General features: G+C 60.4%; 95 protein-coding genes, 2 tRNA genes and 2 pseudogenes (2 of these 99 running past the window's edge). 56 read left to right on the forward strand and 43 right to left on the reverse strand.

Annotation, left to right across the window (positions count from 1 at the left end):
* On the forward strand, positions 1 to 273 hold the 3' portion of the coding sequence (locus QZ766_RS11630; RefSeq protein WP_297201993.1) for a helix-turn-helix transcriptional regulator. Its footprint begins 513 nt before the window's first position; the window shows 273 of its 786 coding nt (coding positions 514–786); the start codon falls outside the window, past its left edge; the stop codon is at positions 271 to 273.
* A gap of 101 nt (positions 274 to 374) precedes the next feature.
* Entirely contained in the window at positions 375 to 1,259 is an 885-nt protein-coding gene (locus QZ766_RS11635) for a DMT family transporter (RefSeq protein WP_297201997.1), read from the forward strand.
* Positions 1,260 to 1,298: 39 nt separating this feature from the next.
* Here the strand turns inward: QZ766_RS11635 and QZ766_RS11640 are convergent, their stop codons facing one another.
* The 5 genes from QZ766_RS11640 to QZ766_RS11660 all read right to left on the reverse strand — a co-directional run bounded on the left by QZ766_RS11640 (position 1,299) and on the right by QZ766_RS11660 (position 8,032).
* Complete coding sequence (locus QZ766_RS11640) at positions 1,299 to 1,790, reverse strand: hypothetical protein (RefSeq protein ID WP_297202001.1); 492 nt, start codon at positions 1,788 to 1,790, stop codon at positions 1,299 to 1,301.
* A gap of 206 nt (positions 1,791 to 1,996) precedes the next feature.
* Positions 1,997 to 3,997 carry a S8 family serine peptidase gene (locus QZ766_RS11645; protein ID WP_297202004.1) on the reverse strand — a complete coding sequence of 667 codons (2,001 nt, stop codon included), beginning with the start codon at positions 3,995 to 3,997 and terminating at the stop codon, positions 1,997 to 1,999.
* A 388-nt stretch (positions 3,998 to 4,385) separates the two neighbouring features.
* Positions 4,386 to 5,573, reverse strand: coding sequence for an L-dopachrome tautomerase-related protein (locus QZ766_RS11650; RefSeq protein ID WP_297202007.1), 1,188 nt, complete (start codon positions 5,571 to 5,573; stop codon positions 4,386 to 4,388).
* 86 nt (positions 5,574 to 5,659) lie between these two features.
* Positions 5,660 to 6,094: a cupin domain-containing protein gene (locus QZ766_RS11655; protein ID WP_297202010.1), complete on the reverse strand. Its 435-nt coding sequence runs from the start codon at positions 6,092 to 6,094 to the stop codon at positions 5,660 to 5,662.
* A 519-nt stretch (positions 6,095 to 6,613) separates the two neighbouring features.
* The gene (locus QZ766_RS11660; protein WP_297202013.1) at positions 6,614 to 8,032 is read right to left on the reverse strand and encodes a PLP-dependent aminotransferase family protein; all 1,419 of its coding nucleotides are present in this window, start codon (positions 8,030 to 8,032) and stop codon (positions 6,614 to 6,616) included.
* 149 nt (positions 8,033 to 8,181) lie between these two features.
* On the opposite strand from QZ766_RS11660, the gene QZ766_RS11665 reads away from it, so the two are divergent.
* The 8 genes from QZ766_RS11665 to QZ766_RS11700 all read left to right on the forward strand — a co-directional run bounded on the left by QZ766_RS11665 (position 8,182) and on the right by QZ766_RS11700 (position 17,259).
* Positions 8,182 to 10,614: a DMSO/selenate family reductase complex A subunit gene (locus QZ766_RS11665; protein WP_297202016.1), complete on the forward strand. Its 2,433-nt coding sequence runs from the start codon at positions 8,182 to 8,184 to the stop codon at positions 10,612 to 10,614.
* 3 nt (positions 10,615 to 10,617) lie between these two features.
* Entirely contained in the window at positions 10,618 to 11,238 is a 621-nt protein-coding gene (locus tag QZ766_RS11670; RefSeq protein WP_297202019.1) for a DMSO/selenate family reductase complex B subunit, read from the forward strand.
* On the forward strand, positions 11,238 to 12,041 hold the full coding sequence (locus tag QZ766_RS11675; protein WP_297202022.1) for a DmsC/YnfH family molybdoenzyme membrane anchor subunit: 804 nt from the start codon (positions 11,238 to 11,240) through the stop codon (positions 12,039 to 12,041). Before QZ766_RS11670 ends, QZ766_RS11675 begins: the two co-directional genes overlap by 1 nt.
* Before the next feature lie 104 nt (positions 12,042 to 12,145).
* Complete coding sequence (locus tag QZ766_RS11680) at positions 12,146 to 12,772, forward strand: molecular chaperone TorD family protein (protein ID WP_297202025.1); 627 nt, start codon at positions 12,146 to 12,148, stop codon at positions 12,770 to 12,772.
* 13 nt (positions 12,773 to 12,785) lie between these two features.
* Positions 12,786 to 13,307, forward strand: coding sequence for a ferredoxin-type protein NapF (gene napF, locus QZ766_RS11685; protein ID WP_297202027.1), 522 nt, complete (start codon positions 12,786 to 12,788; stop codon positions 13,305 to 13,307).
* A 191-nt stretch (positions 13,308 to 13,498) separates the two neighbouring features.
* On the forward strand, positions 13,499 to 13,879 hold the full coding sequence (locus tag QZ766_RS11690) for a VOC family protein (RefSeq protein WP_297202030.1): 381 nt from the start codon (positions 13,499 to 13,501) through the stop codon (positions 13,877 to 13,879).
* A gap of 100 nt (positions 13,880 to 13,979) precedes the next feature.
* Complete coding sequence (locus QZ766_RS11695; protein ID WP_297202032.1) at positions 13,980 to 17,078, forward strand: beta-galactosidase; 3,099 nt, start codon at positions 13,980 to 13,982, stop codon at positions 17,076 to 17,078.
* Positions 17,079 to 17,094: 16 nt separating this feature from the next.
* Positions 17,095 to 17,259: a hypothetical protein gene (locus QZ766_RS11700; protein WP_297202035.1), complete on the forward strand. Its 165-nt coding sequence runs from the start codon at positions 17,095 to 17,097 to the stop codon at positions 17,257 to 17,259.
* A gap of 183 nt (positions 17,260 to 17,442) precedes the next feature.
* Here QZ766_RS11700 and QZ766_RS11705 read toward each other — a convergent pair whose 3' ends face one another.
* The 4 genes from QZ766_RS11705 to QZ766_RS11720 form a co-directional block, all read right to left on the reverse strand.
* On the reverse strand, positions 17,443 to 18,435 hold the full coding sequence (locus QZ766_RS11705) for a GlxA family transcriptional regulator (RefSeq protein ID WP_297202037.1): 993 nt from the start codon (positions 18,433 to 18,435) through the stop codon (positions 17,443 to 17,445).
* Positions 18,436 to 18,509: 74 nt separating this feature from the next.
* Positions 18,510 to 19,148, reverse strand: a complete 639-nt coding sequence (gene hxlA / locus QZ766_RS11710) for a 3-hexulose-6-phosphate synthase (RefSeq protein WP_297202041.1) — start codon at positions 19,146 to 19,148, stop codon at positions 18,510 to 18,512.
* A gap of 3 nt (positions 19,149 to 19,151) precedes the next feature.
* On the reverse strand, positions 19,152 to 19,724 hold the full coding sequence (gene hxlB / locus QZ766_RS11715) for a 6-phospho-3-hexuloisomerase (RefSeq protein WP_297202043.1): 573 nt from the start codon (positions 19,722 to 19,724) through the stop codon (positions 19,152 to 19,154).
* Between the two features lie 179 nt (positions 19,725 to 19,903).
* Complete coding sequence (locus tag QZ766_RS11720) at positions 19,904 to 20,980, reverse strand: nitronate monooxygenase (RefSeq protein ID WP_366509411.1); 1,077 nt, start codon at positions 20,978 to 20,980, stop codon at positions 19,904 to 19,906.
* A gap of 616 nt (positions 20,981 to 21,596) precedes the next feature.
* Here QZ766_RS11720 and QZ766_RS11725 point away from each other — a divergent pair.
* The 7 genes from QZ766_RS11725 (at position 21,597) to QZ766_RS11755 (ending at position 31,514) form a co-directional block, all read left to right on the forward strand.
* Complete coding sequence (locus QZ766_RS11725; protein WP_297202324.1) at positions 21,597 to 22,862, forward strand: carbohydrate porin; 1,266 nt, start codon at positions 21,597 to 21,599, stop codon at positions 22,860 to 22,862.
* 180 nt (positions 22,863 to 23,042) lie between these two features.
* On the forward strand, positions 23,043 to 23,918 hold the full coding sequence (gene licT, locus QZ766_RS11730; protein ID WP_297202049.1) for a BglG family transcription antiterminator LicT: 876 nt from the start codon (positions 23,043 to 23,045) through the stop codon (positions 23,916 to 23,918).
* Between the two features lie 163 nt (positions 23,919 to 24,081).
* On the forward strand, positions 24,082 to 25,962 hold the full coding sequence (bglF, locus tag QZ766_RS11735; RefSeq protein WP_297202052.1) for a PTS beta-glucoside transporter subunit IIABC: 1,881 nt from the start codon (positions 24,082 to 24,084) through the stop codon (positions 25,960 to 25,962).
* 367 nt (positions 25,963 to 26,329) lie between these two features.
* A complete protein-coding gene (locus QZ766_RS11740) occupies positions 26,330 to 27,040 on the forward strand; it encodes a ChaN family lipoprotein (RefSeq protein ID WP_297202055.1) in 711 nt (236 codons plus the stop codon).
* A gap of 13 nt (positions 27,041 to 27,053) precedes the next feature.
* A complete protein-coding gene (locus QZ766_RS11745) occupies positions 27,054 to 27,836 on the forward strand; it encodes an energy transducer TonB (protein ID WP_297202058.1) in 783 nt (260 codons plus the stop codon).
* A 243-nt stretch (positions 27,837 to 28,079) separates the two neighbouring features.
* Positions 28,080 to 30,299, forward strand: coding sequence for a TonB-dependent receptor (locus tag QZ766_RS11750; RefSeq protein WP_297202061.1), 2,220 nt, complete (start codon positions 28,080 to 28,082; stop codon positions 30,297 to 30,299).
* A 39-nt stretch (positions 30,300 to 30,338) separates the two neighbouring features.
* Positions 30,339 to 31,514 carry a TieB gene (locus QZ766_RS11755; RefSeq protein WP_297202063.1) on the forward strand — a complete coding sequence of 392 codons (1,176 nt, stop codon included), beginning with the start codon at positions 30,339 to 30,341 and terminating at the stop codon, positions 31,512 to 31,514.
* 64 nt (positions 31,515 to 31,578) lie between these two features.
* Here the strand turns inward: QZ766_RS11755 and uraH are convergent, their stop codons facing one another.
* The 12 genes and pseudogenes from uraH to QZ766_RS11815 form a co-directional block, all read right to left on the reverse strand.
* Complete coding sequence (gene uraH / locus QZ766_RS11760; RefSeq protein WP_297202066.1) at positions 31,579 to 31,992, reverse strand: hydroxyisourate hydrolase; 414 nt, start codon at positions 31,990 to 31,992, stop codon at positions 31,579 to 31,581.
* A gap of 94 nt (positions 31,993 to 32,086) precedes the next feature.
* Positions 32,087 to 32,755, reverse strand: a complete 669-nt coding sequence (locus QZ766_RS11765; RefSeq protein ID WP_297202070.1) for an epoxyqueuosine reductase QueH — start codon at positions 32,753 to 32,755, stop codon at positions 32,087 to 32,089.
* Between the two features lie 72 nt (positions 32,756 to 32,827).
* On the reverse strand, positions 32,828 to 33,454 hold the full coding sequence (locus QZ766_RS11770) for a DUF1109 domain-containing protein (protein WP_297202073.1): 627 nt from the start codon (positions 33,452 to 33,454) through the stop codon (positions 32,828 to 32,830).
* Positions 33,441 to 34,010: a sigma-70 family RNA polymerase sigma factor gene (locus QZ766_RS11775; RefSeq protein WP_297202077.1), complete on the reverse strand. Its 570-nt coding sequence runs from the start codon at positions 34,008 to 34,010 to the stop codon at positions 33,441 to 33,443. The genes QZ766_RS11770 and QZ766_RS11775 overlap by 14 nt, the downstream gene beginning before the upstream one ends.
* 18 nt (positions 34,011 to 34,028) lie before the next feature.
* Positions 34,029 to 35,261 (reverse strand): thioredoxin family protein, encoded by a 1,233-nt coding sequence (locus tag QZ766_RS11780; protein ID WP_297202080.1) that lies wholly within the window; start codon positions 35,259 to 35,261, stop codon positions 34,029 to 34,031.
* 13 nt (positions 35,262 to 35,274) lie between these two features.
* The gene (locus QZ766_RS11785) at positions 35,275 to 35,820 is read right to left on the reverse strand and encodes a peroxiredoxin (protein ID WP_297202083.1); all 546 of its coding nucleotides are present in this window, start codon (positions 35,818 to 35,820) and stop codon (positions 35,275 to 35,277) included.
* 276 nt (positions 35,821 to 36,096) lie between these two features.
* Positions 36,097 to 36,312, reverse strand: a pseudogene (locus QZ766_RS11790) (HNH endonuclease); the annotation flags it as partial.
* Positions 36,313 to 36,421: 109 nt separating this feature from the next.
* Positions 36,422 to 36,763, reverse strand: a complete 342-nt coding sequence (locus QZ766_RS11795) for a hypothetical protein (protein ID WP_297202086.1) — start codon at positions 36,761 to 36,763, stop codon at positions 36,422 to 36,424.
* 326 nt (positions 36,764 to 37,089) lie between these two features.
* Positions 37,090 to 37,167, reverse strand: a pseudogene (locus QZ766_RS11800) (sugar-binding protein); the annotation flags it as partial.
* A 245-nt stretch (positions 37,168 to 37,412) separates the two neighbouring features.
* Entirely contained in the window at positions 37,413 to 37,760 is a 348-nt protein-coding gene (locus tag QZ766_RS11805) for a hypothetical protein (protein WP_297202088.1), read from the reverse strand.
* A complete protein-coding gene (locus QZ766_RS11810; protein ID WP_297202091.1) occupies positions 37,760 to 42,013 on the reverse strand; it encodes an RHS repeat-associated core domain-containing protein in 4,254 nt (1,417 codons plus the stop codon). The genes QZ766_RS11805 and QZ766_RS11810 overlap by 1 nt, the downstream gene beginning before the upstream one ends.
* A gap of 18 nt (positions 42,014 to 42,031) precedes the next feature.
* Positions 42,032 to 42,469 (reverse strand): DUF1795 domain-containing protein, encoded by a 438-nt coding sequence (locus QZ766_RS11815; protein ID WP_297202093.1) that lies wholly within the window; start codon positions 42,467 to 42,469, stop codon positions 42,032 to 42,034.
* Between the two features lie 707 nt (positions 42,470 to 43,176).
* On the opposite strand from QZ766_RS11815, the gene QZ766_RS11820 reads away from it, so the two are divergent.
* Positions 43,177 to 43,524 carry a contact-dependent growth inhibition system immunity protein gene (locus QZ766_RS11820; protein WP_297202095.1) on the forward strand — a complete coding sequence of 116 codons (348 nt, stop codon included), beginning with the start codon at positions 43,177 to 43,179 and terminating at the stop codon, positions 43,522 to 43,524.
* A 130-nt stretch (positions 43,525 to 43,654) separates the two neighbouring features.
* On the opposite strand, the gene QZ766_RS11825 is transcribed toward QZ766_RS11820, so the two are convergent.
* A complete protein-coding gene (locus QZ766_RS11825) occupies positions 43,655 to 44,533 on the reverse strand; it encodes an aldo/keto reductase family oxidoreductase (protein ID WP_297202097.1) in 879 nt (292 codons plus the stop codon).
* Positions 44,534 to 44,648: 115 nt separating this feature from the next.
* Positions 44,649 to 45,878, reverse strand: a complete 1,230-nt coding sequence (locus QZ766_RS11830; protein ID WP_297202100.1) for an amino acid permease — start codon at positions 45,876 to 45,878, stop codon at positions 44,649 to 44,651.
* A 219-nt stretch (positions 45,879 to 46,097) separates the two neighbouring features.
* Between QZ766_RS11830 and QZ766_RS11835 the strand changes: the two genes are divergently transcribed.
* The gene (locus QZ766_RS11835) at positions 46,098 to 47,276 is read left to right on the forward strand and encodes an acetyl-CoA C-acetyltransferase (RefSeq protein WP_297202103.1); all 1,179 of its coding nucleotides are present in this window, start codon (positions 46,098 to 46,100) and stop codon (positions 47,274 to 47,276) included.
* 3 nt (positions 47,277 to 47,279) lie between these two features.
* Here QZ766_RS11835 and QZ766_RS11840 read toward each other — a convergent pair whose 3' ends face one another.
* On the reverse strand, positions 47,280 to 49,055 hold the full coding sequence (locus QZ766_RS11840) for a sigma-54-dependent Fis family transcriptional regulator (protein ID WP_297202106.1): 1,776 nt from the start codon (positions 49,053 to 49,055) through the stop codon (positions 47,280 to 47,282).
* Between the two features lie 262 nt (positions 49,056 to 49,317).
* Between QZ766_RS11840 and QZ766_RS11845 the strand changes: the two genes are divergently transcribed.
* The 4 genes from QZ766_RS11845 to QZ766_RS11860 all read left to right on the forward strand — a co-directional run bounded on the left by QZ766_RS11845 (position 49,318) and on the right by QZ766_RS11860 (position 53,621).
* Entirely contained in the window at positions 49,318 to 50,838 is a 1,521-nt protein-coding gene (locus QZ766_RS11845; RefSeq protein WP_297202109.1) for an aldehyde dehydrogenase family protein, read from the forward strand.
* 312 nt (positions 50,839 to 51,150) lie between these two features.
* Positions 51,151 to 51,987, forward strand: coding sequence for a 5-dehydro-4-deoxy-D-glucuronate isomerase (gene kduI / locus QZ766_RS11850; RefSeq protein ID WP_297202112.1), 837 nt, complete (start codon positions 51,151 to 51,153; stop codon positions 51,985 to 51,987).
* A gap of 55 nt (positions 51,988 to 52,042) precedes the next feature.
* On the forward strand, positions 52,043 to 52,804 hold the full coding sequence (kduD, locus tag QZ766_RS11855; protein ID WP_297202115.1) for a 2-dehydro-3-deoxy-D-gluconate 5-dehydrogenase KduD: 762 nt from the start codon (positions 52,043 to 52,045) through the stop codon (positions 52,802 to 52,804).
* 124 nt (positions 52,805 to 52,928) lie between these two features.
* Positions 52,929 to 53,621, forward strand: coding sequence for an aspartate/glutamate racemase (locus QZ766_RS11860; RefSeq protein ID WP_297202118.1), 693 nt, complete (start codon positions 52,929 to 52,931; stop codon positions 53,619 to 53,621).
* On the opposite strand, the gene QZ766_RS11865 is transcribed toward QZ766_RS11860, so the two are convergent.
* Positions 53,608 to 54,543, reverse strand: a complete 936-nt coding sequence (locus tag QZ766_RS11865) for a LysR family transcriptional regulator (RefSeq protein WP_297202121.1) — start codon at positions 54,541 to 54,543, stop codon at positions 53,608 to 53,610. The genes QZ766_RS11860 and QZ766_RS11865 overlap by 14 nt on opposite strands.
* 153 nt (positions 54,544 to 54,696) lie before the next feature.
* Here QZ766_RS11865 and lysA point away from each other — a divergent pair, with 153 nt between their 5' ends.
* Positions 54,697 to 55,959, forward strand: coding sequence for a diaminopimelate decarboxylase (lysA, locus tag QZ766_RS11870; protein ID WP_297202124.1), 1,263 nt, complete (start codon positions 54,697 to 54,699; stop codon positions 55,957 to 55,959).
* Here the strand turns inward: lysA and QZ766_RS11875 are convergent.
* Positions 55,929 to 56,963: a LacI family DNA-binding transcriptional regulator gene (locus QZ766_RS11875; protein ID WP_297202127.1), complete on the reverse strand. Its 1,035-nt coding sequence runs from the start codon at positions 56,961 to 56,963 to the stop codon at positions 55,929 to 55,931. The two genes, lysA and QZ766_RS11875, sit on opposite strands and share 31 nt — an antisense overlap.
* Before the next feature lie 214 nt (positions 56,964 to 57,177).
* Here QZ766_RS11875 and QZ766_RS11880 point away from each other — a divergent pair, with 214 nt between their 5' ends.
* The gene (locus QZ766_RS11880) at positions 57,178 to 57,630 is read left to right on the forward strand and encodes a GNAT family N-acetyltransferase (RefSeq protein ID WP_297202130.1); all 453 of its coding nucleotides are present in this window, start codon (positions 57,178 to 57,180) and stop codon (positions 57,628 to 57,630) included.
* On the opposite strand, the gene galR is transcribed toward QZ766_RS11880, so the two are convergent.
* Positions 57,618 to 58,634: an HTH-type transcriptional regulator GalR gene (gene galR, locus QZ766_RS11885; protein WP_297202133.1), complete on the reverse strand. Its 1,017-nt coding sequence runs from the start codon at positions 58,632 to 58,634 to the stop codon at positions 57,618 to 57,620. The genes QZ766_RS11880 and galR overlap by 13 nt on opposite strands.
* A 528-nt stretch (positions 58,635 to 59,162) precedes the next feature.
* On the opposite strand from galR, the gene aas reads away from it, so the two are divergent.
* Both aas and lplT read left to right on the forward strand, forming a co-directional pair.
* Entirely contained in the window at positions 59,163 to 61,322 is a 2,160-nt protein-coding gene (gene aas, locus QZ766_RS11890) for a bifunctional acyl-ACP--phospholipid O-acyltransferase/long-chain-fatty-acid--ACP ligase (RefSeq protein ID WP_297202136.1), read from the forward strand.
* A complete protein-coding gene (lplT, locus tag QZ766_RS11895) occupies positions 61,315 to 62,511 on the forward strand; it encodes a lysophospholipid transporter LplT (protein ID WP_297202139.1) in 1,197 nt (398 codons plus the stop codon). The genes aas and lplT overlap by 8 nt, the downstream gene beginning before the upstream one ends.
* A 36-nt stretch (positions 62,512 to 62,547) precedes the next feature.
* Here lplT and QZ766_RS11900 read toward each other — a convergent pair whose 3' ends face one another.
* From QZ766_RS11900 to mutH, 4 genes are all read right to left on the reverse strand, one after another.
* The gene (locus tag QZ766_RS11900; RefSeq protein WP_297202142.1) at positions 62,548 to 63,588 is read right to left on the reverse strand and encodes an NADP(H)-dependent aldo-keto reductase; all 1,041 of its coding nucleotides are present in this window, start codon (positions 63,586 to 63,588) and stop codon (positions 62,548 to 62,550) included.
* A gap of 132 nt (positions 63,589 to 63,720) precedes the next feature.
* Positions 63,721 to 63,939, reverse strand: coding sequence for a YgdI/YgdR family lipoprotein (locus QZ766_RS11905; protein WP_297202145.1), 219 nt, complete (start codon positions 63,937 to 63,939; stop codon positions 63,721 to 63,723).
* 128 nt (positions 63,940 to 64,067) lie between these two features.
* A complete protein-coding gene (locus QZ766_RS11910) occupies positions 64,068 to 64,778 on the reverse strand; it encodes a TerC family protein (protein ID WP_297202148.1) in 711 nt (236 codons plus the stop codon).
* A 67-nt stretch (positions 64,779 to 64,845) separates the two neighbouring features.
* Entirely contained in the window at positions 64,846 to 65,532 is a 687-nt protein-coding gene (mutH, locus tag QZ766_RS11915; protein WP_297202151.1) for a DNA mismatch repair endonuclease MutH, read from the reverse strand.
* A 182-nt stretch (positions 65,533 to 65,714) separates the two neighbouring features.
* On the opposite strand from mutH, the gene QZ766_RS11920 reads away from it, so the two are divergent.
* The 13 genes from QZ766_RS11920 to recD all read left to right on the forward strand — a co-directional run bounded on the left by QZ766_RS11920 (position 65,715) and on the right by recD (position 84,642).
* On the forward strand, positions 65,715 to 65,825 hold the full coding sequence (locus QZ766_RS11920; protein ID WP_297202154.1) for a hypothetical protein: 111 nt from the start codon (positions 65,715 to 65,717) through the stop codon (positions 65,823 to 65,825).
* Between the two features lie 385 nt (positions 65,826 to 66,210).
* On the forward strand, positions 66,211 to 66,744 hold the full coding sequence (gene rppH, locus QZ766_RS11925; protein WP_297202157.1) for an RNA pyrophosphohydrolase: 534 nt from the start codon (positions 66,211 to 66,213) through the stop codon (positions 66,742 to 66,744).
* Positions 66,745 to 66,756: 12 nt separating this feature from the next.
* Positions 66,757 to 69,003: a phosphoenolpyruvate--protein phosphotransferase gene (gene ptsP / locus QZ766_RS11930; RefSeq protein ID WP_297202159.1), complete on the forward strand. Its 2,247-nt coding sequence runs from the start codon at positions 66,757 to 66,759 to the stop codon at positions 69,001 to 69,003.
* Positions 69,004 to 69,198: 195 nt separating this feature from the next.
* Positions 69,199 to 70,074 carry a prolipoprotein diacylglyceryl transferase gene (gene lgt, locus QZ766_RS11935; RefSeq protein ID WP_297202161.1) on the forward strand — a complete coding sequence of 292 codons (876 nt, stop codon included), beginning with the start codon at positions 69,199 to 69,201 and terminating at the stop codon, positions 70,072 to 70,074.
* A 6-nt stretch (positions 70,075 to 70,080) separates the two neighbouring features.
* Positions 70,081 to 70,875: a thymidylate synthase gene (gene thyA, locus QZ766_RS11940; RefSeq protein WP_297202163.1), complete on the forward strand. Its 795-nt coding sequence runs from the start codon at positions 70,081 to 70,083 to the stop codon at positions 70,873 to 70,875.
* 162 nt (positions 70,876 to 71,037) lie between these two features.
* Positions 71,038 to 71,505 (forward strand): prepilin peptidase-dependent protein, encoded by a 468-nt coding sequence (locus tag QZ766_RS11945; protein WP_297202165.1) that lies wholly within the window; start codon positions 71,038 to 71,040, stop codon positions 71,503 to 71,505.
* Positions 71,499 to 72,059, forward strand: a complete 561-nt coding sequence (locus QZ766_RS11950) for a prepilin peptidase-dependent protein (RefSeq protein WP_297202167.1) — start codon at positions 71,499 to 71,501, stop codon at positions 72,057 to 72,059. Before QZ766_RS11945 ends, QZ766_RS11950 begins: the two co-directional genes overlap by 7 nt.
* On the forward strand, positions 72,056 to 72,463 hold the full coding sequence (locus tag QZ766_RS11955) for a DUF2509 family protein (RefSeq protein WP_297202170.1): 408 nt from the start codon (positions 72,056 to 72,058) through the stop codon (positions 72,461 to 72,463). Before QZ766_RS11950 ends, QZ766_RS11955 begins: the two co-directional genes overlap by 4 nt.
* Positions 72,448 to 72,765 carry a prepilin-type N-terminal cleavage/methylation domain-containing protein gene (locus QZ766_RS11960; RefSeq protein ID WP_297202172.1) on the forward strand — a complete coding sequence of 106 codons (318 nt, stop codon included), beginning with the start codon at positions 72,448 to 72,450 and terminating at the stop codon, positions 72,763 to 72,765. Before QZ766_RS11955 ends, QZ766_RS11960 begins: the two co-directional genes overlap by 16 nt.
* Positions 72,766 to 72,792: 27 nt before the next feature.
* Positions 72,793 to 76,164 carry an exodeoxyribonuclease V subunit gamma gene (recC, locus tag QZ766_RS11965; RefSeq protein ID WP_297202174.1) on the forward strand — a complete coding sequence of 1,124 codons (3,372 nt, stop codon included), beginning with the start codon at positions 72,793 to 72,795 and terminating at the stop codon, positions 76,162 to 76,164.
* 212 nt (positions 76,165 to 76,376) lie between these two features.
* A complete protein-coding gene (gene ptrA / locus QZ766_RS11970) occupies positions 76,377 to 79,265 on the forward strand; it encodes a pitrilysin (RefSeq protein ID WP_297202177.1) in 2,889 nt (962 codons plus the stop codon).
* Positions 79,262 to 82,810, forward strand: coding sequence for an exodeoxyribonuclease V subunit beta (gene recB, locus QZ766_RS11975; protein ID WP_297202180.1), 3,549 nt, complete (start codon positions 79,262 to 79,264; stop codon positions 82,808 to 82,810). Before ptrA ends, recB begins: the two co-directional genes overlap by 4 nt.
* Positions 82,811 to 82,812: 2 nt before the next feature.
* Positions 82,813 to 84,642: an exodeoxyribonuclease V subunit alpha gene (gene recD / locus QZ766_RS11980; protein ID WP_297202326.1), complete on the forward strand. Its 1,830-nt coding sequence runs from the start codon at positions 82,813 to 82,815 to the stop codon at positions 84,640 to 84,642.
* 38 nt (positions 84,643 to 84,680) lie between these two features.
* Here the strand turns inward: recD and argA are convergent, their stop codons facing one another.
* Complete coding sequence (argA, locus tag QZ766_RS11985) at positions 84,681 to 86,012, reverse strand: amino-acid N-acetyltransferase (RefSeq protein WP_297202183.1); 1,332 nt, start codon at positions 86,010 to 86,012, stop codon at positions 84,681 to 84,683.
* A gap of 227 nt (positions 86,013 to 86,239) precedes the next feature.
* Between argA and amiC the strand changes: the two genes are divergently transcribed.
* Positions 86,240 to 87,493 carry an N-acetylmuramoyl-L-alanine amidase AmiC gene (amiC, locus tag QZ766_RS11990; RefSeq protein WP_297202185.1) on the forward strand — a complete coding sequence of 418 codons (1,254 nt, stop codon included), beginning with the start codon at positions 86,240 to 86,242 and terminating at the stop codon, positions 87,491 to 87,493.
* 140 nt (positions 87,494 to 87,633) lie between these two features.
* Here the strand turns inward: amiC and QZ766_RS11995 are convergent.
* A tRNA-Met gene (locus tag QZ766_RS11995) sits at positions 87,634 to 87,710 on the reverse strand.
* A 54-nt stretch (positions 87,711 to 87,764) separates the two neighbouring features.
* Positions 87,765 to 87,841, reverse strand: a tRNA-Met gene (locus QZ766_RS12000).
* Between the two features lie 211 nt (positions 87,842 to 88,052).
* Between QZ766_RS12000 and mltA the strand changes: the two genes are divergently transcribed.
* Positions 88,053 to 89,156, forward strand: coding sequence for a murein transglycosylase A (gene mltA / locus QZ766_RS12005; protein WP_297202188.1), 1,104 nt, complete (start codon positions 88,053 to 88,055; stop codon positions 89,154 to 89,156).
* Positions 89,157 to 89,167: 11 nt separating this feature from the next.
* Positions 89,168 to 89,974, forward strand: coding sequence for a tRNA cyclic N6-threonylcarbamoyladenosine(37) synthase TcdA (gene tcdA / locus QZ766_RS12010; protein WP_297202191.1), 807 nt, complete (start codon positions 89,168 to 89,170; stop codon positions 89,972 to 89,974).
* Here the strand turns inward: tcdA and csdE are convergent.
* Together csdE and csdA are read right to left on the reverse strand one after the other, a co-directional pair.
* The gene (gene csdE, locus QZ766_RS12015) at positions 89,965 to 90,408 is read right to left on the reverse strand and encodes a cysteine desulfurase sulfur acceptor subunit CsdE (protein ID WP_297202193.1); all 444 of its coding nucleotides are present in this window, start codon (positions 90,406 to 90,408) and stop codon (positions 89,965 to 89,967) included. The genes tcdA and csdE overlap by 10 nt on opposite strands.
* The gene (gene csdA / locus QZ766_RS12020; RefSeq protein ID WP_297202196.1) at positions 90,409 to 91,614 is read right to left on the reverse strand and encodes a cysteine desulfurase CsdA; all 1,206 of its coding nucleotides are present in this window, start codon (positions 91,612 to 91,614) and stop codon (positions 90,409 to 90,411) included.
* 234 nt (positions 91,615 to 91,848) lie between these two features.
* On the opposite strand from csdA, the gene QZ766_RS12025 reads away from it, so the two are divergent.
* The 4 genes from QZ766_RS12025 (at position 91,849) to rlmM (ending at position 94,871) form a co-directional block, all read left to right on the forward strand.
* Positions 91,849 to 92,076: a YgdI/YgdR family lipoprotein gene (locus QZ766_RS12025; RefSeq protein WP_297202199.1), complete on the forward strand. Its 228-nt coding sequence runs from the start codon at positions 91,849 to 91,851 to the stop codon at positions 92,074 to 92,076.
* 352 nt (positions 92,077 to 92,428) lie between these two features.
* A complete protein-coding gene (gene gcvA, locus QZ766_RS12030) occupies positions 92,429 to 93,373 on the forward strand; it encodes a glycine cleavage system transcriptional regulator GcvA (protein ID WP_297202202.1) in 945 nt (314 codons plus the stop codon).
* A 9-nt stretch (positions 93,374 to 93,382) separates the two neighbouring features.
* Positions 93,383 to 93,778, forward strand: a complete 396-nt coding sequence (locus tag QZ766_RS12035; RefSeq protein ID WP_297202205.1) for a DUF423 domain-containing protein — start codon at positions 93,383 to 93,385, stop codon at positions 93,776 to 93,778.
* The gene (gene rlmM / locus QZ766_RS12040; protein ID WP_297202207.1) at positions 93,771 to 94,871 is read left to right on the forward strand and encodes a 23S rRNA (cytidine(2498)-2'-O)-methyltransferase RlmM; all 1,101 of its coding nucleotides are present in this window, start codon (positions 93,771 to 93,773) and stop codon (positions 94,869 to 94,871) included. Before QZ766_RS12035 ends, rlmM begins: the two co-directional genes overlap by 8 nt.
* A 45-nt stretch (positions 94,872 to 94,916) precedes the next feature.
* On the opposite strand, the gene xni is transcribed toward rlmM, so the two are convergent.
* On the reverse strand, positions 94,917 to 95,672 hold the full coding sequence (xni, locus tag QZ766_RS12045; protein WP_297202211.1) for a flap endonuclease Xni: 756 nt from the start codon (positions 95,670 to 95,672) through the stop codon (positions 94,917 to 94,919).
* A gap of 187 nt (positions 95,673 to 95,859) precedes the next feature.
* Between xni and QZ766_RS12050 the strand changes: the two genes are divergently transcribed.
* Positions 95,860 to 97,032, forward strand: a complete 1,173-nt coding sequence (locus QZ766_RS12050; RefSeq protein WP_297202328.1) for a PLP-dependent aminotransferase family protein — start codon at positions 95,860 to 95,862, stop codon at positions 97,030 to 97,032.
* Between the two features lie 5 nt (positions 97,033 to 97,037).
* On the opposite strand, the gene QZ766_RS12055 is transcribed toward QZ766_RS12050, so the two are convergent.
* Positions 97,038 to 98,963, reverse strand: a complete 1,926-nt coding sequence (locus QZ766_RS12055) for a sigma-54-dependent Fis family transcriptional regulator (RefSeq protein WP_297202214.1) — start codon at positions 98,961 to 98,963, stop codon at positions 97,038 to 97,040.
* A 272-nt stretch (positions 98,964 to 99,235) separates the two neighbouring features.
* On the opposite strand from QZ766_RS12055, the gene ssuD reads away from it, so the two are divergent.
* The 8 genes from ssuD (at position 99,236) to QZ766_RS12095 (ending at position 108,581) form a co-directional block, all read left to right on the forward strand.
* Positions 99,236 to 100,408: an FMNH2-dependent alkanesulfonate monooxygenase gene (ssuD, locus tag QZ766_RS12060; protein WP_297202217.1), complete on the forward strand. Its 1,173-nt coding sequence runs from the start codon at positions 99,236 to 99,238 to the stop codon at positions 100,406 to 100,408.
* 31 nt (positions 100,409 to 100,439) lie between these two features.
* Complete coding sequence (locus tag QZ766_RS12065; protein WP_297202220.1) at positions 100,440 to 101,849, forward strand: FAD/NAD(P)-binding protein; 1,410 nt, start codon at positions 100,440 to 100,442, stop codon at positions 101,847 to 101,849.
* Between the two features lie 69 nt (positions 101,850 to 101,918).
* Positions 101,919 to 103,325: an LLM class flavin-dependent oxidoreductase gene (locus tag QZ766_RS12070; protein WP_297202223.1), complete on the forward strand. Its 1,407-nt coding sequence runs from the start codon at positions 101,919 to 101,921 to the stop codon at positions 103,323 to 103,325.
* Positions 103,322 to 104,341, forward strand: a complete 1,020-nt coding sequence (locus QZ766_RS12075) for a methionine ABC transporter ATP-binding protein (RefSeq protein ID WP_297202225.1) — start codon at positions 103,322 to 103,324, stop codon at positions 104,339 to 104,341. Before QZ766_RS12070 ends, QZ766_RS12075 begins: the two co-directional genes overlap by 4 nt.
* Positions 104,338 to 105,036, forward strand: coding sequence for a methionine ABC transporter permease (locus QZ766_RS12080; RefSeq protein WP_297202228.1), 699 nt, complete (start codon positions 104,338 to 104,340; stop codon positions 105,034 to 105,036). Before QZ766_RS12075 ends, QZ766_RS12080 begins: the two co-directional genes overlap by 4 nt.
* Positions 105,033 to 105,911, forward strand: a complete 879-nt coding sequence (locus QZ766_RS12085) for a MetQ/NlpA family ABC transporter substrate-binding protein (protein ID WP_297202230.1) — start codon at positions 105,033 to 105,035, stop codon at positions 105,909 to 105,911. Before QZ766_RS12080 ends, QZ766_RS12085 begins: the two co-directional genes overlap by 4 nt.
* 14 nt (positions 105,912 to 105,925) lie before the next feature.
* On the forward strand, positions 105,926 to 107,353 hold the full coding sequence (locus tag QZ766_RS12090; RefSeq protein WP_297202234.1) for an MFS transporter: 1,428 nt from the start codon (positions 105,926 to 105,928) through the stop codon (positions 107,351 to 107,353).
* A gap of 10 nt (positions 107,354 to 107,363) precedes the next feature.
* The gene (locus tag QZ766_RS12095; RefSeq protein WP_297202237.1) at positions 107,364 to 108,581 is read left to right on the forward strand and encodes an acyl-CoA dehydrogenase family protein; all 1,218 of its coding nucleotides are present in this window, start codon (positions 107,364 to 107,366) and stop codon (positions 108,579 to 108,581) included.
* 665 nt (positions 108,582 to 109,246) lie between these two features.
* Here QZ766_RS12095 and QZ766_RS12100 read toward each other — a convergent pair.
* The 5 genes from QZ766_RS12100 to queF form a co-directional block, all read right to left on the reverse strand.
* Complete coding sequence (locus QZ766_RS12100) at positions 109,247 to 110,188, reverse strand: aliphatic sulfonate ABC transporter substrate-binding protein (protein ID WP_297202240.1); 942 nt, start codon at positions 110,186 to 110,188, stop codon at positions 109,247 to 109,249.
* 165 nt (positions 110,189 to 110,353) lie between these two features.
* Complete coding sequence (locus QZ766_RS12105; RefSeq protein WP_297202243.1) at positions 110,354 to 111,721, reverse strand: L-serine ammonia-lyase; 1,368 nt, start codon at positions 111,719 to 111,721, stop codon at positions 110,354 to 110,356.
* Positions 111,722 to 111,770: 49 nt separating this feature from the next.
* Entirely contained in the window at positions 111,771 to 113,069 is a 1,299-nt protein-coding gene (locus QZ766_RS12110) for an HAAAP family serine/threonine permease (protein WP_297202246.1), read from the reverse strand.
* 437 nt (positions 113,070 to 113,506) lie between these two features.
* Positions 113,507 to 114,871: a nucleotide 5'-monophosphate nucleosidase PpnN gene (gene ppnN / locus QZ766_RS12115; RefSeq protein WP_297202249.1), complete on the reverse strand. Its 1,365-nt coding sequence runs from the start codon at positions 114,869 to 114,871 to the stop codon at positions 113,507 to 113,509.
* A gap of 115 nt (positions 114,872 to 114,986) precedes the next feature.
* On the reverse strand, positions 114,987 to 115,343 hold the 3' end of the coding sequence (queF, locus tag QZ766_RS12120) for an NADPH-dependent 7-cyano-7-deazaguanine reductase QueF (RefSeq protein WP_297202252.1). The gene runs 489 nt beyond the window's last position; the window shows 357 of its 846 coding nt (coding positions 490–846); its start codon lies off the right edge, out of view; its stop codon occupies positions 114,987 to 114,989.

Raw genomic sequence — 115,343 nt, forward strand, 5'->3', positions numbered from 1 at the left:
AAAAAACCGGGGGATCAGCGCTCACTTGCGGAGTGGGGGAGATTCGTGGGGGCAACGGCAAGAACCCTGACGAGGCTATTTCAGGCTGAAACAGGTATGCCGTTCACCGCCTGGCGACAGCAGCTGCGCATTATTGATGCCGTCCCCAGATTGATATCAGGTGAGCGGATTGGGCGCGTTTCCGAAAGTCTCGGTTACAGCTCGCAGGCATCATTTACGGCGATGTTCAAACGCGTGACGGGAAAAGTGCCGAGTTTCTATAGCAAAGCATAAACTGGCGCATTCGCGATAAATAGCGTCCTGAACGAAGAATACGTCATTACACTCCTCATTATAATAATCAAATAATACAGAATACCGGGAGTGCATTGCTTATGGCTGCGTTAAAGCTATCGCCGAAAGGAACATATCTTGTTTTAGTTCTGGCATCGACATTTTTGCAAGGGTCGTCATTCGTCAGTACCAAAGTTATTATAAGTGATATCCCACCTTTATGGACGGCTGCCGGACGATTTTTGGTAGCTGCGCTTACGCTAATTCCTGTGGTAATAATTCAGATGCGTAAAGCGCATTTAAAATTAGCCTCCTTACCCTGGGGTAAACTCGTCATTATTGGGGCGCTGCAGACTGCGGGCGTCATGGCATTTCTGAATATGGGATTAGTATCAATCGCACCGCCTACAGCGGCAATTATTATGGCGAGTAACCCGCTGCTGGTCATTATTCTCGCCAGACTATTTCTTCACGAGCGCTCATCTTTATCTACAATTTTGGGAATGATCATTGCGTTTGCTGGCGTTGTTATCTGCATTGGTATTCCTGATGGCAGGCAGGAGGGGACGGGAGTCATGTTGGTGATTCTTGCTTCGTCATGCTGGGCCTGTGCAACGGTTTTCAATAAAAAATGTCAACTTCCGCTTTCACCCTGGATTATTACATTCTGGCAGATGTTACTGGGATCGTTATTTCTCTCAGTAGCAGCGGCGCTGGGCGAAACCGCGCCGGCACTGCCCTCTACGCCGTATCACTGGCTGATGTTCCTCTGGCTGGCTATACCCGCCTCGACGGGGGCAATGGGACTCTGGTTTGCCGCTCTGCGTCTCGGCGGATCCGTGCAGACCAGCGGATTCCTCTTTCTCTGCCCGCTGTTCGCCGCACTAATCGCGTTCATGCTTTACGGGCAAACGCCCTCCACCCACCAGTTATTCGGAGCCCTCATCATAGCCGCCGGGCTGGTTGCGATGTCGCGCCGTCGCTGAGTAGCGCCGCAGCGCGCGGGGCTTCAGGTGCACACTTGCCTACTCCCTGACAGCTCCCGCCTTTGTCCTCATCTCAGGCATAGTAATCCGCTTCACCGCCGCAATTTTAGACAGCGCTTCAAGATCCTTGGCCGCGATGGTTCCGCCGACGCTGTTGCCGTAAACAGCGTTCACGGTGAGGCCGGCCTTCGAGAGAGCGCCGCGCAGGCGATCGATGTCCCCCTCAACGATAATATCGACGTTAAGTAAGGGGGCAGGCGAGCTCTGTCCGGCTGCGCTTGTTTTCCCCGGCTGCCGGGATTTTTGCTGTTTAGCCTGCTCCTTTAAGCGGTACAGCGGCGGCGACAGCTTGAGATCGTCGCGGGTTTTTGTTTTTTCCGCCGCAGAGCGCGGCTGCGTGCCCAGCAAGCGCACATCGTCAGCGCTGCTCGTGTGCCCGCCGTTGAGAACGGCAGAATGGGCAGCAAGGCTTGCCATACCGCAAACAGCGGCGACAAGCGCGGAATTTCTGATCGTCTGATATCGGCTCATACAGTCCTCTTCAGTCTGGTGATTAACGCATCGGTATTTTATAGCATATCCCGGCAGGGCATTAGCGATCGGTAGCCAGGTACCGTAGCGGGCTGCGTCACGCAGGTTTCACCACGCCCTCATGCGGTGTGTGGAGGTTGCCGAACGTTAAAAAGCCCACCCGCAGCGCGGATGGGCTTGATGCAAACATGCCCGCAGGAGCAGCTTTATTGATGCGCGGTGCGCAGCGTATTTATGGCTTTCTCCGCGTTGATTAAGCCATAGCCGGAGACGTAGTTATAGCTGCCTTGGGTCGGCGCCTTGCCGATAGCGGTTGCTGTCTGACGCAGGGTTTTATAGACATCTTCCGCTGCAATACCCGGATTATCCTGCTGGATCAGCGCCGCAACTGCCGCGGCGTTCGGCGCGGCTGCCGATGTCCCATAGAACCGGTAAGTTGATTTCAGATTACAAGCCGGATCTTTGAAGACGCGCAGCGAGGCCGCGCCATCCTCGCTACCGAAGAAGCTGGTTGATACACCGTCAATTGCCGTAGCGTCCGGCTTGTTCGGAATGACATTAATGGCATTCCCATCGGCATCAAACAGCAGCGGCGAGTTGCCGTGAGACGAGAAGGGTTCCATCTGCGTCGTTGACAGCGCAGCGTTACACTGCGGTGTTTCGGCGAAGTCAGCGGCTCCCAGGGTAAAGGCCGCCGGTGCGGAGGCATGACCGAAAATAGAGCCCCGGCCTGTCGCAAAGGCAGGATCGATACTGACATTCTCAATGCTCAGCACGGTAATGTCGGTCGGCTTCACGCCCTCAAGCTGGAATATCTGCAGGCCATATTTCCCGCCCGATAAATTCCGCGGGAGCAGATATTGCAGCAGAATAACGGGGTCCTGACCCAGTTCCTGGGTTTCACACATGTTCTGGCTATTGATGGCCGTGCCATCAGCTTTCGTTATACAGGCCATAATTTTGGACTGGCTGCCTTTTTTGTAAGACTGCCCCCACCAGATACCCACCATTTGTGGAGATTTGTGCGTATTCGCCAGATAGACAGGCAGCACGGTGGCGTTATTTTTACCCACGTTGAGTACCTGCGCATTACTCAGGCCTGTCGGGCTTTTAGAGGTTGGGGTATAGGGTGTGAAGCGGGCGCTGCTGGTGGTATAAACCGTGGCGTCTTTATTACCGGAGCTGTCCGTTAAGGTGTAGTTACCGGCCGCTGAAAAGTAGGTAACCCCTTTTTTAACGACCCGGGTTGCGGACTCGCCGATAATCCCTGTCTCATAAGCCGGTTCGGCAAGGAAGCTGAGATCGTCGACAATCACGTTTGCGCCGGCCCCTTCGTGACCTGCTGAATCGAACTGGCCCTTAGGCAGCGCCAGCGTCTGGATCCCCTGAGCAAAATCGGTTTGTGTTTGCGGTGCATAGAAAGCAATTTTGGCATCAGGTGCAATATCGTGGACAAGCTGCGCCATAGCGCGACCTTCATCCTCGCCGTTATCGATGCAGTTGGGCTCCTCTTTGACCACATAAACGTCGGCGGGCAGCTCGCCATTATTCACGTCCGTCGCTTCAGAGATCGTTCCGGGCTCATTCCTGACGGCAATACAGTTGAACGAGTCAGACAGGATACCGACGGTTATTCCTTTCCCGGTAGGCGCATTTTTAAGGGTTTCTTTAACCTTTTTACTGTATTCAACAAAATCAGCCTGGTTATCCACAATACCGGCATGTTTTTTCACGATCGGCAACGTAATTCGCTTTACCTGTGCAATTTGCGACAGCGCCTCAAGATCGTCTGCGGATATTGTTCCCCCCAGATTATTGCCGTAGGTGGAATCAACGGTAAATCCGGCGGCGTCAAGCTCGCCCCGCACGCTGTCCACGCTGCCGTTAATGACGATATCGACATTGATCAGCGGCGTATTTTCTACCGCCCGCCGGGTTCTGCTGGTGGTTTTTTCCTGCGTGCTTTTTTCCTGTTTAGCGTACTCCTTCAGCCTGAACAGATTGGGCGACAGTTTAAGGTCGGCATCCGTTTTTTGGCTTTCCTGCGCTTCTGCTGCTGCCTGGGTTTGGGTGCCCAGCGCAAAGGCCTCGGCTATCCCTTTATTACCCGTATTATTCAGCTCTTCTGCCTGTGCAGAAAAACCCACCGAGCCGCAGATAACGGCAAGGGCGAGGGCTGACTTCTTGAGAAATTTATACTGTTCCATTACATACCCTGATTGTTTGAGATGAAAAAATAAGAAGAAATGAAAGGTATGGTGATACGTGTTTATTATGGTTACCGATGAAAGCTGGCGTTTTTGGTGTGGTTATTTACAAAAGCTGACCTTTCAAAAGGAATATAGATGAATTAAATTGAAATGCCAAAGCTGAATTTCTTATATCCTGACGAGGAGTAAGTAATTACACCTTTAATCAGGTTATTTCATCTCTGAGGGGATTTTTTCAGGCACGATATTTTCGCTGGGGTAAACAAGGCTGTGAGCCAGATTAATATGCATAAAAAATATATTCATATATCCATAAATAATGGCGGTGGTCACAGGCTGGCGGGTTTACCTCTGTCTACCCGCCGCTATTTATAGCCGCCCCACCTCAATGATTCACCGCCGGTGCCGCATTAATCCTCACCCGCAGCAGCGCATAAGGTTTCTGGCGCAGGTCTTTACCGCCGTTAAAGTTCGGCTGGCGGTGTACCTGGTTGACGGTGAAATAGAGGTAGCCGTCCGGGCCGATAGAGAGGGTATCCGGCCAAAGGATTTGCGGGCCGTGGGCAATAGTGGTCCACTCGCCGCCTTTTGGCAGCTTGCGGATCGCGTTTCGCTCGTAGTCTCCCGCATAGACGGCGCCCGTGGCGTCTGCCTCCAGCCCGTCGGAGGCACCTTTCTCACCCAGGTCGCGCACTGCGGCAGAGAGCTTACTTTCGCTCACGCCCGGATCGCGAAGCAGCTTCGTGGGTACGGCGAACAGATGCCGTCCTGAGAGCGGGCTGTAATACAGCGTGCTGCCGTCCGATGAGAGGGCGATGCCGTCCGATGCCACGCTAAAGGGCGCGGTGCTGCCGTCGGCATTGCGCACCGCCAGCGTTTTTCCTTCAACCATCGGCACAAACCCTTTTTCCGGCGAGGTGGAAGGATCGCCGCTGAGACGCCGCACCGCGTTGCCCGTGTCCAGATCCATCACAATAATGGCGCCCGTTCCGGAGAGAGAGGCATCCGTGACGTAGGCAACCCCGGCTTTGCCGACGCGGAAGTCGAAGCGCACGTCGTTAACGTAGGTCTGCGGGTGAATAACGTCGGCGGGAAAGACCAGCGTCTTAATCACCTTGTTCGTCTTTAAGTCGATAGCCACCAGCTTGGCGCCGCCGGGGATCGGCGTGGAGAATTTCGGTGCGGCAGTGTCGAGAACCCATAAATGCCCGCGCCCGTCGGCCACTACGCTTTGCACGCTGAGAAAATGGCTGGCCGGCTGCCGGGCATCTTCCTGATTTATCTGCAGGTCAGGGTAGGGGACAACCTGATTGCCTTTCAGCTCGCCCACGGTAAACGGCACGTCGTCCCCCCAGCGGGGAAAGTTGACGAAAATGCGGCCGGACTCAGCCACCGTGACTCCGGTAGGCATGGCGCCGTTAAAGGTGGCCACCACTTCGGGATGGCCGATAGGCCGGTCCGAGGGCAGCGCCGACAGGGCAATGGGTGAGGCCGCCCCTGCGGGCAGCGCGCCGAAAGTAAATCCCGCGACCACAAGCGAAGCGGCCAGCCGTTTTAAGCGTAATCTGTTCATGAGATCCCTTCTGTGCTGGTGAAAAGCGGCGCGCAGGCGGGCTGCGTACCGCAAACTGTTTTGCAGCAGACGCAAGCGCCAGGCCATTATTTTTCGGGAATAGCCAGCGGCACGCCCTTCTGCCCGGCGTAGAACACAATCAGCGTCGCGCCTTCCTTACCGCTGGTGCCGCGATGTATTGTGTCCACCGTTTCGGCTAAGACTTCCCCTGCGTGATAAACCTTTTTCTCGCCGGTGGCCTTTTTCTCAATGGTCAGCTCCCCGCTCTGAATATAGGCGGCGCTGGGGATCGGGTGCTTGTGCCAGGCCAGCGCTGCGCCGGGGGCAATGGTGATTTTAAGCACCGTCAGCTGCGGCACGCCGCGCGGATAGGCTTTGTAATAGGCTCCGTCCCAGGACTGCTGCGTCTCCAGCAGCTTTTCCACTTTCGCGGACGGCGCGTCGTCGGCGCGTGCGGTAGCGGTATGGGCGGTAAAAAGAAGCGCGGCGGAAAGAGAGAGGGCGGTGAGTGCTGATTTCATTGTAGCTCCTTGGCGGCGCGTCGATAACGCGCCGATGTTATTAACAAAGACTGCCTGACGAGCTTCACGCTGCATTCGCTACGGTAGCGGGTGGCGCGCGGGCTCTTCAGGGGCATGTAAATAATCCAGAGGAACGGTAACAATATTAACGAAAATTTCAGGATTAAAAGAGTTCTCTAAATCATCGGCAAGTATCAAGGTTAATAGCGGATAAAAAAACGGCGGAACAGGCAGAGTAAATAACGCGGCACAATATATTATTCCCTGTCTGCATAAGCGCTTCCGATATTCAATGTATTATTGATTGTCGACCAGTAAAGCATTACGCCACATGGAAATAATTATCAAGCCAAATTAGCGCCCGCCGCATGTAATGCATTTATTTCTGAATGGAATAATATATTGCCTGCAGGAATTAACGGAATAAAAACAGGGTCAGCGAGATAAATAATATTTGGGGTCTGATTAAGATGCGGAAATACGATCCGTGTCCGGGTCGGGTTGCCGCAGATGCGGCGCCTACTCTGCTTCCCCGGCAACCTCCTGCACAATCGCCTTCAGCGTTGCTACTCCGGCTGACAGCACCGCCTCGTCCCAGGCTACAAAGCCCATCACCAGGCCATTCCACGCGGATTTATCGAAACAGAAGCCGGACAGCGCGCGCACGGAAAGCTGCTGCTGGCGGGCTTTTTCCACCACCCGCACGTCAGATATCGTCCGGTGCAGATGAAACACCAGCAGGGTGCCGGCCTTGTGATCCCGCACGGAGCCAAATTCCCCCAGCTGGTCACGCAGGCAGTTCAGCAGATGCTGGCGGCGCTGGGCGTAAATTTTGCGCACCCGGCGCAGGTACTTGTAGCACTCGCCGTTGAAAATAAATTCGGCCAGCACCCGCTGGGGCAGCATCGACACTTTCGCCTGCGCCTGGGCGTGGCGAAAGGTGGCAATAAGCTGCGGGGGCAGGATCAGATAGCTGATGCGCAGCGAGCTTGAGAACAGCTTTGAAAAACTGCCGATATACAGGGTGCGGCCAATTTTGTCGAACGCCGCCAGGGCCGGAATGGGGCGGCCGCCGTAGCGGAACTCGCTGTCGTAATCATCCTCGATGATCCAGCCGTTATGCTTCTGCGCCCAGTAGATAAACTCCATCCGCCGCCCCACCGACATGGTGCCGCCCAGCGGAAACTGGTGCGACGGCGTGATGATTGCCAGCCGGCTCTGCGGATGGAGGGCGCTGGCCTGCGCGCCGTCATCGTCGACGGGCAGGCGGTGGGTGCGCCGGTGGTTGGCCTCGATACAGCTGCGCACCGGCGAGTAGCAGGGATCTTCGATATTAAAAATGTCCCCGTCCCGGGAAAGGGTATTGATGCAGATCTCCAGCGCTTCCGTGGAGCCCGCGGTAATAACGATCTGTTCCGGCTCGCACGCGATGCCGCGCCATTCATACACGTGCAGCGCAATCGCCTGGCGCAGCAGCTGGTTAGCGCGATCCGCTTCGCCGAACATCATGGTATTCGGCTCCTGGCGGCAGAGCCGGGAAATGGTCTTTGCCCACTGGTGAACAGGAAACAGCGCGCTGTCCAGCGCTCTGGCGTCAAACAGCGCGTTTTCGCCCAGCGCCTCAGCCGGGTGCAGTTCGCGGCGCGCGGCGCGCGGCACACGGGCGTTGTGCTTCAGCTCGCCCACCGCCTGCACCCGGTAACCCGCGCCGCGCACGCCTTCGATATAACCCTCAGTGAGTAGCTGCTCGTAGGCGTTGACCACGCTGGATCGCGAAATGCCCAGCTCGACGGCCAGGGTTCGGGTGGCGGGCAGCGGATCCCCTTCGTTCAGCGTCCCAACCGTAATTTGCTCTTTGACCGCCTCATAAAGCTGGCGAAACAGCGGCTGCTGGCGCGAGCGGTCGAGGCTAAAAATCAGCGGATGGGCCTTCTTCATAAAATTGGTCTGCTCAAAAATGACTAAATTGGATATTAAACAAATACCCATTATTTGTGATGATTAGCGTCAATCCGTAGTACTCACTTCTGCATGATTTTCACAGCGTCCTTCACGGGCGTTAATTGTCCCTGGACAGGAAAATACCCATGGCGAAATCAGCCTCTCATCTACTCTCTATCGAATTAAAAAGACGCTCTTTCCTGAAGGCTTCTGCCGCTGCCGGCGCTGCTGCGAGCGTTGCCGGTCTGCCGTTTAAGGCGCTGGCGCAGGATACCGACACGCCGCCTTCACCGGTGAAACCGGAGACCAAAATCATCTCCGGCACCTGCACCAGCGACTGCGGCAGCCGCTGCCTGCTGCGCCACCACGTTGAAAACAACGTCGTGGTGCGCACCGAAACGGACGATCTGGCGCCGGACACCGAAGAGTTCCCGCAGGCCCGCGCCTGCCTGAAAGGGCGCTCCACCCGCCAGCGTCTGTACACGCCGAACCGCCTGAAATACCCGATGAAGCGCGTCGGCAAGCGCGGCGAAGGCCGCTTCGAGCGCATCACCTGGGATGAGGCGCTTGATACTATCGCAGACTCGATTAAACATATACGCCAAAAATATGGTAACGAGGCCATTTATACTCACCACGGTATGGCTTTGATCGACTCCGCCGTCAACAACACCTGGTGCAGCATGTCGCCGTTTGCGCGCATGATGAACCTGTACGGCGGCTACCTGGAGTTCCACGACTCCTACAGCTCCTCGCAGATCCACGCCGCCTTTAACAGCCTGTACGGCACCTACGAAGGCAACACGCCCGACGACATGATCAACACCGATCTGGTGGTGAACTTCGGGCAGAACTACGCCGAAATGTCCCTTGGCGGCAACGTCCAGTTCTACGGCATCCAGCGGGATCGTAAAAAGCGCAACTACAAGATGGTCTACATCGATCCGCGCTATTCCGATACCTGCCTCGGCCGCGAAGATCTGTGGATCCCGATCCGTCCGGGCACCGACGCCGCTCTGGCCGCTGGCCTGGCGTGGGTGATGATCACCGAAGATCTTGTGGACCAGGCGTTCCTCGACAAATACTGCGTCGGCTACGACGAGAAAACCCTGCCGGAAGGTGCCCCGGCTAACGGCCACTACAAAGCCTACATCCTCGGCGAAGGGGAAGACGGCACGGCGAAAACCCCGCAGTGGGCAGAAAAAATTACCGGCGTGCCGGTGGCGACGATCGTCAAGCTGGCGCGCGACATGGCGGCGGCTAACCGCTGCTGCGTGATTGCCAGCCGCGGCATCAACCGCCACATCAACGGTGAAAATACCGTGCGCGCGGTCTGCACCCTGGCAAGCCTGACCGGCAACGTCGGTATTTCCGGCGGCAACACCGGCCTCGCTACCGCCGCGTGGCAGATGCCGTACCCGTCCACCCTGCCGGTTGCGCCGAACCCGGTGAAGAAAACCATTCCGTGCAGCAAGTGGGTAGACGGTATTCAGCGTCCGCTGACCCGGGCAAAAGACGGCCTGAAAGGCGGCGAAAGCACCACCACGCCGATCAAGTTCTTCTGGGGCTACGGCACTAACGGCCTCGCCAACATGCACCCGGACATCAACCACGTCACCAAGCTGGTGGCCGACGAGTCGCTGCTGGAGATGATTGTCATCATCGACAACCACATGACGCCGTCCGCCAAGTTTGCCGACATCCTGCTGCCGGATCTCTCCTCCATCGAGCGCGAAGAAATTGTCGCCACCTCGGTGAACAGCGGCACCGACCTGCGCATTTACATCAAGCCGGCGGTGACGCCGATGTTTGAGAACCGCGACTGCTACACCATCTGCGCCGGTATCGCCGAACGCCTGGGCATCAAAGACGAATTCACCGAAGGCCGCAGCGTGCAGGACTGGCTGCGCTGGATGCACCAGAAAGCCGAAGCCAACATGCCGGGCCAGATCCCGTCCTTTGAGGAGTTCCGCGAGAAAGGGATCCTGAAAGTGAAGGGCAAGCCGATTGTCGCGCTGAAAGACTTCCGCGAAGATCCTGAAGCGCATCCGCTGAAAACCCCGTCGGGCAAAATCGAGCTTTATTCCGCCCAGCTGGTGGAAGAGAGCAAAACCCTGGAGCTTGAGCCCGGCGAGAAAATCACCGCGCTGCCGGAGTACCTCAAAGCCTACCGCGGCTACGACGACGCGCTGGCGAAGAAATACCCGCTGCAGCTGGTGGGCTGGCACAGTAAAAAACGCGCCAACTCGGTCTACGACAACGTCAGCCTGCTGCGCGAATTCCCGAACCAGCTGTGGATCCACCCGGTGGATGCCGAGGCACGCAACATCAAGCACGGCGATCGCATTGAAGTGTTTAACGATAAAGGCCGCCTGACCATTGAAGCCAAAGTCACCAACCGCATTATGCCCGGCGTCACCGCAATGCCGATCGGCGCGTGGTACAGCCCGGACAAAAACGGCGTGTGCCACAACGGCAGCATGAACGTTTTAACCTTTCACGGCTTCTCCGCCTACAGCAAAGGTTCCGCGCAGCACACCAATCTGGTTGACGTAAAACTCTGGGAAGGTCAGGAATAATTTATGAGCAAGCAATATGGTTTTTATGTCGATACCGATAAGTGCGTAGGCTGCAATACCTGCCGGGTCGCCTGTAAAGACTTTTACAATCTGGATCTCGGGCAGAACTACCGCCGGGTGCTGGATTATGAAGGGGGCAAATGGACCCAGCGCGACAACGGCTGGGAGCCGGAGGTGTTCGCCTATTACGTCTCCATCTCCTGCAACCACTGCAGCGAACCGGCCTGCGTCAAGGGCTGCCCGACCGGCGCAATGCACAAGCGTGAAGACGGCTTCGTGGTGGTGAATCAGGACGTCTGCGTCGGCTGCCGCTACTGCGAAATGCGCTGCCCGTACGGCGCGCCGCAGTTCGACCACAAGAAAAAGGTGATGAGCAAATGCCACGGCTGCTTTGACCGCGTTGCGGTGGGCAAGCTGCCTATCTGCGTGCAGTCCTGCCCGCAGCGTGCGCTGGACTTTGGCCCGATTGAAGAGCTGCGCGCCAAATACCAGGGCAGCGCTGACGTGGCGCCGCTGCCGTCGCCGGAGCTGACCAAGCCTAACGTCATTATTGCCGGCAACAAAAATCTGCGCCCGAGCGCGGATACCGCAGGGAACCTACAAAACAAAAAAGAGATACTGTGATGATGGATAACCTACCACTGGTTTTTTTCACCGTTCTGGCGCAAGCCTCCGTCGGTTTATGCCTGGCGCTTTGCGCCATGCGCCTTGCCGCACCCGGCAGCGTGTCGCGCTTCTTTACCCGCGGCTACATTACGGCGCTGGTGCTGCTCTCCGTCGCGGGGATGGCCTCCTTTGGCCACCTCGGCCGCCCGATGCGCGTGCTTAACGTGTTCCTCGGCCTGGGCCACGCCTCGCCGCTGAGTCTGGAAATTATCGGCGTGATACTGTTCGGCGGCTGCCTGGTGCTGGCGCTGCTGTCCACCCTGGTGGCGCAGCAGAAATGGCTGACCCTGGCAGCGCTGCTGCCGGCCGCGGCCGGTCTGGTGTTCGTTTTCGCCATCTCCCACGTTTATAACCTGGACACCGTCAGCCCGTGGAACTCCATGCTGACGCCGCTGCAGTTCTACGTGACCGCGCTGCTGCTGGGCTTCTTCGTGGCCTGGCTGCTGCGCTCCCCGGACAGCAAGCAGCAGGGCGTGGTGCTGGTCGGTATCGGTATCGCCATCGCCGGCCTGCTGATCCTCCAGCCGTCGATGTTCATGTACTACGGCGAGATCCAGGCCGGCGCGCTGGAAGCCTTTGTCCCGGCGTTCCCGCTGCTGCGCTTTGTGCTGCTGGCCGCGGCGCTGGTGCTGTGGTTCGTCGCCCTGCACAAAGAGCGGGCGCACTGGGTGCTCGGCTTCGGTATCTGCGGGCTGCTGTTTGCCTCGGAGCTGCTGGGCCGCGCCTACTTTTATGACTTGCTGAACCTCCGGTTACTGTAACCTTCGTTTCACGATGTGTACGTCAGGTATTTATGTCGCAACAAACTATTGCCCGACATGATACGGATGACCATTTCCCCGGGCTCCTGCCGGAGCTCGGGATAATGTGTCAGTCGTTATATGTCATCTTTCACCAGTCGCCCACAGCCGGCCAGCTTGAAATGCTGGACGGCTTTGCGCTTTTTAACAACCACTTCCAGGCGCGGAATAACCCGCAGGCGATCGCCAGCCTCGCGGCGCTGCAGGCGCTGTGCCAGCAGGCCGATGCAGAGCAGATCCATACCCTGGCCGCTGATTATCAGCAGCTGTTTATCGGCCCCGGCGATCTCGCCGCGCCGCCGTGGGGCTCGGTCTACCTGCACCCTAACAAAGAGATGTTTGACGACTCGGCAGTGGAGGTGGATCGCTTCTATCGCCGCCACGGTCTGGCGCTGGATACCGGCGTTAACGAACCGGCGGATCATATTGGCCTGATGTTCGCGTTTCTCGCCTGGCTCTGCGCCCGGGATCTCGACGAGCGCTACAGCAACCCCGGCTCGCAGCGCTGGAAGACGGTCATCGGTGAATTTACCGGCGACTATCTGCTGACCTGGTCCGGACACTTTTTGGGCCTCGTAAATCAGCGGGCGACCACGCCGTTTTATCAGCACGTCGCCGTGCTGGCGGAAGCGGTTATCGCCGAGGTTGCCGCCTACAGCGGCGCGGTGCGCAAACCCGCCATTATCTATTAACGGAGCGATCCGCTTGCATCCAAGACGCGCGTTGTTCAAAAAGATCAAGGACTCTGCGGCGCAGCTCGTGCCGCAGACCCGGGCCATCCGCCCGCCGTGGGCCGTCAGCGAGGGCCACTTCCAGAAGCGCTGCACCCGCTGCGGAGACTGCGTCACCGGCTGCCCGCGCAAAATCCTGCACTACTCCACTGAGCAGGATCTGGCGCTGCGCTTCTATCCGGTGATGCTGCTGGAAAACAACGGCTGTGACTTTTGCAGCGCCTGCGTCACCCGGTGCCAGACCGGGGCCCTCAGCCTGACCGAAGGCCGCAAGGCTCAGGCGCTGGCCGTCCTCAGCGGGATGTGCGTCAAGCAGTACGGCCAGTACTGCACCAACTGCGCCGACGCCTGCCCGGCGAACGCCATCAGCAGCGCGCCCGGCAGCATTCAGATTGACGCCGCCCGCTGCGACGGCTGCGGCGAATGCACTCTGGCCTGCGGCGAGCGGGCGATTGCGATGGAGAAACGGCCCGCGGATCTGCCGCCGTCTCCCTGAACGACTCCGCGCGATATATCGGCGCGTTTTCAGCTTCAACCCGATACGGGCGGCGTATATCGCCGCCCGCATTTTTCCTGCAATCGTGACCCTGGCGACCAATCGCTCCTGCACGTAATTCCTCCGTTCGCCCCCGGGCGCTATCCTTAAGCTGTATTGTGTTTTCCCCTTAGTTACACCACGGAGGCTCAATGACCGTTCTGCGAATTGTGGCGAACCTGCACACCGACGACTTCAGCCGGGCGCGCGGGTTCTATCAGGATATTCTCGGGCTTGAACTCATGATGGACCACGGCTGGATCCAGACCTTCGGCAGCCGCGCGCAGATGCCGGTGCAGATAAGCCTCGCCGCCGGGGGCGGTTCCGGCACGCCGGTACCCGATCTCTCTGTCGAGGTGGACGACGTGGACGCGGTACTGCAGCGGGTAAGGGCAGCGGGTTACGCCGTGGAATACGGCCCGGTAGATGAACCCTGGGGCGTGCGCCGCTTCTATGTGCGCGATCCGCTGGGCAAGCTGATCAATATTCTTTCCCACTGCAGCGAGCCGTTAACTGTGAGTCCGCTCAATTAACGCCGCGCGGCGCGTTGCCTGCTGCCCGCGTACAGGGTAATAACGACGTTAATTGTCGCGCGCGCCGCCGCGTTGTCTTCCCCAAAACAGGAACCGTGCAATGTCCTCTTCCCACGCCGACGCCCTCCGGCAGGTGCTCTCCCGCCAGGACTGGCAGAACCCGTCCATTATTCAGGTTAACCGGCTTGCGGCGCACGCGCCGTTCTGCAGCTGGCGCGATGAGATGCAGGCCCGGGACGACGCGCCGTCTGACCGGCGCCTCTCCCTGGACGGCGAGTGGCAGTTTGCCTGGTTTGACTGCCCCGAGGCGGTACCGCCGGAGTGGCTGGTGCAGGATCTCCCGCAAAGCGCGCCGCTGGCGGTGCCGTCCAACTGGCAGATGGCGGGTTACGATGCGCCTATTTACACCAACGTCCGTTATCCCATCGACACCACGCCGCCGCGGGTGCCGGAAAATACCCCCACCGGCTGCTACGCCCGGACCTTTACCTTGCCGTCCGGCTGGCGCGAGGGCGGCCAGACGCGGATCCAGTTCGACGGAGTGAACGCCGCATTTCACCTGTTCTGCAACGGCCGCTGGCTGGGCTATTCCGAGGACAGCCGCCTGCCGGCGGAGTTTGACCTCGGCCCCGCGCTGCGCGAGGGCAGCAACCGCCTGTGCGTGATGGTGCTGCGCTGGTGCAGCGGCAGCTGGCTGGAGGATCAGGACATGTGGCGGATGAGCGGCATCTTTCGCCCGGTGTGGCTGCTGCACAAGCCCGCGGCGCGAATTGCCGATCTGACGGTAGCGGCGACGCTCGACGATCTCTGTCGCGACGGCACCCTCGACGCCTGCGTGCAGATTGAAGCCGACGCCGGGCGGCTCGGCGGCCTGCAGGTGGAGCTTTCCCTGTGGCTGGACGATACGCTGATTGTCCGCCAGCGCCGGGCCCCGGGGACGGCGGCTGTCGACGAGCGCGGCGGCTACGCCGATCGGGTGCTGTTCTCGCTACCCGTTACCGCACCGCAGCGCTGGAGCGCCGAGCAGCCGGTCTGCTACCGGACGGTGGCGGCGCTGTATGATGAGGCGGGCGCGCTGGTTGAGTGCGAAGCTGCCGACACCGGGTTTCGCCGGATTGAGATTAAAAATGGCCTGCTGCTGCTCAACGGCGAGCCGCTGCTGATCCGCGGCGTCAACCGCCACGAGCACCACCCGGAACGCGGTCAGGCGATTACGGAAGCGGACATGCTGCAGGACATCCTGCTGATGAAGCAGAACAACTTCAACGCCGTGCGCTGCTCGCACTATCCCAACAGCCCGCAGTGGTACCGGCTGTGCAGCCGCTACGGGCTGTACGTGGTGGACGAGGCGAACATCGAAACCCACGGCATGGTGCCGATGGGCCGCCTGAGCGACGATGCGGAGTGGTTCCCGGCCTACAGCGCCCGGGTTACGCGGATGGTGCAGTGCAACCGCAACCATCCGGCGATCATCATCTGGTCGCTGGGCAACGAGTCCGGGCACGGCGCCACCCACGACGCGCTCTGGCGCTGGGTGAAAAGCCGCGATCCCTCCCGTCCGGTGCAGTACGAGGGCGGCGGCGCCAATACCGCGGCCACCGACATCCTGTGTCCGATGTACGCCCGGGTCGATGACGATCAGCCGTTCCCGGCGGTGCCGAAATGGTCCATTAAAAAGTGGATCGGCCTGCCGGGGGAAAACCGGCCGCTGATCCTCTGTGAGTACGCCCATGCGATGGGCAACAGCCTGGGCGGCTTTGCGCGCTACTGGCAGGCCTTTCGCCAATATCCGCGCCTGCAGGGCGGCTTTATCTGGGACTGGGCCGATCAGGCGCTGCGCAAGCCGGCGGAAGACGGCAGTCCCGGCTGGGCCTACGGCGGCGACTTTGGCGATACGCCCAACGACCGCCAGTTCTGCCTCAACGGGCTGGTGACTGCCGACCGTATCCCGCATCCTTCCCTGTTTGAAGCAAAGCACGCCCAGCAGTTTTTCCGCTTTTCGCTGCTGGAGCAGCAGCCGCTGCGGGTGGCGGTCAGCAGCGAATACCTGTTCCGCGCCTGCGACAACGAGCGGCTTTACTGGCGGGTGGAGGCCGACGGCGAATGCCTGCTGCGCGGCGAGCTGGATCTTGCCCCCGGCCCGCAGGAAACGGTGGTGCTGACGCTGGCTGAGCGGCTTTCGCTGCGCGGCGGCGAGACGTATCTGATTCTGGAGGTGTGCCAGCCTGAGGCTACGCCCTGGTCCCCCGCCGGGCATCTGGCGGCCTGGCAGCAGTTCCCGCTGGCTGCCCCGCTGGCGATCGCTGAATCGCCGGTATTGCAGGGCGCGCCGCTGCTCGATACCGATACGCAGGGCTACCGCATCCGCGTCGGTGAACAGACGTGGTATATCGACAGGCGCAGCGGGCGGCTCACCGAATGGCGCGCGGGCGGCGAAAACTGCCTGCTGAGCCCGCCGGAGGATCGGTTCACCCGCGCGCCGCTGGATAACGATATCGGCATCAGCGAGGTGGAGCGCATCGATCCCAACGCCTGGGTTGAGCGCTGGAAGCACGCCGGACTCTATCAGCTCACCGCCAGCTGCCCGCGCTGCGAAGCTATTTGCAGCAGCGACCGGGTGGAGGTCACCAGCACCTTCCACCACGCGCGGCCCGGCGGCGAAGTGGTTATCGTCAGCCGCTGGCGGATGGTGTTTGACGGCAGCGGGCGGCTGCATATCGCCATCGACGGCGAGCGGGCGTCGCACCTTCCGCCGCTGGCGCGTATCGGTATCGCGATGCAGGTGGTGCCGGAGCCGGGCGATGTTGAATGGCTGGGACTTGGGCCGCATGAGAACTACCCGGACCGCTGCGCCAGCGCGCTGTTTTCACGCTGGCGGCAGCCGCCGGAGGCGATGTACACGCCCTACATTTTCCCCTCCGAGAATGGCCTGCGCTGCGATACCCGTGCGCTGCGATACGGCGGCTGGCAGGCCGACGGCCAGTTCCACTTCTCGCTGATGCCTTACGGCACCCGGCAGCTGATGGAGAAAGATCACTGGCACGCGATGCGTCCGGAAGCGGGCGTCTGGATCGCGCTCGACCACCGGCATATGGGGATCGGCGGCGATGATTCGTGGACGCCGAGCGTGGGCGCAGACTGGCTGCTGACGGAAACCCGGTGGTATTATCAGCTGACGCTGGGTTATGAAATTCAATAACGTGAGGAGGCTTAACATGCTGAAAAGACGCTATTTCGACAGCGGGCATGCCCGTTTTTACTCCCAAACCCTATCCGCGCGGCATACGGCCGCGCCAGAATGGGAGTATCAACATGGCAAGAACACGAGCACAGCGCCGGCATCACGCGCGGCGATTAAAGCGGGTAAGGCGTTGGTATAACAATGCCGGTGACGGCAGCCCGCGTGGCGTAGGCGCAGTATCGCGCACGCCCTGCCTCTGCAGCTGCTGGATGTGCGGCCACCCGCGCCGACATTTTGGCCCGGGAATGCAGGAGCTTCGCGCGGCGGCGCGAGCGGAAGAAGAGGTATGATCGTGCGGGCCCGCTTCTGGCGGGCCCGCTTTTTATTCCGCCTCCTGCACCGTGCTGCTGAACCGGTGCCGGTAGTCGCTGGGGGACACCCCGAGCCGCTTTTTAAAGGTCCGGCGCATCTGCTCCTGTGAACTGAATCCCGTCTCGAAGGCTATCTGCTTCAGGCCGTGGCGGGAGGTTTCCAGAAACTGGCGGGCCAGCTCAAGGCGCACGTTTTCAATAAACTGGCTGGGGGACTGGCCGGTCTGCTTTTTCAGAGTGCGCATAAAATTGCGCTCGCTCATGGCGAACAGCTCAGCCAGCCTGTGGATGCTGATATTTTCCTGCGGGTGCGCCAGTATCCATTCGCGGATCTTGGCCCCCAGCGGGTGCTCCTCTTCCTGGCTGAGCAGCAGAGCGCTGAACTGCGACTGGCCGCCCTGGCGCTTGAGGTACACCACCAGCTCCCGGGCGACGTTCAGGGCGATGTCCCGCCCGTAATCGTCCTCCACCAGCGACAGCGCCAGGTCAATTGAGGCGGTGACTCCCGCCGAGGTCCAGATATGGCCCTGGCGGATAAAAATGGCGTCGCTGTCGACCCGCACCGCCGGATAGCGTTGCTGGAGCTTATCGGCCACCCGCCAGTGGGTGGTGGCGCGCAGCCCGTCCAGCAGCCCGGCCTCGGCGAGGAAAAACGAGCCGGAGCACAGCGCAATCAGCGCCCGGCTGCGGGCGCCGCGCTCTATCAGCCAGCGGATGATTTCCGGGTTGTCCGCTACCGCGCGCTCTATATCCGGCGAGCCGAGAAACAGCACCCGCCCGCCGCAAATGCGCGGATCGTCAAGGGCTACCTCCGCCTGCAGGCTGATGTGGTTGTCGGACATCACCGGGCCGGGCGCGGCGGCGGCAAAAGAGACTTCATAGCCCGGCGGCCTGCCGGCGGCAATGAGCTGGGCGTTGGCGTAGTTAAAAACGCTGAGCGGCCCGGTGGCCTCCAGCAGTTTAAAGCCGGGATAAAGGACAATAGCGATCTGCGAGTCTGCCACGGGGTTACCTTTCCTGCGCAAATAAAAAAGTCCATCAGTAAGGGGAGTTACTGATGGACGTTGCGCGCGGGCAATCAGGCGAGCTGAAGGATTTTCTCTTTCAGGGATTTAGCCGCTGCTGCCGGATCTTTGGCGTTGTAAATGCCGCCGCCAACCACGGCGGTTTCAGCGCCGGAGGCGGCGACAATATCTACCGTATCGAGGGTGATCCCCCCGGCGACGGCGAACTTCACATCAGTGCCTTCGATAGTAGCAAGAAGCGCCGGCAGGGAGTAACCCTCCTGGGCCTGTTCGTCCAGCCCGGCGTGCAGCTCTACCGTCTCAACCCCGAGCTTCTGCAGCTCGACAATCCGCGCCAGGCGCTGCTTTGGCGGGACGCCAATCAGGTCAACCACTACCGATTTCCCTTTCTTTGCTGCAGCATTTACTGCCCCTGCAATGGTCTGATCCGCCGCCACCGCGAGGACGGAAACCGCATCGGCACCGGCATCAAAAGCCAGTTCGGCTTCCAGCGCGCCGGCATCCATGGTTTTTAAATCGGCGAATAAAAACTTATCCGGCCAGCTGGCCTTAATTTCCCGCAGCACGGACAGGCCTTCTATTTTGACCAGCGGCGTACCCACTTCAATAATATCGACCCACGGAGCGATATCGTTGAGCAGATTTTTAGCATCACGGGTGGAGAGCAGATCGAGTGCGACTTGTAGTTTCATTATTTACTCCATATTGGCATGTCTGGCCCACAGCGTTTCTGCGGGGAGGGCGCTCTGTTTCCACATCAGGTGGAACAGCGCGTCGAGAACAATCACGGTGGCCTGCTCGAATAGAGAGCCGGCGTACTGCACTGAAACGTTATTGTTATGCGCATCCTTAACGGCGGCGGGCAGCACGATTTGCTGCTGCGCGTATTCGGCCAGCGGCGTTTGTGGGCTGGTGGTGACGGCGAGTACCGAAGCGCCGGCGGCTCTGGCGGTCTTTACCGCATTCAGAATCATCGGGGTTCGCCCGGAGCCGGAAGCCACCAGCAGCACGTCGTTTTCGGCAATTGCCGGGCAGGTCACTTCGCCTACCGCGTGTACTGCCAGACCGAGATGCATAAAGCGCATTGCCGCCATTTTTACCGCCAGGCCGCTGCGCCCGGCGCCGAGAAAAAATAGCCGCCTGCCGTTGAGTAATACCGCAGAAAATTCGCTAAGCGCTTCGCCATCAATATTCGAGAACACGGTTCCCAGCTCTGAAAATAACGTGCTGAATACCTGCTGCGCCGCCTGCGGGGTTATTTTGTCCATCGGTAATATTCCTTCGCGCTGAATCAATGGGTGCAGACTAGCAGAGTGAAAATAGGGGCAAAAGGGGGCGGGGTGAGGCTGTCTGAATAAGGGGGATGGTTGTCCGATTATACCCGTCATCCTTCACGTTAAGCGGCTACTGACCGCGTGAAAGATGACGGATATACCGGCGGCAGGGTTTATTTTTCGGTGCGCCGGTACTCTTCCATCAGAGTGGCGACCAGCGCGGCGGCGGGCATTTCGCGGATCAGATTAATGCCCTGTCCGGCCCAGTGGGCGCCAAATCCGTCCTCGCCCTGGGCGCGGGCGGCGGCGGCCAGCGCTTTACCGGCGTCGTAGGCCAGCGGATAGGGCGGTACGGCGAGATCTGCCGCGCGGCGGGCGAAGCGGCAAAAATCGTTGTCGATACAGCGGGCGGGGCGTCCCGAAATCGCGGCGGTCATCCAGGTTGGGGTTTCACGCCGGGCGCGGATCGCGCGGCGGTAGCTCTCGTCGGCGGCGGATTCCGGGCACAGCAGAAAAGCGGTGCCCAGCTGCGCGCCGTCGGCACCCGCCGTCATCATGGCGCCGATTCCCGCGCCGTCCATGATCCCGCCGGCAGCGACCACCGGGATGGCGAGATGCCGCTTCAGCAGCTGCACCAGCGCCAGCGTCCCCGTCTGGTAATCCACCGCCTGCGGATCGAACATCCCGCGGTGGCCGCCCGCTTCAAAACCCTGAGCAATAATGACGTCGATGCCGCTGGCCTGAATTTGCCGGGCCTCCGCCAGGTTTGTCGCCGTGGCGGAAAGCAAAATGCCCTTCGCGCGCAGGGTGGCGATGGCCGCCGCGTCAGGCAGTCCGAAGTGAAAGCTGACGACCGCCGGCGCCTGCGCCAGCAGCATGTCGAGCATATCGCCGCTGCCGGAAAAGGGCGTGTAGATTTCAGCCAGCGCGCGGGGCGGCTCGGCGGCGAAGCGCGAAAACAGCGGGCGGCAAGCGGCAAGCCACGCCGATTCGACGGCATTATCCCGCGCCGGCGGCCGGTGGCAAAACAGATTGACGTTAAACGGCCGGGCGGTGAGCGCGCGGGTGCGCACGATACTCTGCTCCGCCTGCGCGACGCTGCTGGCCCCGAGGCCCAGAGAACCCAATCCGCCGGCGTTACTGACTGCGGCGGCGAGCTCAGGCGTGGAAACACCGGCCATCGGTGCCTGGATCAGAGGAAAATCAATGGCCAGCAGTTGCGTGAGAGAAAGGGACATATCAGGTTCCACCGGTGTGAATTTGAGAGGCCGAAAAGCGGGATATTGTCATAGCCGATGTGGGTCTATTTTAATGCCGCATACCGAGCCGCGTTTATTTCAGGAGATTTAATATGCGGTTAACTGGCTCTGCGGTCAAAAATTACTTTTAAGTAAGTATATAAATACGAGATTTAAGATCCCTTGTGTTATACCGATCACAGTTCTTACCAAATGTAATAGAGTATGTTTGCAAGCGAAATGAATAGTGATATGTTTTCGTCACTCAATACAGGATTGTTACTGTCTGACAGGCAAAACCTAAGTATTTCGCGGCCTTAACCGGTGCGAAGTGCTTAGGTTTTTTTTTGCCCTAAGAGCTTGTAACCTGGCTGAAAGTCGCCTTATTATCGTTATAACGTTATTTTTATATTTGTGGGTATTTATTACCACGGACGGCGGCTGTGTTGAACAAGTTTAGAATAACTATTATCTACCGCGACCTGACCTCTTAAATACTCAATCACGGGTTATTACGATGAAGATAAATATAAAAATGCATGCCGCGCTGTGCCTCAGTACCCTGCTGGTCACGCCGTTCACCGTCTTCGCCGCCGACGCGCAGGACGCGCAGGAGTGGGACAATAAGATGCTGGGTTTTGAAGGCCCGCCGGATCCGCTGCTCGGCGAGATGCTGGGGATCCGCAAGATCCTTAACGACAACGGATTCACTTACAATCTCGGCTATTTAAACCAGTTCGCGTGGAACGGCGGGGGCGGATACAACCACGACTCCCACGTGGCCTATATCGATCAGTTTTCGCTGACCTTTAATCAGGATCTGGAGCGCTGGACCGGCATTCCCGACGCGCGCATTGAGGGCAACATCGTCAACCGCAACCACGACGATAACCTGACGACCCGGCGGGTGCAGGACGATCGCACCAACTTCAACGATCTGACCCAGGAGAGCTGGGGTGGCGGTTCGGTCACGCGTCTCGGCTGGCTGACATTCGCCCGCAGCTTTGCCGATCGCCGCCTTACCTGGCGGGTGGGGATGATGAACAAAGTCCAGACCTTCGACCAGATCATCCCCTGCGATTTCCAGATGATCTCCCAGTGCGGCGGTAAATCGGCCAACTCCTTTACCTGGAACAACTGGAACATGCACACCTGGGGCTCGGTGTTTGAATACAAAGTCACCCCGGTCGTCACCCTCAAAGGCGGGATCATGGAGCAAAACCCGAAAGCCACCACCCGCAATCACGCCTGGAGCTGGTCTACCCGCGGCAGTAAAGGGATGCTGCTGCCGGTGGAAATTGAGGCGCGGCCGATGATTAATGGCCTGCCGGGCATCTACAACCTCGGTGTTATCTTTACCAACGCGCCGCAGACCGATCTGTACCGCGGTAAGTCTGGCGGTCCCGGCGTGGACGATCCGGACGGCTACGCGCACCACAACCGCACCTGGTTCTTATACAGCGGCTTCAACCAGCAAATTACGCGCCACAGAGACGATCCGCTGCGCGGGCTCAGCACTTCGTTCAGCATGAGCCTGTCGGATCAGCGCAGTAACTACGTTCACTCGGAATTTGCGGGAACCCTGCGCTACCGCGGCCTGTTCGACGCCCGTCCGGAAGACTGGATCGGCTTCGGCATGACCTATATCGACATGAGCAACCACTACGCCCGCAACCAGCAGGCGCAAAACGATCTCAGCGGCATCACCGACTACAGCAATCCCGGCTACCGGCCGGTTCCGGGGCACTCCATCAACGGCGAGTTCTACTATCGTTTCCGGCCGGTGAAGTGGCTGGAGCTGCAGCCGGGCCTCCAGTACTGGCACCATCCTGGCGGTATCTCCCGCACCCAGGATGCGTGGGTGACGACGCTGAAAACCGTTGTCAGCTTCTGATTGACCGCTCAGCCCGGCGGCGGCGGCAAAGCCGATCGCCGTCACGTTTTCTCGCGCCGCACATTGAGGCCGGGAGCGAAACTGATACAGTGCCCGATCTGGATTGTTACTGCGCGAGCAGGCAAAACCTGATTTTCCGGCGCTTGCCGGAGGTCAGGTTTTTTTGTTTCTGGGGTGCCGATGAAAATCGCCAAAGTACTCAACAATAATGTGGTGGTGGTTCAGGATCGCAGCGGCCGCGAGCAGGTGGTGATGGGCCGCGGGCTGGCCTTTCAAAAGCGCGCCGGCGACGATCTCGACAGTGAGAAAATCGAAAAGGTCTTTGCGCTGCAAAGCGACGTGCTGATACAGCGGCTCGGCGAGCTGCTGAGCCAGATCCCGCTGGAAGTGATGACCACCTGCGATCGCATCATCGCCCTGGCCACTGAACGGCTGGGCAAGCTGCAGGAGAGCCTGTACATCACCCTGACTGACCACTGCAACTTTGCCATTGAGCGCCAGCAGAAGGGGCTGTCGATTAAAAATGTGCTGCTGTGGGAGACGCGGCGGCTCTATCCAAAAGAGTTTGCGCTGGGGCAGGAGGCGCGGGCGATCATCGCCCGGCGGCTGGGGGTCGAGCTGCCGGAAGACGAAGCCGGATTCATAGCCCTGCACCTGGTGACCGCCCAGCTCAACAGCGAAATGCCGGAAGTGATGCACGTCACCCGGGTGATGCAGGAGATCCTGCAGCTGGTGAAATACCAGCTGCGGCTGGAGTATGACGAGGAGAGCCTCAGCTACCAGCGCTTCGTTACACACCTGAAGTTTTTTGCCCAGCGGATGCTCACCCGCAGCGTCGTGCAGGACGACGATGCCGAACTCCACTCGGCGGTGCGGGATAACTACGCCAAAGCCTGGACCTGCGCCGAGAAAGTGGCTCGCCACCTGCACAAAAGCTACCGCTGCGAACTGACCACTGAAGAGATTATGTTCCTCGCTATCCACATCGAGCGGGTGAGAAAAGATGACCGTCTGACGCCGCTCTCCGGGGGGCAGGCGGATAAAGACAAAGTATAAATCGCCCCTTCGGGCACGTAGTTAAAACACACTCTCCGGATTGTTACTGCATTTAGCAGGCAAAACCTGAGCGCGATGGCCAAAGCGTCATTGCTCTCGGGTTTTTTTGTTTTTTTAACTCAGTCGATGACGCGCCGCGGCGCGCCTCAGGAAGGAAACTACAATGGAATATCAAGCTTTAGCCCAGGATATTCTCGCCCGCGTGGGCGGCAAAGAGAATATTGTCAGCCTGGTTCACTGCGCCACCCGGCTGCGCTTCAAACTTAAAAACGACAGCAAAGCCGATGCCGAAGGGCTGAAAAAGAATCCCGGCGTCATTATGGTGGTCGAGAGCGGTGGCCAGTTTCAGGTGGTCATCGGCAATCACGTCCACGATGTCTGGCAGGCAGTATCCCGCGAGGCGGGTATGAGCGAGTCGGCCGCGGCAGGCGCCGACGAGAGCGGGAAGAAAACCACGCTGCTCGGGCAGCTTATTGATATTGTCTCGGCCATTTTCACCCCGCTGGTGGGGCTGCTGGCGGCCTCCGGGATCATGAAAGGGCTGCTCGCCCTCGCGCTGGTCTGCGGCTGGCTCAGCCCGCAGAGCGGCACCTACCAAATCTGGTTTGCCGCCGGCGACGCGCTGTTCTACTTCTTCCCGCTGGTACTCGGCTACACCGCCGGCGCTAAATTTGGCGGCAACCCGTTTATCACCATGATGATCGGCGGCGCGCTGGTGCATCCGCTGATGCTGGAAGCCTTTAACGCCAGCCAGCAGGCCGGGGCGGTGGCCCAGTCCTTCTTCGGTATTCCCGTTATCTGGTTTAACTACAGCTCGTCGGTTATTCCGATTGTGCTGGCGGCGTGGGTCAGCTGCTGGCTGGAGAAGCGCAGCGCGCGCCTGCTGCCGGCGTCAGTGAAGAACTTTTTTACCCCATTTATTTGCCTCGCCGTCACCGTTCCGCTGACCTTCCTGCTGATTGGCCCCGCCGCTACCTGGCTTAGCCAGCTACTGGCCAACGGCTACCAGTGGATTTACGCCCTGGCGCCGTGGCTTGCGGGCGCGGCAATGGGCGCGCTGTGGCAGGTGTGCGTGATTTTCGGCCTGCACTGGGGGCTGGTGCCGCTGATGATCAATAACCTCGCGGTGCTCGGCCATGACTCGATGCTGCCGATGGTGCTGCCCGCGGTGATGGGGCAGGTGGGCGCGGTGGCGGCCATTGCCGTGCGCAGCCGCGATCTGCGCCAGAAAATGCTGGCCGGCACCTCGGTGACCGCGGGGATCTTCGGTATCACCGAACCGGCGGTCTACGGCATTAACCTGCCGCTGCGCCGGCCGTTTATCTTCGGCTGCGTGGGCGGGGCCGTCGGCGGCGCGATCGTCGGCCTCAGCAACACACACGTTTACTCCCCGGGATTTGCCAACGTCTTTACCCTGGCCCAGATGATCCCGTCCGGCGGCGTGGACGCCACGCTGTGGGGCGGGATCGCCGGTACGCTGGTGGGGCTGGCGCTGAGTTTTGTGCTGACGCTGGTGGCGGGGATGCCCACCCGCAGCGATGCCGAGTCCGTCGGGCTGGCAGTGAATGAATATGACGTGCTGGCGCCGATGAGCGGCACAGTGCTGCCGCTGGATAAAGTGCCCGATACAACTTTCGCCAGCGGGCTGCTGGGGCAGGGCGTGGCGATTATTCCCGCCGGAAACACCGTCCACGCGCCCTTTGCCGGCGAGGTTTCATCGCTGTTCCAGACCAAGCACGCCATCGGGCTGCTGAGCGACAGCGGCATCGAGGTGCTCATCCACGTCGGGATTGACACCGTTAAGCTCGGCGGCGCGCCCTTTACCGCCCACGTGCAGCCTGGAGATAAAGTCCGCCCCGGGGATCTGCTGGTGGAGTTTGACCAGCAGGCGATTCTCGACGCCGGCTACGATCTGGCTACGCCGGTGATTATCACCAACAGTGAAAACTATCGCGAAATCATCACGGAAGCAGGCAGCAGCGTCGAGACCGGCATGCCGCTGCTGAGCCTCAGCGCGCAGCCCGCGGTGGCCATCCCTGGTTAAGCAACGCAATCCACGTCAGCAGGCCCTGCCCGTCACGCGCGGCAGGGCTAATCAGCTCTTTTTATAACAGCAATCTACTCTTTTAGTATTAATGATAATAAGAATTGTCTTGATAGTCATTATCATTTGCATGTATCCTTGCGCAACCAAATAGCACGTTGCGCAACAAACTGCATCGTCAGTAAAAAATCAATTTTTCCGCTCTGAATTATTTTTATGGATATTTATGCGTAAAAGGGATCGCCGCTTCATCTATTTAATAGCCGCCTGCGGGCTGCTATTAACAGCCTGCCAAAGCCGCCAGTCTGCTATCTCAAATATGGCCTTACCGGAATGTCAGTGCATACGGGAAACCGCGACAAATAAAATGTTGTTCCCCGATCAGCTTATTTCCCGGCTGGCTAATGCGCCGCTGGTCATTATTGGTGAGGAACATACCCGCCCGGAACATCATCAGGTCGAAACGTGGCTGCTGCAGCATTTAAACCGCAGCCGCCCGCAGGGGAGCGTGCTGATGGAGATGATTGACAGCAGCCAGCAGGCGGCGGTCAATCGGGTAAAAGCGGAGAGCCTCTCCGGCACAGTCGTCAGCGCCTCCCGCGCGGCGGAAGCGCTACGCTGGAACAGCGGCTGGCCGTGGCCCCTTTACCGCGATGTGGTGATGACTGCCCTGCAGGCGCGCTATCCGCTGCTGGCGGCCAATATCAGTCGCCAGCAGACGGCGGCGCTCTACCAGCACCCCGTATTCCCTCAGGGAGAGCACTCATCCTCGCCGCAGGTGCATAAAGCGCTGTCAGCCATTATCTACCTGATGCACGGCGGCCAGATCGAAGGCGAGCAGATGACGTCTATGCTGGCTATCCAGCAGCAGCGGGATCGCTTTATGGCGACCCAGCTGATTGGCGCCCCGCGCCCGGCGCTGCTTATTGCCGGCGGCTATCACGCGGCGAAAGATATCGGCGTTCCCCTGCACGTGGCAGATTTAGGCGCCAGCGCGCCGGTAGTGGTGATATTGACCGGAGAAGGTACCACCCTCACGCCGCTGCAGGCCGACTATCAGTGGGCGATGCCCCAGTAAAAGAGCGATGGATATGAATGCGCAATACACACTGCCCCGCTTCCAACCCCTTGGCGGGGCGGCGATCAGCGTGCTGCTGCACCTGGCGGTGGCGCTTCCTTTTTTTATACACGCCACCCGGACCCCGCCGATATCTATCCCGGCAGCGGTGATGCTGGAATATGCTCCGGATTTTCAGGTCTCGGTCATTCAGCCCGCGCTGCCGCCCGGCGTTACCCAGCAGCGCAGCGTTGAAGCCATGACTGAGCAAGAGACGACGCAGCAAAAAGAGACGCCGAAAGTCATGGAAAAAGAGGATGCCGAGGTGACGCTGGCCGCGGCGAAAGAGAGTCATCAAAAGAAAAAGACAACCCAGGTGAAGAAAAAAGCGCGGCGGGAACAGCGGGAGGAGCGGGGTAATTCAAACGTCAACAGCCGCGCGGCGCCGCCGGTGCAGGCCGTACAGGCGCAGCGGACGGCGGCTCCGCTGGATACTGACGCGGCGCAGGCCAGCAGCCAGCAGGTTAGCTGGGAAGCGCTGGTTAAGGGAAAAATCAACAAGATGCGCAACTATCCGCAGGACGCCCGCAGGCGCAGGCGCAGCGGAACCGTTATCCTTACTTTCAGCGTTGACGCCAGCGGCAATCTGCTCGGTGAGAAGCTGCTGGCCTCCTCAGGAACCATGTCACTCGACCGGGCGGCGATGCAGGCCCTGAACAATGCCCGGCCGCTGCCGCCGCCGCCGTCGGTAATATTAAAAGGTGGGATACACCGCGTGACGCTACCGGTGGAATTTGAATTATCACAAAATCGGTAATGCAATAATATTTTTAGACGCGGAAATAATGAAATTTTCGCGGCAGCACGTTCGTTTATTTCCATAGGCAAACCGCGCAGGCTGCGGGCGTATTATTACGTCTGCCGTTTATTCTCGCCGATACGGTGTCGGTATGTCCTGCTTTTAATTTGAATAACAGAGCTGTGAAGCTGAATAACTATTCGCAGAAATAGCATTCGTGAGCACATTTTTTATTTTTATTAATCCAGGTGAAAAGTAACAATGAATGCATCAACCCTCTATACGTGCCTGCTGACCGGGACGCTATTAGCCCACGGCCAGGCCATTGCCGCCGAGGAAGATAATACCGGGGAATCTGTTTTCTCACCGGTAACGGTGACCGACAGCGCCGAAAGTGACCGCGCGCCGGTGGGCTCTTCTTTAGAGACTTATACCCGGCCGGGGGCGTACAGCTCGCGAACGCTGAATAAGAATTTGCAGAGCCTGGATCAATCCTTGCGCAGCATGGCGGGCACCTATACCCAGATCGATCCTTTGCAGGGTGCGGTCAGCGTCAATATTCGCGGGATGAGCGGACTGGGGCGGGTGAACACGATGGTAGACGGCGTCACCCAAACCTTTTTCGGGATGGCCCCGGCGGATTATCACGGCGGTGCCAATAACGCCTCCGGCGTGCTTATCGACCCGAATTTCCTTGCGGAGGTCGATGTTACCCGCGGCAGCAGTGCCGGTTCTCAGGGGGTTAACGCCCTGGCCGGCAGCGCCAATATGCGGACTATCGGCGTTGACGATCTGGTTAAAGAGGGCCGCAGCGTTGGTGCGCTGTCGCGCTTCTCGGTGGGTAATAACGGACTCGGACGTACCGGAATGATTGCCGTCGCGGGTAAAACGGCGCCGTTTGCCAACGGCGGCAGCCTCGGTGGGCTGGTGGGCATCAGCGGCAGCCGCACCTACGCCACTTATGAAAACGGTGCCGGCACCGATAGCCGCGAGTTTTTGGGTCGGGACGCCGAATTTATGCGCCAGGAGCCGCAGTCCCAGCTCTACAAGCTCAATGTTAATCCCGATCAGTACAACAAGCTGGAGTTCTCCGGGCGCAACTACCGCAACAGCTTTACCCGGCGGCACATCACCAGCGACGACTACGCCCTGCACTACAACTATGCGCCGCTCAACGAGCTGGTAGAGCTGAACGTGCTGGCAAGCACCAGCCGGGGCAATCAAAACTACCAGCCCGACTCGCTGCCCGATGCCATGAACGCCTCGCTGACCAATAAATCCAACGCGCTGGATATCAGCAACGCCAGCCGTTTCACGATGCCGGGAGATATTTTTACCGTCTTTCAGCTGGGTGGCAAAGTAATGAATACCCGCTATTCGCGGCGCTTCACCCGGGGCAGCGACAGCGAAAGCACCGCCTTTGCCCCCGCCGGCAGGCAGAATATCGCCTCGCTATACTCCGGCCTGACGCTGGATAAAGACATTTATGAGCTGGCGCTCAACCTGAATTACACCCACAGCAAAGTAAAAGGGCGCAAGCCCGCCTGCGATGACGACCAGCAGTGCTTTCCGCAGGGGGCGACAAACCTCAATCTGAAAGACCGCGCGCTGAATCCTTCCGCTACGCTCTCCGCTCAGGTCACCCCGTGGTTTCAGCCGTACGTAAGCTGGAGCCGTTCGTCGCGCGCGCCGAACGTGCAGGAGGTGTTCTTCGCCAATGAAGGCGGTGCGTCGATGAATCCGTTCCTCAAGCCGGAAAAAGCCAGCACCTGGGAGACCGGCTTTAATATTGTTCGCGAAGGGCTGCTGACGGAAAAAGACAGTTTCCACATGAAGGCGCTGACTTACCGCACCCGCATTAAGGATTACATCACCAGCGAAACCTTTTTCATGTGCAACAGCATGCTTTGCCAGGATCTGGACGGCGCGTCCGACAGCTTTAACGCCAGCATTTATGTGAATACGCCGTCAACGGTAACCAGCAAAGGCTACGAAGTTGAAGCGGGCTACGATGCCGGATTTGCTTTTATGAACCTGTCATGGAGCAAGCAGCACACCGATCAGCCCACCTCGGTGGCGAGTTCAATCTCCACCTTTGGCTACGGCGACATTAGCGATCTGCCTAAAACCTACGCGACGCTGGACGTAGGCGGGCGCCTTTTTAATCAAAAGCTGACCCTGGGCAGCCTGGTGAAATTCACCGGTAAATCGAAGCGCATTACGGCGGAAGAGCTCAACGACGATCAGAGCATCCCGAAAGAAAAAATGCCCGACATTCCTACTATCGTCGATCTCTACAGCAGCTATGAAGTGACCGATAACGTGACGCTGCGGCTCAGCGTGCAGAACGTGGCGAACCGCAACTATGCCGATGCCCTTAACCGCATGAATCAGATCCTCGATTATGACCGGCAGGGATCGACCACCAGCACCACCGCCCGCGGCCGTACCTGGGTCTTCGGCGGCGAAATTAAATTCTGATTTTCGTTACTGGGTTAACTTTTCACATCAGGAGTTGCTATGTTTTCTTGTCGATTTACCGCCCTGTCCGGCGCGTTGCTGATTACCAGTTTGCTGGCTGGAGAAGCGTTTGCTATCGATCCGCCGCCGCGTGAACCTTCGCGCTTTGCCCTCAGAACTAACTACCTTGAAGAGGCCAATGAAGGCATTTACGAGCTGGCGTTTGATGCCGGAGACAATACGCTTTTTGCGGCAGTCACCGATCGCGTCAACCGTGAGGCCAATAAAGGCTATCTGTACGCTTTCGACCCCGCGTCGCTGAAAATAACCCACAAGTACCCGCTGCCATGGCGGGCATTCTCTCTCGCGCTCAACCCGCAGCAGCACCGGCTGTACGTGGGACATACCCAGTCGGCCACGCTGCGCATCAGCCTGGTTGACCCGCGCAGCGGCGCGCTAATTAAATCCAGCGACAGGCTCAGTTTTAACACGCCCAATGCGGCGGATGCCCGTTTTGAGCACCTGCGCCATATGGTCTACAGCCCGGCCGCCGGGACGCTGTTTGTCAGCTACAGCAATATGAGGAAAGGCGCAGACGGCATGCAGCCAGTACACAAGCTGCTGATGCTCGACGGCGAGACGCTGGCCCTTAAGGGAGAGGTGGAGAATGCCTACAAAGGCACGGCCTACGGCCTGACAATCGAAGAAAAAACGCAGAAAATTTACGTCGGCGGCAAAGATTACGTTAACGAAATTGATGCGAAAACCCGGCGCCTGACGCGCACCATTACCCTCAAGGACGTGAAGCCGGAAATCACCAGCCTGCAGAATCTGCGGGTGGACGCGGCGTCAGGCAGGATCTTCGCGGTGGTTTTCGATCATCAGGATCGCCGCGGTCTGAACGACGGTCTGTACATCTTCGATCTGCACAGCGGCAGGCAGCTGGGCTACGTGCGTACCGGCGCGGGGGCCAACGCGGTGGCCTATAACCCAAAACATCAGGAACTGTACGTTAACAACTTCACGCAAGGTACCGTCAGCGTGGTGGATGCTCGCCGCTACGTGGTAACCCACACCTTCTCCGCCCCGGTTTATCCAAATCAGATGGCGCTGTCGGCGGACGGCGAGGCGCTGTATGTCGGCGTAAAAGAGGGATTTAACCGCGACTGGGATCCGGATGTGTTTGTCGAGGGGGCAAAAGAGCGCGTGCTGCGGATCGATCTCGATAAGTCGTAGCCGCGTTGCTAAAACAAAAGGCGCTCCCGCCTGAGCCGGAGCGCCTTTGCCTGTACCGCTGCCGTTAGTTGCCGCGGTAGGTTGAGTAGCCGTACTGGCTCAGCAGCAGCGGAATATGCAGCTTTTCGTTGGTGCTGGAGACGGTGTACAGCACCGGGATCTCCGGGAAGAAGGTTTTCAGCTTCTGTTGGCTAAAGTAGTCGCCGGTTTTGAAGGTGACTCGGTACACCCCCGGCTCCATGTCTTTGTCCTGCGGATAGAGCGACTTAATGCGTCCGTTTTGATCCGTTTTGCCTTCCGCCAGCGTCGTCCACTGGCCCTGCTGCTGCTTCTCCAGCGTTACCGCAACGTCCGGAGACGGCACGCCGGTTTGCTGGTTGAGGATATGCACGCTCAGCGTGCCCTCCGGCGCGGCAAGGGCGGCAGCGGAGGTGAGGGCCAGAGCAGGTAACAGCAGCAGAGCGGAGATCTTTTTCATTGTGTATTCCCTTCGGTGAGTGATGGTAAAAAACTAGCACTCTTTTTGCGGGATAGAGTTAAATTTTCCGTGATAACTCTTTTGTCTCAGGGCGTTACTCCTCTCCCGCTTTATCCTCGTCGCCGTAAAAAAGCCGGCCGATGCGGATGATATCGCGCCCCTGCGCCTTGCGGTGCAGGTTGGAGTCCCGCAGCGAATAGACGCAGCCGCAGTACTCCTGCTGGTAAAAGCGCTCGCGCTTGCTTATCTCAATCATCCGCGACGCGCCGCCCTGCTTGCGCCAGTTGTAGTCCCAGTAAACCAGCCCCGGATAGGGCCGCGCGGCGCGAATACCGCAGTCGGTTATCTGCTGCATATTCTTCCAGCGCGAGATCCCAAGCGAGCTGCTGATCGCGCCAAAGCCGTGCTCGTGGGCGTACAGCGCCGTGCGCTCAAAGCGCATATCAAAACACATGGTGCAGCGAATGCCGCGCTCCGGCTCGTGCTCCATGCCTTTCGCCCGGGCGAACCAGTTATCGGTATCGTAATCGGCGTCGATAAACGGCACGCCGTGCTGCTGCGCAAAGCGAATATTCTCCTCTTTGCGGATCAGGTACTCCTTCTGCGGATGAATATTCGGGTTGTAGAAGAAGATGGTGTAATCAATTCCCGAGGCCTGAATTGCCTCCATCACTTCCCCGGAGCAGGGGGCGCAGCAGGAGTGCAGCAGGAGCTTGCTGGCACCGTTGGGCAGTTCGAGCTGCGGGCGTTTAAAGTCGGTCATGGCAAAAGTCACCGTGGCGTGAGCGAATAAGTGCCAATATTAACACTTCAGTCACAAACTGGCACCGCCGGGTTAGCGGATGGCTACCCAGCGCCATCCCAGCAGGACGGTGGCGGCGATAATCGTGGCAAAAGCCGCCGCGTGGGATACCAGATCCCACACCTGCAGGTGTACCGGATGGCAAAACGACAGCAGGGTAACCGCCATACAGCCGACGCCGCTTCCGGCGGTCGCCAGACTGCGCAGCGGCGTCAGGCTGCGGGTTTTTCGCAGCCACGCGATAACCAGCGCCGCCATCGGCACGCTGACGGTGACCATAAAGGTGTAGCAGCGGGGTTCGCTTCCGGCAGCGTGCTGCGGAGCGTGGCCGAGGCTGAACAGCAGCGTGACGCCCCACATCAGCAGCAGCGGGGCGAATGCCCGCCAGCCGAGCGGGCGGCGTCCGGCGATGCTCATAATAAAGGCGTTGCGCACCGCCAGCAGGCCGGTAATAAACGCCAGCCCCAGCTGTAGCGCGGCCAGCGTTACCCCGGCCTGAGTCCAGTCGGTGCTTTCGCGCGGCACCAGCAGGCCGAAAAGCGCGCCGCAGGGCAGGGCGAAAAGCGTCCACAACAGCACTCGCCGGTCCACGCCCGGCGGGCGGCGAACCGGCCGGGCCGAGCGGCCTAACGCTTCAATTAATGCATTATGACGGGTCATTATTGGCTCCTGAACGGCGAAGTGCGCCGAGCGCCCGGTAAAGCAGCGACTTCACCGCGGAAACGGTCAGGTTGTTTTCCCGGGCTGCTTCGGCGAGGGTCATCTCCTGCAGATGAACGTGCTCGACGATTTGCCGCTGGCGATCGGGCAGGCGGCTCAGGTGCTGCATCAGCTCTTCCTGCGCCTCCTGTTGAACGAAAGGCGAAGGGGCGGCCACCTGCGCAGCCTCAAGTGTCGTAACATCGTCGGACACCTCCCGCCGCCAGCGCCGCCCGCGGCTGCGCAACGCATCCACCGCTCTGGCGTTGGCGATAGCCACCAGCCAGGGCATAAACGGACACGCCGGATCGTAGGTGTGGCGGATGCGGTGCAGGGTCAGCAGGACATCCTGGATCGTATCTTCCACCAGATCCGCTCCGCTAATCTGCCGGCTAACGATCGTGCGGATCGTCGGCACCAGCGCGCGCAGCAGCCGGGTATAGGCTTCCCTGTCCCCGGCCTGGGCGCGGGCCATCGAGGCCGGCCACGCCTCTTTCGGCAGGCGGTCGTCAGCCATGCCGGTTCTGAGGTTGAATCACGCCTTTTTCCCCGCGGCCTTATCCAGCGCGTTAACCACGATAGCGGGCGTCAGCACCTGGGGCAGCACCTGCGGCTTGCCGCCGTCGGCGGGATAGACCATGTACAGCGGCAGCCCGCCCTGGCCAAACTGGCCGAGCGCGTCGTCGATATCGGCGTTAAATTTGGTGGAGTCCGCCACCATGTACAGCGTGCCGGTGCGCGCCATCGCCGTTTTCACCGCATCGGTAGAGAGCGAGGTTTTATCGTTAACCTGGCAGGTAATACACCAGGAGGCGGTGAAGTTAACAAAAATAGCCTGTCCTTTACCCCGGTGCTCCGCCACCGCCTGCGGTGACCAGACCAGCGGTGCAGATTCAGCACCAGCGCGGGCCGTTTCCGGCGCGCCGCCGGGCTTCATGACGGCGGGAAGCGGTGCCAGCACGGCGATAAGCAGCAGCGCAACGGCGGCGTACTGTAGCTGGTAGCCGCGCCCCGCCATCTGCCGCCGCTGGGCGATGCCGTACAGCCAGGCGGCAAAGCCCAGCGCCACCGACCCCGCCAGCAGCGTGCCGAGCGCCGCGGTGCCCGCCTGCTGCGCCAGCACCCATACCAGCCAGGCGTAAGCGCCAAACATCGGAAACGCCAGCGCGCACTTGACGGTGTTCATCCACGCGCCGGGGCGCGGCAGCCGTTTGGCCAGCGCGGGGAACAGCGATACCAGCGTAAAGGGCGCGGCAAAGCCGAGGGCCAGGAAGAAGAAGATCGCCAGCGCCGCCGCGGGCGGCTGCACCAGCGCGTAGCCAATAGCGCTGGCCATAAACGGCGCAGAGCAGGGAGTGGCGACAATAATCGCCAGCGCCCCGGTCAGGGCCGATCGCAGAAACTCGCCGCGGCCGACGTTAATTTCACCGGCGCGCTGCAGGGAGAGGCCTACCTCAAAGACGCCGAGCAGGTTGAGGGCCGCGCCGAGGATCACCAGCGCCAGCAGGGAGATCACCAGCGGCGACTGGAGCTGGAAGCCCCAGCCTACCGCGCTGCCGCCGGCGCGCACCGCCAGCAGAACGCCGGCCAGCACCATCATAGTCACCAGCGTGCCGAGCAGAAACGCCAGCCCTTCCCGGCGCGCGCCGGGGGCGCTGCCGTCGTGGCGGATAAGCCCCAGCGCCTTCAGCGAGATAATGGGAAACACGCAGGGCATTACGTTCAGGATAATGCCGCCCAAAAAGGCGGCGAACAGTGCGGTTAGCATGGTTTTATCCGCCTCAGGAGTGCGACTCGGCGTACTGTTTGACGGCGGCCATTGATTTCTGAATGTGCTCGTCCGGGTTGCGGTCGGTGTAGCTCATCAGAATCTTGCCGTCCGGCGCGATGACAAACGAGGTGCGGTCAGAAACGGTTTTGCCGTTCATCTGCATCTGAGTCTGATACTCCCCGGCCACTTTGGCACCCGGATCGGCGGCGACGGCGAACTTATTGCGGCACTCTACCTGCGAGAACTTGCCTACCTGATCGATGTTGCCGGCGGTCACGCCTACCACGGTTGCCCCCAGCTTATTGAACTGGTCGGTGGCCTCCGCAAAATCGTGTGCCTCAAGCGTGCAGCCTTTGGTGAATGCCGCCGGGAAGAAGTAGAGCACAACCGGCCCTTTTTTCAGCGCCTGCTGCAGGGAAAAATCCATCGGCTTGCCGCCCAGCGCGGCTTTCAGAGTGAAGTCCGGCGCGGCAGCGCCCTTTTCCAGCGCGGCATTGGCGGTGAAAGTGGCAGTAAGCAGCGCGGCGGCGCAGAACAGCGAGAGGCGATGTTTCATCAGGAAGCTCCGGTAGAAAAAGAGTGGGTTGTCATAAGAGAGTTCGTTCGGGTGCTAAGGAAAGTTTCGCTGCTGCGAAAATTCTTGCCACTTCATTTTTCTGATTCAGGGGCAGGGGAGGAAATTGCCGGACGGGCAGAACGCCGCCCGGCGAAACCTGCATCTGCGTGGCGCCAAGCGTCGCGCCATTGTGTTCAGGGTATTGGAGTGCTGCGGGGTCAACAGCCCATCGTGGCTATGGCCGTACCCTGCATCCCGTGTCTAACAATTTTAATGTCATTTTGTCACCTGTTGGCCGTGTTTAGGAATTCGACCTCTCAGCCATCCTTTGCTGTGAGATATTCTTATAGCTTCCGGCGAGCCGTACTTTACGCCAAAATATTTTTCAAACTGCGACACTGGCCCTCTATGAGGAAGAGACGCTACATGTTCATCAGTAGTAACCAGCTGCATTGTTGTTTTACCTGTTTCAGGATTAAAATCATCGAGATGATGGCATGTGTATTACCCTGCATCATCTCTATTTCTCCCTGCTAATCCATGAGGTTTAGCCACAACCCTTGAATAGACCGGATGAAATTGTAATTCATGCCTGTCTATTTTATTTCTTTAATAACCTAGAAAAGATAAAAGGGAGTTGTTCTTCGGCTTCTTGAAAAAAAGAAATAATTTCATCCCGATTACTAATGTTAGGTCTTTCTATATATATATAACCCGATGAATCAGAAAGGTCTGCATTAAAATAAAAACCATCTTTAGAGTTTATTTCAATAACGATTTCATCATGTTCAATATCATTTGCAGAGCCATCATCAAGCAATATGCTAAAATAAAGGTTAGAAATGGTATTGATATATTTGACCTCAATTGAGGTTGATGCAATATAGTGGCCGCACCACCGTTCCTTTAATTCGCATAACTTACTGAAAATAAAATTATTCATAGCTCCGTCACCTACCACAAGATTTTTTTACCGCTTTCGTATACGGTGATACTTGATCTGTACCTCGAGTACTAGCCCAAACTCTTAACTTAGACTTGTCAGGGTCACCAGCAGGTCTCACAGATGCATGGTTTATACCATCTTGAATTACATCTAATTCATTATCATTAAGTACTTTCACATTGAGAGTTTGATATTTACCTGTTAATGGCTTCTCTATTGTTGTCGATAATCCGGTAGTTATATCTTTGTCCGGTCGCGAAGTTAAGTTTGAATCCGTCCTATCCCATGCGATAAATAGAGGCATCAGTTAATTTTTTGTCCAACCCCCACGGATCAATCCAACCCAGCGGATTCGGCCCATACTGATAAAGATTCCAGCCCCCCGCCCGCCCAATCGGATCGTAGGGACTGCCCCCGACGCCATCGTACCTTTTAACACGCTGCAACCCGTGCTATCCCTGCATTTTTAAAGAGCGATTTTTACAGCATTAACACCTCGTTAACCCGGGTTTCCTGAAAGCACGCAGGATCAAGCCATCAGGAATGAGTTGGTGCAGATTAAAAATGTGCTCAGGCTAGTTAAGCAGGATGTACTGAGTTAAGTAAAATAGCCGGAAGGATCATCAAGATCGCTTCCGGATTTTATTCAAAATGTTATAAATGCATCATTGTTCAAATAGTAATTTAATCCTGCTATAAAATCTTCCATTGAAGCCTGTTTCTTTTGGTTCAATGCACTTCTTAGTACATCTTCAAATTGTTCACCATAAAAAAACAGTTCTAGTTTATGCTGTACAACAAAATCAGGATACTCTTCTTCATCATCATCACTAATTGTCGGGTAATGCTCTAAGTAGACAATAAGATCCTTTGTAGCGGAAGAGATATATCCCTTAGTATATAAACAGAAGTTATTACTTTGGTAATCGTTTACCGTAATATCTGTTATTAGCTGGCTTAATTTATATTCTTTTTGAAAAATTAATTCTTTCATCAACATTTCCCCCCTTTGAGTATACCAGTTTCACCATCTAGCTTGCCGCGTCTTCCTAACTCACCACCACCCCATATATCACGTCCGCCTTTCCCTGTTGGATGGTATAATGCGTGATTATTAGCATGATCAAGCCGATCTACAAGCGTTAATCGTCCTATTATTTCATGATGATGCCAAGTCAAATCCGCCGGGCTAGATCCCATATTTGGATTTTTCATCCAATTTGATAGTGATGGGTATCGCCGTAGCATATCTCGCCTGAAAGCTGAGTTTGTATTCATTTCATTAATAAATATTTTATTCGCCCTATTAAATTGAACTCCATCACTCGAGAAGTAGTTTTTGGGGTCAATCGTAAAATCAAAGAATGAGTTATACTTCCCATTATTAGGCCGTGTAGCCAATCCAAGCGGATCAATCCACCCCAGCGGATTCGGCCCATACTGATAAAGATTCCAGCCCCCCGCCAGCCCAATCGGATCCTGAACCGTGAACCGCCCGACCTGCGGATCGTAATACCGGAACAGATTATAGTGCAGTCCCGTCTCGCTGTCAGCGTACTGTCCGGCATAGCGCAGCGGCTGGTGGGTGAGCGAGGTGCCGCAGGCAAGGTCGTAAAAGCCCGCCGTCTGGCGGGTGACTTCCCCGAAGCTGCCGTACTGGCCGCTCCACTGCAGCGCGCCGCTTTCGTCGGTGGCCTCCAGCGGCGCCCCGTTCAGGTCGGTGCTGAACCACAGAATCTCGCCCCGCTGGCCGTCAGCCCGGTGGTCAATCCGCGCCAGCGGGCTGTAGGCCTCGTTCGGGTCGTAAATGTATGTCCGGCACCGGCCGTTATGCTCCTGCTCCTGCAGCAGCCGGTAGCCCTGCCACAGGAAGCGGGTCTCGGTGGTGCCGCGTTGGGTGGTCACCGTTTTACGGGTGCGCCTGCCCAGGGCGTCATAGCGATAGCGTGCGGTGAATGTGCCTTCCGGCCCGGTGCCCTCTGCCCGTATCAGCCGGTTTTCCGCGTCGTAAGCGTAGCGCTGCTCGTGCGGGCCGCTGCGGCGGCTGACCAGGTTGCCCCACCAGTCGTACTGCATAAGCAGGCCCTGCCAGCGGGTCAGGCGGTTGTCCGCTGCGGGCGGGCCATCGTCCGCCAGCAGGTTGTCGGCGCTGTCGTAGCGGAACGCCGCCGTGCTGTGGCCCTGGCGCGCCTCGTAGTGTTTCAGGAGCCGCCCTTCGGCATCGTAGCTAAAGAGGAGGCTGCCGCGCAGGGTGTCGCTGACGTCGGACAGCTCGCCCCGCCCGGTGTAGTTAAAGATGCGTTCGAACAGGGCCCGCTCCGGCAGTTCAGGCTCGCTGGTGAAGGCGCTGCGCTGCAGGGTCCGCCTGCCGAGGCTGTCGTACCGCCGTGTCTGGACCCGCGGGCCCTGGCTGCGGGAGATTTCCCGGTGCAGGCGGTCGCGGGTAAACTCAGAGACCGTCTGCCGGTTAAAGCGCACGGCGCTGACGTGGCCCGAGCCGTAGTGCAGCCAGCCCAGCTGCTGCCCGCCGGGCAGGGTCAGCTGCGTGAGGTTGTCGAGGGCGTCATACTGCTGGCCGAGCGTCCCGTTGACGCCGGACTCTTCGAGCAGCCTTCCCGCCGCGTCAAAGGTAAAGCGTACCTCATCCGCTTCGATGCCCCTGGCGGCGCCTTCCTCCGTCGGCGTCCTGACCAGCGCGGTCAGCCGCCCGCCGGGGCCGCGGCGGTAGCGGTACTCCGCGTCCCGCGTTGCGCGCCCGGTGAGCAGGCCGCCGTCGTCATAGCGGAAGGCCTGCATGCGCCGGGGAAGGCCGCCGTCGCCGTCGGGTTTACCACTCTCCAGCAGGGTGCCGAGCAGCCCCTGCTGGTTCCACTCCATCTGCAGCGAGGTGTCATCCGGGCGGGTTTCGCTGAGGACCCTGCCCGCCGGGTCGTACGTGAAGAGGTATTCGCCGCCGTTGCCGTTCTCCAGGCGCAGCAGGTTGCCCCGGGCGTCGTAGTGCCAGCGGCGGGTGACGCCGGAGCGGTCTGTCTGGCTCAGCGGCAGCCCCAGGCGGCTATATGTCCAGGTGACTTCCGTTTCCAGCGGGTCGCGCCAGGCTACGGGCTGGCCGCGCGCGTTCCATACCAGCGTCTCCCGGCTGCCGTCGGCGCGGACAACGGCGGTCAGCTGGCCTGCAGCGTTCCACTCCCGGCGGGTGACGCTGCCCTCCGCGTCCTCGCTGCTGATAAGCTGCCCGAAGCGGTCATACGCGAAGCGGGTGACGGAGCCGGAGCAGTCGGTGCGGCGCGTCAGCAGCCCCTGGCGGCTCCATTCCAGCAGGACGTCGCCGCCGCTCCCGTCGGTAATGCGCTCGGGCAGCGTTTCTTCGTCGTCGGGATAGTGATACGCGGTGGCGTGGTTCAGGGCGTCGCTTTCCGCCAGCAGGCGGCCCTGCAGGTCATACGTGGCGCGGGTGATGCTGCCGTCCGGGTACTGCGTCATGGCAATCCGGTCGGTGTTGCGGAACCAGTGGTAGCGGGTGGTGCGGCCCGCCGGGTCGGTCTCTGCGGTCATTCGCCCGTAGCGGTCCCACTGGCTTCGGCGAATGGCGCCGCCGGGGAGGATGACGTCGCACAGCTCGCCGTCGCGGTACGCCAGGCCGGTCTGACGGCCGTCGTAGTCCGTAAAGCGGGCGACGCGGCCGTCCTCGTCGATAATCCACCGCGCCACCGCGCCGTCGTCGCGGCGCGCCTGGCGGCGGCCCGCGCTAAAATCGTAGTCGACCCGGAGTTCCTCCCCGGCGCCGCTGCGGTAGGCAATGACGCGCGGCAGGCCGTCAATGCTCTTCCACAGGTATTCGCTGACCAGGCCGCTGCCGTCCTCGTGGCTGCGCAGCAGGCCGGCGCCGTCGCCGCCGTCGTACCAGCTGAAGCGGCGGCGCACCGGGCCGCCGCGCCCGGTGACCGTCACCAGCCGGGCCGCGTCGTCGTAGTCGTAGCTGACCAGGCAGACCTCATCATCCAGCCAGGCCCCGGCCAGGCGCACCTGTCCGCTGACGGTCAGGTAGCGACAGGCGACGCTTTGCCCCGCGCTGTCGGTGAGCGAGCGCAGCGTGTTGTCTTCATTCCACGTCAGCAGGATATCGTTGCCGCAGGGCTCGCTGAGGCGCAGCGGCAGGGAGGGCGCATCTTCGCGCAGCGGCGGATAGTGCCAGCGCTCGCCGCTGACGTCATACACCGACCAGCCGCCGTCCTGATGGTGCTCCAGCCAGCGCTTCTCCGGCGCGCAGAAGGTACGCTGCCCTTTCGGCACCATCGGGAAGGAGACGTAGTCGCCCGAGGGCGCGCGCCACACCAGCCCGTCCTGCCAGCGTTCGAGGCGGGTTTCCCAGAACAGGCTCCAGCCGCGGCCCAGCACGCTGTCGCCGGGGCTGCCGCTGCGCCAGTACCGCTGCCAGCGCACCGGCAGGCGGGAGGGCAGGACGAAGTCCAGCTCGTCATCGCCGGACAGAAACTTCTGGCCGCTGACGATATCCACCGGGCGGGCGATAATCCCCACGGCGGCGGTGCCGGTCATCAGCGCCCCGGCGCGGCAGGCCGTGCGGGCCAGCCTGTTGATGCCGGGGATTTTGCTGAGCAGTTTGCCCAGCGCGCCGGCTTTTCCGGCGGCGCCGCCCCAGCCGCCCGCCAGTCCGGCAAACAGCAGCGTCAGGTCGGAGGCCTTATACAGCCATTCCGGGACCTCAGGGCTGACGGCCAGGGTGGGCTGCGGGTCACCGCCGATGCGCACGTTGCCTGAGCCGGTCATTACCCTGCCCCCGCAGGTGGTCCGGTCGCCGAGGCGCGCCGCCGGGAAGCCGTTAATAAACACCCGCGACGACCCTTCGGCCATCTGCTGCGAGCCGGCGTCCTTCGCGCAGTCCACCATGCTGCCAGTGGCAATGGCGGCGGGCCTGCCGTTGATAAAGACGTCGGGGGAGCCGGTAATAATGGCGCCGCTCTTCGCCATGCTGGCCGCACCCGCGTCCGCAATGGCGTCCCTGGCCGCGGTCGCCAGCTCGCCGGTGAGGTAGCCTACCGCCAGGCTGCCGCCCACCAGCAGCACGCCGATGCCGAGGCAGGATGACGCCAGGCCGGCAAGCATCATCGCGCCGGCCGCAATGCCGCCCGCGACGGCGATGAGCCCGCCCACAATCGTTCCGGCAATCATGCCGGCGAGCGCGCGGGAGTGGCCGATGTCGTCCCCGACGCGGGCGGCTTCAAACATGGCAATTGTCCTTAATTGTCAGTCGTTAAAGTGAAAGCTGGCGAGCAGCGCCTGAAAGCGCCGGCCGTCAGCGTCGGTTAGCGCGGCGCTGCCGGTCATGGTAAAGACCAGAACGTGGTTTTCGCCGGTATTAAATACGGCCTGCTGCTGAAAAACGGGTTTACCGTCGCGCAGGAAGCGGGCGTGCACGCACTCGCCCTGCAGCAGGTTATCCCCGAGCGCGGCGGGCTCGCGCCGGGACAGCATCCAGCCCTTGAGGTGCTTTTCCAGTAATGCCAGCTGGCGGTCAATATACGCCGCCAGGGCCTCACCGTTATTCAGGCTGTCGCGGGAGATATTAAATGCCGGGGTATTTTCACCGGGCAGGGTCAGAATATTAACGGTGCGGTCCTGATAGTGCCCGGGCACGGTAATATTACCCTCGGTAAATCGGCAGAGGGCGTGGCCTGAAGACATGATGCGATATTCCCTGTTTGTCAAAAGCCTTAATCCTGCCACAGGGTGAACCGGATAACCACCTTATAAATAATAAGTGTTTATTTTTGTTTTTCTTTGTATATCATTGTTTTTAAAGATTTTTAGTTATTTTGATATTCTCTTATTTCTTATTTTTCGGATTTTTTCTGCGTATTAACACGTTCAATTAACTCGTGATATTAACGCCTTTATTTAATTTAAATAGATAATCGCGAATTCGGATAATAAGTGTAACGCTCGCTCATGTGCAGGGGGCGGTTATCTACCGATAGGCTAACCTGCTTCTCCGACCAGGGATGAGGGATTAACCTTGAAATATTAGCAACTAACCGAAGGGTTATGATATCAGTAGTCCTGTTGTCTTAAAATATAGCCTGTTGCCAGGCTACAGCGAGGGCCCACTCTTCCGGCAACCCGTTCATTCAGAAATCTTGACGAGGCTGAAATCCTCACCACTAAAGTGCTGAGAGCCCATAAAAATGAGATGGCAATGTTCGTTAAATTCCAGCCGAAAGGTGTTCCATGGCGGAAAAGATTTCTATGCACTTTTCACAGCCTACAGGGATTGTGGTCAAAAGAGGAAGCTCAGACGCCAGGAACTGTTACCGTGTTGAGGTATGGATAGCGCTTACCGGGTACAACGGTAAGCCTTTTTTATACTGACGTCGATGCCTCTGGAGTGAATAATGATGAAGCAGCATGATCAATCGCTGGAACTGGATAATCTGATTTGTAACTATTTCGGGCATGATTACGATCTGATTGATGACAGTGAGGCTCTCCAGCCCAAAATTGATGCCTACAACCGGCAATCGGGGAAAGCAATGCAGAGGGCTCTCCTCGACGATATTGACGATTTTCTTGCCCTGGGGGACGCGCTCAATTTAGCCTTCAGTAAAAGGTATGGCGTCTATTTTGATCCCTTACTGTGGGGCATTACTGCTCGTGATTTTCTGGTTCTGGTCCAGGATCAGGTTCAGATCGCCTTACGACATCCTGATAAAACTGACGCCCCCCCGCCCGACGCTGATTAAAGAGAATTATATGCGCTTCCCTTTTTAAAATGGGAGCCGCTGAGATGTGTCTTTTTCTGATTCAGGCACAGCCGGAAGGAAATAGCCGGACGGGCAGAACGCCGCCCGGCGAAAAGCGCGGTGGAAAACCTTATTCGGGCCGGTTGTCCGTCAGCGCATTGAGCACGCGCAGCGATGCTTCCGGCAGGGTCAATGCGGCGGCGGCGAGGTTTTCCCGCAGGTGGCCGAGAGACGAGGTGCCGGGGATCAGTAGCAGGTTGGGCGAGCGCTGCAGCAGCCAGGCCAGCGCCACCTGCATCGGCGTGGCGTCCAGCGACGCGGCCACCGCGTTCAGGGTCTCGGAGTGCAGCGGGGTAAAGCCGCCCAGCGGGAAGAAAGGCACGTAGGGAATGCCCTGCGCGGCCAGCGTATCGATCAGCGCGTCGTCCTGGCGATTAGCCACGTTGTAAAAGTTCTGCACGCAGGCGATGTCGGTCATCTTCAGGCCGTCCGCCACCTGCTTCGCGGTGACGTTGCTCAGGCCGATATGGCGAATCAGCCCGCGCTCTTTCAGGGCGAGCAGCGCTTCGAGCTGCGGCTCCAGCGGGCCTTCCTCCGGGCCGCTCGCGCCGTGCATGCTGCGCAGGTTAACCACGTCCAGCACCTCCAGCCCGAGGTGGCGCAGGTTGTCTTCCACCGCGCGGGTTAGCTCGGCGGGGGAGAACGCGGGCAGCCAGCTGCCTTTATCATCCCGGCGCGCGCCGACTTTGGTGACGATGGTCAGGCCGTCGGCATAGGGATGCAGCGCTTTTTTAATCAGCTGGTTGGTGACGTAGGGGCCGTAAAAGTCGGAGGTGTCGATGTGGTTGACGCCAGCGTCAACGGCGGCCTGTAAAACCTGTACGGCGGCCTGCTCATCTTTCGGCGGCCCGAAAACCCCAGGCCCGGCCAGCTGCATGGCGCCGTAGCCGAGACGATAAACGTCGCGATCCCCGAGAGTGAAGCGGCCGGACTGTGTAACGCTGGACATAGCAATCTCCTGATAGTGGCGGTGTCGGCTAAGTGTAACGCCGCTGGAGCAAGAATAAAGAAGAGAAAGCGCAACAAGATGTGCGGCAGGGGAGCCTGCCGCAGGCGGGGAAGGATTAGCTAAAGAACATCACCGACACGCAGAGAATACCGATAATCAGCGTAATCAGGCTGCCGATGGAGCGATACGGCTTGAGAGCCGGGAACAGATACGTTGCCGCAGTCGGCATAATAAACAGGATCATGGCGATCAGCGGGCCGCTGATGGCGTAAATCATCGAGATAGCGTTCGGATTAATGCAGCAGATCAGGAACGTCACCGTCGACACCAGCATGATCGACACCGCGCGGTTAAAGGCGCGGCTTTTACGCACGCCCACCTGATTGAGGGAGGCGCGCACGATTTCGCTGGCCCCTTCAATCACGCCGAAATAGGTGCCGAGGAACGATTTCGACATGGCGACAATCGCCACGACGATTCCGGAAACCGCCAGCCAGTGCGGCGCGGAGGGCAGCATCGCCAGCGCGGACAGAATCGTCACCCCTTCATCTTTGGCGTGGGTAATGTAGCTCTCCGGGATCGCCAGCAGGCAGCTGAAGACGAAGAACAGCACGCTCAGGCAGATGATCAGATAGGCAACGCGCATGATTTTTTTGCATTTATCCATCGCGCCGTCGCCGAATTTCTCCCGCCGGTCGATGGCGAAGGTGGAGATAATCGGGGTATGGCTAAACGCAAAAACCATCACCGGAATAGAGAGCCAGACCTGATGCAGAGTGTTGGCATTCAGGGTGAGCTGGCCGCTGAAGCGCGCGGGCTGCCAGTCGCCGGTTAAATAAATAGAAAGGAAAAGGAAGTAGGCAATCAGCGGAAACACCAGGAAGCCCATCACTTTCAGGGTGGCGTGGCGGCCCATCAGGAAGATCAGGTTCAGCACCAGCACTACCCCGAGGCTCACCAGCATTCTGACGCCGAGGGTCATCGATATGTGCTTCGCCAGCTGCTCGGTCAGGGAGTTGGTTATCGCCACGGCGTAAATCAGCACCACCACAAAGAAGGCGATAAAGTACAGGGCGGTGATCAGGTTACCGACCTTCTGCCCGTAGTAGTGTTTTACGGCACCGGTGATCCCGACATTGGCGGGCAGGTTGGCGGAGAGAATAAACTGGCACAGGGCGCGGTGCGGCCAGTAGGTCATCGGCCAGGCTACCAGGGCAGTAATAAGGAGCACCATCGATCCGGCGGATCCGAGCTGAATAGGCAGGAACAGGGTGCCGGCTCCTACCGCAGTACCATATAGTGCGAAACTCCACAGCGTTTCGTCTTTTGACCAGATTTTCGACATTTGTTGAACTTTTAAACCAGGATAATAAAAAATGAGGGCGAATTTATCATATTTCGCCCTGCCGGGGGGCGTGTTTTCATCCGCGACCGCACTTGGTGGTTTTGATGTTAAATCTGCGGCGATTCCTTTGTGATAAAACTCACTTTTCTTAAACATCTAAAATAAAAGTTGATAACAATCCTCTACTATGTCCGGATTCATCAAGGCGGGGGAAAGGGAATGAAAGACGTCGTTATCGTAGGGGCGGTACGCACGCCCATAGGCTGCTTCCAGGGCGCGCTCTCCTCCTTCACGGCCGTGGAGCTGGGCAGCGTGGTGGTCAAAGCGCTGGTGGAGCGCACCGGGCTGGATCCGATGGCGGTGGATGAAGTGATTCTCGGCCAGGTGCTGACCGCCGGCACCGGGCAGAATCCCGCCCGCCAGTCGGCAATTAAAGGCGGCCTGCCGAATACCGTTTCCGCCATCACCATCAACGACGTCTGCGGCTCCGGCCTCAAGGCGCTGCATCTGGCTACCCAGGCCATTCAGTGCGGCGAGGCGGACGTGGTCATCGCCGGCGGCCAGGAGAACATGAGCCGCGCCCCGCATGTGTTAACCGACAGCCGCACCGGCGCGCAGCTCGGCAACAGCCAGCTGATAGACAGCCTGGTACACGACGGCCTGTGGGATGCCTTCAACGATTACCACATGGGCGTTACCGCCGAAAACCTCGCCCGGGAGTACGGCATCAGCCGTGAACTGCAGGATGCCTGGGCGCTCAGCTCCCAGCAGAAGGCGCGGCGCGCCATTGATTCCGGCCGCTTCCGGGATGAGATAGTGCCGGTGGTTCACCTGCAGAAAAGCGGCGTCAGCCGGATTGTCGATACCGACGAGCAGCCGCGCGCCGACGCCAGCGCCGAAGAGCTGGCCGGATTAATCCCCTCTTTTGACGCGGCGGGCTCGGTCACCGCCGGTAACGCCTCGTCCATTAACGACGGCGCGGCGGCGGTGATGATGATGAGCGAGGCCCGGGCCGCAGAGCTTGGCCTGCCGGTGCTGGCGCGCATCCGGGCTTTTGCCAGCGTCGGGGTCGATCCGGCGCTGATGGGCATCGCCCCGGTTTACGCTACCCGGCGCTGCCTGGAGCGGGTCGGCTGGCAGCTTGCCGAGGTGGATCTGATTGAAGCCAACGAGGCGTTTGCCGCCCAGGCCATTTCCGTGGGCCGCGAGCTGGAGTGGGATCCGAGCCGGGTTAACGTCAACGGCGGGGCGATTGCCCTCGGCCACCCGATTGGCGCTTCCGGCTGCCGCATTCTGGTGTCGCTGGTGCACGAAATGATTAAGCGCGACGCCCGCAAAGGGCTGGCGACGCTGTGTATCGGCGGCGGTCAGGGGGTTGCGCTGGCGGTGGAGCGCTAAGCGCTACTCGCCGCCTGCCGCGCGCGCCCCGCGCCGGTACAGCGTGCTGCGCGCCACCCCAAGCGCCCGCGCCGCCTTGCTGATGTTGCCGTTAAAGCGCGCCAGCGTGGCGGCAATCAGCCGCTCGTCGTGATCTTTTCGCCTCTCTTCTGATTCCTCATTCACCGGCTGATACCCGGCGGGCAGCGCCTGTGGCGTCAGGATCTCGCCGTCATCCGCCAGGGCCAGCAGCACTTTCAGCACGCTGCGCAGCTGGCGCACGTTGCCGGGCCACGGATGCGCCGCCAGCGCGTCAACCAGCGGCGGCGCGAGGGCGATATTGCGATCTTCGCCGCCGAGCGCCCGCCACTGCTGGTGGATAAAGCCCGGCAGATCCGGCCAGCCGCGCAGGGGCGGGATCGTCAGGGAGAACTCCTGCAGGCGGTAGAGTAGATCCTCGCGGAACTCGCCGTCCGCCACCCGCTGCGCCAGATTGCGGTGGGTGGCGCACACCAGCGCGAAATTCACCGGCCAGCGGCGGCTGTCCCCGAGGGGGGCTACCTCTTTTTCCTGCAGCACCCGCAGCAGCCGGGTCTGCAGCGCCAGCGGCATATCGCCAATTTCATCGAGAAACAGCACGCCGCCGTCCGCCTCGCGAATTTTGCCCACGTAGCCGCTTTTGCTGGCACCGGTAAAGGCCCCGGGCCGGTAGCCGAACAGCTCGGACTCGATCAGCGATTCAGGGATCGCGGCGCAGTTAATGGCGACGAACTTGCCCTCATGCCACCGGCTGTGCCGGTGCAGCGCCTGGCTGACAAACTCTTTCCCGCATCCGGTTTCGCCGTGAATGCACAGGGAGACGCCGGCGTTGAGCAGGCGCACCAGCTTGTCGCCCTCGCCGGAGGTGGCGAAAGGAAAAATAGGCCCGCGCGCCGCCGGTGCCGCGGCGGGTGAGCGCTGCGCCGGACCGTCGAGGCGATACCAGCCGCCGCTGCGCCGCGCCAGCGGTACCCGGGACGCGCTCTGGGCCAGCTCCGGAAAGAGCTGGCCGAAGGTGGCGCTGCCGATCTGGCTGCCGTCCAGAGCCAGCATCCGCAGCCCCTGACCGTTGGCCGCCGCCAGCCGATCCTCGGAGAACACCAGCAGCCCGGCGTCGGCGCTATCGAGCCCGTCGGGCCGGGCATGCAGGCGCATCAGCCACTGCTGCGGGAGCCGGGCCTGGGTGACCCACAGATATTCAATGTGCCGCGCCGCCGCCTGCACCTGCGCCAGGGTTGTGCGGTGGCTGAAGTGCGCCGGGCCGGAGATGTCCAGCACCCCGGCGATGCGCCCGTCCGGGGCCAGCAGCGGCGCGGCGGCACAGTACAGGTGCCGGTTACCGGCGAGAAAATGCTGGCCGCCGCTGATTTCGCAGCCGTCGGCAATCGCCAGCGCGGTGCCGATGGCGTTGGTGCCGCGCCCGTCTTCGCTCCACAGGTTGCCGGGTGCCAGCGCCGCCCGCTGGGCGCCGTGCAGGGCGCTGAGGTTGCCGAAGGTGTGCAGGATCCAGCCGCTGGCGTCCGACAGCACCACTACCGCCTGCTTGTCTGCCATCTGCTGCGCCAGCCCGCTGGCGATGGGGCGGGCAACGTGCTCCAGCCTGGCGTGGCCGGCAATACGATCCGCCAGCTCGCCCTGGGGCAGGCGCGGAAAATCGTCGGCGCTGCGCGCCAGCCCGTAGCGCAGGCTGCGGTGCCAGGAGTCGCTCAGCAGCGGGATGCTGCAGATCCCCTGCGGGATAGCCGATTCGTTCTCCTGCATTGCTCACCTCGGGCGCGTCGTGTGTGTTGCAATATTGTAGCGTTATGGTGTTTTTAGTGTTGCGACACGCAACACAGAAGGCGATAAAACGCTCCAGATGCCGCCAGTTTATTGCAGAGATATTTTTTAACTGTCTGATATTTTTATTTTTATCTGGAAACTCCGCAAGCTGGCACAGCAGATGCAGTGCTCACACTACAGCGCGCGAATGCCAAAAAAGAGCCTGCCGCTGTTTCTCTTCACCCTACAGAAGGAGTTTGCGATGCGTTACGCACATCCCGGCGAGCCCGGCGCCCTGTTCAGCCTGAAGGCAACCTACGGCAACTATATCGACGGCCGGTTTATCGAGCCGGTCGGCGGCAGCTACTTTATGGACACCTCGCCCATCGACGGCAGCGATGTTGGACAGTTCCCGCGCTCCGGTGCGGAAGATATCGAGCTGGCGCTGGATGCCGCCCACCGCGCGGCGGAGGCGTGGGGGAAAACGCCGGTGCAGCAGCGCTCGAACCTGCTGCTGCAGGTCGCCGACCGCATTGAAGCCAATCTGGAAATGCTGGCGCTGGTGGAGAGCTGGGACAACGGCAAGCCGGTGCGCGAAACCCTCAACGCCGATCTGCCTCTGGCGGTGGATCACTTCCGCTATTTCGCCGGCTGCCTGCGCGCCCAGGAGGGCAGCACCGCCGAAATCGACGAGCATACCGTGGCCTACCACTTTCACGAGCCACTGGGGGTGGTGGGGCAGATAATCCCCTGGAACTTCCCGCTGCTGATGGCCGCGTGGAAGCTGGCTCCGGCGCTGGCGGCGGGCAACTGCGTGGTGCTCAAGCCCGCCGAGCAGACGCCGCTCAGCATTACCGTCCTGCTGGAGCTTATCGGCGATCTGTTCCCCGCCGGGGTACTGAACGTGGTGCAGGGCTTTGGTAAAGAGGCCGGGGAGGCGCTCGCCACCAGCCGGCGCATCGCCAAAATTGCCTTCACCGGATCAACCCCGGTGGGGCGGCACATCATGGCCTGCGCGGCGCAGAACATCATCCCCTGCACCGTTGAGCTGGGCGGCAAGTCGCCGAACATCTACTTTGCCGACGTGATGGACGGCGAGGCGTCGTTTATTGATAAGGCGGTTGAGGGGCTGGTGCTGGGCTTCTTTAACCAGGGCGAGGTTTGCACCTGCCCGTCGCGGGCGCTGATCCACGAATCTATCTACGCGCCGTTTATGGAGCGGGTGATGGCCAAAGTCAGCGCCATCCGCCGCGGCGATCCCTTTGATACCGACACCATGATCGGCGCCCAGGCGTCGCGGCAGCAGTTCGATAAAATCCTCTCCTATATCCAGATTGCACGGGAAGAGGGCGGGCAGATCCTCACCGGCGGCGAGCGCGCCTCCATCGCCCGGGAGCTGGATAACGGCTTCTACATCCAGCCGACGTTGATTAAAGGCAGCAACGAGATGCGCTGCTTCCAGGAGGAGATTTTTGGCCCGGTGATCGGCGTCACGACCTTCAAAGACGAGGCCGAGGCGCTGGCTATCGCCAACCAGACCCAGTTCGGGCTGGGGGCGGGGGTCTGGACGCGGGATACCAATCTTGCCTACCGGATGGGGCGCGGTATTAAGGCGGGCCGGGTGTGGACCAACTGCTACCACGTTTATCCCGCCCACGCGGCGTTTGGCGGCTACAAGCAGTCGGGGGTGGGTCGCGAGACGCACAAGATGGCGCTGGACGCCTATCAGAACACCAAAAACCTGCTGGTGAGCTACGGTACCGATCCGCTGGGGCTGTTCTAACCTCCCAGCCTCAACGAGGCCGCCTCCGGTCGGCCTCGTCTTTTCTCCCTGCGAAGCGCCCCTCTGCCACTGCCCCTTCTCTTTTCTGCCGCGTCGGTGCAATACCGTCGGTATTTATCGGCGACCAATGTCAAAAAAATGAAACGTTGTTTTGATTTTAATTGAAACCGGACAGAGGCGGGCATAATATAGCCATTACAAAAACAAAACGGCTTTTCATTTATACCCGGCGTACTTCAAACCACTCGAATTACCCAGGGTATATGTCCTGATTGTACAGCCAACATCTTTGACTACTGCCCGGAGGTGACCTTGGAGGTCAGACAAAGCATTCACAGCGCCCACGCGAAAACGCTGGACACCCAGGGACTACGCGACGAGTTCCTGGTCGAAAAAATCTTTGAGGCCGACGCCTACACCATGGTGTACAGCCACATCGACCGCATTATCGTCGGCGGCATTATGCCGGTGGCGCAGACCGTTTCCGTCGGCGGCGAGGTAGGCAAGCAGCTCGGGGTCAGCTATTTCCTCGAGCGCCGCGAGCTGGGCGCAATCAACATTGGCGGGCCGGGCTCGATAACGGTGGACGGCGAGCGCTACGACATCGGCCACCGCGACGCGCTGTACGTGGGGAAAGGCGCAAAAGAGGTGGTGTTTGCCAGCGACGATGCCGCCCGTCCGGCTAAGTTTTACTACAACAGCGCCCCGGCCCACGCGGCGTTTCCCACCAAAAAGGTCACCCCGGCTGACGTTGCGCCGGTGACGCTGGGAGACAATCTCACCAGCAACCGCCGCACCATCAATAAATATTTTGTGCCCGACGTGCTCGACACCTGCCAGCTCAGCATGGGCCTCACCGAGCTGGCGCCGGGCAATCTGTGGAATACCATGCCCTGCCATACCCACGAGCGGCGCATGGAGGTCTACTTCTATTTCAATATGGACGACGACGCCTGCGTCTTTCACATGATGGGCCAGCCGCAGGAGACGCGCCATATCGTGATGCACAACGAGCAGGCGGTCATCTCGCCAAGCTGGTCAATTCACTCCGGGGTGGGCACCAAAGCCTATACCTTCATCTGGGGAATGGTCGGCGAGAACCAGGTTTTTGACGATATGGACCACGTGGCAGTTAACGATCTGCGCTAGCAGGCAACACTTTTTTGCCTGCCTGGCGCGGGCGCTTACTGAATAAGGAATGACTATGATCCTCGATACATTTTCTCTGGCAGGTAAAGTTGCCGTCGTAACCGGCTGCGACACCGGCCTCGGACAGGGTATGGCGCTGGGCCTTGCGGAAGCGGGCTGCGATATTGTTGGCATCAACCGCGTTGAACCGGCAGAAACTATCGCTAAAGTTGAAGCGCTGGGCCGCCGCTTCCTCAGCCTCAACGCCGATCTGAGCAAGATTGATGCGATCCCGCAGCTGCTGGAGCGCGCAGTGGCGGAGTTTGGCCACCTCGACATTCTGGTGAATAACGCCGGGATCATTCGCCGCCAGGACGCGATCGAGTTTAGCGAGCAGGACTGGGACGACGTGATGAACGTCAACATCAAAACCGTGTTCTTCATGTCTCAGGCGGTGGCGAAGCAGTTTATTAAGCAGGGCAGCGGCGGCAAAATTATCAATATCGCCTCGATGCTGTCGTTCCAGGGCGGGATCCGCGTGCCGTCCTACACCGCGTCGAAAAGCGGCGTGATGGGCGTAACCCGCCTGCTGGCTAACGAGTGGGCGAAGCACGGTATTAATGTTAATGCTATCGCGCCGGGCTACATGGCCACCAACAATACCCAGCAGCTGCGCGCCGACGAGCAGCGCAGCGCCGAAATCCTCGACCGCATTCCCGCCGGCCGCTGGGGCCTGCCTGACGATCTGAAGGGGCCGATTGTGTTCCTCGCGTCCGGCGCCTCTGACTACATTAACGGCTACACCGTGGCGGTGGACGGCGGCTGGCTGGCCCGCTAATTCCTCTCTTCGCCGCCCGGTTTCGGGCGGCGCTTCACCTTTTGTCGTAAAAAAATAGCCAAATCCCCGCGCGCCTGTTTCACTATGGATTCACTAAGGAAAAACACTAACAGGAGCAACAAACGTGAAAACCATTGGCTTACTGGGCGGTATGAGCTGGGAGTCCACCATTCCCTACTACCGGCTGATCAACGAAGGCATCAAGCAGCGCCTCGGCGGTCTGCACTCGGCGAAAATCCTGATGCACAGCGTTGATTTTCAGGAGATAGAGGCCTGCCAGTCGTCGGGAGAGTGGGATAAAGCGGGGGAGATCCTCGCCGACGCCGCCGCCGCGCTGGAGAGTATTGGCGCCGAGGGGATAGTGCTGTGTACCAATACCATGCATAAAGTGGCGGCGCCCATCGAAGCCCGCTGCGGCGTGCCGTTTCTGCATATTGCCGACGCCACCGGGCGGGCAATTGCAAAGCAGGGGCTGCGCAACGTGGCGCTGCTGGGCACCCGTTACACCATGGAGCAGGATTTCTACCGCGGGCGGCTGGAGCAGGCGTTTGGCATCAGTAGCCTGGTCCCCGAAGCCGACGACCGCGCCCGCATCAATCAGATTATCTTCGACGAGCTGTGCCTCGGCACCTTCAGCGATGCTTCCCGCGACTACTATCTTGAGGTGATTGCCCGCCTGGCGGCGCAGGGCGCCGAGGGGGTAATTTTCGGCTGCACCGAAATTGGCCTGCTGGTCCCCGCCGAGCGCAGCCCGCTGCCGGTGTTCGACACCGCGGCGCTGCACGCGTCGGACGCGGTGGAGTTTATGCTTTCCTGACCGCGTCGAGCCGCGCCTCCAGCGGCTCGGTGATGGCGTGCAGGTGGCTTTGCACATCGGCCACCAGAGCGTCCACCAGCGCGGAGGCGGGGCGGTGCAGAGGCCGCACGAGGCTAACGGTAAAAGGGACTTCCACGCTGAAGCGGCGGATAGCAACGCCGCTGTCGGCGTAGTCCAGCGCCGTGAGCGGGTTGACCACTGAGATCCCCATTCCGGCGCGCACCATCGCGCACACCGACGCCGCGCTGTGGGTCTCCACGGCCATTCTGCGCTTCACCCCGCGCTCGGCGAACAGCCCGTCCAGCAGCTGCCGGTAGCTGTCCGCCCGGGACAGGCTGATGTAGTTTTCGCCCTCGAAATCCTGCGGCGTCAGCTGCGCTTTTTGCGCCAGCGGGTGCGCCTGGGGCAGGACGCACACTTCGTTTAAGGTCAGCAGCGGCGTGCTGCGGGTGCCCGGCGGTGCGTGCTGCGTCTCCGTCAGGCCCAGATCGTGGCGCTGGGCGGAGAGCCACTCCTCCAGCAGCGGCGACTCCTGGGGCACAATCTGCAGGCTGACCTCGGGATAGCGGGCCAGAAACGGCGACAGCAGCGCCGGCAGGAGCGACTGGGAGAATACCGGCAGGCAGACGATGGAGATCTCGCCCTGGCGGAACTCGCGCAGGCTTTCCGCGACGTTAACGATGCGCTCCAGCCCGTACCAGGAGCGCTGCACCTCTTCGAACAACCTGAGTCCCTGCACCGTGGGCTGCAGACGCCCGCGCACGCGCTCGAACAGCGTCAGGCCCAGCACTTTTTCCAGGCGCGCCAGCTCGCGGCTTACCGTGGGCTGGGACGTGTGCAGCATCGCCGCCGCCCCGGTGGCGTTGCCGGCGGTCATTACCGCGTGGAAAATTTCAATCTGGCGTAGATTTACTGCGGGCATGGCAGCTCCTTGCTGTTTCAGGCTGGCGAGCGCAGGGCTCGCCGGTGAGTTTCAGGTATATCAGTTTTGCATGAAGTCGCCAAAAAACGATATTTTTTATTACTGCGCGCCTGTGGCGTAATCATGAAAAGCCTTTTAACACGGAGTTTCACCATGCCGCGCCCGCTCAGCAGTACCGATACCGACCTTAACGCCGCTAACCTCCTGCGCCTGCCCGCCGAATTCGGCTGCCCGGTGTGGGTTTACGACGCGGCGATTATTCGCCGGCAGATAGCGAAGCTGGCGCAGTTTGACGTGGTGCGCTTCGCCCAGAAAGCCTGCTCGAATATCCATATCCTGCGCCTGATGCGTGAGCAGGGGGTGAAGGTGGATTCGGTATCGCTGGGGGAGATCGAGCGCGCGCTGGCCGCCGGGTACGATCCGCTTAACCACCCGGACGACGTGGTGTTTACCGCCGACGTGATCGACGAGGCGACCATCGCCCGGGTCAGCGAGCTGAACATTCCGGTCAATGCCGGTTCAGTGGATATGCTGGCCCAGCTCGGCGCGGTGTCGCCGGGGCATCGGGTCTGGCTGCGGGTTAATCCCGGCTTCGGCCACGGCCACAGCCAGAAAACCAACACCGGCGGCGAAAACAGCAAGCACGGCATCTGGTACAGCGATCTGCCGGACGCGCTGGCGGTGATGCAGCGCCACGGCCTGAAGCTGGTGGGCATTCACATGCATATCGGCTCCGGGGTGGACTACGGCCATCTGGAGCAGGTGTGCGGCGCGATGGTGCGCCAGGTGGTGGAGTTTGGTCAGGATCTGGAGGCGATCTCCGCCGGCGGCGGCTTGTCGATCCCCTATCGCGAAGGCGAGGAGGCGATCAACACCGATCACTATTACGGCCTGTGGAATGCCGCCCGGGAGCAGGTGGCGCAGCATCTGGGGCATCCGGTGAAACTTGAAATTGAGCCGGGGCGCTTCCTGGTGGCGGAGTCCGGCGTGCTGGTGGCGCAGGTGCGCAGCGTGAAGAACATGGGCAGCCGCCACTTTGTGCTGATCGACGCAGGGTTCAACGATCTGATGCGCCCGTCAATGTACGGCAGCTATCACCATATCAGCGCTCTGGCGGCGGACGGGCGCGATCTGAGCGCCGCAGCGGCGGTTGAAACGGTGGTGGCCGGGCCGCTGTGCGAATCCGGCGATGTCTTCACCCAGCAGGAAGGCGGCACCGTGGAAACCCGCCTGCTGCCGGCGGTGGTGCCGGGAGATTATCTGGTGCTGCACGATACCGGCGCCTACGGCGCGTCCATGTCCTCCAACTACAACAGCCGCCCGCTGCTGCCGGAGGTGCTGTTTGATAACGGCGCGGCGCGGCTTATCCGCCGCCGCCAGACCATTCAGGAGCTGCTGTCGCTGGAGCTGCTCTGAAAGTAGGGCCCCGGCATAACGGAATCCCGCAATACCAGGGTGCCGGTAAACGGCGGGATAGCCTCGATTGGCTGCCCGCCGGCAAGCTTAATGGCCTGGTCGATGGCGGTGGTGATCATGTTGTCGATGGGCAGATAGACCGAGGAGAGCCCCGGCTCCAGCCAGCGGGCGCTGGGGGCATCGTCGAAGCCGAACAGCGACACGTCCTGCGGGATGCGCAATCCGGCCTGATAGAGCGCCTTTGACGCACCCAGCGCCATATCATCATTGCAGGCAAACAGCGCGCTGAAGCGCACGTTATCCGCCAGCAGCGCCTGGCACAGTTCGTAGCCCAGCGACATCTCCGCATTGCCGTATTTGACTCTTGCCTGATCCCAGGGAATGCCGTGCTTCTCCAGCGCCCGGCGGTAGCCCTCAAGGCGCGCTTTGCCGGTGGGGGTATGGATAGGCACGGTGATGCAGGCGATGTCCCGGTGGCCCTGAGTAATCAAATAATCCACCGCCTGAAAAGCGGCGTCCTGCTGCTCGAAGAAGACGCAGCGGTCCCGGGCGAGGCTCACATCGCGGTTGATCACCACCAGCGGCGTTTTAATCGACTCAATCAGCGCCATAATGGTCTTTTCGCGCATAAAGCGGGTGTAGAGCACGATGGCGTCGCACTGCCGGTCGTCCAGCATCTGCACCGCGCGCTCTTCGTGTTCCGGGATGTCGTGGCCGTCGGTGACGATAAGCTGCTTGCCGTGACTCTCCGTCTGGCGGGAAGCCTGCTGCAGCAGGCGGCCAAAATAGAAACCGTCAAAGGTGGACACCACCAGTCCGATGCTGTTGCTGGTCTGGTTCGCCAGCGAACGTGCGAGAAAATTTGGGCGGTATCCCAGCTCTTCCATTGCTTTAAACACCTGCTGCCGGGTGCTCTCTTTGACCTGTCCGGTTCCGTTCAGCACGCGGGACACCGTGGCTTTTGACACGCCGGCGCGCAGTGAAACATCCAGCATAGTTGCCATTGTTATTTCCTGATGTGGCTTGATTAATGCAGTTTATCACAGAGATTCAAGGGCATATCCGCTACGTTCGCCGCAAATATTCATCGCGATCACGCTTTGCAGCGAAAGCCGCGAAAAGCCGCACAAACTGCGGTGTTCCAGCCGGGGGGCAAACTTTGCTATATTCTCGCCGCCGAAAAATTGTGCACCTTTTTCTTTTCCCGGGACAGCCGCAGTGAAGATCCAGCCCCTTTATGAAGTTCCGCACCACGCCAGGCAGATAACCGACTGGCTGTGGCAGGCGTTTGGCGGCGTAGCCACGCCGCGCGAGTTTTTTGCCAGCATCATTGAACACAGCCAGCAGCCGGATGCGCTGCCGCTCACCTTTGTGTTGACCGACGGCGGCAAGCCGCTGGCAACCGTTGGGCTGTGGCGCTGCGATTTAGTCAGCCGCCAGGATCTCTATCCGTGGATGGCGGCGCTATACGTCGATGAAGCGGCGCGCGGGCAGGGGCTGGCGGGGATGCTGCAGGCGCATGTCCAGAACTATGCCCGCGAGCGTGGATACCGGCAGCTGCACCTCTATTCTGCCTGCGTGGGCTTTTACGAGCGCTTCGGCTGGCAGTACATCGGCGACGGCATTGAAGTGCCCGCCACCACCGTGCACCTCTATCGCTACAGCCTCTGATCTTCTGCCAGCGCCGCCACCGATTGGCGGCGCACCAGCGTCGGGCTGAACAGGTGGGTTATCTCCGGCAGCGGCCGCTTTTCCGCCAGCGCCAGCGCCAGCTCTGCCGCCTGGGTCGCCATTGTCACGATGGGATAGCGTACGGTGGTCAGGCGCGGACGCACGTAGCGCGAGATAAGCACGTCGTCGAAGCCGATCAGGGAGACTTCCCCGGGCACGTCAATGCCGTTATCGTTAAGCACCCCCATGGCGCCGGCGGCCATCGAGTCGTTATAGCAGGCAACGGCGGTGACGTTTTTGCCGCGCCCGAGCAGTTCGGTCATTGCCAGTTCGCCGCCGCTTTCGTCCGGTTCGGCAAAGGTCACCTGTCGCTCGTTGCAGGGCAGCCCGCTCTCTTTCAGGGCGTCGTAATAGCCCTGCAGCCGGTCTTCGGCATCCGAAATCGCGTGATTTGAGCAGAGATAGCCAATGCGGGTGTGTCCCTGCTGGATCAGATGGCGGGTGGCAAGCCAGGCACCGTAGCGGTCGTCGAGGGCCACGCAGCGGGTTTCAAAACCGGGCACGATGCGGTTAATCAGCACCATGCCCGGAATTTGCTTCATCAGGGCGATCAGTTCGCTGTCCGGCAGAGCCTTAGCGTGAACCACCAGCGCCGCGCAGCGGTGGCGGATCAGCTGCTCGATGGCCTGACGCTCTTTATTCTCGTTGTGGTAGCCGTTACCGATGAGCAGGAAGTTGCCGGTGCGATAGGCCACCTGCTCGGCAGCTTTGACCATTGCGCCGAAGAAGGGATCGGAAACGTCGCCCACCACCAGCCCTACGGTTTCAGTGGCCTGCTGGGCCAGCGCCCGGGCGTTGGCGTTGGGATGGTAATTGAGGGCTTCCATCGCGGTAAATACCGCTTCCCGGGACGCATCGCTGGCTTTCGGCGAGTGGTTAATCACCCGCGATACCGTTGCCACCGAGACGCCGGCCAGCCGGGCCACATCCTTAATCGTCGCCATATCCTGCCTTCCTCTTGGGTAAACGCTTACACTGCCCCAGTGTTATGGAAAAGGCCGCGTGGTTCAAGGGAGTATCGTAACAGGCATACGCTTTTTGTGATGGGGCAAACGGCAGCCTGTGAAAAAGTTACACCGCTTCACCGGGCGAAGTAATGGCGAAGTAATAATGAAAAAGCCAAATCAAACCTTTGCTTACACTTTGCGATGCGCTGTTGCGAATGTTCGCTAGAGAGGAGGGTTGCAGGATTGTTACTCTGATTGTCCCAGAGGTATTGATAGGTGATGTCTACCCGTCAGGGTGACAATCAGAATTACACCGGCCTGCGCAGATGCGCAGGTTTTTTTTTGCCTCCGCCCGCAGGCCCTGCCGTCACGGCATTTTGTGCCTGCCCTGTATTAAAAAAACTGCCTCCCGCGCGGTCTTATTTTTGTCCGATTATTCCGCTTTTACGCTGATTTCGCGCCATATCTCATGTACTCTGCCACAATTCTTAAATTGCAAATTCTCTTATAGCAAACGGAGTTGATATGCTTTTTGCCTTTTTTCGATCGCTTTTCAGAGTGCTGTTTCGCGTCAGGCTGACGGGCGACACGGATGTGCTCAAGCTACCAAAAGTGCTGATTACGCCGAACCACGTCTCTTTCCTCGACGGCATGCTGCTGGCCTTGTTCCTGCCCGGGCGTCCGGTCTTTGCGGTGTACACCTCCATCAGCGAGAAGTGGTTTATGCGGGCGCTGAAGCCGCTGCTCGATTTTGTGCCGCTCGATCCCACCAAGCCGATGTCCATCAAGCATCTGGTGCGGCTGGTGGATCAGGGCCGCCCGGTGGTTATCTTTCCGGAAGGGCGCATTTCGGTCACCGGTTCGCTGATGAAAATCTACGACGGCGCGGCGTTCGTGGCGGCCAAATCTCAGGCTACCGTGGTGCCGCTGCGTATTGAGGGCGCCGAGCTGACCTTCGCCAGCCGCCTGAAAGGGCTGGTCAAGCGCCGCCTGTTCCCGCGCATTACCCTGCACCTGCTGCCGCCGACGCAGCTGCCGATGCCGGACGCTCCCCGCGCCCGGGACCGTCGCCGCATCGCCGGGGAGATGCTGCACCAGATTATGATGGAAGCCCGCATGGCGGTGCGCCCGCGCGAAACCCTGTACGAGGCGCTGCTGTCGGCGCAGTACCGCTACGGCGACCGCAAGCACTGCGTGGAGGACATCAACTTCCAGCCGGACAGCTACCGCAAGCTGCTGACCAAGACCCTGTTCGTGGCGCGCATTCTGGAAAAATACAGCCGGCCCGGCGAACGCATCGGCCTGATGCTGCCTAACGCCGGCATCAGCGCGGCGGTGATCTTTGGCGCCGTCGCCCGCGGGCGTATCCCGGCGATGATGAACTACACCGCCGGGGTCAAGGGGCTGTCCAGCGCCATTACCGCCGCCGAAATCAACACCATTTTCACCTCCCGCACCTTCCTTGATAAAGGCAAGCTGTGGCACCTGCCGGAGCAGCTGACCCAGGTGCGCTGGGTGTTTCTCGAAGATCTTAAGGGCGATGTTACCGCTAAAGACAAGCTGTGGATTTTTGGCCATCTGCTGGCGCCGCATCTGGCGCAGGTGCCGCAGCAGCCGGAAGATGATGCCATCATCCTGTTTACCTCCGGCTCGGAAGGACATCCGAAAGGCGTGGTGCACAGCCACAAGAGCATCCTGGCGAACGTCGAGCAGATAAAAACCATCGCCGACTTTACTGCCCGGGACCGCTTTATGTCGGCACTGCCGCTGTTCCACTCCTTCGGCCTGACCGTTGGCCTGTTTACCCCGCTGTTTACCGGCGCGGAAGTGTTCCTCTACCCGAGCCCGTTGCACTACCGCATCGTGCCGGAGCTGGTCTATGACCGGAACTGTACCGTGCTGTTCGGCACCTCGACTTTCCTCGGCCACTACGCGCGTTTTGCCAATCCCTACGATTTCTTCCGCCTGCGCTACGTGGTGGCCGGCGCGGAAAAACTGCAGGAGAGCACGAAACAAATCTGGCAGGACAAATTTGGCCTGCGCATCCTTGAGGGCTACGGCGTGACCGAGTGCGCGCCGGTGGTCTCCATTAACGTGCCGATGGCGGCGAAGCCGGGCACCGTGGGCCGCATTCTCCCCGGCATGGACGCCCGCCTGCTGGAAGTGCCCGGCATTGAGCAGGGCGGACGCCTGCAGCTTAAAGGGCCGAACGTGATGAACGGCTACCTGCGGGTGGAAAATCCCGGCGTGCTGGAAGCACCCGCGGCGGAAAACCCGCAGGGCGAGCTGGAGAAGGGCTGGTACGACACCGGCGATATCGTGCTGTTCGACGAGCAGGGCTTTGTAAAAATTCAGGGCCGCGCCAAGCGCTTTGCCAAAATTGCCGGCGAAATGGTCTCGCTTGAAACGGTGGAGCAGCTGGCGCTGGCGGTCTCGCCGGACAAGGTTCACGCCACCGCAATCAAGCAGGATGCCAGCAAGGGCGAGGCGCTGGTGCTGTTCACGACCGACAGCGAACTGACCCGCGACAAACTGCTGCAGAACGCCCGCGCCAGCGGCGTACCGGAGCTGGCGGTGCCGCGCGATATCCGCTTCCTCAAGCAGATGCCGCTGCTCGGCAGCGGCAAGCCGGACTTCGTAACGCTGAAGAGCATGGTCGATGAAGGGGAGCAGCCGAATGAGTAAGTTAGCGCCTGCTAACACGTCCCTGTGGTCGAAAGGCATGCTGGCGGTGGTTTGCGCCCAGTTCCTGTCGGCCTTCGGCGATAACGCGCTGCTGTTCGCCATTCTGGCGCTGATGAAGCAGCAGTTTTATCCCGACTGGAGCCAGCCGGTGCTGCAAATGGTGTTTGTGGGCGCTTACATTGTGCTGGCACCGTTTGTCGGGCAGTTTGCCGACAGCTTCCCGAAAGGCCGGGTAATGATGGTGGCCAACAGCATGAAGCTTATCGGCGCGGCGGCGATTTGCGCGGGGGTGAATCCATTTATCGGCTATACCCTGGCGGGCATCGGCGCGGCGGCGTACTCCCCGGCGAAGTACGGCATTCTCGGCGAGCTGACCACCGGCGATAAGCTGGTGAAGGCGAACGGCCTGATGGAGTCCTCGACCATTGCCGCGATCCTGCTTGGCTCAATGGCCGGCGGAGTGCTGGCGGACTGGCACGTACTGGCTTCCCTGATCCTGTGCGCCGTGGCCTATGCCGGCGCGGTGGTGGCAAACCTGTTTATCACGCCGCTGCCGGCGGCGCGTCCCGGCCAGTCGTGGCATCCCGCGGCAATGACCGGCAGCTTCTTCTCCGCCTGCAAAACCCTGTGGTACAACCACGAAACGCGCTTCTCGCTGGTGGGCACCAGCCTGTTCTGGGGGGCAGGGGTGACGCTGCGCTTCCTGCTGGTGCTGTGGGTGCCGGTGGCGCTGGGGATAACCGATAACGCCACGCCGACCTACCTTAATGCGATGGTGGCGGTGGGGATTGTGGCCGGCGCGGGCGCTGCGGCGAAGCTCATTAGTCTTGATACTGTCGGACGCTGCATGCCGGCGGGCATTCTGCTCGGCGGCGTGGTGATTGTCTTCGCGCTGCAGCACGCGCTGCTGCCCGCGTACCTGCTGCTGTTCCTGCTCGGTATCTGCGGCGGTTTCTTCGTGGTGCCGCTCAACGCGCTGCTGCAGGAGCGCGGCAAGGGCAGCGTCGGCGCCGGCAACGCTATTGCGGTGCAGAATCTCGGCGAAAACAGCGCGATGCTGATTATGCTCGGTCTCTATTCGCTGGCGGTGATGGTGGGTATTCCGGTGGTTGGCGTAGGGATTGGCTTCGGCGCGCTGTTTGCGCTGGCGATCGCGGCGCTGTGGTGGTGGGGACGCCGCCAGGCCTAAGATAAAAAGGGCTTCCATCGCGGAAGCCCTTTCTGTTTACGGTGCCGGGTAGGTATAAACCTGATGCACCGCTTCTATCTCGGCCAGCACCTCTTCGCTCAGCGTCAGATGCAGGCTTTCAACGTTGGTCTTGAGCTGCTCCATCGTGGTCGCGCCCAGCAGCGTGCTGGCGACAAACGGCTGCTGGCGAACGAAGGCCAGCGCCATCTGCGCCGGATCGAGACCGTGGCGTTTAGCAATATCCACGTAGGCGGCAACGGCTTTCTGCGACTGCTCGCTGCTGTAGCGGGTGAAGCGGCTGAACAGCGTATTGCGCGCCCCGGCGGGCTTCGCGCCATTGAGGTACTTACCGGTTAGCGTACCGAACGCCAGGCAGGAGTAGGCCAGCAGCTCCACGCCTTCGTACTGGCTGACTTCCGCCAGACCGACTTCATAGCTGCGGTTCAGCAGGCTGTAGGGATTCTGAATCGTGACGATGCGCGGCAGATCGTGCTTGTCGGCGAGGTGCAGATAGCGCATCACGCCGAAGGCGGTTTCGTTTGAGACGCCAATGTAGCGAATTTTTCCCGCCCGCTGAAACTCGGCCAGCGCTTCCAGCGTCTCCAGCAGCGTAATCACCGGCTGGGACTCGGTCCACTGATAGCCCAGCTTGCCAAAGCAGTTGGTCGCGCGCTGCGGCCAGTGAACCTGGTAGAGATCGAGATAATCGGTTTTCAGGCGGGTCAGGCTGTTATGCAGCGCGTCGCGGATATTCTTGCGATCCAGCGCCTGGTTCGGGCGGATGCCGGCGTCGCTGTTGCGGCTCGGGCCGCTGACTTTGGAGGCAATAACCAGCTTCTCGCGGCTGCCGCGCTTCTCCAGCCAGTTGCCGACGTAAGTTTCAGTCAGGCCCTGGGTTTCCGGGCGCGGCGGCACGGGATACATTTCAGCGACATCAATCAGGTTGATGCCGGCAGAGACAGCATAATCAAGCTGTGCGTGGGCGTCGGCTTCACTGTTTTGTTCACCGAACGTCATTGTGCCCAGCCCGAGCGTGCTGATTTCCAGCGAGCTGTGGGGGATACGGTGATAATGCATAGCCGTCTTCCTTATCTATATCAACGGCGTCAGGCGCGTCAGGCGGCTGACAAAGGAATATAAACATGGCAGAAGCGGAGAAAAAGCGGAAGTGAAAAAAGTAAAAAGGCCAGCGCAGCTGACCTGATTTTCCTAGCGTTTAATAATCTGAGAGACGTCGTCCCGGTTGATCTGCATGGCGTTACCCTGCTGGTCTTCGTAGCTAATAAGACCGGTATCGTCGTCAACTTCGGGTTTACCGTCAGTCAGAATCATTCGTCCATCTTTGGTTGCCATCACGTAGTCGCTGCTGCAACCTGAAACTGCAATCGCTAACCCAACAGCAGAAATTAATACTCCCCATTTTTTCATTGTTATACCTCTTAATTGATCGCGCGGCGCCCGTATGCTTACCATTAATAGCGTATCGGAGGATAACTGGAAAGGGACAAAATCTTAAAAGACTGTGCTGTAGCCCACAAATAAGGGCTACAAAATGTTTACTGAGGATTCTTTTTGTTTCGCAGCAGGTTGAGCGTTTCAACCGCAATAGAGAAGAACATCGCGAAATAAACATAGCCTTTAGGAACGTGGATGCCGTAGCTTTCGAGGATAAGCGTGAAGCCCACCAGGATAAGAAACGCCAGCGCCAGCATCTTCACGGAAGGGTGGCGATCCACGAACTCGCCGATGGGCCTGGCGGCGAACATCATGATGCCCACGGCAATAACCACTGCGGCCATCATAATAAACAGATGGTCGGAAAGTCCGACGGCGGTTATTACCGAGTCGAGGCTAAAAATAATATCCAGCAACATTATCTGCACAATCGCACCGAAAAAAGAGTGAACGTTGGTTTTCATTCCTTCTTCTTCGCCTTCAATGGATTCATGTATTTCCTTGCTGGCTTTCCAGATAAGAAATAATCCCCCGAGCAGCAGAATGAGATCCCGGGCTGAAAAATCGTGGCCGAGTACCGTGAAGAGCGGCGTGGTTAATTTGGCGACCCAGGCGATAGAGGCCAGCAGCGCCAGTCGCATCAGCATTGCCCCCATCAGGCCCATCCTGCGGGCGAGATTGCGCTGGGAAGCGGGCAGCTTGGCAACGACCAGGGAGAGGAAAATGATATTGTCGATACCCAGCACGATCTCGAGGATCGTTAAGGTCCCCAGCGCCATCCAGGCGTTGGGATCGGTAATCCATGCAAACATTGTAAGTCCTGCCAAAATGTAAAAGCGCGATTATAAGCGTTCGCGCGCGCAGATCACAGGGAAAGTCTTACAGCAGGAAGTGGCGCGCCAGCAGGGCGGCGGTGAAGTTTTTCTTCAGGTAAAAGCCGCGGGGCAGGGTCAGTATCGATTCACCGCGCGCGCCGACCGCTTCGGTTAATGCTTTGCTGTTGGCGGCCTTAGGGCGCAGCTGCAGCACTTCGCCGTGGCGGGCGGTGATGCGCTCTACCTGGCCCAGCACGATAAGATCCATCAGCTCCTCCCAGTCCATTCGCAGCTGCCTCTCTTCGCCTTCATCCGGGCTCCACAGCAGCGGCGCGCCCACCCGGCGATCCGCCAGCGGGATATCGCGCGCGCCTTCAACCGGGATCCACAGTACGCGCCGGAGCTTGTGGCGAACGTGGCTGGTTTCCCAAGTGACGCCGCTGTTGCCGGTTAGCGGAGCAACGCAGACAAAGGTGGTCTCCAGCGGCCTGCCGCTGCTGTCGATGGGAATGGTTTTAAGCTCGACGCCGAGGGCCGCAAAGTCCTGTTCGGGCTTGCTGCCCGCGCTGGCGCCCAGCCACACTTCCAGCAGCAGCCCGGTCCAGCCTTTATCCCGCTTTAAATCTTTTGGAATAGGCAGCCCGGCCATGGCCGCCAGCTCGCCCAGCGTATAGCCGGCCAACGCGCGGGCCTGGGCCAGCAGCACAGATTCTGACTCGGGGGGCTGGCGCAGCGGGGAGAGTGTGGACATAAACAACCTTGCTTAAAAAATGAGCGATGTTTTCACTGATTGTGGATGAAGTTTATCGCGTTCTGGAAAAGTTATCCAATCGCGTGATTTTACTTACTTTTTTATTTTTTTAACCGTGCGCCAGCGGCGGATAAAAAAGGTTTTCCAGAACTGGTCACCGACAATGAACAGGATCTTACACCATGTTATCCACAGAAAAATGGGATAACTGGGGAAAACCCCCACTACTGTTTCCATTTACAGCCTTGACGTGCGACGAAAATCCAATTTTCACACAAAAGGTGGACAACTAAGTGACACAATCTGTGGATAAAAAAGACATTGGACGATCTTTCATCAGTTGTGGGATCGTCAGTGTGATACGGGTCACGCTTTAGCACTCTCATAGTCATTTTTTTATCTTAACTTTCTAAAAATTAATTACTTTTTATCTGAGCTAAGAAATGCTGTTTTTGCGCTATTCAGGGTTTTCCCATACCTATTCCGCACTTCTGCACAACTCTATCCACAGAAAAAGTGAATAAAATGGCTTTATTCGACAATCATCTGTTTATAACTTCGATAAATACTGTGAGTTATTCAAATGTTATCCGGTTTGGCGCCTCACACAGAGTGGTTTACCGTTACCAGCGAGTGTGAAACAATCGTTCACATTGAAGATTATGTAGAGGTAGTCCGGTGATTGATGACGATGGCTACCGCCCGAACGTAGGAATTGTAATTTGTAATCGTCAGGGACAGGTGATGTGGGCCAGGCGCTACGGCCAGCATTCATGGCAGTTTCCCCAGGGAGGCATTAATCCCGGGGAATCCGCTGAACAGGCGATGTACAGGGAGCTGTTCGAAGAAGTGGGGCTCAGCCGCAAAGATGTGCGGATCCTCGCTTCTACCCGCAACTGGCTGCGCTACAAATTACCGAAACGTTTGGTGCGTTGGGACACAAAGCCGGTTTGCATCGGCCAGAAGCAAAAATGGTTTCTCTTGCAGTTGATGAGCAACGATACTGAAATCAATATGCAGACCTGCAGCACGCCCGAGTTCGACGGCTGGCGCTGGGTTAGCTACTGGTATCCCGTGCGTCAGGTTGTGTCGTTTAAGCGCGACGTCTACCGCCGGGTTATGAAGGAGTTTGTTAGCGTGGTGCTCTCGCTGTCGGAAAGTGCGCCCAGACAGCAAAATCCCGCACCCGCTTATCGACGTAAAAGAGGTTAAGCCACGCTTATTATGCTCACCCGGCTGCGAGAAATCGTTGAGAAAGTTGCCAGCGCGCCGCGCCTGAACGACGCGCTGGACATACTGATTACTGAAATTTGCAAAGCGATGGAAACGGAGGTTTGCTCCGTCTACCTCGCGGATCACGATCGTCGATGTTATTACCTGATGGCGACGCGCGGGCTTAAAAAGCCGCGCGGGCGCACGGTGACGCTGGCCTTTGATGAGGGCCTTGTTGGCCTGGTCGGCCGTTTAGCCGAACCTATCAACCTCGCGGATGCGCAAAAGCATCCGAGCTTCAAATACATTCCCGCCGTAAAAGAAGAGAAATACCGCGCTTTTCTCGGCGTACCTATTATTCAGCGGCGCCAGCTGCTGGGTGTGCTGGTGGTCCAGCAGCGCGAGCTGCGCCAGTTCGACGAAAGCGAAGAATCCTTCCTCGTTACCTTAGCCACCCAGCTGGCGGCCATTCTCTCCCTTTCCCAGCTCAACGCGCTGTTTGGCCAGTATCGCCAAACCCGCATTCGCGCGCTGGCCGCCTCGTCCGGGGTCGGCATTGCCGAAGGCTGGATGGACGCCACGCTGCCGCTGATGGAGCAGGTTTACGAAGCCTCGACTCTCGATACCGCACTGGAGCGCGAGCGGCTAACCGGCGCGCTGGAAGAGGCATCCAACGAATTCCGCCGCTACAGCAAGCGCTTTGCCGCCGGCGCGCAGAAAGAGACGGCGGCTATTTTCGATCTCTACTCCCATCTGATCTCCGATCCGCGCCTGCGAAAAGAGCTGTTTGAAGAGGTGGATAAAGGCTCGGTAGCGGAATGGGCGGTGCGTACCGTTATTGAAAAGTTTGCCGCCCAGTTTGCGGCGCTGGCCGATGGCTACCTGAAGGAGCGCGGCGGTGACCTGCGCGCGCTCGGCCAGCGGCTGCTGTTCCATCTTGACGATACCACTCAGGCGGCAGATACCTGGCCCGAGCGCTTTGTGCTGGTTGGCGACGAGCTGTCGGCCACTACGCTTGCCGAGCTGCCTCAGGACCGGCTGGTGGGCGTGGTGGTGCGCGACGGTGCGGCCAACTCCCACGCGGCGATCATGGTGCGCGCGCTCGGTATTCCCACGGTTATCGGTGCCGAAATCCAGCCTGCTATCCTCCACGGCCGGATGCTGGTGGTGGACGGCTATCGCGGAGAAGTGCTGGTCGATCCTGAACCGGTGCTGCTGCACGAATATCAGCGCCTCATCAGCGAAGAAAACGAACTTAGCCGGCTGGCGGAGGATGATGTTGAGCGCCCGGCCTCGCTGAAAAGCGGCGAACGGATCAAAGTGATGCTCAATGCCGGCCTCAGCCCGGAGCACGAGCAAAAACTCGGCAGCCGCATTGACGGTATCGGCCTGTACCGCACGGAAATTCCGTTTATGCTCCAGAGCGGCTTTCCGTCGGAAGAGGAGCAGGTGGCCCAGTACCAGGGCATGCTGCAGATGTTCAACGACAAGCCGGTCACCCTGCGCACGCTGGACATCGGTGCCGACAAGCAGCTGCCTTACATGCCGATTAGCGAAGAGAACCCCTGCCTGGGCTGGCGCGGGATCCGCATCACCCTGGATCAGCCAGAGATCTTCCTGATCCAGGTGCGCGCCATGATGCGTGCCAACGCGGCAACGGGAAATCTCAGCATTTTGCTGCCGATGGTGACCAACATTGATGAAATCGACGAGGCGAAGCGCCTGATCGAGCGCGCGGCGCGCGAAGTTGAAGAGATGATCGGCTACGACATTCCCCGGCCGCGGATCGGAATAATGCTGGAAGTGCCGTCGATGCTGTTCCTGCTGCCTCACCTGACGAGCCGGGTGGACTTTATCTCTGTCGGCACCAACGATCTTACCCAGTACCTGCTGGCGGTGGATCGCAACAATACCCGGGTGGCGAATCTGTACGATAGCCTGCATCCCGCAGTGCTGCAGGCGCTGGCAATGATCGCCCGCGAAGCGGAGCGCCTCGATCTCGATCTGCGGCTGTGCGGTGAAATGGCCGGGGATCCGATGTGCGTAACGCTGCTTATTGGCATGGGATTCCGTCATCTGTCGATGAACGGCCGCTCGGTGGCGAGGGTGAAATACCTCCTGCGCCACGTTGAGCTTGAAGAGGCGCAAACTCTCGCCGGACGCAGCCTTGAGGCGCAAACCGCCACGGAGGTTCGCCACCAGGTTGCGGCCTTTATGGAGCGGCGCGGCATGGGCGGCCTGATACGCGGCGGCCGGTAGACACTGGCTCCCGCCGCGGGAGCCAGTACAACACGCTTCAGGCTGCGTGCAGCCCGCATTAACCTGGGTATACATTTTTAGCTGCATGCCTCTATCTCACGTTGTGCTATTATTCGCAGCCTCGGCGCAGCCCGCGGGCTGCACATCTCTACCGCTGACCACTTTCGGCGGAATAACAAGCGCTTGTGGTGACAGATGAATAGTGGGTATCTGCATTTCCCGGAGTTCGATCCGGTGATTTTTTCCATTGGACCGGTTGCTCTTCACTGGTATGGATTAATGTATTTAGTCGGGTTTGTGTTTGCCATGTGGCTGGCAACCCGGCGGGCAAACCGTCCCGGCAGCGGCTGGACGAAAAGTGAAGTTGAGAACCTGCTCTATGCCGGTTTTCTTGGGGTATTCCTCGGCGGGCGCATCGGCTACGTGCTGTTTTATAACCTGCCGCTGTTCCTGCAGGATCCGCTCTATCTGTTCCGCGTCTGGGACGGCGGCATGTCGTTCCACGGTGGCCTGATTGGCGTCATCGTGGTCATGATTGTTTTCGCCAGGCGCACCAAACGCACTTTCTTCCAGGTTTCCGATTTTATCGCGCCGCTGATCCCGTTTGGCCTCGGCTGCGGTCGCCTGGGCAACTTTATTAACGGCGAACTCTGGGGCCGCGTCGATCCCGGCTTCCATTACTCCATGCTGTTCCCCGGCTCGCGTGCGGAAGATATCGCGCTGCTGCCGTCGCATCCGGAGTGGCAATCGCTGTTTGACCAGTACGGGGTGCTGCCGCGCCACGCGTCGCAGCTTTACGAGCTGGCGCTGGAAGGCGTCGTACTGTTTATCATCCTGAACCTGTTTATTCGCAAGCCGCGCCCGACCGGCTCTGTCTCCGGCCTGTTTTTGATTGGCTACGGCCTGTTCCGCATTATCGTGGAATTTTTCCGCCAGCCGGACGCGCAGTTCACCGGCGCGTGGGTGCAGTACATCAGCATGGGGCAGATCCTCTCCATTCCGATGGTGCTGGCCGGTATTATCATGATGGTCTGGGCATTCCGCCGCCATCCGCAGCAACAAGTCTCCTGAGGAATCATGAAACAGTATCTTGAATTGATGCAGAAGGTGCTCGACGAGGGCACCCAAAAAAATGACCGCACCGGCACCGGAACGCTGTCGATTTTTGGCCACCAGATGCGCTTTAATTTGCAGGAGGGGTTTCCGCTGGTGACCACCAAGCGCTGCCATCTGCGCTCCATCATTCACGAGCTGCTGTGGTTCCTCAAAGGCGATACCAACGTAGCTTATCTGCATGAGAATAACGTCTCCATCTGGGATGAGTGGGCCGACGAACAGGGCAACCTGGGGCCGGTTTACGGCAAGCAGTGGCGCGCCTGGCCGACGCCGGACGGCCGCCACATTGACCAGATAGCCGCCGTGATGAACCAGCTGAAAAACGATCCCGATTCGCGCCGGATCATTGTTTCGGCGTGGAACGTGGGCGAGCTGGATAAAATGGCGCTGGCGCCGTGCCACGCGTGCTTCCAGTTCTACGTGGCGGACGGCAAGCTCTCCTGCCAGCTGTATCAGCGCTCGTGCGATGTCTTCCTCGGTCTGCCGTTCAACATCGCCAGCTACGCGCTGCTGGTACACATGGTGGCCCAGCAGTGTGACCTGGAAGTGGGCGATTTCGTCTGGACCGGCGGTGATACGCATCTCTATAACAATCATATGGATCAGACTCACCTGCAGCTGAGCCGCGAACCGCGCGCGCTGCCGAAGCTGGTTATCAAGCGTAAGCCGGAGTCCATTTTCGACTATCGCTTCGACGATTTTGAGATTGAAGGCTACGATCCGCACCCCGGCATTAAAGCGCCCGTGGCGATTTAACGCATCTGAAATCAACCGGCCCCCGCGGCCGGTTTTCATTTTCTCGCTCCCGCTTCCCGACTTACTGCAATACGCTGAAACAGCGTAACTTTTGCACAATCCTCCTCGTAAATCACCGCGGCTATCGTCGCCCCGATCTTTTTCGCGCGGCATACTCGCGCCATGAAACGAGAGCAGGGTTACACCCTTATTGAAATGCTGGTCGCGCTGGCGCTGATTGCCGTTCTGGCCGGCGCGGGCGGCTGGAGCTGGCAGCTCTGGCAGCAGCGTGAACATCTTTCGCAGGTGGCGCTGCAGGTTCACGCCTACCTGAGAATGCTGCGCAATGACGCCAGCTGGCACCGGCGGGACCGCCTGCCGGTTGTGCAGCGCACCGCCGGGGGCTGGTGCCTGAACGCGCTCGCTGAACTTCACCCGCCGTGCAGGCCAGATAGCCCGTTCGTGCTGATCCCCGCCTGGCCGGAGGTGGCGCTGGCGGATATCACCGCCTCGCTGGGTTTTTATGGCCTGCGCAGTACCGCCTGGCCCGGGCATATCAGGCTCAGCAGCCCGGCGGGAAACCGCACCATTGTCGTTTCTGTATGGGGCAGGGTACGGCTGTGTGAAAACCGGGGAGAACAGGGATGCTAGTGAGAGAACGCGGTTTTTCGCTGCTGGAAATACTGATCGCCACCGCCATTAGCAGCATTTTGCTGATGGGCGCAGCGCGCTTTTTACCGGCGCTGCAGCGGGGCGTGCTGGAGCAGGCCAGAGCGCAAACGGTGGACGATGACATATGGCAGCGGACGCTTGCCATCGCCCGGCACCTGCAGCGCGCGGGTTATTGCGCCAGCCGCCGCTGCGCGGGGGAAGCTGTCCGCCTCGGCCCGGGATGCGCGCTTATTCGCTGGGATACCCGGCAGACCAATACGGGTGCAGAGAAAGCCATTGAGAATGCCGACGTGACCGGATTTCGGCTGCGGGACGGCGCCCTGGAAACGCTGCGCGGGGCGGTAAGCTGCGAGGGCAAAGGATGGGAAAAAATGACTGAGCCCGGCAGGCTGCGGATTGAAGCCTTCAGCGTCTCCCGCCAGCAGATCGCCGGCTTCGCGCCGGTGTTTACGGTCATGCTGTCGGCCAGAGGCCGCGGGCGCGGCGCCAGCCCGGTGCAGGCGAGCTTTAGCGTCACGGCGTATAACCTGTGAACCGCCAGCGCGGCGCCTCATCTTTACTGGTGGTTTTACTGCTGTTTATCGCCGGAGGAACCATGCTTAGAGCCTCGCACCGCCACTATCAGTCACTGCGGGATGAGGTGACATTTGAAAACCGCGCGCTGGCCGACAGCGCCCGGGCGGAGTCGCTGCTGCAGTGGGGCAGGCAGCGCGAATGGCGTGCCGCCCAGGCGGTGCAGTGCCAGTACGTTGAGGCGTTTGCAGGCACGCTCTGCCTGCGCGTTTTCGCCGACGCGGCGGCCCTGCTGATAGCCGACAGCGGAGGCCAGCGGCGCTGGCAGTCAGGCTACGTCAGCGCGGGCCGGGTGCAGTTCAGCCCGCACGGCTGGAGCGACTTCTGCCCGCGCAAGGAGGCAGCAGAATGTCGGCTACCCTGAAGGCGCGCGGCTTCAGTCTGCCGGAAGTGCTTATCAGCATGATGCTGCTGGTGATGGTGATCACCACCACCAGCGCGGTGCAAAGCCGCGTCAGCCAGGGGCTTGCGCAGCTGGCCCAGTATCGCCAGCTGTGGCGGGTGGCGTGGAACGCTGCCGGGCCACAGCCGGTGACGCTCCCTGCCGGCTGGCAGATGCGCCGCGTGCAGACTTTGCAGCAAAGATGTGTCAGCATCACGGTTACGATTGTAGCGCCGTCGGGCAGAGAGGCGCGGCTCTCCCGCCTGCACTGCCCGCCGCGCTAGCGGTACTACTTTTTTTCAGGAGCAACTATGTTACGGGTCTATCACTCCAACCGCCTCGACGTACTTGAAGCGCTAATGGAGTTTATCGTCGAGCAGGAGCGCCTCCCGGACCCGTTTGAACCTGAAATGGTGCTGGTGCAGAGCACCGGCATGGCGCAGTGGCTGCAGATGACGCTCTCGGCGCGCTTCGGCATTGCGGCTAATATTGCGTTCCCGCTGCCGGCAAGTTTCATCTGGGACATGTTTGTTCGCGTGCTGCCCGGTATTCCCAAAGAGAGCGCATTCAGCAAGCAGAGCATGAGCTGGAAGCTGATGACCCTGCTGCCGCAGATGCTCGACGATGAAGCTTTTGCGCCCCTGCGCCACTATCTCAGCGACGACGGCGACCGGCGAAAATGCTTCCAGCTGGCCTCGCGCATTGCCGACCTGTATGACCAGTATCTGGTCTATCGCCCGGAATGGCTAACCCGCTGGGAAGCCGACGAGCGCATTGACGGATTGGACGCGTCCCAGGCGTGGCAGGCCCCGCTGTGGAAAGCGCTGGTGGCACATACCGCAGCGCTGGGGCAGCCAAAGTGGCACCGCGCCAACCTCTATCAAAAATTTATCAGTACCCTTGAGTCTGCCGCCGAGCCGCCCGCCGGGCTGCCGCCGCGGGTATTTATCTGCGGCATATCAGCGCTGCCGCCGGTGTATCTGCAGGCTTTACAGGCGCTGGGCAGGCACGTTGACGTGTATGTACTGTTTACTAATCCCTGCCGCTATTACTGGGGCGATATTAAAGATCCGGCGTTTCTGGCGAAGCTGATGGCCCGCCAGCGCCGCCACCACCGCGAGCAGCGCGCGCTGCCGCTATTTCGCGATGCTGAGCAGGCCCCCGCGCTGTTTAACAGCGACGGCGAACAGGACGTCGGTAACCCGATGCTCGCTTCCTGGGGCAAGCTCGGCCGCGACTATATCTATCTGCTGGCCGGGCTCGAGCGCTATCAGGAGCTGGATGCCTTCGTGGATATTGACCCGGATAACCTGCTGCATAACCTCCAGCACGATATTCTGGAACTGCGCAGCAGCGCCGTGGCGGGCCGAACCGCCGAGGAGTTCGCCAGCAGCGCCGAAAAGCGCCCACTCGATCCTGCTGACCGCAGCCTGACCGTTAACGTCTGCCATAGCCCGCAGCGTGAAGTCGAAGTCCTGCACAACCGCCTGCTGGCGATGTTCGATGAAGACCCAACCCTGACGCCCCGCGACGTTATTGTGATGGTGGCGGATATTGACAGCTACAGCCCCTTTATTCAGGCAGTCTTCGGCAGCGCCAGCGGCGATCGCTACGTGCCCTGGGCTATCTCCGATCGCCGGGCGCGGCAGGCCCATCCGGCGCTGGAGGCGTTTATCACGCTGCTCTCTCTGCCGGACAGCCGCTTTATCAGTGAAGACGTGCTGGCGCTGCTGGATGTCCCGGTGCTGGCCGCGCGCTTTAGCATTGACGAAGAAGGGCTGCGCTACCTCCGGCAGTGGGTGAGTGAGTCCGGCGTTCGCTGGGGGCTGGATGACGACAACGTGCGCGAGTGGGACCTTCCGGCTACCGGGCAGCATACCTGGCGCTTTGGCCTGACGCGCATGCTGCTGGGCTACGCGATGGAGAGCAGCCAGGGCGAGTGGCGCTCGGTGCTGCCCTATGATGAATCCAGCGGGCTTATCGCCGGTCTGGTAGGCCACCTTGCCTCCCTGCTGGGGGAGCTGCACAAATGGCGCCTGACGCTTGCTGAAGAGCGCCCTCTGGCTGACTGGCTGCCGGTGTGCCGGGAGATGCTTGACGATTTCTTCTTGCCGGATACCGATACCGAAGCCGCGCTGGCGCTTATTGAAGAGCAGTGGCAGGCCATTATCGATCAGGGTCTTGAGGCCGATTACCAGCAGGCGGTGCCGCTGTCGCTGCTGCGCGACGAGCTTGCCCAGCGGCTCGATCAGGCCCGCATCAGCCAGCGCTTCCTCGCCGGACCGGTGAACATCTGCACCCTGATGCCGATGCGCTCCATCCCGTTTAAAGTGGTGTGCCTGCTGGGCATGAACGATGGGATTTATCCCCGCACGCTGCCGCCGCTGGGCTTTGATTTAATGAGCCAGAAACCGGTTCGCGGCGACCGCAGCCGCAGGGATGACGACCGCTACCTGTTCCTTGAAGCGCTGATGTCGGCCGACCAGAAGCTCTATATCAGCTACATTGGCCGCTCAATTCAGGACAACAGCGAGCGCTATCCTTCGGTGCTGGTGCAGGAGCTGGTGGATTACGTAGGACAGAGTCACTGCCTGGCGGGCGACGAGGCGCTCAACTGCGATGAGAGCGAGCGCCGGGTTAAGGCCCATATTACCTGGCAGCATCCCCGCATGCCGTTTGATGCCGACAACTTTATCCCCGGCGAGCAGCAGAGCTATGCCCGGGAGTGGCTGGCGGCGGCTGAGCAAAAAGGCGAACCCCAGAGCGAATTTATCCAGCCGCTGCCGCCGCTGGCGCTGGATACCCTGCCTTTTGAGCAGCTGCAGCGCTTCTGGATGCATCCGGTGCGCGCCTTTTTCCAGATGCGGCTGCAGGTGAACTTCCGCCTTGAAGAGAGCGATATCCCCGAGACTGAACCCTTCACCCTGGACAGCCTTTCGCGCTATCAGCTTAACCAGCAGCTGGTCAACACGCTGATTGAACAGCAGGATGCGTCGGTTATGTTCCGCCGCTTTCGCGCGGCGGGGGAGCTGCCCTACGGCGCTTTTGGCGAAATAGCCTGGGACGACCAGTGTAAAGAGATGCAGGCGCTGGCCGATCGGGTGATTGCCAGCCGCCAGCCCGGCGAGCAGCGCGAAATTGAGCTGGAGTGTGACGGTATCACTATCACCGGCTGGCTGTCGCAGGTACAGTCGGACGGTCTGCTGCGCTGGCGGCCCTCGATGCTCAGCTTCGCGCAGGGGATGCAACTTTGGCTGGAGCACCTTGTCTACTGTGCCAGCGGCGGCGATGGCGAAAGCCGGCTGTTTCTGCGTAAAGAGGGCGAGTGGCGCTTCCCGCCGATGGCGGCTGAAGAGGCAATGGCGCACCTTTCCAGGCTGGTGGCTGGCTATCGCGAAGGCATGTGTCGACCGCTGCTGTTTGTCCCTGAAAGCGGCGGAGCATGGCTGAAATCATGTTACGACGCCGAAAAGAATGTCATCTTACGGGATGACGACGCGCAGCTTAAAGCGCGCAGCAAATTTATTCAGGCCTGGGAAGGCGGCGTGATGATCAACGGCGAGGGCGCCGACGTCTGGTATCAGCGGCTATGGCGAACGCTGGAACCGCAGCACTATCAGGCGATTACCGCAGAGGTGGAGCGTTTTATGCTGCCGATGCTGCGGTTCAGCCAGCAAGCGTAACCTGTACGAAAATTGCGCATAAATAGGGGTTCATTTATGATGCGCAATAAGTATCACGGACTGATGTTGTTATACGCCACCTCCTTCAGGCGTCAGCAGGTAAACCTGCAAGCTGTGGCCGCTGGCCTTAGCGACGCCTGAAAGAAGCATCATGCGTATTGTCAGGCTGCTAAATCAGAGCAGCATTCGAACGTTGATAATGAGGTCCGTTAATGCCCGGCAGCACATGGTTTATCCGCACTATCGTTCTCTTCTTCGCCCTTTGGGCGCCCCTGAGCCAGGCCGCGACCGGATGGCAGCCCATAAAAGAAACCATCCGCAAGAGCGATAAAGACGCGCGCCAGTATCAGGCTATCCGGCTGGATAACGGCATGACCGTGCTGCTGGTATCCGATCCTCAGGCGGTGAAATCGCTGTCGGCGCTGGTGGTTCCGGTGGGGTCGCTGCAGGATCCCGATAGCCATCCCGGGCTGGCGCACTTTCTTGAACACATGACCCTGATGGGATCGAAAATGTATCCCCGGCCTGACAGCCTGGCGGAATACCTCAAGCTGCACGGCGGCAGCCATAACGCCAGCACCGCGCCTTACCGCACGGCGTTCTATCTTGAAGTGGAAAACGACGCGCTGGAAGGCGCCGTTGACCGGCTGGCGGACGCGATAGCCGCCCCGATGCTCGATAAAAAGTACGCCGATCGCGAGCGCAATGCCGTCAACGCGGAGCTGACCATGGCCCGCAGCCGAGACGGAATGCGAATGGCGCAGGTTAGCGCCGAAACCATCAATCCAAAACACCCGGCGGCGCGCTTCTCCGGCGGCAATTATGAAACCCTCAGTGATAAGCCGGGTAGCCCGGTGCTGCAAGCCCTGCACGCTTTTCGCGATAAGTACTACTCCGCTAACCTGATGAAGGCGGTTATCTACAGCAACAAGCCGCTGCCGGCGCTGGCGGATATTGCCGCCCGCACCTGGGGTCGGGTACCCAATAAGCACATTGCCCGCCCGCAGATTGACGTGCCGGTGGTCACCGATGCCCAGAAGGGCCTCATTATTCATTACGTGCCCGCTATCCCGCGTAAGGTGTTGCGCGTGGAGTTCCGCATCGACAACAACTCACCGCAGTTTCGCAGCAAAACCGATGAGCTCATCACCTATATGATCGGCAACCGCAGCCCGGGCACGCTCTCCGACTGGCTGCAAAGCCAGGGGCTGGTAGAGGGCATCCGCGCCGATTCCGATCCGGTGGTGACCGGCAACGGCGGGGTGCTGGCGATATCCGCTAACCTGACCGATAAAGGGCTGGCTAACCGGGACCAGGTGGTGGCCGCGATATTCAGCTACATCAACATGCTGCGGGAGAAAGGCATCGACAAGCGCTACTTCGACGAGCTGGCCCACGTGCTGGATCTCGATTTCCGCTATCCCTCCATCAGCCGCGATATGGATTACGTCGAGTGGCTGGCGGACACCATGATCCGCGTGCCGGTTGAGCACACCCTGGATGTCGTAAACCTGGCCGACCGCTTTAATGAAAAAGCCATCCAGGCGCGCCTGGCAATGATGACGCCGCAAAACGCGCGCATCTGGTACATCAGCCCCAACGAGCCGCACAACAAAACGGCCTACTTCGTTGAGGCCCCTTACCAGGTTGAAAAAATCAGCGATGCGCAGCTGGCCCGCTGGCAGGAAGATGCGGCGAAAACCCCGCTGCAGCTCCCGGTGCTGAACCCCTATATCCCGGATGATTTTACGCTGGTTAACGCCGGTAAAGTGGCGGAGAAACCGCAACTTATCGTTGACGAGCCGCAGCTGCGCGTGGTCTACACCCCGAGCCGCTACTTTGCCAGCGAGCCGAAAGCCGACGTCACGCTGGTGCTGCGCAACCCGCAGGTGATGGACTCTGCCCGCCATCAGGTGATTTTTGCCCTGAACGATTATCTGGCGGGCCTGGCCCTGGATCAGCTCAGCAATCAGGCCGCCGTGGGCGGGATCAGCTTCTCCACCGGCGCCAACGCCGGCCTGCTGGTGAATGCCAACGGCTACACCCAGCGCCTGCCGCAGCTCTTCGAGGCGCTGCTGCAAGGCTACTTTAGCTATCAGCCCACCGAAGCCCAGCTTGAGCAGGCTAAATCCTGGTACGCGCAGATGCTGGATTCAGCTGATAAAGGCAAAGCCTACGAGCAGGCGATTATGCCGCTGCAGATGATTTCTCAGGTGCCGTACTTCCAGCGGGAAGACCGCCGGGCGCTGCTGCCCTCCATTACGCTTGACGAGGTGATGGCGTGGCGCGACAGCCTCAAGGCGGGGGCGCGGCCCGAGTTTCTGGTGGTGGGAAACATGACTGCCGATCAGTCCGTGGCGCTTGCCCGCAGCCTGCAAACGCAGCTCAAGACCGGGGGTAAAACCTGGAGCCGCAACCCGGACGTGGTGGTAGCGAAGCAGCAGAATGCGATTTTCGAGAAAGCCGGCAGCAGCAGCGATTCGGCGCTGGGCGCCGTTTTTGCCCCGGCTAACGTTGACGAGTTCAGCAGCTCTGCCGCCGCTGAAATGCTGGGGCAGATTATTCAGCCGTGGTTCTACAGCCAGCTGCGCACCGAAGAGCAGCTGGGCTACGCGGTATTTGCTTTTCCGATGAACGTCGGTCGCCAGTGGGGACTAGGGTTCCTGCTGCAGTGCAGCAATAAGCAGCCGGCGTTTCTTTGGGAACGTTTTAAGTCGTTTTTCCCCGCGGCGGAACAAAAGCTGCGCACCATGAAGCCCGAGGAGTTTGCCCAGATCCAGCAGGCCATTATCACGCAAATGACCCAGCCGCCGCAGACCCTGAGCGATGAAGCATCGAAGCTCAGCAAAGATTTCGACCGCGGCAATATGCGCTTTGATTCACGTGATAAAGTAGTCGCCCAGATAAAGCTGCTGACGCCCGCGAAGCTTGCCGATTTCTTCCATCAAACCGTGGTTGCGCCTCAGGGAATGACCCTGCTGTCGCAGGTTTCCGGAAACCAGAGCGGAAAAACCGACTACGCGCACCCGCAGGGATGGAAGATTTGGGACAGCATCAGCGCGCTGCAGCAGTCCATGCCGTTGATGAGAGAGAGTGAATGACCGAGACCGCCGAGTCGTTAAATCCCCTGCGCCTGCCCCTGACCGGCGAGCGCCTGATTGAAGCCTCTGCGGGCACCGGAAAAACCTACACTATCGCCGCGCTCTATCTGCGGCTGCTGCTGGGCCTCGGCGGCGAAGCCGCCTTTATCCGCCCGGTGAACGTTGAAGAGCTGCTGGTGGTGACCTTCACCGAGGCCGCCACCGAAGAGCTTCGTGGCCGCATCCGCAGCAATATCCACGAGCTGCGGATTGCCTGCCTGCGTAACAGCACAAGTAATCCCCTCTACGCCAGCCTGCTGGACGAAATCGACGATCGCGACGAGGCTGCCGAGGTGCTGCTGCTGGCGGAGCGCCAGATGGACGAAGCGGCGGTGTACACCATTCACGGCTTTTGCCAGCGCATGCTGAGCCTGAACGCCTTCGAATCGGGAATGCTGTTTGAGCAGACGCTTATCGAAGACGAGTCGCGGCTGCGCTTTCGCGCCTGCGCCGACTTCTGGCGGCGGCACTGCTATCCGCTGCCCCGGGAAGTGGCGGAGATGGTGCACGCCAGCTGGAAAGGCCCGCAGGAGCTGCTGAAGTCCATTGACCGCTATCTGCAGGGGGAAGCGCCGCGGATCAAAACGCCGCCGCAGGATGAAACCATCGAACAGCGCCACCGGCAGATCCTTGCGCAAATCAACGAGGTAAAAGCGCAGTGGCAGGCGGCATCTGCGGAAATTCCGGATATTCTTGAAGGTTCGGCGCTGGATCGCCGCAAGTTTAACCGCGGCAACCAGGGCAAGTGGATTGAGAAGGTGGACGCCTGGGCCAGCGAAGAGACCACCGGTTACCAGCTGCCCGACGCGCTGGAGAAATTTGCCCAGTCGTTTCTGCTGTCGCGCACCAAAGAGGGCGGCGAGCCGCCGCGACACCCGTTGTTTGACGCGGTCGAAGTGTTGGTTGCCGCGCCGCCTTCCCTCGACAGCCTGATTATCGCCCGGGCGATGAGTGAAATTCGCGAAGCGGTGGCCCAGGAGAAGCGCCGCCGGGGCGAGATGGGCTTTGACGACATGCTCAGCCGCCTCGACGACGCCTTGCAAAGCGACAGCGGCGACGCGCTGGCTGCCGCTATCCGCCAGCGCTTTCCGGTGGCGATGATCGATGAATTTCAGGATACCGATCCCCAGCAGTACCGTATTTTTCGCCGCATCTGGCGCCGGCAGCCTGATACCGCGCTGCTGCTGATAGGCGATCCCAAGCAGGCGATTTACGCCTTTCGCGGCGCGGACATTTTTACTTATATGCGCGCCCGCGGCGACGTCCCGGCGCACTACACGCTGGACACTAACTGGCGCTCGGCGCCGGGCGTCGTGGAGAGCGTCAACCGCCTGTTCAGCGGCACCGATAACCCGTTTATGTTCCGCGATATTCCCTTTCTGCCGGTAAAGTCCGCGGATAAAAATCACGATCTGCGGTTTGAGCTGGGCGGTAAAGTGCAGCCAGCGATGAATTTCTGGCTGATGCCCGGCAACAGCGTCAGCGCCGGGGATTATCAGAGCCACATGGCGAGCCTCTGCGCCGGGCAGATCCGCGACTGGCTCAGCGGCGGGCAGCGCGGAGACGCGCTGTTGTGGCGCGGCGGCAGCGCTCGTCCGGTGCAGGCATCTGACATTACTGTGCTGGTGCGCAACCGCCAGGAGGCGGCGCTGGTGCGCGATGCCCTCAACGCGCTGGGCATTCCGTCAGTCTACCTCTCCAACCGCGACAGCGTTTTTGAAACCCCAGAGGCGCAGGATCTGCTGCGGCTGCTGCAGGCGGTGCTGGCACCGGAGCGGGAGAGCGGCCTGCGCAGCGCGCTCGCCAGCGCGCTCTTTGGCCTTAACGCGCAGCAGCTTGAAGTACTGAATCAGGACGAGCTGGCGTGGGATGCGCTGGTGGAGGAATTTACCGCCTACCGCCAGCTCTGGCAGCAGCGCGGAGTGATGGCGATGCTGCGGGCGCTGATGTCCGCCCGCCACCTGGCGGAAAACCTGCTGGCAACCCACGGCGGCGAGCGCCGCCTGACTGATATTCTGCACCTGAGCGAGCTGCTGCAGGAAGCGGCCGGGCAGCTTGAAAGCGAACACGCGCTGGTGCGCTGGCTATCGCAGCAGGTGGCCGGGCCGGACAGCGGCGCGTCATCGCAGCAGATGCGGCTGGAAAGCGACAGGCACCTGGTGCAAATCGTCACCGTGCATAAATCGAAAGGCCTCGAGTATTCCCTGGTATGGCTGCCGTTCATCGCCCGCTACCGCAAGCAGGATCAGGCGTTCTATCACGATCGCAGCACCTACGGCGCGGTGCTGGATCTCAACAAAAGCGACGAAAGCCTCGAACTGGCGGAGGCCGAGCGGCTGGCGGAAGATCTGCGCCTGCTGTACGTGGCTCTGACCCGCGCGGTCTGGCACTGCAGCCTCGGCATCGCGCCGCTCAGCGCGCGCCGCAGCGATAAGGTGACCGACAGCGAGCTTCACCACAGTGCGCTCGGACGGCTGGTGCAGCGCGGCGAAGCGCGGGATGCCGACGGTCTGCAGGCCTGCCTCAACGCCCTGTGCAATGAACACATCGCCGTGTCGATCGCCGGGATGCCGGATGGCGAACCCTGGCAGGCGCTGGCGGCGGAAATGCCCGAACTGCGCGCCCGGGCGATGCAGCGGCGCATTGCCGACGAGTGGCGGGTGACCAGCTACTCCGGCCTGCAGCAGCGCGGACACGGCAGCCTGGCGCAGGATCTGCTGCCGAAGCTGGATATCGACGCCGCCGGCGCGCGGGGTGAGGTCTCAGAGGAGCCGGAACTCTCCCCGCATACTTTTCCCCGCGGCGCGTCGCCGGGTACCTTTCTGCACAGCCTGTTTGAAGAGATTGATTTTACCCAGCCGGTATCCGAAAGCTGGATGCAGGAGCAGCTCGAACGCAGCGGCTTCGATCCCGTCTGGGCCCCGGTGCTGACCCGCTGGCTGGACGCCGTACTGCAGGCGCCGCTGCCGGGCACCGGCATTGCCCTGAACACGCTGGGGGAGAAGGATAAACAGGTGGAGCTGGAGTTCTATCTGCCCATCGAGCAGCTGCTGTCTGCCGAGGCGCTGGATGCGCTGATCCGTCAATACGATCCGCTTTCTGCCGACTGCCCCCCGCTTGATTTTCGTCGGGTCAGCGGCATGCTGAAGGGCTTTATCGACCTTATTTTTCGCCGCGACGGGCGCTACTACCTGCTGGACTACAAATCGAACTGGCTTGGAGAAAGCCCTGAAGCCTACACCCAGGCTGCGATGGCGCAGGCCATGCAGGCGCACCGCTACGATCTGCAGTACCAGCTTTACAGCCTCGCGCTGCACCGCTACCTGCGCCACCGGCTGCCGGACTATGACTACGATCGCCATTTCGGCGGCGTTATCTACCTGTTTCTGCGCGGAGTGGACGACAGCGGCAGCGGGCAGGGCATTTTTACCACTCGCCCGGCGCGGGCGCTGATTGACGGGCTGGACGCGCTTTTCGCCGGTTCCCCCGAGGAGGCCGCATCGTGAGTATGGAAGCCCTGTTAACCGAGGCCGCCGCCGCGAAACTACTGCGTCCGCTGGACGTCCAGTTTGCCCTGATGGTCGCCCGCGACGACGCTCCGGCGGTGCTGCTGGCCGCGGCAATGCTCAGCCGCGACGTGGGGGAAGGGCACGTTTGCCTGCCGCTCTCGCGGATGCAGCCGGATGAAGAAGAAACGGGAAGGGCGCGCGCGCTCTGGCAGCAGCTATTTGCCCTCGCCGGGCCGCCGGAAATGATTGCCGCGCACCTCCAGCGTTCACCGGCGGTAAGCGCCGGTGACGACGCAACGCCGATGGTGCTCAGCGACGGGCGGCTCTATCTCAACCGGATGTGGCGCAACGAGCTGAGCGTCGCCCGTTTCTTTAGCGAGGCCGACGAGCCTGAGCAAGAGGATGAGTCGCCGCTAGCCTCCGCGCTGGCGGCGCTGTTTCCCCCTTCCGACGAGGTGGACTGGCAAAAAGTGGCCGCCGCGGTGGCTCTGACGCGCCGCATCTCGGTGATTTCCGGCGGGCCGGGCACCGGCAAAACCACCACCGTGGCCAGGCTGCTGGCGGCGCTGATCCAGACTCGCCAGCAGGCGCGCTGCCGGATCCGCCTCGCGGCACCCACCGGCAAGGCGGCGGCGCGGCTCACTGAATCGCTGGGCATCGCCCTGCGCCAGCTGCCGCTGAACGAGGTGCAGAAGGCGCTGCTGCCCGCGGAGGCCAGCACGCTGCACCGTCTGCTGGGCATTCAGCCCGGCAGCCAGCGCGGGCGCTATCACGCCGGGAATCCGCTGCACCTCGACGTGCTGGTGGTGGACGAAGCCTCGATGATCGATTTGCCGATGATGGCGCGCCTGATCGACGCTCTGCCGGCGCATGCGCGGGTGATTTTCCTCGGCGATCGCGATCAGCTCGCGTCCGTGGAGGCCGGCGCGGTGCTGGGGGATATCTGCGCGTGGGTCAACGCCGGCTATACCGCCGGACGGGCGCAGGCGCTAACGCGGCTTACCGGCACGCCGGTACCGGCAGGCGAGGGCCTGCAGGCTGGCGCGTTGCGCGACAGGCTGTGCCTGCTGCAAAAAAGCTATCGCTTCGGCAGTGATTCCGGCATCGGACAGCTGGCCCGGGCGGTGAACCACGGCGATCGCGCCGCGGTGCGGGCGGTTTTTCATCAGGGATTTGAAGATATCGCGCTGCGCCCGCTGGCCGACAGCGCGCAGTACGCGGAGATGCTTGACGACGCGCTGGCGGGCTACGGCGAGTATCTCGATCTGCTGAAAGCGCGGGCGGAACCGGCGGCGATCCTGTCCGCCTTTAACCGCTACCAGCTGCTGTGCGCCCTGCGGGAAGGGCCGTTCGGCGTCAGCGGGCTGAATGCCCAGCTGGAGCAGCTGCTGGCGCGCAGGCGCAAAATTACGCCGTCTGCACATTCGCGCTGGTACGAAGGAAGACCGGTGATGATCGCGCGCAACGACAGCGCGCTGGGGCTGTATAACGGCGATATCGGTATTGCCCTGAACAGGGAGAACGGTCTGCGGGTCTGGTTTCCGCTGCCGGACGGCACCCTCAAGTCGGTGCAGCCGAGCCGCCTGCCGGAGCACGATACGGCCTGGGCGATGACGGTGCATAAATCCCAGGGTTCTGAGTTTCATCATGCGGCGCTGGTGCTGCCGGACCGCAGCGTGCCGGTGGTTACCCGCGAGCTGGTGTATACCGCCATTACCCGCGCCAGGCAGCGGCTGTCGCTGTACGCTGATGAAAAGCTGCTGGCGCAGGCCATTACCGTTCGCACCGAGCGCCGGAGCGGGCTGGCATCGCTGTTTGCCCAGCTGTAGCGGAGAGTCTACCGGGCGGAGCCGCCCGGCAGCGCGCCTCAGGCCAGATCGGCCATCAGCACTTTTGAGCGGCGCTGGTAGTTGTACATCTGCTTTTTGCTTTCCGGCAGCAGGTCGATTTCCACCGGTGTGAAGCCGCGCTCCTGGAACCAGTGGATGCTGCGGGTGGTGAGCACGAACAGTTTATCCAGCCCCATCTGCCGGGCCTGGGCCGCCACGCGCTCCAGCAGCACTTCACCCCGCGCCGAGCTGCGGTAGTCCGGATGCACCGCCACACAGGCCATCTCGCCGATGCGCTCTTCCGGGAAAGGGTAGAGCGCCGCGCAGGCGATAGTAGTGCCGTCGCGCTGGATCACCGTAAACTTGTCTATCTCCATTTCCAGCTGCTCGCGGGAGCGGCGCACCAGAATGCCCTGCTGCTCCAGCGGCTGGATCAGTTCCAGAATGCCGCCGATGTCGTTGATGGTAGCGCGGCGGATCTGCTCCGCGCTCTCCATCACAATCTGGGTGCCGATGCCGTCGCGGGAGAACAGCTCCTGCAGCAGAGTGCCGTTTTCCTGGTAGCTAATCAGGTGGCAGCGGCGCACGCCGCTGCGGCAAGCTTTGATCGCGCCGCGCAGGAAGCGCGCGGTGCCGGAGTAGTTGTCGCCTTCCGCTTCCAGCGTCTCTACCCGGGCCTGGGCCTCGTTGGGAAACAGCTCGGAGACAATCTCGCCCTGCTCGTTATAAACCCCCTGCGAGGAACAGAAGCCGATCATTTTCTCGGCCTTGAGCTTAATGGCCAGCTGGGTGGCAATCTCTTCTGACGTCAGGTTGAAGCTTTCGCCGGTGACCGATACCGCCACCGGGCCCATCAGCACGATGGCGCCGCTGTCGAGCTGGCGGTGAATGGCGTCTTCGTCGATGCGGCGGATGCGGCCGCTGTGGCAGTAGTCCACGCCGTCGTCCACGCCCAGCGGCTGGGCGATAATGAAGTTGCCGCTGACCACATTAATATGCGCGCCCTGCAGCGGCGTGTTGCCCAGGCTCATGGAGAGACGGGCGGTAATATCCAGCTGCAGCGTGCCGGCGGCCTGCTTTACCAGCTCCAGGGTTTTAGCATCGGTGACGCGGGTATGCTTGTGGTAAACCGGCTCGTGGTGATGGGCGGCAAGATTGGCGTCAATTTGCGGACGCGCGCCGTAGACCAGCACCAGGCGAATGCCGAGACTGTGCAGCAGGCCGATGTCGTTGACGATGCTTGAAAAGTTATCGTGCTCGATGGCTTCGCCGCCCAGCATGATCACGAAAGTTTTGCCGCGATGGGCGTTGATATAGGGAACGGAATGACGAAATCCCTCAACCAGCTCGGTTCTGCGTTCCTGTACCACAGCCTGACCTCTATGAATGTTTATTCGCAATTAGTATATTTTTATTCTGTTTTAGCGGCGAGTGCAAGCAACAATTTTCAAACAAATGGTTCAATTATGCTCACCGGCGCGGCGTATCTTCATAATGTTTACCCTTTTATGGATGACAGGTTATGCGCCTTTGGTTACAGTTTCCGGTTCAACAGCTTGTTAAAAAAAGTGAAACCAGTTTTTTGCTCGGGAGTTGCATGTCTGGAAGTCAGTCGGGATTAAGCCGCCGCCGTTTTATTAAAGGCGCAGGGGCAATGTGGTTGCTGAGCGTCAGCCAGGTTGGGCTGGCGGCCGCGAGCCACGTTGTGGCGGTGCGCGTGTGGCCCGCCTCCACCTATACGCGGGTGACGGTGGAATCGAATCAGGTGCTGAAATATAAGCAGTTCGCCCTGAGCCATCCCGACAGGCTGGTGGTGGATCTGGAGGGCGTTAACCTCAATTCGGTGCTGAAAGGCATGGGTGCCCAGATCCGCGGCGACGATCCTTTCATCAAATCCGCCCGGGTAGGCCAGTTCGATCCGCAGACCGTGCGGATGGTGTTTGAGCTTAAGCAGAATGTTAAGCCGCAGATGTTTGCCCTGGCGCCGGTGGCCGGCTTTAAAGAGCGCCTGGTGCTGGATCTCTATCCGGCAAACGCTACCGACGTGCAGGATCCGCTCCTTGCGCTGCTGGAGGATTACAACAAGGGCGATCTGGAGAAGCAGGTGCCGCCCGCCGCCAGTGGACCGCAGCCGGGCCGGGCAGGGCGCGACAGGCCGATCGTCATCATGCTCGATCCAGGCCACGGCGGCGAAGACTCCGGTGCGGTGGGCAAATACCGCACCCGCGAAAAGGACGTGGTGCTGAAAATTGCCCGCCGCCTGAAGGCGCTCATTGATAAAGAGCGCAACATGAAAGCCTACATGACCCGCAACGAAGACGTCTTTATTCCGCTGAAAGTGCGGGTGGCGAAAGCGCAGAAACAGCGCGCGGATCTGTTCGTGTCGATTCACGCCGATGCCTTTACCAGCCGCCAGCCGCGCGGTTCCTCGGTATTTGCGCTCTCTACGCGCGGAGCCACCAGCACCGCGGCAAAATATCTCGCCCAGACACAGAACGCCTCAGATCTCATCGGCGGCGTCAGCAAGAGCGGCGATCGCTACGTCGACCACACGATGTTCGATATGGTCCAGTCACTCACCATCACCGATAGCCTGAAATTCGGCAAAGCGGTACTCGGCAAGCTTGGGCGGGTTAACAAACTGCATAAAAATCACGTTGAGCAGGCCGGATTCGCGGTGCTGAAAGCGCCCGATATTCCGTCGATTCTGGTGGAGACCGCCTTTATCAGCAACGTTGCGGAGGAGCGCAAGCTCAAAACGGCGAAGTTCCAGCAGGAAGTGGCGGAGTCGATTCTGGCGGGGATTAAGGCGTATTTCTCGGACAGTGCGACGCTGGCGCGGCGCAGATGATCTCTGGTGCGGCGCTTAATAAAGGCGCCGCGCGGTAATTGCGTTAAATAAAGAAGCGTGTAGAGGTGAGAGCGGCAGGCGCTTTTAACAAAGTACAAAAACAAAAAAACACCCGTTAAGGTGCCTATTGTTTAATGAAGTGGTTGCGGGGGCCGGATTTGAACCGACGACCTTCGGGTTATGAGCCCGACGAGCTACCAGGCTGCTCCACCCCGCGTCCGTCATTTACCTTGCTAAGCAGGTAAATCTTACTACATGTCTTACTTTTAATTGGTTGCGGGGGCCGGATTTGAACCGACGACCTTCGGGTTATGAGCCCGACGAGCTACCAGGCTGCTCCACCCCGCGTCCGTGGATGCGCACTATACTCAGCTCACGTTTCTATGCAACCCTTTTTTCTGGTAAAGCGCTAATTTCTCGTGTAAGTGGGTAAAAAGGGGGCTGTTTGTCGCTTTTTTATTCAATTCCCGTCGGGTAGCTCGTTATCACATTTCAATAGCCCCGGTGGTTTGTTATCTTCATCACGCATTCCGCTTATGTATAAAGAAGAAGAGATATTATGAAAGGACGTTGGGCAAAAATAGTGGCAACAGGCGCGCTGGTCGCGATGCTCGCAGCCTGTTCGTCTAAACCGACCGATCGTGGTCAGCAGTACAACGACGGCAAGTTCCGTCAGCCTTTCTCTCTGGTTAATCAGCCTGACGCCGTGGGCGCGCCGATTAACGGTGGCGACTTCGCCCAGCAGATCAACGAAATTCGTAACGCGTCGCCGCGCCTGTACGGCAATCAGAGCGGCGTGTTCAATGCGGTGCAGGAGTGGCTGCGCGCAGGCGGCGATACCCGCACTCTCAAGCAGTACGGCCTTGACGCCTGGCAGATGCAGGGCGCTGACAACTACGGCAACGTGCAGTTTACCGGCTACTACACGCCGGTGGTTCAGGCCCGCCACACCCGCCAGGGTGAGTTCCAGTATCCTATCTACCGCATGCCGCCCAAGCGCGGCCGCCTGCCGTCCCGCGCCGGTATCTACGCCGGACAGCTTAGCGACCGCTACGTGCTGGCCTACAGCAACTCCCTGATGGACAACTTTATTATGGACGTGCAGGGCAGTGGCTACATCGACTTCGGCGACGGCTCGCCGCTCAACTTCTTTAGCTACGCCGGGAAAAACGGCTGGCCCTACCGCAGCATCGGTAAAGTGCTGATCGATCAGGGTGAAGTGAAAAGAGAGGATATGTCGATGCAGGCTATCCGCCACTGGGGAGAAACCCACAGCGAGGCGGAAGTGCGCGCGCTGCTTGAGGCCAACCCGTCCTTCGTCTTCTTCAAACCGCAGTCCTTTGCGCCGGTGAAAGGCGCCAGCGCCGTGCCGCTGGTGGGCCGCGCTTCGGTAGCATCCGATCGCAGCATCGTTCCTGCAGGCACCACGCTGCTGGCGGAAGTCCCGCTGCTGGATAACAACGGCAAGTTTAACGGCCGCTACGAGCTGCGCCTGATGGTCGCGCTGGATGTGGGCGGCGCCATTAAAGGCCAGCACTTCGATATCTATCAGGGCATTGGATCCGAGGCCGGGCACCGCGCGGGCTGGTACAATCATTACGGCCGCGTCTGGGTATTGCGCAGCGCGCCGGGCGCCGGTAACGGCAACGTGTTTCGTGGTTAAGTGAGTTTGTTATGTCAGTAGTAATTAGCGACGCCTGGCGCCAGCGGTTTGGCGGCACGGCGCGTTTGTACGGCGAGAAGGCGCTGCAGCTGTTTGCCGACGCGCACGTGTGCGTGGTCGGCATCGGCGGCGTGGGCTCCTGGGCTGCCGAAGCCCTGGCGCGCACCGGCATCGGCGCCATTACGATGATCGATATGGACGACGTCTGCGTGACTAACACCAACCGGCAGGTTCACGCCCTGGGCGGCAACGTCGGGCTGGCGAAGGCCGAGGTGATGGCGGAGCGCATCCGCCTGATCAATCCCGAGTGCCGGATCACCGTCATTGATGATTTCGTTACCCCGGACAACGTCGCTGAGTACATGAGCGGCGGCTTCAGCTACGTGATTGACGCCATCGACAGCGTGCGCCCGAAGGCGGCGCTTATCTCCTGGTGCCGCCGCTATAAAGTGCCGCTGGTCACCACCGGCGGCGCGGGCGGGCAGACCGATCCGACGCAGATCCAGGTGGCCGATCTGGCGAAAACCATTCAGGATCCGCTGGCGGCCAAGCTGCGTGAGCGGCTCAAAAACGATTTTGGGGTGGTGAAAAACAGCAAGGGCAAGCTGGGCGTTGACTGCGTGTTCTCCAGCGAGGCGCTGGTTTATCCGCAGTCAGATGGTTCAGTGTGCGCGATGAAAAGCACCGCGGAGGGGCCAAAGCGGATGGACTGCGCTTCCGGCTTCGGCGCGGCCACCATGGTAACCGCCACCTTCGGCTTTGTTGCCGTGTCCCACGCCCTGAAAAAGATGATGGCGAAGGCCGAACGTCAGGCCTGAGCCTCGCGGGCGGCGGCGAGTACCGCGTCGCCCAGCGCCGTCAGCCCCTGACTGCGCGAGGCGCTGAGCTGGCCGCGCAGGCCCAGCTCGTCAAACAGCGCCAGCGGATCCCCCGCCAGCAGCTGCGCGGGACTTTTCCCGTCTACTGCGGCCAGCAGCACCGCCAGCAGCCCCTTCACAATTCTGCCCTCGCTGTCGCCGTAAAAGTGCAGCGTGCCTTCGGTTGCGCGGCTGTAGCCCAGCCAGACGCGGTTTTCGCAGCCGGCAATTTCCCGCGCCTGCGCTTTTAACGCATCAGGCAGCGGCGGGAGCCGCTTGCCGAGCAGGATCAGCTGGCGATATTTATCTTCCCACTGGCTGAGCGGGGCAAATGTCTGACGAAGCGCGTCCTCAGAGAGGACGGTGCCGGACTGAAGCGGTGCAGATGCGGTCATTTAATCCACCAGTATTTCAAGCGCGCGATCGACGGCGGCCACGAGGGCGTCAACGTCGTCCTCGGTGTTGTAAGGCGCAAAAGAGGCGCGCAGCGTGCCGCTGACGCCGAGCGCGGCCAGCAGCGGCTGGGCGCAGTGCTGCCCGGCGCGCAGGGCAATGCCGTACTCCGACAGCAGCGTTACCATATCGGCGTGATGAACGCCGGCGAAATTAAAGGCCAGCAGGCTGGATCCGGGACAGCGGAAAGCGGTAAATCCGGGGCGGCTGGCCAGCGCGGCTTCAGCGCGGTCTGCAAGCCCGCAGCTCCAGCGCTCGGCTCCGGCCATATCGATACCTTCCAGCCACTCCAGCGCCGCGCTCAGGCCAATGACTCCGGCAACGTTCGGCGTCCCCGCCTCCAGCCGGTAGGGCACCGGCTGGGTTTTGAAGCCGTCGAAGGTGACTTCGGTAATCATTTTGCCGCCGCCGAGCCAGGGCGACATGGCGTCCAGCAGTTCGCCCCTGCCGTACAGCGCGCCGATGCCGGTTGGCCCGTACAGCTTGTGGCCGGAAAACGCGTAGAAATCAATATCCAGCGCCTGCACGTCCGCCGGGCAGTGCACTGCGCCCTGAGCGCCGTCCACCATTACCAGCATGCCGGCGGCGTGGGTCAGCGCAATGGCCTGCTGCAGGTCCGGGCAGCCGCCGGTGACGTTAGACATCTGCCCCAGGGCCAGAAAGCGGCTGCGTTCGGTGATGAGTGACGGAAGAAGGGCGATATCCGGCAGGCGATCCGCGCCCAGCGGCAGCTTAACGATGCGCGCGCCGGTCTGTTCGGCCACCATCAGCCAGGGAACCAGATTCGCGTGGTGCTCGGCCTCGCTGACGATTATCTCGTCGCCGGGGCGCAGGCGCGGGCGGGCGTAGCTCTGAACGACCATATTGATGGCTTCGGTGGTGCCGCGGGTCCAGACAATATTGTGGCTATCCGGCGCGTTAATCAGCCGGGCAACCCGCTCCCGCGCGGCTTCGTAGCGCGCGGTCAGCGCCCGGGCAGCGGCGAACTGGCTGCGGTGAACGCTGCCGCCGCTGAGGCTGTAAAACTGTTGGGTAGCGTCAATGACCGCCTGGGGTTTAAGCGCGGTGGCGGCGCTATCGAGATAGGTGCCGGCATCCGCCAGCGCCGGGAACTGCGCGCGAAACTGCGCCGGATTAAAAACGTTCATGGCTCTCCTCGTTGCAATCGCGCGATCGTCGCGCAATTTAGCTCTTTGGGCAAGGCGGGCATAACTGTCAGAATTTTCCGGTAATTCTGGCAGGTTTCGGATAGTGCGTTATGCTGAAAACTGTCAGGTGCATACATGAGTTCGCAGATATACGAGTTTTCTATAGCATTTATTGCTAAAACTCCTCACTGACCTGGTACCGAAAAACAAACATATGGAAACAAGGAGTAAACCATGAAAAAGACTGCCGCAATTATCTCAGCTTGCCTGTTCACTTTAGCTCTCAGCGCCTGCTCTTCCAGCAATTATGCGCTGCACACCACTGATGGCCGCACTATTATTTCTGACGGTAAGCCGCAGACTGATAATGATACCGGCATGATCTCTTATAAAGATGCCAACGGTAACAAACAGCAGATCAACCGCTCTGATGTCAAAGAGATGGTCGAGCTGGGTAAATAATTTGCTGATTTGAAAGCAAAAAAAAGCACCGCAATTTTGCGGTGCTACATTAATCACTATGGACAGACAGGGTAAATGTACAGGAAGTGAAAAGCGGTAGTCTCGCTACCCAGGTCTGAACTCCAGACCAATTGCAAACACAACAACACAACATCACAACCGTAAGCCAAAAGCCCATCAGAACACGCATTCCGAAAAAACTTTTCGTTCCGGCTCAGGAAGTGCCGCCACTATAGGTATTTGCTGGTAGAAGCTCAACGGACAATTTATAATGGCTCAGATAAAAAAAACTAATAGGTTACATGATGTAATCTAATTGTTAAATGCAGACAACATCTAAGCCAAAACAATCATGTCCAAGCGATTACCTCCCCTCAACGCATTACGTGTATTTGATGCTGCCGCCCGCCATCTGAGCTTTACCCGCGCCGCCGACGAGCTGTTTGTCACCCAGGCTGCGGTAAGCCACCAAATCAAGTCCCTGGAAGATTTTCTCGGCCTGAAGCTGTTTCGCCGCCGTAATCGATCGCTACTGCTGACCGAAGAGGGGCAGAGCTATTTTCAGGACATCAAAGAGATTTTTTCGCAATTAACCGAAGCGACCCGTAAACTTCAGGCCCGCAGCGCGAAAGGCGCGCTCACCGTCAGTTTATTGCCCAGTTTCGCCATTCACTGGCTGGTGCCGAGGCTTGCCAGCTTTAACTCAGCTTATCCGGGAATCGACGTCAGAATCCAGGCGGTGGACCGCCAGGAAGATAAACTCGCCGATGATGTCGACGTGGCGATTTTCTACGGCCGCGGCAACTGGCCGGGGCTGCGGGTTGAAAAGCTGTACGCGGAATATTTGCTGCCGGTCTGCTCGCCGATGCTGCTCACCGGCGAGAAAGCGTTGAAAACTCCCGCTGATTTGGCGCAACATACGCTGTTACACGATGCTTCACGCCGCGACTGGCAGACCTACACGCGCCAGCTGGGCTTAAATCATATTAACGTTCAGCAGGGCCCAATCTTCAGCCACAGCGCGATGGTGCTGCAGGCGGCCATTCACGGGCAGGGCATTGCGCTGGCCAATAACGTGATGGCGCAGTCTGAAATTGAAGCCGGCCGTCTGGTGTGCCCGTTTAATGATGTACTGGTGAGCAAAAATGCCTTTTATCTGGTTTGTCATGACAGCCAGGCTGAACTGGGTAAAATAGCCGCCTTCCGCCAGTGGATTCTGGCCAAAGCGGCAAGCGAGCAGGAAAAATTCCGCTTTCGATACGAACAATTAGGTCCCGCCGTCCGGGACCCTCTTTAGGATAATGACATGACCGGTCGTTTCATGCTGATTTTCACCGCGATAAGCGGCTTTGTGTATGTGGCGCTGGGCGCCTTTGGCGCCCACATGCTGAGTAAATCTTTGGGCGTTGTGGAGATGGGCTGGATCCAGACCGGCCTTGAGTATCAGGGTTTCCACACGCTGGCAATTTTAGGGCTGGCGGTGGCGATGCAGCGCCGCATTAGCATCTGGTTTTACTGGAGCAGCGTCTTTCTGGCGCTCGGCACGGTGCTTTTTAGCGGCAGCCTGTACTGCCTGGCGCTGTCCCATTTACGCCTGTGGGCGTTCGTCACTCCGGTCGGCGGCGTCAGCTTCCTGGCCGGCTGGGTGCTGATGCTGGTCGGCGCGATTCGCCTCAAGCGCCGCGGCGGTTCCCATGAATAAAGTGATTCTGTATTGCCGCCAGGGCTTCGAAAAAGAGTGCGCGGCGGAGATTTCCGACAAGGCTTCGCGCCTTAACGTCTTCGGCTTCGCCCGGGTGAAAGAGCAGTCCGGCTACGTGATTTTCGAGTGCTATCAGGACGGCGATGCCGAAAAACTGATCAAGGATCTGCCTTTCAGCTCGCTGATTTTCGCCCGCCAGATGTTCGTGGCCGGCGAACTGCTCAAGGATCTGCCGCCGGAAGATCGCGTTAGCCCGGTGGTCGGCATGCTGCAGGGCGTGGTGGAGAAGGGCGGCGACCTGCGGGTTGAGGTCGCGGACACCAACGAAAGCAAAGAGCTGATGAAGTTCTGCCGCAAGTTTACCGTGCCGCTGCGCGCCGCGCTGCGTGAGGCGAAGGTGCTGACCTCTTATGAAACGCCGAAGCGCCCGGTGGTTCACGTCTTCTTTATTTCGCCGGGCTGCTGCTACGTGGGCTATTCATTAACCACTAATAACTCGCCGTTCTACATGGGCATCCCGCGCCTGAAGTTTCCGTCCGATGCGCCGAGCCGCTCGACCCTCAAGCTGGAAGAGGCCTTCCACGTCTTTATTCCGGCGGACGAGTGGGACGAGCGCCTGGCGAACGGCATGCACGCCGTGGATTTGGGCGCCTGCCCCGGCGGCTGGACCTATCAGCTGGTGAAGCGCAACATGTGGGTTGCCTCGGTGGATAACGGCCCGATGGCCCAGAGCCTGATGGACACCGGCCAGGTAAGCTGGCTGCGGGAAGACGGCTTCCGCTATCGCCCGACCCGCAACAACATCTCGTGGATGGTGTGCGACATGGTCGAAAAACCGGCGAAGGTCGCGGCGCTGATGGCCCAGTGGCTGGTAAACGGCTGGTGCCGGGAAACGATCTTTAACCTCAAGCTGCCGATGAAAAAGCGCTACGAAGAGGTGTCGCAGAATCTGGCCTATATTCAGGCCCAGCTCGACGAGCACGGCATTAACGCGCAGATTCAGGCGCGCCAGCTGTATCACGATCGCGAAGAAGTGACTGTTCACGTGCGCCGCCTGTGGGCCGCCGTGGGCGGGCGCCGGGACGAGCGCTAGCCTTACCGACATCGCTAATTAAGCAAGCGGCCTGCGGGCCGCTTTTTACTGCGCCAGCCGCAGCTGCTGTAAATTGCCGTCCAGCGCCAGATCGGTTTGCAGCGTCGCCACCTCGCGGCAGATGAACGCCATCTCCCGGTGCTCCACCAGCTTTTTGCGCCACTTCTCCGGCACTGCCTCCAGATCTGCGTAGAGCGCCTCCAGCGTGGCGTGCTGGCTCAGCAGTTCGGTGGCGCTCTTCGGCCCGATACCCGCCACCCCCGGCACTTTCGAACTGCTAATCCCCGCCAGCCCCCAGTAATCCGGCAGCTGTTCGGGGCGCACGCCAAACTCGGCGGCAATAAACGGCGCGTCCAGCCAGCGCTTCTGAAAATAGTCGCGGATCTGGATGGTCGGCGACAGCAGCTGGCAGTAGCCTTTGTCGGTGGAGACAATCGTCGCCTGCTGCCCGGCCGCCGCCACTTTTACCGCCAGCGTCGCGGCCAGATCGTCGGCTTCGTTGCCGGCAGAGGCCCAGCACGGTACGCCGCGCTGCTCGAATGCCCGGCGGATGTTGTCCATTTCGGCATGCAGGTCTTCCGGCATCGGTGCCCGCCCGGCCTTGTAGTCCGGCAGCCGCTGGTGCCGCCAGCTCTGGTTGCGCGCTTCGTCATCGAACACCGCCACCGCGTGGGTGGGGCGGCTGTGGACAATCAGCTGCGCAAGGGCGTGCAGGCAGGTGTCGACGCAGGGGGAGCCCTGCACCGCGTGGATGCGGCGGATCAGGTTCAGGGCGTCGACGATAAGTAAATGAATAGCCATCGGAAAAACTCTCTTAGCTCGGACGGGCATACCCTACCATTTCGCGCAAGGAGGGGCTATGCGCGCGTGCCGGTTCGGGAAAGCGCCTCGCAAAAGCCGCCGGCGGGCGGAAAAGTCGTTGAATGTCGGTTAGGTTGCTATGTATATTTCTGACACACCAAAAAGAGATATAACAATGAGTAACAGTATGCACCTCGCGCAAAAAATTCAAAAACTGCAGCCCTCCGCCATTCGTGAACTCCTCAAACACAGCAAAATGCCCGGCGTCATCTCTCTTGCAGGGGGCATTCCCTCTGCGGAGCTGTTCGACAAGCAGGGTCTCTCGCAGGCGACCCAGGCGGTGCTCGACACCCAGTTCAATGACGCATTTCAGTACGGCCTGACCGAAGGCAGCGCCGAGCTGCGCGAGCAGCTGGTCACCCTCTGCCGCCAGCGCGGCATTAACACCGACAGCGATCGCCTGCTGATCACCTCCGGCTCCCAGCAGGCGCTGGATCTGCTGATCCGCGCCCTGGCGGACGAAGGCGACGTGTTTGTGGTTGAGCGCCCGACTTATCTGGCGACCCTGCAAATTCTGACCCTCACCGGCGCCAGCGTAAAATCGGTAAGCAGCGACGAGCAGGGCATGATTGTGGACGAGCTGGAAGCGTTGCTGAAAACCACCCGCGTTAAGTGCGTATACATTGTGCCGACCTTCGGGAATCCGAGCGGCACCACCCTCAGCGCCGAACGGCGTGAAAAGCTGGTGAAGCTGGCGGCAGAACACGATTTTGTGATTATCGAAGACGATCCCTACGGCGAAATCGCCTTTACCGATCGCCGGGAGAAGTCGCTGCTGCAGACCGCCGCTGAACAGGGGCTGGAGGCGCACGTCGCCTACACCTCCACGTTCTCAAAAATCCTCGCGCCGGGCCTGCGGGTTGGCTGGATTATTCTGCCGGAATGGATGAAGCAGAAAGTCGCCATTGTGAAGCAGGCCACCGACCTGCACGCCAATGCCTTTACCCAGTCGCTGGTCAGCGCCTACCTTAAGCTGGATCGCCTCGGGCCGCAGATAGCGCTTATCCGCGATGCCTATAAGCAGAAGTGCCTGCGGCTGTCGCAGCTGCTGGAGGAGGAGCTGGGCCAGCATCTCACCTTCAACCAGCCGCAGGGCGGGATGTTCCTGTGGGCGACCTTCCGTAACGACATCGATACCACCGCCTGGCTGCAAAAAACGCTGGCGCAGGGCGTGGTGTATGTTCCCGGCGAGTTCTTCTTTAGCGACAATCCCGATCGCCGCACCCTGCGCTTATCCTACGCGACCGCCACCGATGATCAGCTGGTGGAGGCGGTGCGTCGCCTGAAGGCGGCGCTGTAATTCGCTCAGGAGATAGCCGACAGCAGGCGCGCGTCGCCGAGGGTTTCTTCGTACCAGACCGCGTCCCGCACCGCGATGGGCCGGTTCAGTATCCCCAGCGCGTAAAAGCGATCGGCGATAGTTTGCTGGTCGCGGATTACCGACAGCGCCATCGGGCGTGGGCTGTGGCTGCGGCGGGCCAGGGCCTGTTCCAGCGCCGCGGGACTTAGTCCAAGCTCTGTTGAAAGCAGCCGGGCAGCTTCGCGGCGCTGGCGGTCGATAAACAGCCCGGTCTGGGTCAGCTCGTCCAGCAGGCGCGGCATAATGTCCGCGTGGCGCGCGGCGTACTCCCGGTGGGAGAGGTAGAACTGGTGATTGTTGACCCGCCCTTCGCCGCTGGCCACCACCCGCAGCTCCCCCCGCAGCTCGGCATCGCTGAGTAGCGGGTCCCACATCATCCAGGCGTCCACCGACAGATAGTCGCTGGCGGTGAGCGGATATTTCGGCGGCGTGTAGACCACCTTCACGTCGTTGAGCGACAGTCCCGCATCCTCCAGAATCTGCACCAGCAGCCAGTGCACATTCGATCCCTTATTTAATGCAATCCGCCTGCCGCGCAGATCGGCAATGCTGCGGATGTCGCTCTCCTGCGGCACAACCATCGCCACGCTGCGCGGCGCCGGCGGCTCCCAGGCGACGTACAGCAGATCGCTGCTGGCGGCCTGGGCAAAGATCGGCGGCGCCTCGCCGGTAGTGCCAAAATCGATCTCCCGGCAGGCGAGAGCGTGCAGCAGCTGCGGCCCGGCGGGAAACTCGCTCCACAGCACGCTGATGCCGAGCCCGGCGAAGGCGACCTCCAGACTCTGGCGCGCCTTCAGCACTCCGAGATTGCCAAAGCGCTGATAGCCGATGCGCAGCTCCCGGCTGCTGCGGGAAGCCGAAAAGGTTTGCCGCAGCGGCGTCGGCTGGCGGCGGCTTTTTATCACCCCGAGGTGGGCGAGCTGGGTGCGCAGGCTATGGCGGCTGATGCCGAGCAGCGCGGCGGCCTGGCTCTGGTTGTCCTGGCAGTGGGCCATTGCCCCGCGCACCAGTGCCCCGGTGACTTTCTGCCACAAATCCTCTTCCGGCTTATCGAGCTGGTGCTGAATAAAGGTCTCCAGCTCGCTGCTGGCGGCAGCGGCGGGCTCAGGCGAGCCCAGCGGCGTCAGGCGCAGCTGCGCCGGGCCTATCTCTTCCTCCCTGCTCAGCAGCACCGCGTTGTGCAGGGTGTTCTCCAGCTCGCGAATATTGCCGGGCCACGGGTATTCCGTCAGCCGCGCCAGCGCTTCAGGCGCCAGCCGGCGCGCCGGGCGGCCGAGGCGGCGGGCGTACAGAGATAAAAAGTGGTTAGCCAGCAGCGGAATATCCTGCTGGCGCTGGCGCAGGGGGGGCAGTGCCACGATGGCGATATTAAGCCGGTAGTAGAGATCTTCCCGGAAGCGGCGCTCGCGGATAGCCAGCGCCAGATCGACGTGGGTAGCGGCAATTACCCGCACGTTCACTTTGACCGGCCGCCGGGAGCCGACCCGGGTTATTTCCCGCTCCTGCAGTACCCGCAGCAGCTTGACCTGCAGGGGCAGGCTCAGCTCGCCAATTTCATCGAGCAGCAGCGTTCCGCCCTCCGCGGCTTCAAACCAGCCCGGATGGCCCTGGGTTGCGCCGGTGAAGGCGCCCTTTTCGTGGCCGAACAGCTCTGCTTCAGCCAGGCTTTCCGTGAGCGCACCGCAGTTCACCGCCAGAAACGGCTGATGCCGGCGCGGGCTGTGGTGGTGCAGATAGCGGGCCACCACCTCTTTACCGGTGCCGGTTTCGCCAACGATAAGCACCGTAGCATCGGTGGGCGCCAGTTTGTCCAGCAGGCTCTGGAACGCTCTGGAGGCCGGGTCAATCAGGACGGGCTCGGAATGTAGCATGGTCAACCTCCGGTCATCGTGGGATCCCAACTTATCCCGCACCGGAGCCCGATGCCAGAGGCCGGCCCGCGCCAGCTGCTGCAAAACCCACAGCCGGCAGGCAGCGGCTGTCGCATTAGCGACAGAAGCCGTGGCCGGGTTAAAAAATATATTATTGATTTAAATGTATTATTTTAATTTTCAGCATTGGCACGGATCTCGCTAATGGTCATATAACCAAACAAGAAGCTACCTTCTACAAATTCCAGATATGGTTATATAGGAAACAGATAATGACCCGAGACGCGCAAAACAACATCAATCTGTTCTGGTTTCTGCCCACCCACGGCGACGGACGCTATCTGGGAACGGCGGAGGGCGGGCGTCCGGTGGATTTGCCTTACCTGCAGCAGGTGGCGCTGGCGGCGGACAGCCTCGGCTATTACGGCGTGCTGATCCCCACCGGCAAGAGCTGTGAAGATGCCTGGCTGGTGGCCTCCGCCCTTGCACCGCTGACCCGCCGGCTGCGCTATCTCGTGGCGGTGCGTCCCGGCCTCCAGCCGCCGACGCTGGCGGCGCGGATGGCGGCGACGCTGGATCGTCTGTCGGAAGGGCGGCTGCTGATCAATGTCGTGACCGGCGGCGATCCGGTCGAGAACAAGGGCGACGGCATTTTCCTCAGCCACGCCGAGCGCTACGATGTCACCCGCGAGTTTCTCGATGTCTACACCCGCCTGCTGAAGGGCGAGAAGGTGGACTATCACGGGAAGCATATTCATGTCGAAGGTGCCGAGGTGCTGTTTCCGCCGGCGCAGGAAAACGGCCCGCCGCTCTACTTTGGCGGCTCCTCGGACCCGGCCATCGACGTGGCGGCGGACCAGATTGATACCTATCTGACCTGGGGCGAGCCGCCGGCGCTGGTGGCGCAAAAGCTCGCCGTCGTGCGCGAGCGTGCCGCCAGCCGGGGCCGCACCCTGGAGTACGGCATCCGCCTGCACGTCATTGTTCGCGAGACGGAAGAGGAGGCCTGGGCCGCGGCAGACCGCCTGATTGCCCATCTCGACGATGACACTATCGCCCAGGCGCAGCAGATTTTCGCCCGCATGGACTCCACCGGCCAGGCGCGCATGAGTGCCCTGCACAAAGGCTCCCGCGACAACCTGCGCATTGCCCCGAATCTGTGGGCCGGGGTCGGCCTGGTGCGCGGCGGCGCGGGCACCGCGCTGGTGGGTAACCCGCAGCAGGTGGCGGAGCGCATCCGTGAATATCAGGCGCTGGGCATCAGCAATTTTATCTTCTCCGGCTATCCTCATCTTGAGGAGGCGCACCGCTTTGCCGAGCTGGTAATGCCTCTGCTGCCGGTCAGCGGTGCGGCGCAGGCGAAATCGCGCTCCGTTAACACCGGCCCGTTTGGTGAAACCATCGGCGGCGACAGGCGCCCGGCGAAGCAGGCCAGCGCCAGCTGAACGCGCGGCCCTGAACCGGAAGGGAGTCAATATGAACACTGAGCCCCATATCGTGATTGTCGGCGGCGGCTTCAGCGGCGCCGCGGTGGCGATTGCGCTGATGCGCCTTGCCCCCGCGCGCGTCCGGGTGACGCTGCTGGAGCCGCGCCCGCTGCCTGGCGCGGGCGTTGCCTATTCGACAGCAGAGCCTTCGCACCGCATCAACGTGCCGGCGGCGCGCATGCAGCTTGCCGGCGATGAAGAGGGCGCATTTGACCGCTGGTATCGTGAACAGCCCGCTTTTCTCACCGACCCCGACGCCCTGCGCGAGGACGGCGCGGCCTATCCCCAGCGCGGGCAGTTTGGCCTGTACGTAGCCCGGCGCTTTGCCGAAGCGGCAGCGGCCAGCGGCGGGCGGCTGGTGCATTTGCAGTCGTCAGCGCTGGCCTTCGATGAGGGGATTGTCGTCAGCGAAAGCGGGCAGCGGCTGCGGGCCGACCTGCTGGTGCTGGCCATCAGCCATCCGCCGCCGTCGGTTCCCGCCCGGCTGCGCCCGTGGCTGGATCACCCCGGGCTGATTGCTAACCCCTGGCAAACTGAACGACTGGACGCTATCGGGCCGGACGCCCGGGTGACGATTATCGGCACAGGCCTGACGATGGCCGATACGGTGGCTGCCCTCTCCCGGCGCGGGCACCGGGGGCCGATCACCGCGTTTTCCCGCCGCGGGCTGCTCTCCCGGCCCAACCTCAGCGGCGAGTACCCTGAGTGGCAGGGGGAGTATCTGCGCGGCAACCTGCGCCAGCGCCTGCGCCAGATCCGCATGGACGTCGCGGCGGCTGCGGAGCACGGCCTGCCGTGGCAGAGAGTACTGGACGCGGTGCGCAACCAGGGACAGCAGATCTGGCAGGGGCTGAGTATCGCCGATCGCCTGCGCTTTCTGCGGCACCTGCGCAGCTACTGGGACGTGCACCGCTACCGGATCGCCCCGCAGGTGGCGGATGAGCTGGACCGGCGGCAGGACGACGGCAGCCTGCGGGTGCTTGCTGCCCGGCTCGGCGCGCTGGAGGCCCGCGGCGCGGCGCTGCGCATGACGCTGGCCGTGCGCCAGGGGCAGGATCTGCCCGCGAGCCTTCCGCTGGAGGTGGATAATCTGATCCTCACCACCGGCCCGGCCCACGGCAATCTCATTGCCAGCCAGCCTTTTTTGCGCGACCTGGCCCGCCAGGAGCTGATCCGCGCCGATGCGCTCAATCTCGGCATCGATGTCGATTCGCGATCCCGGGCCAGAGGGCACCGGCGCGACGACGCCCCGCCGGTGTTCGTTTCAGGCCCCGCGGCCCGCGCCCGCTTTGGCGAGCTGATGGGGCTGCCTCAGGTGGCGGATCACGCCGCGTTCGTCGCCGCCGAAGCCCTGAGCCAGCTGCAAATCATCCATCCGGAACGATGTCCCGCTAGCTAATTTCATCCCGCTTTTCCTCTGACTTTTTAATCGCGCGCGCCCGGTGCGGGCCGCGCCGTGGAGACTGCTATGCCATCACAACGTGAAATTCGCCTCAACGCCTTTGATATGAACTGCGTCGGCCACCAGTCCCCCGGGCTGTGGGCCCATCCCCGCGACCGCTCGTGGCAGTACAAAGACCTGGAGTACTGGGTCGATTTGGCAAAGCTGCTGGAGCGCGGCAAGTTCGACGGGCTGTTCATTGCCGACGTGCTGGGTATTTATGATGTTTATAACGGAAGCGGCGATGCGGCTATTCGCCAGGCGGCGCAGGTGCCGGTTAACGATCCGCTGGCGCTCATCACGCCGATGGCGCTGGTTACCGAGCATCTGGGTTTTGGCCTGACTGCCTCTATCTCTTTTGAGCATCCGTATCCCTTCGCCCGTCGCCTGTCGACCCTCGATCATCTGACCAAAGGACGCATCGGCTGGAATATCGTTACCTCCTACCTTGAGAGCGGGGCGCGCAATATCGGCCAGCAGGCGCAGAAAGATCACGACGCGCGCTACGACTACGCCGAAGAGTATCTGGAGGTGGTGTACAAGCTGCTGGAGGGAAGCTGGGAGGACGGCGCGGTGCTGCGGGATCGCGAGCGGCGGATCTTCAGCGATCCGAGTAAAATTCATCCGATCAACCACCAGGGCACTTTCTTCTCGGTGCCCGGCATCCACCTGTGCGAGCCCTCGCCCCAGCGCACGCCGGTGCTTTATCAGGCCGGTGCCTCAAGCCGTGGCAAGCAGTTTGCGGCAGGCCACGCCGAGTGCGTGTTTGTTGCTCCGCCGTCGAAAGAGATCCTCAAAAAAACCGTTGCTGATATCCGCCGCCGGGCGGCGGAGGCCGGGCGCGATCCGTACAGCATTAAGATTTTCAGCAAGCACACCGTTATCGTCGGCGAAACCGACCGCGCCGCCCAGGCCAAGTGGCAGGAATACAAGCAGTACGTCAGCTACGAAGGTGCGCTGGCGCTGATCTCCGGCTGGACCGGGGTCGATTTTGGCCAGTATCAGCCGGATCAGGTGCTCAAATATCTCCACACCAACGCCATTCAGTCGGCGGTCGAGGCATTTTCTACCGCCGATCCGAACCGCCAGTGGACGGTGCAGGCGCTGGCGGACTGGGTCGGCATCGGCGGCTTCGGCCCGCTGGTGGTGGGCAGCCCGGAAACCGTCGCCGACGATCTGCAGTCGTGGGTGGAAGAGACCGACGTGGACGGCTTTAACCTCGCCTATGCCCTGACCCACGAAACCTTCACTGACGTGGTAGAGCTGCTGGTGCCGGAGCTGCAAAAGCGCGGCGTCTACAAGAAAGAGTATCAGCCAGGCACTCTGCGGGAAAAACTGCTCGGCGGCGGGCCGCGTCTCGAAGCGCCGCATCCGGGGGCCGGCTACCGGCGCGGGGCGGCGCTCGATCTCCAGCGCCAGGAGAAGGTCATATGATTGATATCGATCGGCTGCATAAAAGCTACCTTACGCCTGACGGCGGCGTGAGCGAGGTGCTGAAAGGCGTGTCGCTGCGGGTGCCGCCGTGCTCGATTACCGCGGTGGTGGGACCGAGCGGCGCCGGAAAATCGACGCTGGCGCGCTGCATCAGCCTGCTGGAGCGGCCCGACAGCGGCAGCATTCGGGTAAACGACCAGGATCTCTCTCTGCTGTCCGGCGAAACGCTGCGCCGCGCCCGTCGATCCATCGGCACCGTCTTTCAGTCATCGGCCCTGCTGGGACGCAAAACTGCCGCGCAGAATATCGCGCTGCCGCTGGCCTATCTGGGGGTGGTGGAACACGAAATCCGCGCCAGAGTGGGCGAGCTGCTGGAGAACGTGGGCCTGAGCCACAAGGCCGATTTTTATCCGGCGCAGCTCTCCGGCGGCCAGCGCCAGCGCATCGCCATTGCCCGGGCGCTGGCCCTGCGGCCGACGGTACTGCTGGCGGATGAGGCTACCTCCGGGCTCGATCCCCAGGCCACGGCAACGGTGCTCGACCTGCTGCGCAAGCTGAAGGAGGAGTACCGGCTGGCGATCGTGCTGATCACCCACGAAATGGACGCGGTGCGCGCGGCGGCGGATGCGGTAGCGGAGATCCGCGACGGCGCTATCGTTCAGGCGGGATCGGTGCGCGAGCTGCTCTCCCGGCCTGATTCGCTGCTCGGAGAACAGCTGCTGCCGCTGGCGCCCGCCGCCGCCCGCGCGGATCTGCTGCTGCGGCTAAGCTATCGCCACGATGTGCCGGTTGCGAACGACTGGATCGGCCGCCTCAGCCAGCAACTTGCGCTGCGTATTGATTTGCTCGGCGGCCACGTTGAGATGATCGATGGCCGGCTGGCCGGACGCCTGCAGGCGGGAGTGAGCTTTCGCGGCGAACGCCTCTCTGCCGGGCAGGTGCTGGACGCCCTGGCGCAGCTGGGCATTGCCGCTGAGCTGCTCGACAGCGCCCCGGCGCTGCAGGAGGCGGTATGAAGCCGATAATCGTCAGCCAGGACACGCCCTGGCGCGACATTCACACGCTGCTGCTGCCTGCCTACGGCGAAACCTGGCTGATGGTGGCGATTGTGATGCTGTTCGTGGTCACGCTCGGCGGCGCGGCGGGCGTGGTGCTGTTTAACGCCTCCCGGCGCGGCCTGTTTCCCCACGCGCATCTCTATCGGGTGCTGAACTGGATAGTGAACATGGGGCGATCCCTGCCGTTTCTGGTGCTGATGGCGGCGATTATTCCGTTCACCTACTGGCTGACCGGCACCACCATCGGCATTCCGGCGGCTATCGTGCCGATGATCGCCGCCGGGATCCCGTTTTTTGCCCGGCTGGTGGAGAGCGCCCTGCGCGAGCTGGCGCCGGAGGTGACCGCCGTTGGTCTGGTATGCGGCGGATCGCGCTGGCAGATAATCCGCAGTGCCCAGCTGAGCGAAGCGCTGCCCGCGCTGGTGGCGGCGGTGACCCTTAATCTGGTGTCGATGATCGAATACTCGGCCATTGCCGGCACCATCGGCGCGGGCGGCATCGGCTACCTGGCGGTGGTTTACGGCTACCAGCGCTTCGACAATCACATCATGATCGCCACCATTGTGGTGCTGATCGCCACCATTCAGCTTATTCAGTTTGCCGGCGACCGGCTGGCAAATCGTCTTCGCCACGCCTCAGGGAGCACCGCATGAGTACCGAACCCTTTACCTTACGCAAAACCCGACGCTGGCCCTGGCTGGCGGCGCTGGTGGTCATTGTGCTGCTGATTGCCGCCTTTGGCTGGTGGCGCAGCCACCAGCAGGGGCCGCAGGTGGTCTTTGGCACTACCCTCAAAATTCATTATGAGCCGGCAATGGCCGGGGAGCAGCGGGTTATCGAGTATATCAATCAGCATATTGCTCCGGACTACGGCCTGACCCTGGAAGCGGTGGGGGTGCAGGATCCGGTGCAGGCGGACAGGGCGGTGGCGCAGGGGCAGTACGCGGGCACTATTTATCAGCACCAGTGGTGGCTGAAGCAGATGGTTGACGCCAACGGCTTCGCGCTCTCCAGCACCGTGCCGGTGTTCCAGTGGGCATTCGGCATCTACTCCGATCGCTACAGCAAGATTGCGGATCTGCCTGCCGGTGCCACCATCGTGGTGCCTGACGACGGCGCCAATCAGGGGCAGGCGCTGTGGCTGCTGCAGCGCATTGGCCTGATTAGCCTCGATCCGGCGGTGGAGCCGCGCACGGCGAAGCTGAAAGATATTACCGGCAACCCGCACCAGTTCGTGTTTAAGGAGCTGGATCTGCTGACCATGCCGCGGGCCCTGAACTCGGTGGACGCCGCCATCGGCTACGTGTCGCAGTTCGACGCCGGCAAAGTGCCCCGGGAGAAAGGCATTCTGTTCCCGCCCGCGCCGCGCACCTTTGCCTCGCAGCTGGTGATCGGCACGCCGTACCTGTCGCAGGAGAATATCGTCAAGCTCACCAAAGCCTTTGCGGATCCGCGCCTGCAGACGTGGTTAAAAACCACCGACGACCCGCTGGTGCAGGGCGTGCTGGTGCCGGTTTCCGCTCACTGATCCAGGAGAATGCCATGAGTACGCTTTCTGTAGACGATATTCGCCCCGGCTCCGCGCCGGTTGCCAGCGTCGGAGACGTGGCGCGGCTGATTAACGCCGGTAAAAAAGAGGAGGCCCGCTACGCGCGGATGATTGTGCTTCTCGCCCTCGGCGGCGTATTTCTCGACGCCTACGACTTAACCACGCTCTCCTACGGCATTGACGACGTGGTGCGGGAGTTCAGTCTTTCGCCGCTGCTCACCGGGCTGGTGACCTCGTCAATAATGGTAGGCACCATTATCGGCAACCTGGTGGGGGGCTGGCTGACCGATAAATACGGCCGCTATTCGGTGTTTATGGCCGATATGCTGTTTTTCGTGGTATCGGCCCTGGCCGCCGGGCTGGCTCCCAACGTGTGGGTGCTGATTGGCGCGCGCTTTCTGATGGGCATTGGTATCGGTATCGACCTGCCGGTGGCGATGTCGTACCTCGCGGAGTTCTCCCGCTTCAGCGGCAAAGGCAACAAGGCCGCGCGGCTGGCAGCCTGGTGCCCGATGTGGTACGCCGCATCGACCGTGTGCTTTCTGATTATTTTCGGCCTCTACTTTCTGCTGCCCCAGGCGCATCTCGACTGGCTGTGGCGCGCCTCGCTGCTGTTCGGCGCGGTGCCGGCGCTGCTGATTATCGCGGTGCGCAGCCGCTTTATGAACGAGTCGCCGCTGTGGGCGGCAAACCAGGGGGATTTGACCTCGGCGGTGCGCATTCTGCGCGACGCATACGGTATCAATGCCCACGAGGCCCCAGCGGCGGCAAGGCCCGCGCCGCCGCCGAAGGTCAGCTTTCGGGTGCTGTTTCAGAAGCCCTACCGCGAGCGCACGGTGGTGGCCGGGGTGATGAACGTCTGCATCTCGTTTGAGTACACCGCGATTGCCTTTTTTCTGCCGTCGATTCTGGCGCAGTTTCTCGGTGCGGGGGTCTTCGAGACCATTTCCGCTTCGCTGGGACTTAACGCGCTGTTTGCTTTTACCGGTGGTCTGCTGGGTATGCGCCTGGCGTGGAAATATCCATCCCGCCACGTGGCGATTGCCGGTTTTGCCCTGCAGTTTATCGCCCTGATCGCGCTGGCGCTGCTGGGGCAGCCCCACGCCGCCGCAGGTATTGCGCTGGCGCTGGCGATGCTGGCCCTGTGGCTGTTTGCCGAAGGCTTCGGGCCCGGTGCGCAGCTGATGATCTACCCGGCGCTCTCGTATCCCACCGCCATTCGCGCCACCGGCGTTGGCTTTAGCCGGGCGCTGTCCGGAATCGGCAGCGCGCTGGCGCTGTTCATACTGCCGCAGCTGCGCGCCGCGCTCGGAACGCAGATGTTCTGGGTGGTGTCCCTTGCGGCGCTGATCCCCATCTTTTTCCTGCTCGCGGTGCGCCACGAGCCGACCCGACACGATATTGATGATAGCCATCACTAAGGAGCAGACGATGACACAACTCTCTACGGGCGCCGATTACTCTCAGCTGGCAGCAATATTCCGGCCCATTTTTGCCCGCATTGCCGAGGGCGCGGTTAGCCGCGAGCAGAACCGCACGCTGCCGGTGGAGCAGATCCGCTGGCTGAAAGAGGCGGGCTTCGGCACGGTGCGTATTCCCCGGGAGAAGGGCGGCTGGGGCGCGTCGCTGCCGCAGCTGGTAGCGCTGCTCACCGAGCTGGCGCAGGCGGACTCCAATCTGCCCCAGGCGCTGCGCGCCCACTTTGCGTTTGTCGAGGACCGGCTTAATCAGCCGGATTCTCCGGGCCGCGACCGCTGGTTTCGCCGCTTTCTCGACGGAGAACTCGTGGGCAACGGCTGGACTGAAACCGGCGGTGTGGCGCTGGGGGACGTGCTGACCAAAGTTACGCCGCAGGAAAACGGATGGTGGCTCAACGGTGAAAAGTTTTACAGCACCGGCACGCTGTACGCCGACTGGATTGACGTCTTTGCCCGCCGCAGCGATACCCAGCAGGACGTTATCGCGGTGGTCAGTACCGCGCAGGAAGCTGTGCAGCGCGAGGACGACTGGGACGGCTTCGGCCAGCGGCTCACCGGCAGCGGCACCACCCGCTTTCGCCAGGCGCAGGTGGAGCAGGAGCACGTCTACGATTTCGCTACCCGCTTTCGCTATCAGACGGCGTTCTATCAGCACGTCCTGCTGGCAACGCTGGCGGGCATTGGTCTGGCGGTAGAGCGCGACGCGGCGCAGGGCGTGCGCAAGCGCACCCGCATGTACAGCCACGGCAACGCCGCGGTTCCCCGGGACGATCCGCAGGTGTTGCAGGTGGTCGGCGAGATAAGCGCCTGGGCGCAGGCTACGCGGGCGACGGTGCTGCAGGCGGCAGAGGTGCTGCAGCAGGCCTACGAGGCGCACGTTAGTGACGACGAGGCGCTAAAGGTGCGGGTTAACGAGGAGGCCGAAATCGAAGCCGCCCGGGCGCAGGTGGTGGCCAGCGAGCTGATCCCGCGCGCGGCGACGTCACTGTTTAGCGCGCTTGGGGCGTCGGATACCCGTACCGGGAAGGCGCTGGATCGCCACTGGCGTAATGCCAGAACCGTGGCGTCGCACAATCCGGTGATTTATAAGGCGCGGAATGTTGGCGGGTGGCTGGTGAATGGGACGCCGCCGACGTTTAAGTGGCGGATTGGGGAGGGGAGTTCTTCATAAGGTTATGTCGTATTTTTAACTGATTGTGGAATGTTCCGTTCACTAACAGGTGTCCGCTTCCCTGTCAGGCTTTCTGCGGTGAACGTGCAAAGGGGGCTCGCCGCCGCCCCCTTTGCAAACCCGGCTCCCGGCCACAAAAATCGCCGCTGCGCGGAACCTCAGATTATCGCTACTGGCTTTCGGGTACGGCTCTATTCGTGATTACTCGGCCCATCCCTGGGCCTCGCCCCTTCGGGGCCAATGCTGCGCATTGTTCAAAATCGTTCCTGACGATTTTGTCCATGCCTCATTTCGCCTCAGCCAGCATCCCTGCTGGCTGCCCCGGCCATTCGCGAGAATCTGAGGCGATTTTTTGCCGGAGTTAAAACCCTCAGCCATATCTATATTTTCTCCTGAATCTTTGCCCTTTTAGGTCAATGCTGCGCATTGTTCTACATGGTTTCTGCCGATTTTATCCTTGCCCAGCATTTATGCTGGCTGTCCCTGCCATCCGCGAGAATCTGAGGCGATTTTTACCGGAGTGTGAAAACCCTCAGTCATGTTTAAACCGATCATTTGTGTCTGCGCGTATCTTTAGGGGCAGTTATGGGAATTTAGGTAGGGGGAGTTATTTACCCCGGCCAGTGGTGGCCGGGGGGCGTTGTAGATTGAACAGCAGGCTGACGCTATTTCTTATCCTGCGACCAGGTGGCGCTGCTGACGTCGACTTTTACCGGTAGCAGGCCGATGCGGGTGAAGGTATCGGCGAGGGCCTGCTGCTGGTTGAAGACATCCGGCGTCATGCGCTCTGCGCCGTAGGGCGCGCGGGCGATGGCTTTTTGCCAGATGGCTTTGTCGAGGCCGGTAGAGGTGGAGAGGATCCCGGCGGCATCATCGGGGTGGGCGTTGGCCCAGGTGCTCAGCTTACCGAGTTCGTCCAGTACCCGGGTGGCGGTTTCCGGCGCGCCTTCGGCAAACTTGCGGCTGGCGAGGTAGAAGGTGTAGTGCGGTACCAGCCCTTCGGCGTTGCGGATCTCACGGGCTTTGGCGTTGGTTTCCACTTCCGCCAGATACGGGTCCCAGATAACCCACGCATCAATGGCGCCGCGCTGGAAGGCGGCGCGGGCGTCGGCGGGCGGCAGGTAGACCGGGGTGATGTCTTTGTAGCTCAGGCCCGCCTCTTCCAGCGCTTTGACCAGCAGATAGTTGACGTCGGAGCCTTTGTTCAGTCCGACCCGCTTGCCCTTGAGATCGGCAACTTTTTTCACTGGTGAGTTTTCCGGCACCACGATGGCTTCGGTTTTCGGATTAGCGGGAGAGTGGCCGAGATAGACCAGGTCCGCCTGCGCGGCCTGGGCGAAAGCCGGGGGCGCGTCACCCGTGGCGGCAAGATCGATACTGCCGACGTTCAGCCCTTCGAGCATCTGCGGGCCGGCGGGAAACTCCACCCAGCGCACGGCGATGCCGTCTTTTTTCAGGGATTCATCCAGCGTGCCGCGATACTTCAGCAGGGCGAAAATATTGGCTTTTTGATAGCCGATGTTGACGGTGTCCGGTGCTTTCGCCAGCGCGGAAGTGGAAAGGCCCAGCAGCAAGAGCAGAAGCGCCGGGCGCGGCAGTGTGGTCATGGGGAGTCTCCTTAAGGCAGTTTGCCGTAAGGTAGCAAAGGAGCACAGGCGCGGATAAATAACAAAAGCGGCTTTCTATTGTTGAATATTGGCTAAAGCGGAACGGATAACAGTGGGGAGAGGCAAGGTGGCCCGACGCGCAACGCGACGCCGGGCCGGGGAGAGTCAGTCGCAGGAGACGATTTTCATCGCCAGGCCGCCGCGGGAGGTTTCGCGGTACTTGGCGTTCATGTCCTTGCCGGTTTCGTACATAGTTTCGATCACTTTATCGAGGCAGACCCGCGGCTCGCTGGTGCGGCGAATGGCCATTCGCGCGGCATTGACCGCTTTTACCGAGGCGATGGCGTTACGCTCAATGCACGGCACCTGCACCTGTCCGGCAACCGGATCGCAGGTCAGGCCGAGGTTGTGCTCCATGCCGATTTCAGCGGCGATGCACACCTGGGTCGGGCTGCCGCCGAGCAGCTCTGCCAGACCCGCCGCCGCCATTGAGCAGGCCACGCCCACTTCGCCCTGACAGCCCACTTCCGCGCCGGAAATGGACGCGTTCATTTTGTAGAGCGAGCCGATAGCGCTGGCTACCAGCATGTAGCGCGCCAGCGAGTTAACGTTCACTTCGCGGATAAATTTGTCGTAGTAGGCCAGCACCGCCGGCACGATGCCGCAGGCGCCGTTGGTTGGGGCGGTCACCACGCGGCCGCCGGCGGCGTTCTCTTCGTTGACCGCCAGCGCGAACATATTGATCCAGTCCACAACCGCCATCGGATCGCTGGTGGTTTTATCCTGGCTCACCAGCATGCGGCGCAACGCGGCGGCGCGGCGCGGAACGCGCAGCTTGCCCGGCAGCACGCCTTCGGTGGTGATGCCGCGCTCGATGCCGCTGCGCATCACTTCCCACACGGCGGCGAAGTGCTGCTCCAGCGCCTCTTTGCTGTGCAGGGCCAGCTCGTTCTGCATCATCAGCCCCGACAGAGAGAGGCCGGTTTGCTGGCAGTGGCGCTGCAGATCTGCGGCAGATTTATACGGGTAGGGCACCGCGACAGGGGCGCTGTCGGTCTGGCCAAAATGGGCTTCATCGACGATAAAACCGCCGCCGATGGAGTAGTAAGTCTGGCTGTAAATAACGTTTTCGCCGCTCAGGGCGGTGATGCGCATGCCGTTCTCATGCAGGGAGAGGTTATCCGCATGGAAGTTCATGCACTTATCCACCGGGAACTCCACTTCGTGCTCGCCGTTAGCCAGCAGCAGGCGACCGTGGGTGTTCACGTCCTGGATAAAGCTCGGGATGGCGTCGATGTCGACCGTGTCCGGCAGATTATCCGCAAGGCCCATGATGATGGCGATATCGGTATGGTGGCCTTTGCCGGTCAGGGAGAGGGAGCCGTAAACGTCAACCACCACGCGGGTGACGTCGTGAAGAACGCCGCGCGCAATCAGATCGTCCGTGAATTGCTTACCTGCTTTCATTGGTCCGACGGTGTGGGAGCTGGAGGGGCCAATGCCGATTTTGAAAATATCGAATACGCTGATCATTCTTGCGTCCATTCTGAAGGAACGCGCCGCCTTTCGACGGCGCGGGAAATTAGATAAACAGGGAGTACAGGGAGTAGAAAATCGCGGAGATGGCGATAAGGCCCATCAGTACCACAAACGCGTTGCTGAGGTGGCCGCTGTATTTGCGCATCGCCGGGACTTTGTTGATGGCGTACATCGGCATCAGGAACAGGATCACCGCGATAACCGGGCCGCCCAGGGTTTCGATCATGCCGAGGATGCTCGGGTTCAGGGTCGCGACCAGCCAGCAGGTGACCAGCATGAACAGCGCGGTGATTTTGTTCAGTTTACCGGCGTCGATGGATTTGCCTTTGCCGCGCAGGGATTTCACCACCATGCCGTTAAAGCCTTCACGGGCGCCCAAATAGTGGCCGAGGAAGGATTTAGTAATGGCGACCATCGCGATGATCGGTGCCATCCACTCGATAACCGGCGCGTTAAAGTGGTTCGCCAGGTAGGAGAGAATAGAGATGTTCTGCTCTTTCGCCGCTGCCAGATCAGCCGGAGAGAGGCTGAAGACGCAGCTGAATACGAAGAACATCACCGTCAGCACCATCATTACGTGGGCGCAGGCCAGAATTTTGGAGCATTTCTTTTCTGCCGCATCGCCGTACTCTTCACGTTTTGCAACGGCGAAGGAGGAGATAATCGGCGAGTGGTTAAAGGAGAACACCATTACCGGGATTGCCAGCCACAGGGTCATCCACAGGCCGTTGCCGGTTGAGCTGGCGGCGCTCAGGGACAGCGTGTCCAGCGCAGCGCTGCTCCACTGCGGGATCAGGTAGCAGGCCAGCACCATCAGCGCGGCCACGAACGGGAATACCAGCACGCTCATCGCCTTAACAATCATCTGCTCGCCGAAGCGCACGATGGTCATCATGCCGACAATCAGGATTAGCGACAGAATAGCGCGCGGCGGCGGGGTGATCGCCAGCTGGTGCGCCATGAAGCTTTCAACGGTATTGGTAATGCCGACGCTGTACACCAGCAGAATAGGGTAAATCGCGAAGAAGTAGAGCAGGGTAATGATTTTGCCTGCGCCAACGCCGAAGTGTTCTTCAACCACTTCAGTAATGTCTTCACCCGGATTTTTACCGGACAGCACGAAGCGGGTCAGGCCACGGTGCGCGAAGAAGGTCATCGGGAAGGCGATGATTGCCATGATAATCAGCGGGATCAGGCCGCCTACGCCGGCATTGATAGGCAGGAACAGGACGCCCGCGCCGATTGCCGTGCCGTACAGGCCCAGCATCCACATAGTATCCGTTTTACGCCATCCGCTGCGGCTGCTCGCCGAAACGAGAGGACTGGTTTGGGTGGTTTCCATATCTTTCTCTCCTGGAGGAAGCAATTTGCCAGCTTTTTAGACAAAAAATGGGCATAACCCACTGGCCGTAATATAAATTCGTGTAAAACGGGCTTTTTTTGCCATTATTTACCGTTTCTATCGGTGCGGAAAGATACAGTTATGTTATCAATTCATCAGTGATCGCGATCTCAAATGCGATAAAACACCAGATGGATACTCATTTTTGAATCATCGGCCTGTTTTTTCATATTTTCCTGCTGGATTATGGAGATAAAAGGGCGTGTTGCCAGTATGTTTTGTGAACGTTAACGGTAAGGGTGGGCCGTTAGCCGCTGCAAAATGGCTGAAAACAGCGTTTATTCGTTGGAAATTTTACTTAAGGGGAATATTTGCCTGAGGGGCAGAGGTCATTGCGAGGGAAAAGATAAGAGCGGCTAATGGCCGCTCTTTTTCGTTCAGGCGCAGATTTCGTAGCAGGGCGTGTAGGCCGAGCCTGGCAGCTTCATGCGGTGCTGGGCGACGAAGCTTTGCAGCAGCTTATCCATGCGGCGCATCATTTCCGGATCGCCGTGGATTTTGTACGGGCCGTGCGCCTCAATAGCGCGGATCCCCACCTCTTTCACGTTGCCGGCCACGATGCCCGAGAAGGCGCGGCGCAGATCGGCGGCCAGCACTTCAACCGGCTGATCCGGATAAAGCTTGAGATTGGCCATGTTTTCATGGGTCGGTTCAAACGGCTGCTGCAGGTCCGGCGCGATGCGCATCGACCAGTTGAAGCTGTACGCGTCGCCGGTTTCGCGGCGGTTCTCTTTCACCAGCGGCATCGCTTTCTTCATGTGGCGCGCCACTTCGGCTTCATCGCCGATGATAATGCGGTAGTGGCTGCGGGCCGCCTCGCCCAGAGTGTGAACGATAAAGTCGTCCAGCACCCGGAAGTAGTCGGCGCTCTCTTTCGGGCCAGTGAGCACCAGCGGCAGTACCTGATTTTTGTTGGCCGGATTCATCAAAATGCCCAGCAGATAGAGCAGCTCTTCGGCGGTGCCGACGCCGCCCGGGAAGATGATGATGCCGTGGCCGATGCGTACGAACGCTTCCAGACGCTTTTCAATGTCCGGCATGATGATCAGCTCGTTGACCAGCGGGTTTGGCGGTTCGGCGGCAATAATTGACGGCTCGGTCATGCCGATAAAGCGCCCGTCTTTGTAGCGCTGCTGCGCCTGGCCGACGGCGGCGCCCTTCATCGGCGCTTCCATCGCCCCCGGCCCGCAGCCGGTGCAGATGTTCAGCTCGCGCAGGCCGAGCTGGTTGCCCACCCGACGGGCATACATATATTCGGTTTCGTTAATGGAGTGGCCACCCCAGCACACCACCATGCTCGGCTCTTCGCCAACGTGCAGCGCCCGCGCGTTGCGCAGGATCGAGAAAACCAGATTGGTGATGTGGGCAGAACTTTCCAGATCGAGATTCGGAAAGCGCACGGAGTTGTGCAGCTGGCCGTAAACAAACAGGATATCGCGCAGTACGGCAAACAGGTTGGCCTGCAGGGAGCGGATAATGCGCCCGTCAACGAAGGCTTCTTCCGGTGGATTGATCAGCTCCAGCTTCACGCCGCGCTCGCGGCGCAGCACGTTAATATCAAAACTTTGAAAGCGGGAAAGCAGCTCTTTACTGTTATCAGTAAGGCTGCCGGAGTTCAGCACCGCCAGCGAGCAGTTGCGGAACAGTTGGTAAAGGTCGCTGCTGGCGTTGCTTTTCAGCATATCGACTTCCAGCTGCGACAGCAGATCCATTGAGCCAAGTGGGCTTACGTGGGTAATCAAGTGCGCTCCTTATGGGATAAATAGTTAACTTCCCTGCTGATTACAATAGTCGCGCCCCGCGGATCTTCACAAGGGAAAGCGCGGGGGAAACCGCGCTTAATTTGCAATGATTTGTTTACTGGCGAACGAGGCGGCCGGCGGCGGGGGCGAAATCGGTATTGCTGCGCCACGGATTAATGTCGAGGCCGCCGCGGCGGGTATAGCGGGCGTAGACGCTCAGCGTCTCCGGCTGGCAGAAGCGCTGGATGTCGCAGAAAATGCGCTCCACGCACTGCTCGTGGAATTCATTATGGTGGCGGAACGACACCAGGTAGCGCAGCAGCTTCTCGCGGTTGATGCGCGGGCCGCGGTACTGGATCTGCACCGAGCCCCAGTCCGGCTGGTGGGTGATCAGGCAGTTGGATTTCAGCAGGTGGCTGACCAGCGTCTCTTCCACGACATCATCACCCGCCGCACCGCTGAGGTGTCCGGC

The sequence above is a fragment of the uncultured Pluralibacter sp. genome, from assembly GCF_913775985.1.
Classification (GTDB): Bacteria; Pseudomonadota; Gammaproteobacteria; order Enterobacterales; family Enterobacteriaceae; genus Pluralibacter.

Coding starts and splice junctions, on each gene's coding strand:
- QZ766_RS11780 (WP_297202080.1), bottom strand. CDS start 35,261: ATGCTAACCGCACTGTTCGCCGCCTTTTTGGGCGGCATTATCCTGAAC.
- QZ766_RS11745 (WP_297202058.1), top strand. CDS start 27,054: ATGAATGCGCAATACACACTGCCCCGCTTCCAACCCCTTGGCGGGGCG.
- QZ766_RS11825 (WP_297202097.1), bottom strand. CDS start 44,533: ATGTCCAGCGTTACACAGTCCGGCCGCTTCACTCTCGGGGATCGCGAC.
- QZ766_RS11945 (WP_297202165.1), top strand. CDS start 71,038: ATGAAACGAGAGCAGGGTTACACCCTTATTGAAATGCTGGTCGCGCTG.
- QZ766_RS11695 (WP_297202032.1), top strand. CDS start 13,980: ATGTCCTCTTCCCACGCCGACGCCCTCCGGCAGGTGCTCTCCCGCCAG.
- QZ766_RS11835 (WP_297202103.1), top strand. CDS start 46,098: ATGAAAGACGTCGTTATCGTAGGGGCGGTACGCACGCCCATAGGCTGC.
- QZ766_RS12085 (WP_297202230.1), top strand. CDS start 105,033: ATGAGTACCGAACCCTTTACCTTACGCAAAACCCGACGCTGGCCCTGG.
- lgt (WP_297202161.1), top strand. CDS start 69,199: ATGAATAGTGGGTATCTGCATTTCCCGGAGTTCGATCCGGTGATTTTT.
- QZ766_RS12065 (WP_297202220.1), top strand. CDS start 100,440: ATGAACACTGAGCCCCATATCGTGATTGTCGGCGGCGGCTTCAGCGGC.
- QZ766_RS12090 (WP_297202234.1), top strand. CDS start 105,926: ATGAGTACGCTTTCTGTAGACGATATTCGCCCCGGCTCCGCGCCGGTT.
- QZ766_RS11840 (WP_297202106.1), bottom strand. CDS start 49,055: ATGCAGGAGAACGAATCGGCTATCCCGCAGGGGATCTGCAGCATCCCG.
- QZ766_RS11770 (WP_297202073.1), bottom strand. CDS start 33,454: ATGACCCGTCATAATGCATTAATTGAAGCGTTAGGCCGCTCGGCCCGG.
- QZ766_RS11675 (WP_297202022.1), top strand. CDS start 11,238: ATGATGGATAACCTACCACTGGTTTTTTTCACCGTTCTGGCGCAAGCC.
- QZ766_RS11665 (WP_297202016.1), top strand. CDS start 8,182: ATGGCGAAATCAGCCTCTCATCTACTCTCTATCGAATTAAAAAGACGC.
- ptrA (WP_297202177.1), top strand. CDS start 76,377: ATGCCCGGCAGCACATGGTTTATCCGCACTATCGTTCTCTTCTTCGCC.
- QZ766_RS11765 (WP_297202070.1), bottom strand. CDS start 32,755: ATGACCGACTTTAAACGCCCGCAGCTCGAACTGCCCAACGGTGCCAGC.
- QZ766_RS12105 (WP_297202243.1), bottom strand. CDS start 111,721: ATGATCAGCGTATTCGATATTTTCAAAATCGGCATTGGCCCCTCCAGC.
- QZ766_RS12050 (WP_297202328.1), top strand. CDS start 95,860: ATGCACCTCGCGCAAAAAATTCAAAAACTGCAGCCCTCCGCCATTCGT.
- QZ766_RS11785 (WP_297202083.1), bottom strand. CDS start 35,820: ATGAAACATCGCCTCTCGCTGTTCTGCGCCGCCGCGCTGCTTACTGCC.
- QZ766_RS11805 (WP_297202088.1), bottom strand. CDS start 37,760: ATGAAAGAATTAATTTTTCAAAAAGAATATAAATTAAGCCAGCTAATA.
- csdA (WP_297202196.1), bottom strand. CDS start 91,614: ATGAACGTTTTTAATCCGGCGCAGTTTCGCGCGCAGTTCCCGGCGCTG.
- QZ766_RS11690 (WP_297202030.1), top strand. CDS start 13,499: ATGACCGTTCTGCGAATTGTGGCGAACCTGCACACCGACGACTTCAGC.
- QZ766_RS11910 (WP_297202148.1), bottom strand. CDS start 64,778: ATGTTTGCATGGATTACCGATCCCAACGCCTGGATGGCGCTGGGGACC.
- recD (WP_297202326.1), top strand. CDS start 82,813: ATGGAAGCCCTGTTAACCGAGGCCGCCGCCGCGAAACTACTGCGTCCG.
- mutH (WP_297202151.1), bottom strand. CDS start 65,532: ATGTCCACACTCTCCCCGCTGCGCCAGCCCCCCGAGTCAGAATCTGTG.
- QZ766_RS11830 (WP_297202100.1), bottom strand. CDS start 45,878: ATGTCGAAAATCTGGTCAAAAGACGAAACGCTGTGGAGTTTCGCACTA.
- QZ766_RS12070 (WP_297202223.1), top strand. CDS start 101,919: ATGCCATCACAACGTGAAATTCGCCTCAACGCCTTTGATATGAACTGC.
- recC (WP_297202174.1), top strand. CDS start 72,793: ATGTTACGGGTCTATCACTCCAACCGCCTCGACGTACTTGAAGCGCTA.
- QZ766_RS11950 (WP_297202167.1), top strand. CDS start 71,499: ATGCTAGTGAGAGAACGCGGTTTTTCGCTGCTGGAAATACTGATCGCC.
- QZ766_RS12100 (WP_297202240.1), bottom strand. CDS start 110,188: ATGACCACACTGCCGCGCCCGGCGCTTCTGCTCTTGCTGCTGGGCCTT.
- QZ766_RS11655 (WP_297202010.1), bottom strand. CDS start 6,094: ATGAAATCAGCACTCACCGCCCTCTCTCTTTCCGCCGCGCTTCTTTTT.
- QZ766_RS11645 (WP_297202004.1), bottom strand. CDS start 3,997: ATGGAACAGTATAAATTTCTCAAGAAGTCAGCCCTCGCCCTTGCCGTT.
- hxlA (WP_297202041.1), bottom strand. CDS start 19,148: ATGAAACTACAAGTCGCACTCGATCTGCTCTCCACCCGTGATGCTAAA.
- QZ766_RS11795 (WP_297202086.1), bottom strand. CDS start 36,763: ATGAATAATTTTATTTTCAGTAAGTTATGCGAATTAAAGGAACGGTGG.
- QZ766_RS11820 (WP_297202095.1), top strand. CDS start 43,177: ATGATGAAGCAGCATGATCAATCGCTGGAACTGGATAATCTGATTTGT.
- QZ766_RS11875 (WP_297202127.1), bottom strand. CDS start 56,963: ATGGCAACTATGCTGGATGTTTCACTGCGCGCCGGCGTGTCAAAAGCC.
- licT (WP_297202049.1), top strand. CDS start 23,043: ATGAAAATCGCCAAAGTACTCAACAATAATGTGGTGGTGGTTCAGGAT.
- QZ766_RS11740 (WP_297202055.1), top strand. CDS start 26,330: ATGTTGTTCCCCGATCAGCTTATTTCCCGGCTGGCTAATGCGCCGCTG.
- QZ766_RS11660 (WP_297202013.1), bottom strand. CDS start 8,032: ATGAAGAAGGCCCATCCGCTGATTTTTAGCCTCGACCGCTCGCGCCAG.
- bglF (WP_297202052.1), top strand. CDS start 24,082: ATGGAATATCAAGCTTTAGCCCAGGATATTCTCGCCCGCGTGGGCGGC.
- QZ766_RS11845 (WP_297202109.1), top strand. CDS start 49,318: ATGCGTTACGCACATCCCGGCGAGCCCGGCGCCCTGTTCAGCCTGAAG.
- QZ766_RS11960 (WP_297202172.1), top strand. CDS start 72,448: ATGTCGGCTACCCTGAAGGCGCGCGGCTTCAGTCTGCCGGAAGTGCTT.
- amiC (WP_297202185.1), top strand. CDS start 86,240: ATGTCTGGAAGTCAGTCGGGATTAAGCCGCCGCCGTTTTATTAAAGGC.
- QZ766_RS11670 (WP_297202019.1), top strand. CDS start 10,618: ATGAGCAAGCAATATGGTTTTTATGTCGATACCGATAAGTGCGTAGGC.
- mltA (WP_297202188.1), top strand. CDS start 88,053: ATGAAAGGACGTTGGGCAAAAATAGTGGCAACAGGCGCGCTGGTCGCG.
- QZ766_RS11750 (WP_297202061.1), top strand. CDS start 28,080: ATGAATGCATCAACCCTCTATACGTGCCTGCTGACCGGGACGCTATTA.
- tcdA (WP_297202191.1), top strand. CDS start 89,168: ATGTCAGTAGTAATTAGCGACGCCTGGCGCCAGCGGTTTGGCGGCACG.
- aas (WP_297202136.1), top strand. CDS start 59,163: ATGCTTTTTGCCTTTTTTCGATCGCTTTTCAGAGTGCTGTTTCGCGTC.
- QZ766_RS11905 (WP_297202145.1), bottom strand. CDS start 63,939: ATGAAAAAATGGGGAGTATTAATTTCTGCTGTTGGGTTAGCGATTGCA.
- QZ766_RS12025 (WP_297202199.1), top strand. CDS start 91,849: ATGAAAAAGACTGCCGCAATTATCTCAGCTTGCCTGTTCACTTTAGCT.
- QZ766_RS11920 (WP_297202154.1), top strand. CDS start 65,715: ATGTTATCCACAGAAAAATGGGATAACTGGGGAAAACCCCCACTACTG.
- QZ766_RS12075 (WP_297202225.1), top strand. CDS start 103,322: ATGATTGATATCGATCGGCTGCATAAAAGCTACCTTACGCCTGACGGC.
- kduD (WP_297202115.1), top strand. CDS start 52,043: ATGATCCTCGATACATTTTCTCTGGCAGGTAAAGTTGCCGTCGTAACC.
- QZ766_RS12110 (WP_297202246.1), bottom strand. CDS start 113,069: ATGGAAACCACCCAAACCAGTCCTCTCGTTTCGGCGAGCAGCCGCAGC.
- QZ766_RS11810 (WP_297202091.1), bottom strand. CDS start 42,013: ATGTTTGAAGCCGCCCGCGTCGGGGACGACATCGGCCACTCCCGCGCG.
- QZ766_RS11725 (WP_297202324.1), top strand. CDS start 21,597: ATGCTGGGTTTTGAAGGCCCGCCGGATCCGCTGCTCGGCGAGATGCTG.
- QZ766_RS11700 (WP_297202035.1), top strand. CDS start 17,095: ATGCTGAAAAGACGCTATTTCGACAGCGGGCATGCCCGTTTTTACTCC.
- QZ766_RS11680 (WP_297202025.1), top strand. CDS start 12,146: ATGTGTCAGTCGTTATATGTCATCTTTCACCAGTCGCCCACAGCCGGC.
- QZ766_RS11775 (WP_297202077.1), bottom strand. CDS start 34,010: ATGGCTGACGACCGCCTGCCGAAAGAGGCGTGGCCGGCCTCGATGGCC.
- lysA (WP_297202124.1), top strand. CDS start 54,697: ATGCCGCGCCCGCTCAGCAGTACCGATACCGACCTTAACGCCGCTAAC.
- ptsP (WP_297202159.1), top strand. CDS start 66,757: ATGCTCACCCGGCTGCGAGAAATCGTTGAGAAAGTTGCCAGCGCGCCG.
- QZ766_RS12080 (WP_297202228.1), top strand. CDS start 104,338: ATGAAGCCGATAATCGTCAGCCAGGACACGCCCTGGCGCGACATTCAC.
- QZ766_RS11865 (WP_297202121.1), bottom strand. CDS start 54,543: ATGCCCGCAGTAAATCTACGCCAGATTGAAATTTTCCACGCGGTAATG.
- thyA (WP_297202163.1), top strand. CDS start 70,081: ATGAAACAGTATCTTGAATTGATGCAGAAGGTGCTCGACGAGGGCACC.
- uraH (WP_297202066.1), bottom strand. CDS start 31,992: ATGAAAAAGATCTCCGCTCTGCTGCTGTTACCTGCTCTGGCCCTCACC.
- QZ766_RS11815 (WP_297202093.1), bottom strand. CDS start 42,469: ATGTCTTCAGGCCACGCCCTCTGCCGATTTACCGAGGGTAATATTACC.
- QZ766_RS12035 (WP_297202205.1), top strand. CDS start 93,383: ATGACCGGTCGTTTCATGCTGATTTTCACCGCGATAAGCGGCTTTGTG.
- gcvA (WP_297202202.1), top strand. CDS start 92,429: ATGTCCAAGCGATTACCTCCCCTCAACGCATTACGTGTATTTGATGCT.
- QZ766_RS11650 (WP_297202007.1), bottom strand. CDS start 5,573: ATGAACAGATTACGCTTAAAACGGCTGGCCGCTTCGCTTGTGGTCGCG.
- xni (WP_297202211.1), bottom strand. CDS start 95,672: ATGGCTATTCATTTACTTATCGTCGACGCCCTGAACCTGATCCGCCGC.
- QZ766_RS12095 (WP_297202237.1), top strand. CDS start 107,364: ATGACACAACTCTCTACGGGCGCCGATTACTCTCAGCTGGCAGCAATA.
- hxlB (WP_297202043.1), bottom strand. CDS start 19,724: ATGGACAAAATAACCCCGCAGGCGGCGCAGCAGGTATTCAGCACGTTA.
- recB (WP_297202180.1), top strand. CDS start 79,262: ATGACCGAGACCGCCGAGTCGTTAAATCCCCTGCGCCTGCCCCTGACC.
- csdE (WP_297202193.1), bottom strand. CDS start 90,408: ATGACCGCATCTGCACCGCTTCAGTCCGGCACCGTCCTCTCTGAGGAC.
- QZ766_RS11635 (WP_297201997.1), top strand. CDS start 375: ATGGCTGCGTTAAAGCTATCGCCGAAAGGAACATATCTTGTTTTAGTT.
- QZ766_RS11900 (WP_297202142.1), bottom strand. CDS start 63,588: ATGCATTATCACCGTATCCCCCACAGCTCGCTGGAAATCAGCACGCTC.
- lplT (WP_297202139.1), top strand. CDS start 61,315: ATGAGTAAGTTAGCGCCTGCTAACACGTCCCTGTGGTCGAAAGGCATG.
- rlmM (WP_297202207.1), top strand. CDS start 93,771: ATGAATAAAGTGATTCTGTATTGCCGCCAGGGCTTCGAAAAAGAGTGC.
- ssuD (WP_297202217.1), top strand. CDS start 99,236: ATGACCCGAGACGCGCAAAACAACATCAATCTGTTCTGGTTTCTGCCC.
- galR (WP_297202133.1), bottom strand. CDS start 58,634: ATGGCGACGATTAAGGATGTGGCCCGGCTGGCCGGCGTCTCGGTGGCA.
- QZ766_RS11640 (WP_297202001.1), bottom strand. CDS start 1,790: ATGAGCCGATATCAGACGATCAGAAATTCCGCGCTTGTCGCCGCTGTT.
- QZ766_RS11755 (WP_297202063.1), top strand. CDS start 30,339: ATGTTTTCTTGTCGATTTACCGCCCTGTCCGGCGCGTTGCTGATTACC.
- QZ766_RS12055 (WP_297202214.1), bottom strand. CDS start 98,963: ATGCTACATTCCGAGCCCGTCCTGATTGACCCGGCCTCCAGAGCGTTC.